Consider the following 115343-nt stretch of genomic DNA (forward strand, 5'->3'; position numbering starts at 1 on the left):
GACGCGAGCGCGGCCGCCGCGACGAGCAGCAGGACGGCACACCACATCGCCAGGTAGCGTCGGGAAAACATGGGGACTCCATCGTCATTATTCGGATGATGGCCGCTGCGCGAGACGCGCGGCGGCCGGCAGGCCGGCACGGGCGGCGTCGTGCCGGGCCGGCGGGCGTGGTGCCGGTGCCGTACCCGGCCGCTGCCGGCGCCCGCGATGGTCGAGAGTCTACTACGGGTCCCGTGAAGCCAGCGTTGCCGAGCGATCGCTCAGCAGTCGGCGCCGGCGTGGCGGATGAACGGGCCGTAGGCGGGCGCGTCGGGCTTCAGCTTGCCGCCGGCTTCGAAATCCGTGTCGCGGTTGAACGGTACCGGCGGCCACGCATCCCACTCGACCAGCCGCGCGCAGTAGTCCGCAAGCTGCCGCGCGAGGCGCGCGTCGCGTTGCTGCGCGCCGTCGCCGGCCAGATCGCCGCGAACGTCGTGGATCAGGTGCGGCTCAAGCACGTCGAAGCCGATATAGCGTAGCGCGTACATGATCGGCCATAGCAGCAGGCGGGTATCGCCCTCCCGGCCGTCGGGCGCGCATGCGGCAGCTGACGAGCCGGTCGTGACGCTCAGCAGCGCGCGGCGGCCGTGCAGCACGCCGCGGTCATGGCGCCGGCTGCTGCTGTACAGGCCCCCGTAGACGAACACGCGGTCCATCCAGCCTTTCAGGATCGCGGGCGCGCCGAACCACCAGAGCGGGAACTGCAGGATCAGCGCGTCGGCCTGCCGCAGCAGGCCGACGTGACGCTCGACCTCCGGTGCGAGCGTGCCGCGCTCCCAGTGATGGCGCTGTTCGCGTTGCGCATCGAAGCGCGACGCATCGAGCCGGTCCGCGTAGTGGCGCGGCGCCTCGCCCGGATCGAACGCGTCGGCGTACAGGTCCGCGATCGTCGCGATGTGGCCTGCCGCGCGGCAGGTCTTTGCCGCCGCGCCGGCGAGGGCGGCGTTGAACGAGCGCGGTTCGGGATGGGCGACGACGATCAGCACCTGCATGACGGGCTCCGTGAGTGTGAGACGATGATGGCGCGCAGCGGCGGGGCGGCGCAATCACGTACCCGGAGGTAACCATGGCATTTCCCGGCAACGTCTATGCGGCGGATTGCTCGGCGCGCGACGCGCTGGCCCTGATCGCCGGCAAATGGACGCTGCTGATCCTGCCGGCGCTGGCCGAGCGGCCGTTGCGCAACGGCGAGCTGCTGCGGCGCATCGGCGGGATTTCGCAGAAGGTGCTCACGCAAACGCTGCGCGAGCTGGTGCGCAACGGGCTGATCGAGCGTGTCGAGATCGACGCCCGGCGCGTGCATGTCGAATACCGGCTGACACCGGTGGCAGGATCGCTGGTGCAGACGCTGGTGGCGCTCGACCGGTGGGCGGAGCGGCATTTCCCCGCGCTCGACGCGGCACGCGAGCGCTACGATGCGGCGTTGCAAAGCATGCGCTGAACGAGGGGCGGCGGCGCTCGCGCGCCGCCGGTGTGTCAGCGTGCGTCGGCGAGTGCCGGCGCGTGGCCTTCCGCGGGCGTGGCCTGACCGGGCTGGCCGGTTGTCGCGAGTTCGATGATGCCGCCGCCGAGACAGATCTCGCCGTCGTACAGCACGGCCGACTGGCCGGGCGTGACGGCCCACTGCGCGTCGTCGAATGCGAGCGAGAAGCGGGCTTCGCCTTCCGGGCCGGCGGGCGCGGCGCCGAATGCGCATGCCGCATCGGCCTGCCGGTATCGCGTCTTCGCGCCGCATGCGAAGCCGTCGGCCGGCGGCTCGCCGGCGACCCAGCTGACGTTGCCGGCGACGAGCTGGCGCGACAGCAGCCACGGATGATCGTGGCCCTGCACGACGTACAGCGTGTTCGACGCGATGTCCTTCGCGGCGACGAACCATGGTTCGCCGCTGCCGCTCTTGCTGCCGCCGAGGCCGATGCCCTTGCGCTGGCCGAACGTGTAGAACGCGAGGCCGATGTGTTCGCCGACCACCTTGCCGTCGGGCGTCTTCATCGGGCCGGGCTTCGTCGGCAGGTAGCGGTTCAGGAAATCGCGGAACGGCCGTTCGCCGATGAAGCAGATGCCGGTCGAATCCTTCTTCTTCGCGTTCGGCAGCCCGATCTGCGCGGCGATCTCGCGCACCTTCGTCTTCGGGATCTCGCCGAGCGGGAACATCGTCTTCGACAGTTGCGCCTGGTTCAGCCGGTGCAGGAAGTACGACTGGTCTTTCGTATGATCGAACGCCTTCAGCAGTTCGAAACGCCCGTCGCGTTCGCGCACGCGCGCATAGTGGCCGGTCGCGATCATTTCCGCGTCGAGCGACATCGCGTGGTCGAGGAACGCCTTGAACTTGATCTCGGCGTTGCACAGCACGTCCGGGTTCGGCGTGCGGCCGGCCGAGTATTCGCGCAGGAACTCGGCGAACACGCGGTCCTTGTATTCCGCGGCGAAGTTGACGGCTTCCACGTCGATGCCGATCAGGTCGGCCACCGACACGACGTCGATCCAGTCCTGGCGCGTCGAGCAGTACTCTCCGTCGTCATCGTCTTCCCAGTTCTTCATGAACAGGCCGACCACGTCGTAGCCCTGTTCCTTCAGCAGCCATGCCGTCACCGACGAATCGACGCCGCCCGACATGCCCACCACCACACGGCGCTTGCTCATTTGTTGACCGCCTGACGTTCGAATGCCTCGGGGCGCGGCGCGACCGAATGCGTATGCACGAAATCGAGCGGAATGCGCCGCCCGGCGAGATAGTCGTCGACGCAGCGCATCACCGCGGGCGAGCGATGGCGCTCGCTGCACGCGCGCAGTTCGTCGGCCGTCATCCACAGCGTGCGGACGATGCCTTCGTCGAGCACATGGCCCGCGACCGGTTCGCCGGCCCTGCCGCAGAACGTGAAGCGCAGGTAGGTCGCGCCGGCGGTGCCGGGGCGGTCGTAGTGCGCGAGATAGACGCCGACGAGCGCGTCGGGCGTGAACGGGTGCGCGGTTTCCTCGAGCGTTTCGCGGATCACGGCGTCGGCCAGCGTTTCGCCGGCCTCGAGATGACCGGCCGGCTGGTTGATGCGCAGGCCCGTCGAGGTTTCTTCCTCGATCACGAGAAAGCGGCCGGCGTGCTCGACGAGCGCGGCGACCGTCACATGCGGGGTCCAGATTTCGGGTTTCATGGTTCGGCATTTTACCGGTTGCGCCCGAACGCTGCCGGCCCTCTCGTTAGACGAATCCGACCCCGTAAGCGCTGCATCCTGCCGATGTGCTGCGGCACGGGTCCGGTTCGCGCCGCGTTCATGCACGATCGATCGTGCGGAACACGGCGGCACGGCCGTCGTCCCGGGTGAAAAGCGGCGTCCATGCGGTTGTGCGGATTCGGCACACGCCGGCGGCGCGGCAGGCAGCGCTGACGCGCCGTCGTTCATGGCGCGACGAGGCGCGTGACGCACGCGGCGATCGTGTCGCGCACGCGCACGATTGCCGGATCGCGCTGCGTACTCGTGCGCCAGCCGATTTCGACCGGATAGCGCGGCAGGTCGACCGGGCACGCGAGCGCGCGCAGCGGCGTCGATTGCGCGATCGTGCGCGCTGCGTGCGCGGGAATCGTTGCGATCGCGTCGGAGCCGGCGAGCAGGTACGGCAGCGCGGCGAAATGCGTGGTCGATGCGGCGACGCGCCGCTTGTGGCCGAGCGCGGCCAGCGCCTCGTCGACGATCCCGATCACGCCGCCCGACGACACGAGCAGGTGGTCGCGCCGCAGGAAGTCGGCGAGCGTCAACGTGCGCGGCCGCTGAGCGCGGGCGCCCGGGTCGATCAGGCACGCATAGCCGCCCGTCGCGACCGCGCGCCGGCTGAGCCCGTTCGCCGAGAACCCGCCCGACGCGATCGCGAGATCGACACCGTGCCGCAGCAGCGCATCGCCGGCGATGCCGCTGTGGGTCTGCCGGAAGATCAGCCGGATGCCCGCGGCTTCGCGCGCGACCGCATCGATCAGCGCGCGGCCGAGCGCGATCTCGAAGTCGTCGGACAGCCCGACCGAGATCGTGCGGCCAACGCGCTCGCCGCTGTCGGCCGCGATCGCGAGGCTTTCGCGGCAGCGGTCGAGCGCGTCGGACAGGATCGGCTTCAGTTCGTCCGCGCGCGGCGTCGGCGCGAGCCCGCGGCCGGTGCGCACGAACAGCGGATCGGCGTAGATCACGCGCAGCCGCGCGAGTGCCGCGCTGACGGCCGACTGCGTGAGGCCGAGCCGCAGCGCCGCCCGGCTCGCGCCGCCTTCCTCGTACAGCGCCTCGAACACCTTCAGCAGGTTCAGGTCGAGGCCGGCGATATCATCCACATTCATGACAGATATCTTTCTATCGATTTGATCGATGACATCTTATCGATAAAGATGGCGGCATCCCATTCACCGGAGTCGCCACCATGTCCACGTCAGTCATCGCCGCCTTGCAGATCGGCGCGTCGCCCGCCGGTACGCGCGCTACGCTCGACACGATCCTCGGCTACGAAACCGCGATTCGCGACAGCGGCGCGTCGCTCGTCGTGCTGCCCGAGGCCGTGCTCGGCGGCTATCCGAAAGGCGAAATCTTCGGCACGCGGCTCGGCTACCGGCTGCCCGAAGGCCGCGACGCGTATGCGCGCTATGCTGCGCAGGCGATCGACGTGCCGGGGCCCGAGACCGACGAGCTGGCCGCGCTGTCGCAGCGTACGGGAGCGAGCCTCGTGGTCGGCGTGATCGAGCGCGGCGGCAGCACGCTGTACTGCACGGCGCTGTTCTTCGATCCGCGCGACGGGCTCGTCGCGAAGCACCGCAAGCTGATGCCGACCGGCACCGAGCGGCTGATCTGGGGGCAGGGCGACGGCTCGACGCTGCCCGTCGTCGAAACGGCAGCCGGCCGCGCGGGCGCCGCGATCTGCTGGGAGAACCACATGCCGCTGCTGCGCTGCGCGATGTACGCGAAAGGCGTGCAGATCTGGTGTGCGCCGACTGTCGACGAGCGCGACCTGTGGCAGAGCTCGATGCGCCACATCGCGCATGAAGGGCGTTGCTTCGTCGTGAGCGCGTGCCAGGTGCAGCCGTCGCCGCGTGCGCTCGGCATCGACGTGCCGGGCTGGGATCCCGAGCGGCCGCTGATCCGCGGCGGCAGCGTGATCGTCGGGCCGCTCGGCGACCTGCTGACGGAGCCGCTGATCGGCGAGGCCGGGCTCGTGACCGCGCACATCGATACCGACGAGCTGGTGCGGGCGCGCTACGATTTCGACGTCGTCGGCCACTACGCGCGGGCGGACGTGTTTTCGCTGCACGTCGACGAGCGGCCGAAGCGGCCGGTGGTGTTCGGCGGATAACGCGGGAAGGGCCGGGCGCCGAACGGCGGTCGGGCGACGAATGACGGCGGCGCGCGGCTTCGCGCCCGCCGCCGTAGAGCGTCAGCGCATCGGCGCTTCCGCGATCCGCATGTAGTCGGCGATCCGCCGTCCTTCCATGTCCGGAAACTGCTCGTGCACGGTGATGTCGCCCATTCGCGCGATGTCGAAGGTGCGGAAATCGCCGCGCAGCTCGCACCACGCGCCGATCGTCCAGCGCCCGCCCCAGTAGACGAGACCGAGCGGCCATACGCGGCGTTGCGAATGCGCGCCGAGCCGGTCGCGATAGTCGAAGCTCACGATGTGGCGCGTGTCGATGGCCTGGTGGATCGCGTCGACCTTTGCGCAGAACGTCTCGTCGATGTGGAACGACGGCGCGAACACCGGCAGGCGGTCGAGCGCCGTGCGCTTGTCGGCCGGCATCGCCGACGCGATCTTCGCGAGCGCCGAGCGCGCGCCACTCGCGAAGCGCGCGCCGCCCCAGGTCTCGAGCATGCGCGCGCCGGTGGCGAGCGCCGAGAGCTCCTCGGCCGTGAACGTGAGCGGCGGCAAGCTCGCGTTGCGGTTCAGCCGGTAACCGATGCCGGCCTCGCCTTCGATCGGCACCCCTGACAGTTGCAGGTCGCGCACGTCGCGATAGACCGTGCGCGGTGACACCGACAGCCAGTCGGCCAGCTGCTGCGCGGTCGTGAGACGACGCCCGCGCAGCAGCTCGGCGATCTGGAACAGGCGGTCGGCACGGCGGGTCATGACAGCACCTCGATTCCTTCCGTTACGGGGACTTCGCGATGATAGCGCCGCGCCCGCCCGCTGACCGGTGCGCTCAGTGGCATTTCGGCGCGTGCAGACCGACGCGGTTGCCTTCGGTGTCGATCAGGTAGCCGACGTAGCCGTAGTTGTTCGGCAGCTCGACGACCGTGCCCTGCACGACGCCGCCCGCGCGCTTCGCACGTTCGAGCGCCGCGACGACCGATTCGCCTGCGTTCAGGTAGACGAGCACGCCGTTCGCGCTCGGCTTCATCTGCTGCGGATCGAACACGATGCTGCCGCCCGTGCTCGACGCCTCGCGATCGAACGTGGCCATCGGCACGCCGCCGAAGATTTCGCGCCGCAACGTGGTCTGCAGCACGGTTTCGTAAAAGCGGATCGCCCGTTCGAAATCGAGGGACGGAATGTCGAACCAGGCGATTGCGCGTTCCAGGGTTGCGGTGGCAGTTGCGGTTGTCATGACGAGCTCCTTGTTGCGTTGTTATTCGGGTTCGGTGCGGAAACCAGCCTGCATTGCGCCGGGATTGCAGTGTGAGCGCGGGCTGCTGACACCGTATTGTCAGTAGAGTTGTCATCCTTGACATGCAACCATTTGGTTGCATAATAAAGCCATTGACCCGGGAGTGGCATGGATCTCGTTTTCAGGGCGCTGGCCGATGCCACGCGCCGTCAGTTGCTGGACCTGCTGCACGCAAAGAGCGGCCAGACGCTGTCCGAGCTGTGCGACGGGCTCGCGATGAGCCGGCAGGCCGTGAGCAAGCATCTCGCGCTGCTCGAGGCCGCGAATCTCGTCGCGACGACGTGGCGCGGCAGGGAGAAGCTGCATTACCTGAATCCGGTGCCGATCCACGACATCGCGGAACGCTGGATCGGCAAGTTCGAGCGTCAGCGCCTCCAGGCGCTGGCGGATCTCAAGCGCGGGCTCGAAGCGGCCGGCGAAACAGGAGACGACGATGGGTAATCCCGCCTTTGTGTACGTGACCTTCATCGCAGCGACGCCCGAGCGCGTGTTCGATGCGTTGACCAACGCCGAGCTGACGAAAGACTACTGGGTGCGGCATCGCAATGCGTCACCCGACTGGCGGCCGGGCTCGCGCTGGGAACATCAGGACTACGACGATCCGTCGCGGGTCGACATCGTCGGCGAAGTGGTGGAGAACGATCCGCCGCACCGGCTGGTGGTCACGTGGCGCACGCCGTCGGGGGAGGGCGAGGAATCGCGCGTGACCTACCTCGTCGAGCCGCATGAAGGCGTCGTGAAGCTGACCGTCACGCACGACGGGCTCGTGGCCGGTTCGGAGATGGATCGCGGCATTCGCGGCGGCTGGCCGGTCGTGCTGTCGAGCCTGAAGACGCTGCTCGAGACGGGGCACGCGCTGCCGTTCACGATGGGGCGCTGGTCGAAATCGAAGCACTGACCGGCTGCGAAATGGCACAGGGGCCGCGATAGCGGCCCCTGAGACGTCGTCGCTTGTGGAAGCGGACGAATGCTTATGCGTCGCCTTCCGGCGCGGCCGGGCGTGCCTTCACGCTGCCGGCGATCAGGTCGAAGCGGAACAGCCGGCATTCGAGCGCGCCGTTGAACAGCGGCGTCTTGGCCGATTCGCGCAGGCGCAGCAGGCCCGGCAGCGAACGGTCGGACGTCAGCAGGAACGCCTGCCAGCCCGTGAAGCGCTGCTTCAGCGCATCGCCGAGCACGTTGAAGAACTCGCTGTCCGGCGCGTCGGTGTGCGTGCGGCGGAACGCGTCGTCGTTGCCGCGGTTGCGGCCGGTTTCGCGCACTTCGCCGCGCGCGCTGCGGCCGCGCACTTCGATCCGCTCCCCGTACGGCGGGTTCGCGAGGATGATGCCCGGCGCGTCGCACGGCGGCGTCATCCCGCGTGCGTCGACCTGCTTGAGCCACACCGACGGCACGCCCGCGCGCTCGAGGTTCGCGCGGGCCTTCTCGAGCATGTCGCCGGAAATGTCGCTGCCGTACACGCCGAGCGCGTCGTTGCGCTTGGCGCGCGCCGCGCGCTTCGCGTCCAGCGCCGGGACCTTCAGCCCCTGCCACGCGGTGATGTCGTACTGCTTGAGCTTTTCGAAGCCGAACCGGCGTTCGCAGCCGGGCGCCACGCCGAGTGCGATCTGCGCGGCTTCCGCGAGGAACGTGCCGCTGCCGCACATCGGGTCGTACAGCGCGGTGCCGGGCGTCCAGCCCGTCAGGCGCAGGATGCCGGCCGCGAGGTTCTCGCGCAGCGGCGCCGCGCCCTTGTCGAGACGCCAGCCGCGCTTGAACAGCGGTTCGCCCGACGTATCGAGGTACAGCGTGCACTCGTTGGCGGTCAGGAACGCGAACACGCGCACATCCGGCGCACCGGTGTCGATGCTCGGGCGCGCGCCGGTCTTGTCGCGCATCCGGTCGCAGATCGCGTCCTTCACGCGCAACGTCGCGAATTCGAGGCTCTTCAGCGGCGACTTGATCGCGGTGATGTCGACGCGCAGCGTCTGCGTGGCCGCGAACCAGCGCTCCCACGGCTGCTCGAGCGCGAGCGCGTAGACGTCCTGCTCGTTGCGGTACGCGCGGTGCGCGATCTTCAGCAGGATCCGGCTCGCGATCCGCGAATGGAGGTTCGCGGCCATGCCGGCGGCCCAGCCGCCGCTGAAATGGACGCCGCCCGGCACCTGCGCGCCCGCGGTGAACGGCGCGCCGTTCAGGTGGCGGCCGGCGATTTCGGCCAGCTCGGCGGCAAGCGCCGCTTCGAGGCCGCGCGGGCAGGGGGCGAAGAATTCGAACAGGGTGGGCGAGGACATAAGGCGGGTGAGGACGTGCAAAAGTCCACCATTGTACGCGGCGCGGGCGGCCGGGGCCGGCGTTTCGGTGTGGCAGCGCCCGCAGGGCGGCTGCTTTCGCGTGCCGGGAGGCAGGCGCGGCGACACCCGGCCGGGCGCCGCCGCACCGCCGCGGGCTCAGTGCGAGCCCGTCTGACCGGCGCGTTCGGCCTGGCCGCCGGCCGGCCAGAACAGCGCGAGCGGATTCGACAGCACCGTGCGGACGATCGCGGCGACGAGCGCGCGCACCTTGGTGCGGCGCAGGCTGCGCGAGCGCACGGCCATCGTGAACGCGAGCGCGAAGCTCACCAGCACGTTGAGGATCGCCATGCTGAGCACGCCGGCGCCGGCCCACCACAGTTCGGGCGTCGTGAGCGCATCCTTGCCCAGCACGCCGAGCGCGATCCCGATCGAGCCGGCCGACAGCGTCACGTGGCGCACCTCGAACGGGAACATGAATACGGTGACGATCGCCGGCACGAGGCCGAGCATCAGGCCGAGGCCGACGTTCGCGACCACGCCGGCGACGTTCGAGCGGCAGAAGTGCGCGAGCTTCGCGGCGCCGGCCGCGCCGAGCGTGAGGCGCAGCCGGCGGTTGTACGCGAGCGCGTCGCCGACCCGGTGCAGCACGAACCAGTTGTCGGCCCAGCCCGCGAGCAGGCTCGACGCCCACAGCAGCACGCCCGTCAGCGCAGCGTAGAGCGGCGTCGGCCCGAGCAGCGAGAACGAGTGGAGTGTCGCGTGCGCCTTGTCGGGCGAGATCAGATTCGCGTGCAGCACGTTGCCCGCGAACAGCTGCACGAGCAGGCACACGGGCAGCACGACGAGCACGTTGCCGGAAATCGCGGCAGCCTGGGTGCGGATCAGCGCGATCACCGACGACACGAACGCCTTCACGCCTTCCTCGTGGCCGGTGTCGTCGAGCTCGCGCGCAAGCGTCGGCGCGGTCATCGCGGGCTGCTTGGTCGCGAGCGTGAAGTGCAGGAAGTGCATCAGCATGAAGCTGGCCGCGTAGTTGACGCCGGCGAGCAGCCCTTCGAGCATCGACTGCAGGTGCGCGCCCGTGATCGCGAACTTCACGCACACGGTCGCGACGGTGACGAGGCCGCCGCCCGCGGCCATCCGCAGCATCTTCAGGTACTCGGCGCGGCCGCGCGAGATGTAGTGCTCGCCGGTGTCCGCGTTGGTCTCGACGAGCTTGCGCGCGAACAGCGAGAAGTTGCTGCGCACGAGGTGCGTGACGCTCTGGCTGTTCTGGTTCGCGTCGACGAGTTCGGCCGTCAGGTGCGCCATCCCGCGCAGGTCGTCGCGCGCCATCCACGCGTTCAGCAGTGTTTCCGCACGCAGGATGCGCATGCGCATCCGCTCGACCTGGAACACGATGTCGACCGACACGCCGTTGCGGTACAGGTGCGAAAACACGTCGTCGACGGCGATCCGGCATTCGTCGAGCAGCACGCGCAGATAGTTCACCTCGTGCAGCAGCTTGCTCGGGTCGCCGCCGTCCTCGACGGCCGCGTGCGCGGTCTCGACCGCGAGCATCGCGCGCGTGAGCCGGTAGAACGGCTGCGATTCGAGCGGCTTGCGCGCGTCGTCGTCGGACAGCCGGCTGCGTACCGTCTGCGACAGGCCGGTCGAGCTGATCTGGCAGGTCAGGTTATGCAGTGCGGCCAGCAGGTCGCGCGAGAACGAGCCGGGTTCGTGGCGCTCTTCCTCGGTGACGTCGAACGAAATCAGCTCGGCGAGGCGCGCGAGCAGGTCGTCGGGCAGCGCGTCGATCCACTTCGCGTCTTCCGGCGCCGGGAACATCAGCGTGAACAGCGCCGACAGCTCGCGGCGGTTCGGCGCGGGCGGGATCAGCGACGAGTCGATCCGCTCGAACAGCGCGCCGAAGAAGCCCGAGTGCACGGGCATGCCGGCGTCGCACAGCAGCGAGATGCCGTCGCACTCGCGCAGGATGCCGCGCAGGATGCGCGCGGCATGCGCTTTCCAGGCGGGGTTGCGGTCGAGCACGTGGAACAGGTAGCGCAGCCGCGCATGAGCCGGATACGCGCGCGTGTCGACGTCGCGATCGGCCGGGGTGTCCTGCGCGGCCTGCATCGTGCCGTTGCGGTGCAGCCAGTGCGCGAGCTCGATCAGCCATTCGCTGCGCTCGGCATACGACGCATCGGCGTCGGCATGCGCGAGCAGCGCATCGAGCTGGTGACCGGCATTGCGCGACGCGCGCCACTTCTTGATCAGGGTCGTCAGGGAACGAAACATAAACGGAATAGCGAAAGCCCTGGACGGGCGGGTTCGGGAAGCCTGCCGGGGAAACGGCACGGCGCCGGGGAGAACGGATGAGACGAGGCGGTTGCCGGACGATGCGCGGCGACCCGCGATGCGGCTGCCCCGCTGCGGTGCACGCGGTGTGCGTGCGGGCGCAGGGCGTCACGGCGGTCGGACCGAACGCGGCCCGGCGTCGCCGGCCGGCGCGTACGACGAACGGCGCGAGCCGGAAAGTGCGTAGGATCGTCAATCGGGCCGGAAAACGCAAGCCGACCGTGTGGCGTGGCGCCGGTTCCGGCCGACTTTGACAAACAATGCAAAGTCGCCGTTCGGCCGATGAAGATGAGGCGCGGTGCAGGTCGTGGCGGCGCGATGCCGCCTGTCACGGCCGGCGATCGCTCTCGGATACGCCACGCAGGCGAGCGCCGCTTCGAGCGCTCGCCTGCGCGCTGCCCGCTTACGCGCCGGACTTGCCCGTCGCGCCGGCGTCGCCGCCGGACGCCGGGTTGGCCGGGCACGGCACGACCGGCGCGGGCGTGGCCGCCGTCTTGCTGCCGGCCGCGGGCGCCGCGCCGCGGCGGGCGGCCATCGCGCGCACGCCGGCCGCAGCCTGCGTCGCAATCACGTCGAGCGCGCGCCGGTGGCCGGCGACGAGCGCGTCGTAGCCGTCGGCGACCGGTTCCGCGACGCTCGTGCGGCAGGTCATCACGGCCTGCGTGGCAAGCGAGCGCACGCTCCACACCGCGTCGACCGCCGCGCGTTTGCCGGGCCACGACTCGAAGCGCTGCACGTTCACGCTGACGCGGTACACGGGCACGCCGGGCGGGTACGCGGAATTCGCGACGTCGATCGTGCCGAGCTGCGCGGCGAGGTCGTCCGACAGCGCGCGGCGGATCTCGTCGGCGGGCGGCGACGCCCAGCGTTCCTGCTCGAGCACGTCGACCTGCGCGGCGTTCTTCTGCACGACCAGCTGGTTTTTCGCGACCTGTTCGGGCACGCCGACCGATGGCACCTCGATCAGGAACGCCGGGTTGGCCGGCGCGGTGCGCACCGGCGCTGCGGCGTCGGCCGGGCTGAGCGTGTAGAACCGCGCGGGCGGCGAGCTGCACGCGGCGAGCGCGAGTGCGGCGAAGGCCGCCGCCGCGCCGCTCGCAAAACCGTTCACGCGTGTCGTCATTGTTTATCTCCTGGCTTGCCCTTGAGCAGCGATTCGGGGTGGCGCTCGAGGTAGTCGGCGAGCGCGTTCAGCGATTGCAGCGTGCGCGTGAGCTCCTTCAGCGCGCCGCGCACGTCGGACTGCAGCGGCGAATCCTGCTGCAGCGTCGCTTCGGCGGTCGAGAAGGTCTGCTTCGCGGCCGACAGCGTGTCGCGCGCTTCCGGCGCGACCTGCGTGTCGAGCTGCTTGAACAGCTTGTCGGCGTTCGCGAGCGCGCTGTTCAGGTTCGCGCCGATCTGGTCGAACGGCACCTTGTCGAGCTTCTTCGCGATGTCGGCGACCTGCAGCTGCAGTTCGTCGAGCGAATTCGGCACGGTCGGCAGTTCGAGCGGCTGGCGCGTCGTGTCGATCTTCACGGTCGGCGCCTTCGGGAAGAAGTCGAGCGCGACGTACAGCTGGCTCGTCAGCAGGTTGCCGGTGCGCAGCTGGCCGCGCAGCCCGTGCCGGACGAGCCGCTCGACGATCTCGCGGCGGGCCGGTTCGCCCTTGCTCTCGATCGTTTCGCGGAAGCGGCGGCCGAGGCGTTCCGGATACACGTTCATCGTCACCGGCATCAGGAAGTTCTTCGTCTTCGGATCGAAGTCGATGCCGATGTTCGTCACTTCACCGAGCACGATGCCGCGGAAGTCGACCGGCGCGCCGACGGCGAGCCCGCGCAGCGACTGGTTGAAGTTCATCACGACCTGCAGCGGCTGGCCGTCCGGGTCGCGCATCGCGTCGGCCTCGTCGGAGCCGAGGCGGAACGTCGTGTTGTTCGCTGCCGTCGCACCGCTGCCCTGGTTCGGCGGCGTCTGGAACGCGATGCCGCCGAGGATCACCGTCGCGAGCGACTGCGTGTTCAGCTTCAGGCCGCTCGAATCGAGCCGCAGGTCGACGCCGCTCGCCTGCCACCAGCGCGAGTTGATGCCGACATACTGGTCGTACGGCGCATTGACGAACACGTTGAACGTGACGCCCGTGCCGTCCTTGTCGAGCGAGAAGCCGACCACCTGGCCGACCTGCACGCGGCGGTAGTAGACCGGCGAGCCGATGTCGACCGAGCCGAGCGAATCGCCGCGCAGCACGTATTGCGTGCCTTTCTGGTCGCCCGTGACGGCGGGCGGTGTTTCGAGGCCCGTGAAGTCGGTCAGCGTGTCCTGTCCGCGGCCGGCGTCGACGCCGATGTACGCGCCGGACAGCAGCGTGCCGAGCCCCGACACGCCGGTCGCGCCGACGCGCGGCCGCACGATCCAGAAGCGCGAGCCGTTGACCGCGAAGTCCTCGGCTTCCTTTTTCAGCTGCACCTGGACGAGCACGCGCGACAGGTCTTTCGACAGCTTGATCGTCTTGACCATGCCGATCTCGACGTCCTTGTACTTGACCTGGGTCTTGCCGGGCTCGAGCCCTTCGGCGCTGTGGAAGCTGATCGTGATTTCCGGGCCGCGCTCGCGCACGGACTTGATCACGAGGCCGATGCCGATCAGCGCGGCGATCAGCGGCACGAGCCAGACGAGCGACGGCAGCCAGCCGCTTTTCGTCGAGATCGTCGGATCGGGCGGCCGGGGCGCGTCGTGCTGCGGGCCTTGTGGACTATTCATGGTGATTCCCTGAGGTTTCGACTGGATCCCAGATCAGGCGGGGATCGAACTGCATCGACGCGAGCATCGTCAGGATCACGACCGAACCGAACGCGAGCGCGCCGGGGCCGGCCGTGATGATGGCGAGCGAACGGAAATGGACGAGCGCGACGGTCAGCGTCACGACGAAGATGTCGAGCATCGACCAGCGGCCGATGCGCTCGACGATCCGGAACAGGCGCGTGCGCTGCAGCGGCCGCCATGCGGCGCGGCGCTGCGCGCTGATCACGAGGATCGACAGCACGCCGAGCTTGAGCATCGGCACGAGGATGCTCGCGACGAACACGACGACGGCGAGCGGCCAGTCGCCGGAGGTCCAGAACAGCACGACGCCGCTCATGATCGTGTCTTCCTGCGAGCCGACGATCGACGACGTGCGCATGATCGGCAGCAGGTTCGCCGGAATGTACAGGATCACGGCCGCGATCAGCAGCGCCCACGTGCGCATCAGGCTGTTCGGCGTCCTGAAATGGAGCGTGGCGCCGCAGCGGGCGCAGTGCGCGTGAGGATGATCGAGCGTCTGCACGAGCCCGCACGTGTGGCAGCTGACATAGCCCTCGCGGGCGGCGGTCGGGATCGTCATCGGCGGGCGGCTTCCGGCAGCGGCGCGGCCGGGTCGGGCTGCCCGGGCGAGCGTCCGGCGCGCAGGTCGTCGGCGATGTCCCACAGCGTACGGGGATCGAACATCAGCACGACGGCGATCATCAGCGTGAGCGCGCCGAATGCGAACAGCGCGGCATCGGGAACGACTCTTGCGAGACTCACCATCTTCACGATCGTGACGAGGATCCCGAGCATGAACACTTCGATCATGCTCCACGGCCGCGCGAGCTCGATCGCGCGCAGCACGAAGTTGAACCCGGGCGGCACGACGCCGCGCCGCATCGGCAGCAGCAGGTACAGCAGCGCGGCCATCTCGACGAGCGGAAACAGCACGGTCGAGCAGAACACCATCACGCCGACGACGGCCATGTCCTGGTGCCACAGCGCGTCGATCGCGCCGATCAGCGTCGTCTGCACGCGGTTGCCGTTCACGTCCATTTCGAGGATCGGGAACGCCTGCGCGATCGTGAACGTGATCAATGCCGCGAGCGCGAGCGCGCAAATCCGCTCGATCTGCGCGGCGCTGTTGCGATACAGGAGCGCGCCGCAGCGCGGACAGCGCGCGACTTCGCGGCCGCTCAGGCGCGGTTTGTGCAACAGTGCGTCGCACTCGTGGCAGGCAATCAGGTCGTTTCGTTGCATGGAAAAGGCAGTTGTGCGACGGCTGGGGGAACGCGTCGACGGGGCCGGAACCCGCGCCAATCTTACCAAAAGGCCTTTTTCGGTGTGTCAAGGATCGCGTGCTTGGTGACCGAGCGGTAACATGACAGGAAACCGTCAGCCGGCTGGCGTGCCTGTCCTCAGAGTCCGCGCGTGTCAAAAGGTTGCGGTAGCATGGCGCCCTTGACAAGCGTCGGATGCATGGCCGGCGCAGCTGTTCGCTGAACTGAGGAATCCAAGATGGTATCGAAATCGCCGCCGGCCGCGCCGGTACGTTATGCGCATACCGCGATCGCGCTGCACTGGCTGATCGCGCTGCTGATCGTCTGCGGCTTCGCGCTCGGCTGGGTGATGACCGACATCCCCGGCTTCACGCCGACGAAGCTGAAGTACTTCTCGTGGCACAAGTGGATCGGCGTGACGGTGTTCGCGCTGGCCGTCATCCGCGTGCTGTGGCGGGCGACGCACGTGCCGCCGCCGCTGCCGGACAATACGCCGGCGTGGCAGCGCGCGGTATCGCACGGCGTGCACATGCTGCTGTACGTGCTGATGATCGTGATCCCCGTGACGGGCTACCTGTACAGCTCGGCATCGAACATTCCGGTCGTCTACCTCGGCATCGTGCCGCTGCCGCGGCTGATCGACCCAGATCCGGTGCTCAAGGAAACCTTCAAGACGCTCCACGTGTCTTTGAATTACATTCTGCTTGCGCTCGTCGCGATGCACGTGCTCGCGGCGCTCAAGCACCAGTTGTTGGACCGCGACGGCCTGCTGTCGCGGATGCTTCCCTCTGCCAAATGAAGGATCTCATGAAAGTGTCTTTCTCCCGCTCCATGCTGACCGCGTTCGCCGCGGCGGCACTTGTCGCGTCGGGCGCGGCGCACGCCGATGTCGATCTCGCGAAGAGCAAGGTGTCTGCCGTGTCGAAGCAGATGAACGTGCCGACCGAAGGCGCGTTCAAGAAGTTTTCCGCGCAAGTGAAGTTCGACCCGGCGAAGGCCGCGCAGGGCACCGCGCAAATGACCATCGACATCGCGAGCTTCGACCTCGGCGACAAGATGTACAACGACCAGGTCGCAGGCAAGGACTGGTTCGACGCGAAGGCGTATCCGCAGGCGACGTTCGTGTCGTCCGCGATCGCGCCGGCCGGCGGCAACAAGTACAACGTGACCGGCAAGCTGACGATCAAGGGCAAGTCCGAGACCGTTACGGTGCCCGTCACGGTTGCGCAAAGCGGCGCGACGCAGACGTTTGACGGCGTGCTGCCGATCAAGCGTTCGGCCTTCAACGTCGGTACCGGCGAGTGGAAGGACACGTCGATCGTCGCCGACGAAGTGCAGATCAAGTTCCATCTCGTCGCCACCAAGTAAGCGGCGGGCTGTCGCCTCACCAGAATGCCGCGCGAGGGCGCGGCGCCGTTCCAAGGAGAAAGAGTTTGAAAAAGCAACTGATCATCGCCGCGGGCGCGCTGGCAGCATCGCTGTCGTTCTCGGCCTTCGCCGAAAGCGTCACGTACCAGTTCGACCCGAGCCACACGTACCCGAGCTTCGAAGCGGACCACATGGGCGGCCTGTCGGTCTGGCGCGGCAAGTTCGACAAGTCGAGCGGCACCGTGACGCTCGACCGTGCGGCGAAGACGGGTACGGTCGACGTGACGACCGACATCGCGTCGATCCACACCGGCAGCGCGAAGCTCGACGAGCACCTGCAGACGGCCGAGTTCTTCGACGCGGCGAAGTTCCCGCAGGCGAACTACAAGGGCGCGATCAAGTTCGACGGCGACAAGCCGGTGTCGGTGGTCGGCAACCTGACGCTGCATGGCGTCACGAAGCCGGTGACGCTGAAGATCGACGGCTTCAAGTGCATGCCGCATCCGATGCTCAAGCGTGAAGTGTGCGGCGTCGACGCCGTCGGCGAATTCGACCGCAGCGACTTCGGCCTCGACTACGGCAAGCAGTACGGCTTCAAGATGAAGACGAAGCTGCTGATCACGGCCGAAGCGCTCAAGCAGCAGTAAGGCCGCCGGCCTGCCGCGAGCAAACCGCCGCGCTCCCGTTTCCGGGAGCGCGGCGGTTTTTTTTGCGCGCCTATAATCGCCCGAGCGTCGCGTGCGGCGCCGGGCAGGCCGACGGCGCGAGCACGGCCGCTTCGAACAGAACGTACAACGACAAGGAGATCGCCGATGCATGCCGTCACGCAGTCCCGTTCCATTGCCTCGTCGCCGCGCGTGTGGCGCGCGGTGGTCGCCGCGTCGATCGGCAACGCGCTCGAGTGGTTCGATCTCGTCGTCTACGGCTTCTTCGCGGTGACGATCGCGAAGCTGTTCTTCCCGGCCGGCAACGACACCGTGTCGCTGCTGCTCACGCTCGGCACGTTCGGCGTGTCGTTCTTCATGCGGCCGCTCGGCGCGATCGTGCTCGGCGCGTATGCCGACCGTGAGGGCCGCAAGGCGGCGCTCACGTTGTCGATCCTGCTGATGATGGCCGGCACGCTGATCATCGCGGTGCTGCCGACCTACGAGACGATCGGCGTCGCCGCGCCGGTGATCCTCGTCGCCGCGCGGCTGATGCAGGGCTTCTCGGCCGGCGGCGAGTTCGGCAGCGCGACGGCGTTTCTCGCAGAACACGTGCCGGGCCGGCGCGGCTTCTTCGCGAGCTGGCAGGTTGCGAGCCAGGGGCTCACGACGCTGCTCGCGGCGGGCTTCGGCACCGTACTGAACGCGCAGCTCTCGGCCGCGCAGATGGCATCGTGGGGCTGGCGCGTGCCGTTCTTCTTCGGGCTGCTGCTCGGGCCCGTCGCGTACTACATCCGCACGAAGGTCGACGAGACGCCCGAATTCCTCGCGGCCGAAGGCACCGCGAACCCGCTGCGCGATACGTTCGCGTCGCACAAGGCGCGCCTGGTTGCCGCGATGGGCGTGGTCGTGCTCGGCACCGTCGCCACCTATCTCGTGCTGTTCATGCCGACCTACGGCGTGAAGCAGCTCGGCCTCGCGCCGTCGGCCGCGTTCGCGGCGATCCTCGTCGTCGGCGTGATCCAGATGGCGTTCGCACCGCTCGTCGGCCACTGGTCGGATCAATACGGCCGCGTGCGCGTGATGATCGCGCCGGCCATCGGCATCCTCGTGCTGATCTATCCGGCGTTCGCGTATCTCGTCGCGCATCCGGGTTTCGGCACGCTGATCGCGCTGCAGGTGCTGCTCGCGTTCCTGATGACCGGCTATTTCGCGGCGCTGCCGGGGCTGTTGTCAGAAGTGTTTCCGGTGCAGACGCGTACGACCGGGATGTCGCTTGCGTATAACGTCGCGGTGACGATTTTCGGCGGGTTCGGGCCGTTCATCATCGCGTGGCTGATCCGCGCGACCGGGATGAAGACCGCGCCGAGCTTCTACCTGATGTTCGCGGCCGTGCTGAGCCTCGCGGCACTGATCGTGCTGCGCAAGCGCTTCGGTTTTCGATAGAACGGCGGCGCGTCAGTTGTCGGCGCGCTCGCAGACCGGCTGCGCCGGCATTAGTTGCGCCGGCGCGTCGATGGTCCGCACCGGGCGCCCCGCGAGTGCGGCGAGTGCCTGTTGAAGCTGCCAGTCGGCGGCCGTGCCGAATGCGCGCTGCGGTAGCGCCGCGCTGTTCGCCGTATCGACCTTTGCGCGCACGCGTTTGTCGCGCAGCTGCTGCCGGGCCTTGCGCACCTGCACGAATGGATCGGGCGCCTGCCGGTCCGCATACGGCGCGCGCGCGAGATCGACTTCCCGATACCACATCAGTACACCGTCGACGTCCGAGTCGCGGCGTGGCGGCACGAGCCAGTCCGGCACGACGCCGTAGCCGTCCATCGGGCAGCCGTTCGGCCGCAGGTTGCGTGCGTACGTGAAATTCAGGCGCGTGCCGTCGATCAGGTCGACGCCCGTCTGCGCGAGCCCCTTCCCGTAGGTCGGCATGCCGAGCAGTTTCGCGCGGCCGAGATCCTTCAGCGCGGCGGCGGTCGCTTCGGCGGCCGACGCGCTCTGTCCGTCGACGAGCACGACGAGCGGCACGGTGCGCCACCAGTCGTCGGCCTGCAGCGGTGCGAGCGGATCCTGCCCGTGCATGACGGGCAGTGCGTAGTCGGGCCAGTTGGTCGTGTAGCGGCGGCGGTGCGTGTCGCCGCGCTCGACCGTCACCATCGCGGTACGGTCGCGTCCCGCGAACAGTGCGGTGATGCCGATCGCCGCATTCAGCGCGCCGCCGCCGTTGATGCGCAGGTCGAGAATCATCCCTTTCACTGGCGGGCCCGCGCGGCGCGCGGCCTGTACGGCGTCGATATAGTCGCCGACCGCCGGCTCGGGGAAGCTCGACAGCCGCGTGTACAGGATGTCGCCGTCGAGCCGCTTCGCGATCGCCGGATGCGGCTTGACGATCGCGCGCACGGGCGCGAAGGTCAGCACCGCATGCGTCGGGCCGCGCTGCACCGTGAGCTTCAGCGGCACGCCCGCAGCGCCCTTTGCCAGTTTCACGAGTTCGCCGCTGTCGATGCCGACGACGCTCCTGTCGTTCATCGCGACGACGAGATCGTCGGGCCGTACGCCGGCTTTCTCGGCGGGGGCGTCGGGAATCACGTCGATGATGTGCAGTCCGTCGGGGCGCGTCTCGAACACGATCCCGATGCCCGGCGTGCCGTCGCGCGCACGCTGCTCGTCGTCGCGCCGTTCCTGCTCTTCCTTCGCGTTGAAGAAGCGCGCGTACGGCAGCGTCTTGATCCCGTCATGGGTGGCGGCGTCGAGCAGCGCGCCGATGTCGATGTCGGTCAGGTGCTGCTGCTTCAGCACTTCGACGGCCGCCTTCAGTTCGCAGAGCTGCGGTTCCCAGTCGGGCGGGCAGGGCGATGGCGGCTGGGCGACGGCGGGTGAGGCGGTGGCGGGTGAAGCGACGGCGGGTGAAGCGGCGGCGGTCGGCGCGGATGCCGGTTGCGCACCGGCGCGAGGCGCACACGGCAGCAGCACGGCCGCGACGGTTGCGCAGGCGGCAAGGCGACGAACGACACGCATGGAAGGCATCATCGGGACGGCACGTTCGGACGGGGGGCGACCTGCCTGCCGGCGCGCGGCCGGCAGGCAAACGGGGCAGGGCGGTGACGATTGTAGCCGACGCCTGCGACGGTGCAGGTCGGTTCCGCCGCGCGCCGCATCGCGGCGGCCTGCGCATAAAAAAAGCCGGCCCGATGGGCCGGCTTTTCTGCGATGCCGAAACGGCGGGGCGCTTAAACCTGCGCGCCTGCGTTCGGATCGTCCGGATCGTGCGCGGTCTTCTTGTCCTTGATCAGGTCTTCGCGCTTGATGCCGAGCCACATCGCGAGCGAGCCCGCGACGAACACCGACGAGTAGATGCCGAACATGATGCCGACCGTCAGCGCGAGCGCGAAGTAGTGCAGCGTCGGGCCGCCGAAGAAGAACATCGACAGCACCATCATTTCCGTCGACGTGTGCGTGATGATCGTACGCGACATCGTGGTCGTGATCGCGTGGTTGATCACTTCCTGCACGCTCATCTTGCGTTCGCGGCGGAACGTTTCGCGGATCCGGTCGAAGATGACGACCGACTCGTTGACCGAGTAGCCGAGCACCGCGAGGATTGCCGCGAGCACCGCCAGCGAGAACTCCCACTGGAAGAACGCGAAGAAGCCGAGAATGATCACGACGTCGTGCAGGTTGGCGATGATGCCCGCCACCGCGTACTTCCATTCGAAGCGGAACGACAGGTAGATCACGATGCCGATCACCACGCACGCGAGTGCGAGCAGACCGTCGGTCGCGAGCTCGCGGCCGACCTGCGGGCCGACGAACTCGACGCGTTGCAGCGTGACGTCCGGATTCTGGGCCTTCAGCGCGCCCATCACCTGGTCGCTCTGCTGCGCGGACGTGAGGCCTTCCTTCAGCTGCAGGCGGATCAGCACGTTGCGCGACGTGCCGAAGTTCTGCACCTGCGCGTCGGCGTAGCCGAGCTTGCCGAGCGTTGCGCGCACGGGTTCAAGCTCCGCGGCCTGCTGGTACTGCACCTCGATCACCGTACCGCCGGTGAATTCGACGGACAGGTGCAGCCCGCGGTGGAACAGGAAGAACACGGCGGCGAGGAACGTGACCAGCGAGATCACGTTGAACACCAGCGCGTGCCGCATGAACGGAATGTCTTTACGGATGCGGAAAAATTCCATGGTCTCGTCTCCGGGGCCTTATTGGGTCGAGCCCGGTTTCTTCGGCGACACGCCTTGCTGCGCGCGGTTGCGCAGCTGCGGCTTGCCGGCGCGCGGCGCGTTGCCCTTCGCCGGGGCGGCGAGCTTCGCGGCGCGTGCGGTGTCGGTCGATTCGTCCGCGTCGGTGAACGACGCGGTGGCGGCGGCGCCTTCCGGCTTCCACACCTGGCCGATCGCGAGCGACTTCAGCTTCTTGCGGCCGCCGTACCAGAGGTTGACGATCCCGCGCGAGAAGAACACCGCGGAGAACATCGACGTCAGGATACCGAGGCAGTGCACGATCGCGAACGCGCGAACCGGGCCCGAGCCGAACGCGAGCAGCGCGAGGCCGGCGATCAGCGTCGTGACGTTCGAGTCGAGAATCGTCGCCCACGCATGTGCGTAGCCGGCCTGGATCGCGAGCTGCGGCGGCTGGCCGGCGCGCAGTTCTTCACGCACGCGCTCGTTGATCAGCACGTTCGAGTCGATCGCCATACCGAGCGCGAGTGCGATTGCCGCGATACCGGGCAGCGTCAGCGTCGCCTGCATCAGCGACAGCACGGCGACGAGCAGCAGCAGGTTCACCGACAGGCCGATCACCGAGACCACGCCGAACAGCATGTAGTACGCGATCATGAACACGGCGATCGCGCAGAAGCCCCAGATCACCGAGTGGACGCCCATCTTGATGTTGTCGGCGCCGAGGCTCGGGCCGATCGTGCGTTCCTCGATGATGTCCATCGGTGCGGCGAGCGAACCGGCGCGCAGCAGCAGCGCGAGGTCGGCCGCGGCCTGCGGCGTCGGCTGGCCCGTGATCTGGAAGCGGTCGCCGAGTTCGGACTGGATCGTCGCGACCGTCAGCACTTCGCCCTTGCCCTTCTCGAACAGCACCATCGCCATCGGCTTGCCGATGTTGTCGCGCGACACCGTGCGCACCGCGCGGCCACCGGCCGAGTCGAGGCGGATGTTGACCGACGGGCGCTGGTGTTCGTCGAAGCCGGCCGATGCATCGATGATGCGGTCACCGGTGAAGATCACGTCCTTCTTCAGCAGCACGGGCGCCTGGATGCCCTGCGTGAACAGCTCCTCGCCCGGCGGAACGGGGTCGTTCGGGTTCGGGTGCGTGTTGATCGGATCGGCGAGGCGTGCCTCGAGCGTCGCGGTGCGGCCGATGATGTCCTTCGCCTTCGCGGTGTCCTGCACGCCCGGCAGTTCGACGACGATGCGGTCGCTGCCTTGCTGCTGCAGGATCGGCTCGGACACGCCGAGTTCGTTCACGCGGTTGTGGAGCGTGGTCAGGTTCTGCTTCAGCGCTGCGTCCTCGACGGACTTCTGCACGGCCGGCGTGAACGTGCCGACGACCTGCGTGCCGCCGCCGCCGGGCTGGGTCGCCCACTGCAGTTCGGTGATCGACGCGGCGAGCACCTTGCGGGCGTCTTCCGCCGTCTGCGCATCGCTGAAGTTGACGACCACGGACTGGTCGACGCGGCTCACGCCGCCGTCACGGATGTTCTTGTCGCGCAGCAGCGAGCGCGCGTCGGAAGCGTCGGAGTCGAGCTTCTTCGTGAGCGCGCCCGTCATGTCGACCTGGAGCAGGAAGTGCACCCCGCCGCGCAGGTCGAGGCCGAGATACATCGGCAGCGCGTGCAGGGCCGTCAGCCAGCGCGGCGACGCGCTCTGCAGGTTCAGTGCGACGACGTACTGCGGATCGTTCGGGTCGGCATTCAGCGACTTCTGCAGCAGGTCCTTGACGCGCAGCTGCGTATCGGTGTCCTTCAGGCGCACGCGGATGTTCGCGTTGGTCGCCGTATTCTCGAAGGTGACGTCGTCCGGCGTGATCTGCGCGGACGCGAGCGCCGATTCGACCTGGGTCAGCGTGGTCGAGTCGAGCTTGACCGTGGCCTTGCCGCTCGACACCTGCACCGCCGGCGCTTCGCCGAAGAAGTTGGGCAATGTGTACAGAAGGCCGATGGCGAGCGCCACGACCATCACGACATATTTCCAGAGTGGATAACGATTCATGAGGGGGCCGAACGGGTGGTTGGCGTGAAAGCGTCGCGTCCGGCGCCGCGGCGGCCCGCTCTCTCAGGCGGGCACGGCGCGGGGAGCCGGACGCTCGGTGAAGGGCTTACAGCGACTTGATCGTGCCCTTCGGCAGAATGGTCGTGACCGCAGCCTTCTGCACGGTGATTTCAGTGCCTTCGGCGATTTCGACGCCGATGTAGCCTTCGGTAACCTTCGTCACCTTGCCGACGAGGCCGCCGCTCGTGACGACTTCGTCGCCCTTGGCCATGGCCGACAGCATGTTGCGGTGTTCCTTCTGGCGCTTCATCTGCGGACGGATCATGATGAAGTAGAGCACCGCGAACATCAGGATGAGCGGCAGGAAGCTCATCAGGCTCGATTCGGCGCCACCGGCACCTTGCGCGAAGGCATTGGAAATGAACGGCACGTTGGTCTCTCCGTAGGGGAAGATCGAAAAATAAGCCGGTTATTCTACCACCGGCCCCATGCGCAAACTGATCGGCAAATGCGCTTTCGGATCAAGCTGTTAAAGCGCGAACCGATACCGTTGCGACTTGTTTGGAAAGGCAATTGTAATATTTGGCGGTCACGCCTGGCGATTTGAGCGCGTCAATTTGTACACGGCCTATGTGACCGGGCGCGGTGCGGCCCGCCGGCCGGTCAGTCGACCCCTCTTGCACGATCCTCCGCGAAGCGCTGGCGGAACGCGTCGAACGTGTGCGTTTCGATCGCCTCGCGGATCTCGCTCATCAGCTGCAGGTAGTAGTGCAGGTTGTGGATCGTGTTGAGCTGCGCGCCGAGGATTTCGCCGACGCGGTGCAGGTGATGCAGGTAGCCGCGCGAGAAGTTCTGGCACGTGTAGCACGTGCAGCTCGCGTCGAGCGGCTTCAGCGAGTTCTTGTGCGTCGCGTTGCGGATCTTCACGTCGCCGAAGCGCGTGAACAGCCAGCCGTTGCGCGCGTTGCGGGTCGGCATCACGCAGTCGAACATGTCGACGCCGTTCGCGACGCCCTCGACCAGGTCCTCCGGCGTGCCGACGCCCATCAGGTAGTGCGGCTTGTTGGCCGGCAGCTTCGGGCCCACGTGCCGCAGCACGCGCATCATGTCTTCCTTCGGCTCGCCGACCGACAGCCCGCCGATCGCGAGGCCGTGGAAGCCGAGTTCCGCGAGGCCCGCGAGCGATTCGTCGCGCAGGTCCTCGAACATCCCGCCCTGGACGATCCCGAACAGCGCGTTCGGGTTGCCGAGCCGGTCGAACTCGTCGAGCGAGCGCTTCGCCCAGCGCAGCGACATGCGCATCGAGTCGGCCGCTTCCTTGTGCGTGGTCGGCACGCCGTTGGTCGCGTACGGCGTGCACTCGTCGAACTGCATCACGACGTCGGAGTTCAGCACCTTCTGGATCTGCATCGACACTTCCGGCGACAGGAACAGCTTGTCGCCGTTGATCGGCGACGCGAACGTGACGCCGTCCTCGCTGATCTTGCGCAGATCGCCGAGCGAGAACACCTGGAAGCCGCCCGAGTCGGTCAGGATCGGCTTGTTCCAGCCCATGAAGCCGTGCAGGCCGCCGTGCGCGTCGATCGTGTCGAGGCCCGGGCGCAGCCACAGGTGGAACGTGTTGCCGAGGATGATCTGGGCCTTGATCTCGTGCAGCTCGCGCGGCTGGATCGCCTTCACGGTGCCGTACGTGCCGACCGGCATGAAGATCGGCGTCTCGACCACGCCGTGGTTGAGCTTCACGCGGCCGCGGCGCGCGCGGCCGTCGGTCGTCAGCAGTTCGAATTCGAGCCCGCCCGCCGGGCGGTCTTGCACGGGCGCGTGCGTATCGTGGGATGAACCTTCGGTCATCGCGTCATTCTCCTTGCTACCGAAGAACAGTTCGGCGCATGTTGGAAACGCCGCCGGGTATCCGGCGGCGGTGAAAAAAACGGGTGCGCGGCGGCGCGACGCTTACGCGTGCGGCGCCTCCGGCGTGTCGCGCCGCGTGAGCAGCATCGCGTCGCCGTAGCTGAAGAAACGGTAGCGTTCGTCGATCGCGTGCCGGTAGGCGGCGCGGATCGTCTCGACGCCCGCGAACGCGGACACCAGCATCAGCAGCGTCGACTTCGGCAGGTGGAAGTTCGTGACGAGCCGGTCGACCACGCGGAACCGGTAGCCGGGCGTGATGAAGATGTCGGTCTCGGCCTGCGTCGCCGCAAGCGGGCGGCCCGCTTCGTCGGCCGAGCGCGCGGCGGCTTCGAGCGCGCGCATCGACGTCGTGCCGACCGCGATCACGTTGCCGCCGCGTGCGCGGGTTGCGGCGATCCGGTCGACCAGCGACTGTGGCAGGTCGTACCACTCGCTGTGCATCTTGTGCTCGGCGATGTTGTCGACGCGCACCGGCTGGAACGTGCCGGCGCCGACGTGCAGCGTCAGCGTCGCGCGCTCGACGCCCATCGCGTCGAGCCGGTCGAGCAGCGGCTGGTCGAAGTGCAGCCCGGCCGTCGGTGCGGCGACCGCGCCCGGGTTGCTCGCATAGACGGTCTGGTAGCGCGTTTCGTCGGTCGCGTCGGGATCGTGCTCGATATACGGCGGCAGCGGCAGGCGGCCGAACTGCTCGATCAGGTCGAGGCACGGTGCCGGGAAGTGCAGCGTGAAGAACGGCTCGACGCGCTCGCCGACCGTCACGTCGAATGCGTCGGCGAGGCGCAGCGTCGTGCCGGCGCCCGGCGACTTGCTCGCGCGGATTTGCGCGAGCGCCGTGTGCGTGCCCGTCACGCGCTCGATCAGCACCTCGATCTTGCCGCCGCTGGCCTTCTGGCCGAAGAAGCGCGCCTTCAGCACCTTGGTATCGTTGAAGACGAGCAGGTCGCCGGGCGCGATGCACGACGGCAGCTCGGTGAAATGACGGTCGACGAGGCGTGCGGGCTCGACGCCGCGGTCGACCTCGAGCAGGCGGCTCGCGGTGCGATCGGGCAGCGCGGTTTGTGCAATCAGCTCGGGCGGCAGATTGAAATCGAAATCGGAAAGCGTGAACATGCGGGCTGGTTCGAAGCGGCCGGCGGGCGTCGCCGGCAGGGCGGAAACGCGTAATTGGGGCGCGCGAGCCGCTATGATGGCGGGATGCGCGGCCTGGCCGGCGTCGTTCGTTCGGACGACGTGAAAGCCGCTATTGTACTTGCCTTGCGAAGCACCCAGACGATCCGATGCCTGTGTCACCACGCCGTTCCCCCGCCGCCGTAGCCGATTCCGCCGATCCGTTCGACGCGGACGATACCGCATCGTCCGCACCGCCCGCGTCGGGCACCGGTGCGCGCCGTGCCGGCCCGAAGCGCGGCGCCGACGGGCGGCTCGCGCAGCCGGCCGCCGCCGCGCCCGATGCCGAAGGCGCCGCGGCGGGCGACGATGCGGGCGCGGCGGGCGCGAAACGCAAGAAGAAGGCGGCCGCCGACAAGCCGGTGAAGACCGTCGACAAGCTCGCGAAGCTCGGCCTCACGCGTTCGATCGATCTCGTGCTGCATCTGCCGATGCGCTACGAGGACGAAACCACGCTCACGCCGATCGGCGAGCTGCTGCCGGGCGGCATCGCGCAGGCCGAAGGCGTGGTGTTCGACAACGAGGTCGCGTTCCGGCCGCGCCGCCAGCTCGTCGTGAAGATCCAGGACGACGACGGCGAGCATCTCGTGCTGCGCTTCCTGAATTTCTACGGGTCGCAGGTCAAGCAGATGGCCGTCGGCCAGCGGCTGCGGGTGCGCGGCGACGTGCGCGGCGGCTTCTTCGGGATGGAGATGGTGCATCCGGCCGTGCGTGTCGTCGAAGCCGATGCGCCGCTGCCGCAGGTGCTCACGCCCGTCTACCCGAGCACGGCCGGCGTGTCGCAGGCGTATCTGCGCAAGGCGATCGAGAACGCGGTCGAGCGCACGCCGCTGCCGGAGCTGTTGCCGCCGGAGATCGAGCGCGACTACCTGCGGCCGCTCGACGTGCCGACGCTCGAGCAGGCGGTACGCATCCTGCACCACCCGCGCGTCGATTCCGACGAAGCCGCGCTGATGGACGGCTCGCATCCGGCGTGGACGCGCATCAAGTTCGAGGAGCTGCTCGCGCAGCAGCTGTCGCTCAAGCGGGCGCACGAGGAGCGCCGCACGCGCGCCGCGCCCGCGATGCCGCGCCGCACCGCGAGCGATGCCGAGGCGCTGACGACGCGGCTCTATGCGGCGCTGCCGTTCACGCTGACGGGCGCGCAGGCGCGCGTCGTCGACGAGATCGCGCACGACCTCACGCTCGCCCATCCGATGCAGCGCCTGCTGCAGGGCGACGTCGGTAGCGGCAAGACGGTCGTCGCGGCACTGGCGGCCACGCAGGCGATCGACGCCGGCTACCAGGCCGCGCTGATGGCGCCCACCGAAATCCTCGCGGAACAGCACGCGCGCAAGCTGCGCGCGTGGCTCGAGCCGCTCGGCGTCACGGTCGCGTGGCTCGCGGGCAGCCTGAAGGCGAAGGAGAAGCGCGCGGCGATCGAGGCGGCGGCGCTCGGCACCGCGCAACTCGTGATCGGCACGCACGCGATCATCCAGGATACGGTCGAATTCGCGCGGCTCGGCCTCGTGATCGTCGACGAACAGCACCGTTTCGGCGTCGAGCAGCGTCTCGCGCTGCGCGCGAAGGCCGCGAACGCGGCCAACGGCGCGCGCGACTTCCAGCCACACCAGCTGATGATGTCGGCCACGCCGATCCCGCGCACGCTCGCGATGACGTATTACGCGGATCTCGAGGTCTCGACGATCGACGAGCTGCCGCCGGGCCGCACGCCCGTGCTGACGCGCCTCGTCGGCGATGCGCGGCGCGAGGAGGTGATCGCCCGCGTGCGCGAGGCCGCGCTGACCGGGCGTCAGGTGTACTGGGTGTGCCCGCTGATCGAGGAGAGCGAGACCTTGCAGTTGCAGACGGCCGTCGAGACCTACGAGACGCTGGTCGCCGCACTCCCCGAGCTGAAGGTCGGGCTCGTGCATGGCCGGCTGTCGACGACCGACAAGGCGGCCGTGATGGAGGCGTTCACGCGCAACGACGTGCAGCTGCTGGTCGCGACGACCGTGATCGAAGTCGGCGTCGACGTGCCGAACGCGTCGCTGATGGTGATCGAGCATGCGGAGCGTTTCGGCCTCGCGCAGTTGCATCAGCTGCGCGGCCGCGTCGGGCGCGGCACCGCGGCGTCGGTGTGCGTGCTGCTGTACACGGGGCCGCTGTCGCTGACCGGCCGCGAGCGGCTGAAGACGATGCGCGAGACGACCGACGGTTTCGAAATCGCGCGGCGCGACCTCGAAATCCGCGGTCCCGGCGAGTTCCTCGGCGCACGCCAGTCGGGCGCGGCGATGCTGCGCTTCGCGAACCTCGAGACCGACGGCTGGCTGATCGACCCGGCCCGCGACGCCGCGACGCGGCTGATTGCCGCGTATCCCGAGGTCGTCACGCAGCATCTCGCACGCTGGCTCGGCGCGCGGGAGCAGTACCTGAAGGCCTGATTTACCGGCTTGGGGCCGGATCAAAATGCCACCCATCGACGCATCGCGATGCAGAGAAACTTGGCGAACCGGTGCCAGAGGGTGTATAAATTAAACCTATCGCCTGTATATCTCTGATTGACCCACAATGACGCTGACTGAATTGAAATACATCGTCGCGGTCGCACGCGAACGGCATTTCGGCCGTGCGGCCGAAGCCTGCTTCGTGAGCCAGCCGACGCTGTCGGTGGCGATCAAGAAGCTCGAAGACGAGCTCAACGTGCAGATTTTCGAGCGCGGCGCGAGCGAAGTGAGCGTGACGCCGATCGGCGACCAGATCGTCACGCAGGCGCAGCGCGTGCTCGAGCAGACCTTCGCGATCAAGGAGATCGCGAAGCAGGGCAAGGATCCGCTGGTCGGCCCGTTCCGCCTCGGCGTGATCTACACGATCGGGCCGTACCTGCTGCCGACGCTTGTCAAGCAAATGATCCAGCGTGTCCCGCAGATGCCGCTGATGCTGCAGGAGAACTACACGCTGAAGCTGCTCGAACTGCTGAAGCAGGGCGAGATCGACGCCGCGATCATGGCACTGCCGTTCCCGGAAACCGGCCTGATGGTGCGGCCGCTGTACGACGAGCCGTTCGTCGTCGCGCTGCCGGCCGGCCATCCGTGGGAGAAGCGCGAGGAAATCGACGCCGAGGACCTGAAGCAGGAAACCATGCTGCTGCTCGGCAACGGTCACTGCTTCCGCGATCACGTGCTCGGCGTGTGCCCGGAGCTGATGCGCTTCTCGCAGACGGCCGACGGCATCCAGAAGACCTTCGAGGGCTCGTCGCTCGAAACCATTCGCCACATGGTCGCGAGCGGTGTCGGCATCACCGTGCTGCCGCGGATGTCGGTCACCGAGGTCGGCCCGCGCGCGAACGGCCCCGATGCCGAGCTGCTGTCGTACGTGCCGTTCAACGAACCGGTGCCCGACCGCCGCGTGGTGCTCGTGTGGCGCAAGAGCTTCACGCGGATGCCTGCGATCGACGCGATCAGCGACGCGATTTCCGCGTGCGAGCTGCCGGGCGTCGCGAAGCTCGACATGCCGGCCACGATGAACTGACGCACCCGCCATGCGTGCGCGGCAGCATGATGAACGGGGTCCTGCGACCCCGTTTATTTTTCGCTATTGCATAGATGAAATTTATCAATTTCAAATAATTGATAGATGTAAATAGAATTCATTACAGGGATCGGCGACACGCCGACGCGCGATCCGCACGTTGGATGCAAGCGTCAAAGGAGGATGTCATGATGCGGTCGGTATTGCAGCACGCGCAGCGGAACATCCCGTCGCGCAATGCGGTCGTACATCGCGCCAGGGCCGCGGTTCGCAGCCTGCGCCCGATTGCGTTCGCGTACCTGGCGGACCGTGTGTATGGCGGATGAGTGCCGCCGCGCGCCGGTTCTGTGTGCCCCCGATTTCCCCGCCGTCACGCCATGAGGGAGCATTGCATGTCCGAAAGCTGGAACACCCCGCGCATCGCCGGCACGACGACGGCCGGCAGCCGCTTCCCCGAGCGCCCCGCCTGCGGCGCGTCGCAGCGGGAACGCGTGCCGAACGCCGCGCACGACATCCCGTAGTACGACAGGAGGACCTACCTGTTCTGTTTCCCATCCCTGCAATGACACTCCACGAACCGCGCCCGGCATGCCGCCGGAGCGAACCGGTGGAGGCATATGAGCAAGCCAAGGAGAAAACGCATGTCGAACGAAACGAAGTGCCCGTTCAATCACACCGCAGGCAGCGGCACGACGAACAAGGACTGGTGGCCGAATCAGCTGAACCTGAACATCCTGCATCGGCATTCGGCGCTGTCCGATCCGATGGACAAGGATTTCGACTACGCAGAGGCGTTCAAGAAGCTGGACCTCGCGGCGGTGAAGCAGGACCTGCACGCGCTGATGACGACGTCGCAGGACTGGTGGCCGGCCGACTTCGGCCATTACGGCGGCCTGTTCATCCGGATGGCATGGCATAGCGCCGGCACCTACCGCACGGCCGACGGCCGCGGCGGCGCGGGCGGCGGGCAGCAGCGCTTCGCGCCGCTCAACAGCTGGCCGGACAACGTGAGCCTCGACAAGGCACGCCGGCTGCTGTGGCCGATCAAGCAGAAGTACGGCCGCAACATCTCGTGGGCCGACCTGCTGATCCTGACCGGCAACGTCGCACTCGAATCGATGGGCTTCAAGACCTTCGGCTACGCCGGCGGCCGCGTCGACACGTGGGAGCCGGACGACGTGTACTGGGGTTCGGAAAAGATCTGGCTGGAACTGAGCGGCGGCCCGAACAGCCGCTACTCGGGCAAGCGTGACCTCGAAAGCCCGCTCGCCGCGGTGCAGATGGGCCTCATCTACGTGAACCCGGAAGGCCCGGACGGCAACCCCGACCCGGTCGCTGCCGCGCACGACATCCGCGAGACGTTCGCGCGGATGGCGATGAACGACGAAGAGACGGTTGCGCTGATCGCGGGCGGCCACACGTTCGGCAAGACGCACGGCGCCGGTCCGGCGTCGAACGTCGGCGCCGAGCCGGAAGCCGCGGGCCTGGAAGAGCAGGGCCTCGGCTGGAAGAGCACGTTCGGTACGGGCAAGGGCAAGGATGCGATCACGAGCGGCCTCGAAGTCACGTGGACGTCGACGCCGACGCAGTGGAGCAACGACTTCTTCAAGCACCTGTTCAGCTATGAGTGGGAGCTGACGAAGAGCCCGGCCGGCGCGCACCAGTGGGTCGCGAAGGACGCCGGCGACGTGATCCCGGATGCGTTCGACGCGTCGAAGAAGCATCGCCCGACGATGCTGACGACCGACCTGTCGCTGCGCTTCGACCCGGCCTACGAAAAGATCTCGCGCCGCTTCTACGAGAATCCGGCCGAGTTCGCCGACGCGTTCGCACGCGCGTGGTTCAAGCTCACGCACCGCGACATGGGGCCGCGTGCCCGCTATCTCGGTACGGAAGTGCCGGCGGAACACCTGCTGTGGCAAGACCCGATCCCGGCCGTCGATCACAAGCTGATCGACGACGCGGACGCCGCGGCGCTGAAGGCGAAGGTGCTGGCCGCGGGCCTGTCGGTGTCGCAGCTCGTGTCGACCGCCTGGGCGTCGGCAGCGACGTTCCGCGGTTCGGACAAGCGCGGCGGCGCGAACGGTGCGCGCATTCGCCTCGCCCCGCAGAAGGACTGGGAAGTGAACCGTCCGGCTGAACTCGCGAAGGTGCTCGCGACGCTCGAAGGCGTGCAGAAGGCGTTCAACGACGCGCAGACGGGCGGCAAGAAGGTGTCGCTTGCCGACCTGATCGTGCTGGCCGGCGCGGCCGGCGTCGAGCAGGCGGCGAAGAACGCGGGTGTGGCGGTGACGGTTCCGTTCGCACCGGGCCGCGCGGATGCAACGCAGGAAGAGACCGACGTCGAGGCAATGGCCGTGCTCGAGCCGCTCGCCGACGGTTTCCGCAACTTCCTGAAGCACGCGTACAAGACGCCGGCGGAGGCGCTGCTGGTCGACAAGGCCCAGCTGCTGACGCTGAGCGCGCCGGAGATGACGGTGCTCGTCGGCGGTCTGCGCGTGCTCGGCGCGAATGCGGGCGACGCGAAGCACGGCGTGTTCACCGATCGTCCGGAAGCGCTGACGAACGACTTCTTCGTGAACCTGCTCGACATGAGCACGGAATGGAAGCCGGCGTCGGCCGCGAACGACGTGTTCGAAGGGCGCGATCGCGCGACGGGCAAGGTCAAGTGGACGGGTACGCGTGTCGACCTGATCTTCGGCTCGCATGCGCAACTGCGTGCGCTGGCCGAGGTGTACGGCAGCGCGGATGCGAAAGAGAAGTTCGCACGCGACTTCGTCGCGGCCTGGAACAAGGTGATGAACCTCGACCGCTTCGACCTCGCATGAACGCCGCCGTGCAGTAGCACGGTGACGCAGTAACGGGAAACGGCCGGTCGTCCGACCGGCCGTTTCTACTGGATCACGGATTTCGTTGAAGGAGTGACGATCATGTCGCAAATGATATTGAACATGCGCGCCGCACTGGCGGCGCCGAAGGTGCGGGCGCCGGCCGAGATCGCGCGGTACGTCGTCGGATTCGCGATTGTCATCGGCGGTGTGGCCGAACTGGTGTCACAAGCGCTGCACGCGATCGCGGCCGCCTGAGCGCGGCGCGGCATCGACAGCAGGTAGCCCGATTCGCTTTCATTGCCCTGGGTCATTGAATCAGGAGTCCGGAACATGCCGGGAATGACTCGTGCCGCGCCGATCAACATCGGCATCGGCGACAAGGGCCGCAAGAAGATCCCGGACGGCCTGTCGCGGCTGCTCGCCGATACGTTCTCGCTGTACCTGAGGACCCACAATTTCCACTGGAACGTCACGGGCCCGATGTTCAACACGCTGCACCTGATGTTCGAGGCGCAGTACAACGCACTGCGGCTCGCGGTCGATTCGGTCGCCGAGCGCATTCGCACGCTCGGCGTCGTTGCGCCGGGCACGTTCGCCGATTTCGCGAAACTGTCGTCGGTGCCGCAAGCGAAGGGCATGCCGGCCGCCGAGGAGATGATCCGCCAGCTCGTCGAAGGGCACGAGACGGTCGTGCGCACCGCACGGGACAGCTTCCCGATCGCCGACGCGGCGAGCGACGAGCCGACTGCTGACCTGCTGACGCAGCGCCTGCAGACGCATGAAAAGACCGCGTGGAGGCTGCTGTCGCTGCTCGCGTAAGCACGGCACGGCCGCGAACGGCTGCCTTTCGGTCCGATCCGCCGAGATGTCGAACCTGTCCCTTGATTGATGCGCACGGCGGTACAGCCGCCTGCAGCGGTCCCGGGCGGCGTATGCCCGCCCGCCGGCAGCCGGCTGCGGGCTGCCCCGACATGACGCGAAGCGCCGCTCGGCTCTAAAATGCCGGGGTTATCTTCCCGGTGCTTCGCCATGCTTGCCCGCTTTCCCCTGTATCTGCGGCTCGTCCGGATGGACAAGCCGATCGGCAGCCTGCTGCTGCTGTGGCCGACGCTCAACGCGCTGTGGATCGCGTCGGACGGCCACCCGCGCTGGCCGCTGCTCGTGATCTTCACGCTCGGCACGCTGCTGATGCGCTCGGCCGGCTGCGCGATGAACGACTACGCCGACCGCGATTTCGACCGTCACGTGAAGCGCACGGCCGACCGGCCGCTGACGTCGGGCAAGATCCGCGCATGGGAGGCCGTCGCGATCGCGGTCGGGCTGTCGTTCATCGCATTCCTGCTGATCCTGCCGCTGAACACGCTGACGAAGGAGCTGTCTGTCGTCGCGCTGTTCGTCGCGGGCTCGTATCCGTTCATGAAGCGCTTCTTCGCGATTCCGCAGGCGTATCTCGGCATCGCGTTCGGCTTCGGGATCCCGATGGCGTTCGCGGCCGTGCAGGACACGGTACCGGTGATCGCGTGGATCATGCTGATCGCGAACATCTTCTGGTCGGTCGCGTACGACACCGAGTACGCAATGGTCGATCGCGACGACGACATCAAGATCGGCATCCGTACGTCCGCGCTGACGTTCGGCCGCTTCGACGTCGCGGCCGTGATGGCGTGTTACGCGGTGACGCTCGGTATCTACGTGTGGGTCGGCGTGACGCTCGGCTTCGGTCTCGTGTACTGGGCCGGCTGGGCCGCCGCGGCCGGCTGCGCGCTGTATCACTACACGCTGATCAAGGACCGTGAGCGGATGCCGTGCTTCGCGGCGTTCCGGCACAACAACTGGCTCGGCGGCGTGCTGTTCGCGGGGATCGCCGCGCATTACCTGCTGGCGGGTAACTGAACGAAGCCGCGCGCCCGGCGCGCTGCCAATAAAAAAGCGGCCTGATGGCCGCTTTTTTTACGTCGCGTGCCGGAGACCCGGCGGGCGCGACCGTGCTTACGCGCGGCCGAGTTCGTCGCCCATTTCCTTCGCACGCGCTTCGGCCGCGAGCGCGCCGCGCACGATCGCTTCCTTCACGCCTTGCGCGTCGAACGCCGCGAGCGCAGCGGCCGTCGTGCCACCCTTCGACGTCACGCGCTCGCGCAGCACGCTCGCCGGCTCGCCCGATTGCGCGGCCAGTTGCGCGGCGCCCGTGAACGTCGCGACCGCGAGCGCGCGACCTTGCTCGTCGTTCATGCCGAGGCGGCGCGCGGCTTCCTGCAGTGCTTCGATGAAATAGAACACGTACGCGGGGCCGCTGCCCGAAATGGCCGTGACGGCGTCGAGCTGCGATTCGTCGTCGAACCACACGATCTCGCCGACCGCGCCGAGCACGTTCGATGCGAGTTCGCGGCCCGCCGCGTCGACGCCCGGCAGCGCGGCGAGGCCCGTCACGCCCATGCCGACCAGCGCAGGCGTGTTCGGCATCGTGCGCACGACGCGCGCGTAGTCGCCGAGCCAGCGCGCGAGATCCGTGCCGCGGATGCCCGCCGCGATGCTGATCACGAGCTGCGACGTCAGGTGCGGCGCGAGCGCCTGTGCGACGTCCTTCAGCACCTGCGGCTTCACCGCGAGCACGATCGCGTCGTACCCGGCGAGCGTCGCGTCGGTGGCCGCGCCGGTGCGCACGCCGAATTGCTGCGCGGCGCGCGCGCGGACGTCTTCGTTGACGTCGATGGCATACAGGCCGTCAGCGGCGACGCCGCGCTTGATCAGGCCGCCGATCAGGGCCGCGGCCATGTTGCCGCCGCCGATGAATGCGATTTTCATGATGTCCGAATGAGCAGGTGAGTGAACGGAAAGGCGGAAATGGCGCAGCGTTCAGTGCGAATAATCGCGCGCGCCGAAGATCGCGGTGCCGACGCGCACGATCGTCGCGCCTTCGAGCACGGCCGCGTCGAGATCGGCGGACATGCCCATCGACAGCGTGTCGAGCGGCAGGCCGTCGGCGCGCAACGTGTCGAACAGCGCGCGCAGCGCACGATGCGGCACGCGTTGTGCATCGGTATCGCCGGCCGGTTCGGGAATCGCCATCAGGCCGCGCAGCCGCAGCGACGGCAGCGCGGCAACCGCGCGCGCGACCTCGGCCACGTCGGCCGGCGCGACGCCGCTCTTCGACGCCTCGCCGCTGATGTTCACCTGCACGCACACGTTGAGCGGCGGCAGGTGGGCGGGGCGCTGTTCCGACAGGCGCTGCGCGATCTTCAGCCGGTCGACCGAATGGACCCAGTCGAAGCGCTCGGCGACGGGGCGCGTCTTGTTCGATTGCAGCGGCCCGATGAAATGCCATTCGAGGCTTGCGCGCAGGTCGGCGAGCGCGTCGATCTTGTCGATCGATTCCTGCACGTAGTTTTCACCGAACGCGCGTTGTCCGGCTTCATGCGCGGCGCGCACGTCGTCGGCGGGGAACGTCTTCGACACGGCGAGCAGCGAGATGGTGGCGGGATCGCGGCCGGCCGCGCGGGCGGCGTCGGCAATGCGGCGATGAACGGAGTCGAGACGGGCGGCAAGATCGGACATGACGGGCACGAAAGCAGGCACGGAAGCGGGCATGAAGCCGATGCGCCGCGACATGCGGCGCATCGATCCGCTCATTATACGGACGCCGCGCACGCGCCCGTCATTGGCGGGAGCAGGGCTCAGCCGTACAGCAAATGCTCGACCAGCTGGACCCAGTGGGCGACCGGAATCTGCGTGCCGCTCTGCAGGTGTGCGATGCAGCCGATGTTGCCGGACACGATCATCTGCGGTTCGAGGGCCTGCAGCTTCAGCAGCTTCTGCTTGCGCAACCGGTACGACAGCGACGGCTGCGTCAGCGAATAGGTGCCGGCCGAGCCGCAGCACAGATGGCTGTCGGCCGGCAGCCGCACGTCGATGCCGAGCGTCTCGAGCAGCCGTTCGACCTTGCCGCGCGACTGCTGGCCGTGCTGCAGCGTGCACGGCGGGTGGTACGCGACCGTATGAATCGCGCGGCGCCGCGCGAGCGTCGCGAGTTCCGCCTCGAACGCGAGCAGCACGTCGGAGATGTCGCGCGTCAGCGACACGATGCGCTGCGCCTTTTCCGCGTAGGCCGGATCGTCGCGCAGCAGATGTGCATATTCGAGCACCGTCGCGCCGCAGCCCGACGCATTCATCACGATTGCCTCGGCGCCCTGTTCGACGTGCGGCCACCACGCGTCGATGTTGCGGCGCGCGTCGTCGAGCGCTTCGTCGTGATAGTTCAGGTGCAGGCGGATCGCGCCGCAGCAGCCCGCGTCGGGCGCGACGACCGTCTCGATGCCGAGCGCGTCGAGCACGCGCGCGGTCGCGATGTTGATGTTGGGCAGCATCGACGGCTGCACGCAGCCGCCGAGCATCAGCATCTTGCGCGTATGCGTGCGGTGCGGCCATTCGAGCAGCCGCGTGCGCGGCGGCACCTTGTCGCGCAGCCGCTTCGGCAACAGCGGCCGCACGTGCTGGCCGAGCCGCATCACCGGCGAGAACAGCGCGGCGTTCGGCACGAGGCTCGCGAGCACGCGGCGCATCAGGCGTTGCTGCACGGGGCGCTGCACCTGTGCTTCGACGTGCTTGCGGCCGATCTCGACGAGCCGGCCGTACTGGACGCCGGACGGGCAGGTCGTCTCGCAGCTGCGGCACGTGAGGCAGCGGTCGAGGTGCTGCTGCGTGCTGCGCGTGACGGGCGCCCCTTCGACCATCTGCTTGATCAGGTAGATGCGGCCGCGCGGGCCGTCGAGTTCGTCGCCGAGGAGCTGGTAGGTCGGGCAGGTCGCGGTGCAGAACCCGCAGTGCACGCACTTGCGCAGGATCGCGTCGGCCTCGTCGCCGTCGGGCGTGTTGCGGATGAAATCGGCGAGGTTCGTTTGCATCGATCCCTCAGAGATCAGGGTAGAGCCGGCCGCGGTTGAAGATGCGCGCGGGATCGAACGCGGCCTTCAGCCCGCGGTGGATTTTCATCATCGGGGCGGGGAGCGGCGTGAACACGCCCGCGCTGCGGTCGTACGCGTCGCCCGCGCGGAACAGCGTCGCGTGGCCGCCAGCCTGCTTCGCGCTCATGCGCACGGTCTGCGCATCGGCGTCGGTGATCCACCAGCGCTGCGCGCCGCCCCATTCCATCAGCTGGGTGCCGGGCAGGTGCATCGGTTCGGTGATCGACGGCAATGCGAGGCGCCACAGCGCGTAGCCGGGCGGGATGCCGTTGAAGAACGGGTCGGTATGCTCGCGCAGGCCGGCCCAGAAGCGCTCGGCTTCGACCGCGTCGACGACTTCGCCGCCGAGCAGCGTCTTCGCGGATTTCACGGCCGCCTCGGCGCCCGACAGGCGCAGCACGAGCGTGCCGTTGCGCCAGGCGCTGGCGCTGACGGGCAACGGATGGCCGCCCCATTCGTTGAGCTTGCGCACCGCGTCGGTCGCGGTCATCTCGAACTTCAGCGTGACCTCGGCGACGGGCATCGGCAGCACCTTGATCGACAGGTCGAGCATCAGCCCGAGCGTGCCGAGCGCGCCGGCCATCAGCCGCGACACGTCGTAGCCGGCGACGTTCTTCACGACCTGCCCGCCGAACCGCAGCAGCTCGCCGCGGCCGTTCATCAGCGTGACGCCGAGCACGAAATCGCGCGGGGCGCCGCAGGTGGCGCGGCGCGGGCCCGCGAGGCCGGCCGCGACGCAGCCGCCGACCGTGGCCGCGCGGCCGAAGTGCGGCGGCTCGAACGGCAGCATCTGGCCGCACTCGGCGAGGACGGTTTCAAGCTGCGCGAGCGGCGTGCCCGCGCGGACCGTGACGACGAGTTCGGCCGGGTCGTACGACACGACGCCCTGAAACGCGCGCGTGTCGAGAATTTCGCCTTCGAGCGCCTGGCCGTACCAGTCCTTGGTGCCGCCGCCGCGAATCCGCAGCGGCCGGCCATCGGCACTGGCCGCGCGGATGCGCTCGGCCCATCCGGCGACGATGTCGTCCTCTTCCATGTTCTGTTGCTGCCTCGACTTGTTGTTCGGTCGATTGTACCGGGGTGGCGCGATTCCACATCGCGACTATCCCTAAGCCCCGTATTGCATACCGCATGCCCGTGCGGACGCGCGCGGGGGGCGCGGCCCCCGCGCGACGCTCAGAAGCGCGGCAGGTCGGGGTGCGGCAGCAGCCCGCCGCGCACGTGCTGGCGGCCGTATTCGGCGCAGCGCGCGCGGGTCGGGATCCCCTTGTCCGGATTCAGCAGCCCGGCCGGATCGAATGCGCGCTTGACCGCGAAGAATGCATCGCGCTCCTGCGGCGAGAACTGTACGCACATCGAATTGAGCTTCTCGATGCCGACACCGTGTTCGCCCGTCACGCTGCCGCCGAATTCCACGCAGCATTCGAGGATTTCCGCGCCGAACTGCTCGGCACGGTGCAGCTCGTCCGGATCGTTCGCGTTGTACAGGATCAGCGGATGCATGTTGCCGTCGCCCGCATGGAACACGTTGATGCAGCGTAACCCGTAGCGCGTCTCGAGTTGTTCGATGCGCGCGAGCAGCGGACCGATCGCGCGGCGCGGCACGGTGCCGTCCATGCAGTAGTAATCCGCGGAAATGCGGCCGGCTGCCGGGAACGCGTTCTTGCGGCCCGACCAGTAGCGCAGCCGCTCCTGTTCGTTGCGCGACACCTGGATGCGCGTCGCGCCGTGTTCGCGCAGCACGGCCGTCATCCGCACGATCTCCTCGGCGACTTCTTCCGGCGTGCCGTCCGATTCGCACAGCAGGATCGCCTTCGCATCGAGGTCGTAGCCCGCGTGCGTGAACGCCTCGACGGCCTGTGTGGCCGGCTTGTCCATCATCTCGAGCCCAGCGGGGATGATGCCCGACGCGATGATCGCCGCGACGGCCTCGCCGCCCTTGACGACGTCGTCAAAGCTCGCCATCACGAGCTGCGCGGTCTGCGGCTTCGGGATCAGCCGTACCGTCACCTCGGTGACGATCGCGAACATCCCTTCGCTGCCGATCATCACGGCGAGCAGGTCGAGGCCGGGCATGTCGAGCGCGAGCGAGCCGAATTCGACGACCTCGCCGTCGATCGTCACCGCGCGCACACGCATCACGTTGTGTACGGTCAGTCCGTATTTCAGGCAATGGACGCCGCCGGAATTTTCCGCGACGTTGCCGCCGATCGTGCACGCGATCTGCGATGAAGGATCGGGCGCGTAATACAGGCCGTACGGCGCGGCGGCTTCCGAGATCGCGAGGTTGCGCACGCCGGGTTGCACGGTCGCCGTGCGCGCGTACGGATCGACTTCGACGATGCGCGTGAAGCGCGCGAGCGACAGCACGACGCCGAGTGCGATCGGCAGCGCGCCGCCCGACAGGCTCGTGCCTGCGCCGCGCGGCACGATCGGCACTTCCATGCGGCGGCAGATCTGCACGATCCGCTGCACCTGCGATTCGGTTTCCGGCAGCGCGACCGCGAGCGGCAGGCGGCGGTACGCGGACAGGCCATCGCATTCGTACGGCGCCGTGTCTTCGTCGCGGTACAGCAGGCAGTGCGTCGGCAGCACGGCCATCAGCGCCTGCACCACTTCGCGCTGGCGCTGCGCGCGGGTCGCGCTCGACAGTTCGACGGGAGCGTTCATGAGGTCTCCTGCAGCAGGCGGCGCGATGGTGCGCCGCCGTGTCAGCACGTGAAAATCTTGCCCGGATTCATCAGGTTGCGCGGATCGAGCGCGAGCTTGATCGCGCGCATCGTGTCGATCGCGTTGTCGCCGTGCTCCTTCGGCAGGAAACGCATCTTGTGCAGCCCGACGCCGTGCTCGCCCGTGCAGGTGCCGCCGAGGCGCAGCGCGCGCTCGACGATCCGGTCGTTGATGTGCTCGGCTTCGGCGATTTCCTCGGGTTTGCCGGGATCGATCAGGATCGCGACGTGGAAATTGCCGTCGCCGACGTGACCGACGATCGGGCAGGGCAGCGACGACGCGCGCAGGTCGACTTCGGTTTCCTCGACGCATGCGGCGAGCTGCGAGATCGGCACGCACACGTCGGTCGTCACCGCGCGACAGCCGGGCTTCAGCTGCAGCATCGCGAAGTACGCGTTGTGGCGCGCGGCCCAGAGCCGGGTACGGTCCTCGGGGCGCGTCGCCCATTCGAAGCCCTGGCCGTTGTTCTGGCCGGCGAGCGCCTGCACGAGCTCGGCCTGTTCCTTCACGCCGGCCTCGGTGCCGTGGAATTCGAAGAACAGCGTCGGCGCTTCGGTCAGCGTCAGGTTCGAATGGCGGTTGATCGAGCGCACGGCGAGCGCATCGACGAATTCGACGCGTGCGATCGGCACGCCGATCTGGATCGTCTCGATCACGGTGCGTACTGCGTCGCCCATCGTCGGGAACGTGCAGATCGCGGCCGATACGGCTTCGGGCAGCGGGTGCAGGCGCAGCGTGATCTCGGTGATCACGCCGAGCGTGCCTTCGGACCCGACGAACAGGCGCGTGAGGTCGTAGCCGGCCGACGACTTGCGGGCGCGCGAGCCGGTTTTCACCACGCGGCCGTCGGCGAGCACCGCGGTCAGGCCGAGCACGTTCTCGCGCATCGTGCCGTAGCGCACGGCGTTGGTGCCCGATGCGCGGGTCGCGGTCATTCCGCCGATGCTGGCGTCGGCGCCCGGGTCGATCGGGAAGAACAGGCCGGTGTCGCGCAGCGCTTCGTTGAGCGCCTTGCGCGTGATGCCCGGCTCGACCGTTACAGTCAGGTCTTCGGCGTTGATCGACAGCACACGGTTCATTTCCGACAGGTCGAGCGACACGCCGCCGCGCACCGCGAGCAGGTGGCCTTCCAGCGACGAGCCGGCGCCGTACGGGATCAGCGGTACGCTGTAGAGCGAGCACAGCGACACGACTTCGCATACGTCGTCGGTGCTGTGCGCGAACACGACGGCGTCGGGCAGTTGCGGATCGAACGGCGATTCGTCGCGGCCGTGGTGGGCGCGGACCGCGTCGGCGGTCGACACGCGCTCGCCGAAGGCGGCGCGCAGCGCATCGAGCATGGCGGGGGGCAGCGGGCGGCGCGTGGTGGCCGGCGGGGCAGGGTGATTCACGAATGTCTCCTGACTGCTTGTCAAACTTTCGGCCCATTCTACGCTGTAACGCCCGCTGCGCCTCCCGCCGCGGGCTGCGATAATCGCGTTCCAGCCAACCGGGCCGCATCGCGGCCGCGCACGAGAGGACATTCGCATGGGCAACCGCTTGAGCAAGATCGCGACGCGCACGGGCGACGACGGCACCACCGGCCTCGGCGACGGACGGCGCATCGGCAAGGACGACGCGCGGATCGCCGCGATCGGCGACGTCGACGAACTGAATTCGAATCTCGGCGTGCTGCTGGCCGAGACGCTGCCGGACGACGTGCGCACGGCGCTCGTCACGATCCAGCACGACCTGTTCGATCTCGGCGGCGAGCTGTGCATCCCCGGCCATGCGGTGCTCGACGACACGCACCTCGCTCGCCTCGACCGGTGGCTTGCCGACTACAACGCGACCCTGCCGCCGCTGAAGGAATTCATCCTGCCGGCCGGCTCGCGGGCGGCGTCGCTCGCGCACGTCTGCCGGACCGTGTGCCGCCGCGCGGAGCGCTCGATCGTCGCGCTCGGGCGCCATGACACGCTCCATGATGCGCCGCGGCGCTACGTGAACCGGCTGTCCGACCTGCTGTTCGTGCTCGCGCGCGTGCTGAACCGCGCCGGCGGCGGGGCCGACGTGCTGTGGGAGCGCGGGCGCGTCCGCTGACGCGCCGTCGCGTTTTTGCGCACTGCGACAATTTGCCCGGGGAGCGTGTATTTTTAAAGATGTATTGTATGGGCATGTTTAACGGAGAACGAACATGACCCACATCACCGCTGACCAGATGGCCCGTGTGAAGGCCACCGCCCCCGTCCTTGCCGTGCATGGCGCGACGATCACGAAGCACTTCTACCAGCGCATGTTCGCGCGTCATCCGGAACTGAAGAACCTGTTCAACCAGACGCACCAGAAGACCGGCAGCCAGCCGGAAACGCTCGCGAAGGCCGTCTACGCGTATGCGGCGAACATCGACAACCTCGGGGCGCTGGGCGGGGCGGTGTCGCACATCGCGCACAAGCACGCGAGCCTGAACATCCGTCCCGAGCATTACCCGATCGTCGGCGAGAACCTGCTCGCGTCGATCGTCGAAGTGCTCGGCGACGCGGTCGATGCGCAAACGCTCGAAGCGTGGCGCGTCGCATACGGCCAGCTCGCGCAGATCCTGATCGGCGCCGAGGCCGACCTGTACGCGGGCGCTGCATGGAGCGGCTTCCGCCCGTTCAAGGTCGCGCGCAAGGTGCGCGAGAGCGACGAGATCACGTCGTTCTACCTGACACCCGCCGACGGCGGCGCGGCGCCGGCCTTCGAGCCGGGCCAGTACATCACGGTGAAGCGCTACGTCGGCGATCTGGGCGTCGACCAGCCGCGCCAGTACAGCCTGTCCGATGCGCCGCACGGCAAGTGGCTGCGCATCTCGGTGAAGCGCGAAGCCGGCCAGCCGGAAGCGATTCCCGCCGGCAAGGTGTCGACGCTGATGCACGACGGTGTCGAAGAGGGCTCGATCGTCGAAGTGACCGCGCCGATGGGCGAATTCTCGTTGAAGCGCGGCGTCGATACGCCGGTCGTGCTGATCTCCGGCGGCGTCGGCCTGACGCCGATGGTGTCGATGGCGTCGACGCTGGTCGACGAAGGCAGCAAACGTGACGTGCGGTTCGTCCACGCATGCCGTTCGGGCGCGGTGCACGCATTCCGCGACTGGCTGAACGAGACGGTGCACGAACACGCGAACGTCAAGCGCACGGTGGTGTACGAGCTGGTCGGCCCGAACGATCGCGCCGGCATCGACTACGACCTCGAGGGGCGCCTCACGCCGGAGCGCGTGCAGCAATACGCACGGGTGCCGGACGCCGACTACTACATTTGCGGCCCGGTCGCGTTCATGAAGGCGCAACGCGATGCGCTGGTGGCGCTCGGCGTCGCGCCGGAACGCATCAATACCGAGATCTTCGGTTCGGGCGCGCTCGAGTGATGTGTTGACCGGCAGTCAGCGGCCCATGAAAAAAGCCCGGCGCGAGCCGGGCTTTTTCGTTGCGGCGGTCCGGGCGATCAGTTGCCGCTGCCGCGCGCGACGCGGCGTGCCTTGACCGATTCCGCGAGGCCCTCGAGCACCTTCACGCTGTCGTCCCACGCGATGCACGCGTCGGTGATGCTCTGGCCGTAGGTCAGCGCGCAGCCTTCCTTCAGGTCCTGGCGGCCTTCGACCAGATGCGACTCGATCATCACGCCGACGATGCGAGCGTCGCCGGCCGCGATCTGGCGGCCGATGTCCGCGCAGACGGGGATCTGGTTCTCGTGCTTCTTCGAGCTGTTCGCGTGGCTCGCGTCGATCATCAGGCGCGCGGCGAGGCCCGCCTTGCCGATGTCCGCGCAGGCGGCGTTCACGCTGTCCGCGTCGTAGTTCGGCGTCTTGCCGCCGCGCAGGATCACGTGGCAGTCCTCGTTGCCGGCCGTCGACACGATCGCCGAGTGGCCGCCCTTCGTCACCGACAGGAAATGGTGCGGCTGCGACGCGGCCTTGATCGCGTCGACCGCGATCTTCACGTTGCCGTCGGTGCCGTTCTTGAAGCCGACCGGGCACGACAGCCCCGACGCGAGTTCGCGGTGCACCTGCGACTCGGTCGTGCGCGCACCGATCGCGCCCCACGAGACCAGGTCGGCGATGTACTGCGGGCTGATCATGTCGAGGTATTCGGTCGCGGCCGGCAGCCCCATTTCGTTGATCTGCAGCAGCAGCTCGCGCGCGGTGCGCAGCCCTTCGTTGATCTTGAAGCTGTTGTCGAGGTGCGGATCGTTGATGAGCCCCTTCCAGCCGACCGTCGTGCGCGGCTTCTCGAAGTACACGCGCATCACGATTTCCAGTTCGCCCTTGAAGCGCTCGCGCTCCTTCACGAGCCGGCCCGCGTATTCGATCGCCGCCTTCGTGTCATGGATCGAGCACGGCCCGACGACGACGATCAGCCGGTCGTCCATCCCGTGCAGGATGCGGTGCATCGACTGGCGCGAGTTGTAGATCAGCTCGGACGCGGCTTCGGAGCACGCGAATTCGCGGATCAGGTGAGCGGGCGGCGTCAGTTCCTTGAGTTCGCGAATGCGGACGTCGTCGGTGTTGTGCGGGGGCATGCTGTTTCTCCTTGGTTCCGGGCGCCGTTCGATCAGTGGGCGTGCGGCAGATTCATCAATTCAAGCGATTCAGTGGTTTCGGTCGGGGCCGCGGGACCGCTGCGGCGGCGACCGGGTGGCGAAGGGCGAAAAAAAAACCGCCGGGTTCGCCGGCGGTTTTTTCGGGAATTTCGGTTGCGCTTTACGCGCCATCAACCCTCTCGATCCGCCAGCGGTCTGAGATACCAAAAAAAGTAAAAGTAAAACTTGGCGGACATGACGGGGATTCGGTTCGTCAAAAAAGTTGATTCGGAATTTATACCGCGTCGCCGGACGGCTGGCAACCGGGAAACGTCGAAAATGCGGACAATCCGCGCGTTTTATCCAAAATGCGCGGATTGTCTGCGCCGCGATGCGGTTATGCCGTACCGCCGACGGTCATCCTGTCGATCCGCAGGGTCGGCTGGCCGACGCCGACCGGCACGCTCTGGCCTTCCTTGCCGCACACGCCGACACCCGAGTCGAGCGACATGTCGTTGCCGATCATGCTCACGTCCTTCAGCGATTCGGGGCCGCTGCCGATCAGCGTCGCGCCCTTCACCGGGTAGGTGATCTTGCCGTTCTCGATCATGTACGCCTCGGACGCCGAGAACACGAACTTGCCGTTCGTGATGTCGACCTGGCCGCCGCCGAAGTTCACCGCGTACAGGCCGTTCTTCACCGACGCGATGATTTCCTGCGGATCCTTGTCGCCGTTCAGCATGTACGTGTTCGTCATGCGCGGCATCGGCAGCGCCGCGTACGACTCGCGCCGCGCGTTGCCGGTGACCGGCATCTTCATCAGGCGTGCGTTCAGCGTGTCCTGGATGTAGCCCTTCAGGATGCCGTCCTCGATCAGCGTCGTGCACTGCGTCGGGTTGCCTTCGTCGTCGATGTTCAGCGAGCCGCGGCGGTTCGGCAGCGTGCCGTCGTCGACGACGGTCACGCCCTTGGCAGCAACCCGCTCGCCGATCCGGCCCGCGAATGCCGACGAGCCCTTGCGGTTGAAATCGCCTTCGAGGCCGTGGCCGATCGCCTCGTGCAGCAGCACGCCCGGCCAGCCCGGCCCGAGCACGACCGTCATCGCGCCGGCCGGTGCGGGGCGGGCGTCGAGGTTGACGAGGGCCGCGTGCACGGCGTCGTCGACGTAGCGCGACAGGACTTCGTCGGTGAAGTAGCCGTAGTCGAAGCGGCCGCCGCCGCCGCCGGAGCCGATCTCGCGGCGGCCGTTTTGTTCGGCGATCACCGTGACCGACACGCGCACGAGCGGGCGGATGTCGGCCGCGAGCGCGCCGTCGCTGCGCGCGACCAGCACGACGTCGTATTCGCCGGCGAGGCCGGCCATCACCTGCGTGATGCGCGGGTCGCGCCCGCGCGCCATCTGCTCGATGCGCTCGAGCAGCTTGACCTTGGCCGTTGCGTCGAGCGATGCGAGCGGGTCGGACGGCAGGTACAGGTCGCGGCCCGAGATGCCCTTCAGCGACGTCGCGGCCTTGATCTTCTGGCGGCCGCCACCGGCTGCCGCGATCGCCTTGGTGGCCGCGGCGGCTTGTGCGATCGCTTCCGGCGACAGGTCGTCCGAGTACGCGAACGCGGTGCGGTCGCCCGCGACCGCGCGCACGCCGACGCCCTGGTCGATGCTGAAGCTGCCCGATTTGACGATGCCTTCCTCGAGGCTCCACGCTTCGCTGCGGGTCGCCTGGAAGTACAGGTCCGCGTAGTCGACGCGGTGCGTGAAGATGTCGGCGATCGTGCGCGTGAGCAGGCTTTCGTCGAGGCCGTACGGCGTGAGCAGGATGTCCTTCGCCAGCGCGAGGTTGCGGATGCCGGGTTCGATGATGTTCATGCGGATATCGGGGTTTCTCAAAAAGTTGTCGGGTGCTGCTGGGCAGATGGGTTGGCCGCGCGGCGTTTCAAGCGGTGCGGCGAATTCAGGTCAGTACGCGGTGCCGCCACGCGGGCAGGCTCTGGCGCACGTCGGCAATGCGTTGCGGGTCGATCGAGCCGAGCACGACGCTGGCACCGACATCGCGGACCGCGACGATCTCGCCCCACGGATCGATCAGCATGCTGTGGCCCCAGGTGCGCCGGCCGTTCTCGTGCTTGCCGCCCTGCGCGGCCGCGAGCACGTAGCACTGGTTCTCGACGGCCCGCGCGCGCAGCAGCGTTTCCCAGTGCGCGCGGCCTGTCGTATACGTAAACGCCGACGGGACGACGATCAGCGCGCAGTCGCCCATCCGGCGATACAGCTCCGGAAAGCGAAGATCGTAACAGACCGACAGGCCGACCCGCCCGAACGGCGCGTCGAACGCGACGACCGTGTCGCCCGCGCGGATCGTGCGGGCCTCGTCGAACGATTCGTCGCCTTTCTCGAAGTTGAACAGATGGATCTTGTCGTAGCGCGCGGCCTCGTGGCCGGACGGATCGAACACGAGCGTCGTGTTCAGCACGCGATCGGGTTCGGGCGCCTTCAGCGGCAGCGTGCCGCCGATCACCCAGACGCCGTGGCGCCGTGCGGCGTCCGCGAGGAAGCGCTGGATCGGGCCGTCCTGGTACGGTTCGGCGAGCGGGAGCTTGTCGGTGTCGCGATGGCCCATGAAGCAGAAATACTCGGGCAGCAGCACGAGCTGCGCGCCTTCGCCGGCGGCTTCCGCGATCAGGCGGCGCGCTTCGGCGAGATTGCGTGTGACGTCCGGCGTGCTCACCATCTGCAGCGCGGCGACCCGGAAGGGTGTGGCGGAACGGGTGTGGTCGGTCATCGCGGGATCGGTTGCGTCATAAATGGGGTGCGGCCCGGCACCACGGGCGGTTCGATGCGCGCTCAATGGTTCACCGCACCGGCCGGACCGTGATCCATCTTACCTTGATCGCCTCGCACCCGCTCGATGTGCGGGTGCGCCCACGAACCGGTGATCGCGTAGTCGAGCGCGAACGCGCGCGACAGCGTTTCCGACAGCGCGTAGTTCGCGGCCAGCACGCCGATGCCGAGCAGCGGGTTGATGACGGCCGCGCCGATCGCGGCTGCGCCCGCGCTGATTTTCGGCGCGACGTGCGCATGCAGGTCCTGCGTCTCGGTGCCGAGATCGACCGCGCCGCGCACGGTGACGTTCGCGGGCCCCGTCATCATCGAGAAGTCGTCGGTGCGTGCGATCCCGTTTGAAATCTGGCCGGTGCCCGTGATCTTGTCGAACGGCAGCCCTTTGCCCACCACATCGCGGAAATTCAGCGTCAGGAAGCGCGCGAGGCTCTGCAGGCTCAGCACGCCGAGGAGTTTCGCCGCGCCCGGATCGACTTTCAGGATTTGCCCGTGTTCGAGGTCGAGCGCGACCTGGCCGCCGAGCGATGGGAAGTCGAGCGCGGTCGGGCCGCCGCGCCAGCCGACCTTGCCCGTTACCGAGCCGTGACCGTCCGCGAGCGTCCGCGGCAAGCCGACGCGGTCGAGCAGCGCGCCCGCGTTGCCGATGTCGAGCTTGAAGTCGAACACGGTGCGGCGCGGCGCATCGTTTTCGTCGGCGCCGCGGGCGAGCGCGCGGCGCGACGTGCGCCAGTTGCCGGTCGCGGTCAGCTTCGCGGCCGGGTTCGACAGTTCCAGCTTGTCGAGCTGCCACACGGGCGTGCCGTCTTCGTCGATGTTGCGCGCGTTGACGACGAGACGGCCGATGTCGTGGTCGCGCGCGACGACCTGGTCGACGATCAGGTCGATCGACGGCATCGGGCGGTCGGTCGGCGTCGGCAGGTTCATCGCGCGGCCGACGAGGTCGTGCTGCGCACTCTGCGGCACCACGAGCTTCGCGAGCCGCGCATTCAGCACGCCTGCGCCGTTGTGGCCGCCGCCGGGCGCCCACGACAGGTAGCCCGATACCTGGTTCGATGCGATGTTCGCCTGCCAGAGGTCGTCGACATGCGACGCGCCGACGATCACGTTCTCCCAGTTGCGCTTGAGCAGCTTCAGCGTGCCGAAGTGGAACGCGAAGCGCTTCGGCGCGAAGCTCGCGAAATCGACGCGCGGCGCGGTCTGCGGCTCCGGTACGCGCGGTGCGTCCGGTTTCAGCGTGTGGGCGAGCGCGAGCCATGCGTCGGCGTCCAGCTCGTCGACGTCGACGGCCGCGCTCACGCCGTCCTGCGGCATGTCGGGCATCCGGTGGATGCCCATCGCGCCGCGCACCGCGCGCAGCGGCTGGCCGCGCGTCGCGTCGAGCAGGTAGGTCGCGGACACCGGGCCGAGCGTCAGGTCGGCATGTTCGAGGCGCTTGCCGTCCGCCTGCGGCGCCGGCTGCAGCGTGAAGCTGAACGGCATCGGCGTGCCGGCCTGTTTCGCGAACGGTGCCGGGAAGTTCAGCGCGACGCCCGTCAGGTCGGAATGCGCGCTGATGTCGGGCAGGCGGCCCGGCGCGCCGCGCACGGCGACCTTGTACGGCGCATCGCCGACCACGTGTTCGAGCAGCGCGGCCGCCGGGCCGTGCAGGTTCAGGCCGCGTGCGGCGTCGAGCGCGAGCCGGCCGTCGACGTCCACCGTGTACGGGCCGTGCGACTGGAAGTTGCCGCTCGCGCGCACCGGGCCGCCGAGGAAGCGTCCCGACAGGTCGTGCAGCGATGCGCCGGCCTCGGTGAAGCGGACGCTGCCGCGCAGTGCCGACAGCGGCGGCACGCCGCGGGTCGACAGCGTGTTGCCGCCGAACGCGAGCGCGCCTTCGATGTGCGTATGCGGATGCGCGACGTGCTGCGGAATCGTGATCTTGAGCGCGAGCGACGCGGGCCCCTGCGCATCGATCCGCTGGCCGATATGGCCGCTCATCGTGCCGAGCGAGCTGTTGTCCGCATAGTCGACCAGGTCGGCGAGCGGCCCCTGTGCATGGCCGTCGATGATCAGCGGCGAGTGGGTCGGATTGCCGAGATCGTCGATGCGGCCCGCGACCTTCGTCAGCGCGACGCGCTTGTAGTGCGCGCGCTCGATGTCGAAGCGCAGCTTGTTCTGCGCGAGCTCGAACACGCCGTCGATCCCGTCGAGCGCCGGCCAGACGCTCGGCGTGCCGTTCGCGAGCTTGCGCGGCGGGTACGGCGTCGGCTCGAAGCGGCCGCCGGTGAATGGCGCGACGATGTGGAACACGCCGGCATCCGGCTCGTGTTCGAACGGGAATTTCTCGAGCGGGCCGCGGGCGACGATCGACGCGCCCTGGGTCACCTTGCCGTCCTGCAGCGCGTGGCCGAGATAGTCGCGCAGGTGTTCGGACATCCCGGTCGGCAGGTAGCGCGGAATGCGCGCCACCGACGCGCGGGCGAACTCGGCGCGCAGGTCGAGCGAGCCGCGGCCGTGGCCGGGGTTCGTGTAGGAGCCCGACACCGCGATTTCGGCATCGGGGTTCGACACGAGCAGGTCGGGCAGCGTCACGTCGACGCGCGCGTGCTTGTCGCCGGGCGCGGGCGCGATCACCCATTTGACGTTGCCGCGCAGCCGGTCGAACGTCAGGCGCGGCTCGTCGAACTCGCCGGGCACCGTGACGGCCGCGTTGACCGTGTCGAAATGCGCGGTGCCGCCCGTCTCGCTCGCGTCGACGCGGCCCCACAGGTTTTCGACGCCCGGCCAGCCGGCGCGCGGGTGGCCGCGCGGCGACAGGCCGGGCGGCGGCTCCTGCGCGGCGAAGCTGAGGCCTTGCAGGTCGCCGAGGAAGCGATAGCGGACGATCGGCGCGGCGCCGGTGCGGCGCTCCTCTTCCGCGAGGTCGGCCCGCGCGGGTTTCGCGCGCTCGACTTCGATCTGGTAGTTCGACATCATCCCGCGCGGATCGATCTTGATCAGTTCGTTGCGCAGGCGTGCAGGCAGCGGCAGGCCGCGAATGAATTCGCTGAGGATGCCGAGATCGACGCGATCGCCGACGACGCTGATCAGTTGCCCCTGGGTCGCCGTCGGCACGCGGTAGCGGGCCGTCAGCGTCGACAGCGCGAGCGAGCGGGCGAGCGGCGTGCCGTCGTCGAGCGGCGGCTGGCCGAGTTCCGCGTGGAAGCGCGACAGGTGCAGCGTGTAGTCGTGCCCCGTGTCCATCGCCATGTCCCAGCCGAATCCGACCACCGGCACGTCGAGCCGCGGCTGCGTCGGCCGCACGCGCAGCGTGACGTCGGCGCCCTGCAGGTCGCCGCCCGCCGAGCGCAGCCGGCCGTCGCGGAAGGTCGCCCAGATCGCGTTGTCGATCCGGCCTGCATGGATCGTGAGCGGGATGTCGAGGTAACGGGCGAGCGTCTGCAGATCGACGGGGCCGGTCGACAGGTACGCGTCGCCGGTCCAGTTGGACGGCTTGCCGACCGGCGCGAGCGCCTTGTGCGTGAAGCGCGCGCGAAAATCGAGCGGGCCGAGCAGCAGTGTGCCGTTCGCGGGCGCCTGCAGCGCGGCCCGGTGTACGCGGCCGTCGTTGAGCACCGCGATCCGGATGCCCGACAGCACGAGCTCCGGCGCGTCGTGCTGCGCGTCGCGCCAGCGCAGCGTGCCGCCGCGCAGCACGATCGCTTCCTGCTTCAGCAGCCAGGTGCCGAACGTGTCGTTGCCGCCGTGGGTGGTCGCGACGCCGATGCCCGCGACGCTCAGCGAACCGTCGGCCGCGCGCGCGACGACGAGGTCGGGCTGGTCGACGATCAGGCTCGACAGCGCGGGCGACAGTCGCAGCAGCGACATCCACGACAGCGCGGCGGTCGCATGCGGTACCGACAGCGCGATCTTGCCGTCACGGCCGCGGATCGTCAGGTTCGTGAGTTCGACGCCCGGCTGCATGCCGGACCAGTTCGGGGAAAGCTTGCCGATCGAAAGCTGCGCGTGGAGCTTGTCGGACACGAGGCGCTCGATGCGCGGACGGAATTCGTCGATGCGGGGCAGCAGCACATAGCGCAGCCCGAGGAACGCGCCGGACGCAACGAAGTAGGTGCCGATCCCGACTGCCAGCGTCACCTTGAACACGCGACGCAGGACCGGATGATCGTGCTTCGGAGGTCCCGCTTCGGGCGCAGCTACGGCGGATTCCTGACGGTCGGACATGCGGCGGACGGGCGGCGATATGGTAGTTTTGCAGACTGACGTTGAAATGTATCACACGGGTTCGTGCCGGCGGCCGTTGCGGCAGCACGGCACGGGCTTTCCGGCGCGCGGTTTCGCGGCGGACGCACGTGCGTCCGCCGCTGCCGCGCCGAGTTCACGAGACCGGCCGGCAGCGGGGCGCGTACGCGCCGGGCCGCTGCCGGCCGGCCTTTCCGCCAGGCCCGCTTCTCGATGACCGACGCTTCCGCCCTGATCAGCACGTCCTATTCCCGATACCTCGCCCGCGCGGCTGCCGCGCGGCCCGCGCTGGCCGACCAGGTCGCCGCATGGGCGGCCGCGCCGCTCGGCCGCGCGCAGCTCGACGCGCGCCTCACCGAATTGCTCGCGACGCCGGCCGGCACGGCCGTGCCGACCGAGGAGCAACTGAAGCGCGCGCTGCGGCAACTGCGCGCGGAGGCGTTCGGCGCGGTCGCGGAGCGCGACCTGCGCGGGCTGGCGGACGTCGCCGAAGTGACGGGCGCGATGACCGATCTCGCCGAAGTGGCCGTGCAGCGTTCGCTCGCGCTGCTGTCGACCGAGCTCGAGGCGCTGTACGGCGAGCCGCGCGGCGCCGACGGCCAGCGCGTCGTGCTCGGCGTGGTCGGAATGGGCAAGCTCGGCGGCCGTGAGCTGAACGTGTCGTCGGACATCGACCTGATCTTCGTCTACGAGGACGACGGCGAAACGACCGGCGGCGCGCGTTCGCCGCTGTCCACGCAGGAATACTTCACGCGGCTCGGCCGGCGCCTGATCGGCGTGCTGTCCGAGGTCACGGCCGACGGCTACGTGTTTCGCGTCGACATGCGGCTGCGCCCGAACGGCGATTCGGGGCCGCTCGTCTGCAGCCTCGGGATGCTCGAGGAATATTTCTACGTGCAGGGGCGCGAGTGGGAGCGCTATGCCTGGATCAAGGGGCGGCTCGTGTCGGAAGGCGACAGCGACGCGGCCCGGCGGCTGGAGTCGCAGCTCGAATCCATCGTCAAGCCGTTCGTGTACCGCCGCTATCTCGATTTCGGCGTGATCGGCGCGATCCGTTCGCTGCACCAGCAGATCCGTCACGAAGCCGCGCGCCGCGTGTCGATGCGGCCCGACAAGGCCGACGACATCAAGCTCGGGCGCGGCGGGATCCGCGAGATCGAGTTCAGCGCGCAGGTGTTCCAGCTGATCCGCGGCGGCCAGGATGCCGAATTCCGCGTGCGGCCGACGCTCGCGGTGCTGCGCCATGCGCAGGCGCGCGGGCTGATCGGCGAGGACGTGCGCGCGCGCCTGTCCGATGCTTACAACTTCCTGCGCACGCTCGAGCACCGGCTGCAGTACCGCAACGACGCGCAGACGCACGCGATGCCGGTCGAGCCCGACGAACGCGCGGCGCTGGCCGCATCGCTCGGCTTTGCCGACTATGCGGCGCTGATGACGGTGCTGGACGGCCACCGGACCTTCGTCGAGGCGCAGTTCCACCAGATCTTTGCCGACAAGGTGAGCGGCGGGCCTTGCGCGGCCGGCGACGACACGGCCGCCGCGTGGATCTGGAGCGGCGCGCTGGCCGACGACGGCGAGGACGACGCGCTGGTCGCGCGCCTCGACGGCCTCGGTTTCACCGATCCGGCCACCGTGCTCGCGCGGCTGCGCGCGATCTGGCAATCGTCGCGCTACACCGGGCTGCCGGAAAAGAGCCGGCAGCGCTTCGACAGCGTCGCGCAGCGGGCGCTCGACGCCGCCCCGAAGATCGACGCCGCACGCCGCGACGACACGATCGTGCGCCTGTTCGACCTGCTCGAGACGGTCAGCCGGCGCGGCGTCTATCTCGCGCTGCTGACCGAATACCCGGCCGCGCTCGACCGTGTGCTGTCGGTGCTCGGCGCGACGCGCTGGGGCGGCGGCTACCTGATCCGCCACCCGCAGCTGCTCGACGAGCTGCTCGACGACGAGGCGATCGCGAGCCCGTTCGACTGGCCCGCGTTCAAGGACGCGCTGCGCGCACGCCTCGCGGCGGCGGACGGCCCCGAGCAGCAGATGGACTTGCTGCGCCACGCGCAGCACGCGGAGGTGTTCCGGATCCTGCTGATCGATCTGGCCGGGCAACTGTCGGTCGAGCATGTGAGCGACCGGCTGTCGGAGCTGGCCGACGCGGTGCTCGACGTGACGATCGAAGTCGTCTGGTCGCAGCTCGCGAAGCGCCATCGCGACGTGCCGAAGTTCGCGGTGATCGCGTACGGCAAGCTGGGCGGCAAGGAGCTCGGCTACGCGTCGGATCTCGACCTGATCTTCCTGTACGACGACCCCGACGAGCGCTCGGCGGACGTCTACACGACCTTCACGCGGCGCCTCATCACGTGGCTCACGACCGCGACCGGTGCGGGGGCGCTGTTCGACATCGACCTGCGGTTGCGGCCGAACGGCGAGGCCGGGCTGCTCGTTACCGATCTCGATGCGTTCCGCCGCTATCAGCTGCGCGAGGGCGACGCCGCGAACACCGCGTGGGTGTGGGAGCACCAGGCGCTGACGCGTGCCCGCTACAGCGCGGGCGATGCGCAGATCGGCGCGGACTTCGAGGCGATCCGCCAGCAGGTGCTGACGACGCCGCGCGACGGCGGCGTGCTCGCGAAGGAGATCGTCGACATGCGCGGCAAGGTGTTTGCCGGCCACCCGAACCAGACCGAGCTGTTCGACCTGAAGCACGATCGCGGCGGGATGGTCGACATCGAGTTCATCGTCCAGTACTGGGTGCTGCTGCATGCGTCGAGCGACGCCGAGCTGATCCGCAATACCGGCAACATCGCGCTGCTGCGCGAGGTCGCCCGCTTCGGGCTGATGGGCGAGGACGAGGCCGAGCGCGTCGGCGCGGCGTACCGCAAGTACCGGAAGCTGCAGCACAAGCTGCGGCTCGACGGGATGGAGAAGGCGCGTGTCGATCCGGCGATGGTGGCCGACGAGCGGGCTGCGGTGACGGCGCTGTGGGAGCGCGTGTTCGGCGCGGGTGAAACGGGCGTTTGAACGAAAGCAGGGCGGTGCGCGGTATCGACCCGCGCACCGCCCTGAATCGCCAATGTGCGAACCCGTTCGGCTTGAACGGAGCAGGCGGCCGCGTCAGGCCGCCAGCATTTCCTTCGCGTGCTTGCGGGTGGTGGCGGTGATCTCGAGCCCGCCGAGCATCCGCGCGACTTCCTCGATCCGGTTGGCGCGGTCGAGTGCGACGACCGTCGACACCGTGCCGCCGCGATCGTCGGCGCCCTTCGCGACCTGGAAGTGATGGTCGCCGCGCGCGGCGACCTGCGGCAGGTGCGTCACGCACAGCACCTGGCGGTCGCGCCCGAGCTGGTGCAGCAGGCGGCCGACCACTTCGGCGACGCCGCCGCCGATCCCCGTATCGACTTCGTCGAAGATCAGCGTCGGCGTCGGGCTTGCCGCGCTCGCGATGACCGCGAGCGCGAGGCTGATCCGCGCGAGCTCGCCGCCCGACGCGACCTTCGCGAGCGGCCGCAGCGGCACGCCCGGATGCCCGGCGACGCGGAATTCGACCTGCTCGAGCCCGTGCGGGCCGCCGTCGGCAAGCGGCACGAGTGCGACTTCGAAACTGCCGCCCGCCATCGACAATTCCTGCATGCCGGTCGTGACGGCCGTACCGAGCGCCTTCGCGGCCTGCGCGCGCGCCTTGGACAGGTGCCGGGCGTCGGCGAGATAGGCTTCGCGCGCCTTGGCCTGCGTCGCTTCGAGCGCGCCGAGATCGGCGGCTGCGTCGAGCGCGACGAGCTGCGCGCGGCGCGCCGCATGTTCCTCGTGCAGCGTGTCGGGCGGCAGCCGGAACTTGCGGGCGGTCGAGTGCAACGCATCGAGCCGCGTTTCGACCTGCGCGAGCCGCTCGGGATCGAGATCGGCGCGCTGCGCGTAGTGCGACAGCGAATAGACGGCTTCCTGCAACTGGATCTCGGCCGGTTCGAGCGACGCGAGCGCATCGCTGAGCGAGGTGTCGTAGTCGGCCAGGCTGCGCAGCTTCGACACGATCGCGCCGAGTTGCGGGAGCATCGCGTCGTCGGATTCGGACAGCGCGTTGAGCGCGCCGCGCACGCCTTCGATCAGGTTCGCCGAATGCGACAACCGCTTGTGTTCGTTGCTGACTTCGTCCCATTCGCCGGGCTGCGGCGCGAGCTTGTCAAGCTCGGCGAGCTGCCACGCGAGCTTTTCGCGTTCGAGCTGCAACTCGCGCTCGTGCGCCTTCGCGGCGTCGATCGCCTGCGTCGCGTCGCGCCACACACGCCATGCGCGTGCGACGTTCGCCGCATCGGCGACGAGCCCCGCGTGCGTGTCGAACAGCTCGCGCTGCGCGTCGGGCCGCATCAGCAACTGGTGCGCGTGCTGGCCGTGGATGTCGACGAGCATCTCGCCGAGTTCGCGCAGCTGTGCGAGCGTCGCGCTGGTGCCGTTGATGAACGCGCGCGAACGGCCATTCGCGTCGATCACGCGGCGCAGCATCACGGTGTCCTCGGCGTCGAACGCGTGTTCGTCGAGCCAGCGCGCGACGCGGTCGTGCGGCGTGAATTCGGCCGTGATGTCGGCGCGGCCGCAGCCGGTACGCACGACGCTCGCGTCGGAACGTTCGCCGAGCGCGAGGGCAAGGGCGTCGATCAGGATCGATTTCCCGGCGCCGGTTTCGCCGGAAAAGACGGAAAAGCCGCTGTCGAATTCGAGATCGAGCGCGGCCACGATGACGAAGTCGCGGATCGAGAGGTGGCGGAGCATGATGTAGGGCGGAGCGGCGTCAGGACGCCTTGTCGTCTTCGTTCGAGGCGTGTTCGTTCCAGTGCAGCTTCTTGCGCAGCGTCGTGTAGTAGCTGTAGCCGACCGGGTGCAGGAACGGCACCGTGTGCTTCGAGCGGCGCACCTCGATCGTGTCGTTCAGTTCGAGCGACGTGAACGACTGCATGTCGAAGTTCACGTTGACGTCGCGCCCGCCGACGATCTGGATCGCGATTTTCGAATCGTCGGGCAGCACGATCGGCCGGTTCGACAGCGCATGCGGCGCGATCGGCACGAGCACGATGCCCGCCAGCTGCGGGTGAAGAATCGGGCCGGCCGACGACAGCGCGTAGGCGGTCGAGCCGGTCGGCGTCGCGACGATCAGGCCGTCCGAACGCTGGTTGTACATGTACCGGCCGTCGACCGACGCGCGCAGCTCGACCATCCCGGAGAAGCCGCTGCGGTTCACGACGACGTCGTTGAACGCGATTGCGTGGTAGATCGGTTCGCCGTCGCGCATGATCCGCGCCTCGAGCAGCGCGCGCTCCTCGCGCTCGAACTTGCCGGCCAGCATCACGGGAACGAGCGCGTGCATGTCGGCCGCGGCGATGTCCGTGATGAAGCCGAGCCGCCCGTGGTTGATCCCGATCAGCGGTGTCCGGTACGGCGCAAGCTGGCGGCCGATGCCGAGCATCGTGCCGTCGCCGCCGAGCACCACCGCCACATCCGCTCGCGCCCCGATTTCGGCCGGGGTGAGCGCCGGGTAGCCGGTGATGCCGATTTCGCGCGCGGTATCGCCTTCGAACACGACCTCGAAGCCGAGCTTCGCGATGCTGGCAGCCAGCGTGGCGAGCGGCTCGGCGATGACGGGCGTGTTGCTCCGGCCGACGAGCGCGACAGTATTGAACTGATTACCGGTTTTCATGCCGGCATTACACCATAGCTCGTTGACGAAAAGAACCGGCTGTGCGCCGAAGGGGCCGGATCGGGCCGGCCCGCGCAACGGAGGGAGACGCCACTCGCCGCGGTCGCGCGGTTGCGCTAAAATTTTCCACCATGCTAGATCCTCGCGCACGAACCCTCCTGAAAACCCTGATCGAACGGTATATCGCCGACGGTCAGCCAGTCGGATCGCGCACGTTGTCCCGTTATTCCGGGCTCGAGCTGAGCCCGGCGACGATCCGCAACGTGATGTCCGACCTGGAGGAGCTCGGCCTCGTGTCGAGCCCGCACACGTCGGCCGGCCGCGTGCCGACGCCGCGCGGCTACCGGCTGTTCGTCGACACGATGCTGACGGTCGAGGCGCCGATCGACGCCGAAGCCGTCGCGCGGCAGGTGCAGAACACGCTGCAGGCCGGCGAGCCGCAGCAGCGGGTGGTCGCGGCCGCCGCGAGCGTGCTGTCGAACCTGTCGCAGTTCGCGGGCGTCGTGCTGACGCCGCGCCGCAGCCACGTGTTCAAGCAGATCGAGTTCATGCGCCTGTCCGACAAGCGCATCCTGCTGATCATCGTCACGCCCGAGGGCGACGTGCAGAACCGGATGCTCGCGACGCCGCGCGACTATTCGCCGTCGCAGCTGACCGAGGCGTCCAATTACATCAACGCGCATTTCGCCGGCCTGTCGTTCGACGAAGTGCGCCGCCGCCTGCGCGACGAGATCGACCAGCTGCGCGGCGACATGACCACGCTGATGCACGCGGCCGTGACGGCCAGTACCGAGGTGCCCGACACCGAGGACACCGTGCTGATTTCCGGCGAGCGCAACCTGCTCGAAGTGGCGGATCTGTCGTCCGACATGGCGCGGCTGCGCAAGCTGTTCGACGTGTTCGACCAAAAGACGGGCCTCCTGCAACTGCTCGACGTGTCGAGCCACGCCCAGGGCGTGCAGATCTTCATCGGCGGCGAATCGACGCTCGTGCCGATCGAGGAAATGAGCGTCGTCACCGCGCCTTACGAGGTGAACGGGCAGATCGTCGGCACGCTCGGCGTGATCGGCCCGACCCGCATGGCGTACAACCGCGTGATCCCGATCGTCGACATCACCGCGCGCCTGCTGTCGCTCACGCTGAGCCAGCAATAGGCTGCAATCGGCAGCCTGATCCCGCCCCGTCATCGTGTCGCAATGCCGCACGCGCCGACAGTCGGCCGAACGGCACGGGGCGGCCCGCTATAATTGAGAGCCGTCCGGTCCCGTGCCCCGAGCACGTTCTTGCCCATGCGTTTCGATCTTGAGCCGCCTTCGAGCATCGCGGCTGCCCATCGCATCGGTGTGCTGCTGATCAATCTCGGCACGCCCGACGCGCCCACGCCGCGTGCGGTGCGGCGCTACCTCGCCGAATTCCTGTCGGATCCGCGCGTCGTCGAGATTCCGCAGGCCGTCTGGCAGGTGCTGCTGCGCACGCTGATCCTGCCGCTGCGCGGCCGCGCGTCCGCGAAGAAATACGCGGCCGTCTGGATGCCCGAGGGCTCGCCGCTGCGCGTGTACACCGAGCGCCAGACCGACAGCGTGCGGCACCTGCTCACGTCGAACGGCTATCACGTGACGGTCGACTACGCGATGCGCTACGGCAGCCCCAGCATTTCGCACGCACTCGCGCAGTTCAAGCGCGCGGGCGTCGAGCGCGTGCTGCTGATGCCGATGTATCCGCAATACTCGGCGTCGACCACGGCCACCGCCTTCGATGCCGCCTTCGACGCGCTCGCGCGCATGCGCAACCAGCCGGAAGTGCGCACGGTACGGCATTACGCCGACCATCCGGCCTATATCCATGCGCTGGCCGAGCAGGTGCGCCAGTACTGGGCGCAGCACGGCCGCCCCGATTTCGCGGCCGGCGACAAGCTCGTGCTGAGTTTCCACGGCGTGCCGAAGCGCACGCTCGACCTCGGCGACCCGTATCACGACCAGTGCCAGCAGACGGGCGCGTTGCTGATGGCCGCGCTCGGGCTGTCGACGACCGAATGCCGCGTGACGTTCCAGTCGCGCTTCGGCAAGGCCGAATGGCTGCAGCCGTACACCGCGCCGACGCTGCGCGAGTTCGGCGAGGCCGGCGTGCGGCGGGCCGACGTGTTCTGTCCTGGTTTCACGGCCGATTGCCTGGAGACGATCGAGGAGATCGGCATGGAAGTGCGCGACGCGTTCCTCGCCGGCGGCGGCAAGACGTTCCACCGCATTCCGTGCCTGAACGGCGCGCCCGCGTGGATCGGCGCGGTCGGCGAGATCGTCGCCGAGAATCTGCAGGGCTGGCCGGTCAAGGCCGCGCAGCCCGAAACGGTGAACTGAGATGAAACGATCCCCACGCTCACTTTGCTCGCTGCCCCCCGAGGGGGCGGTCAGCCTCCTTGGGGCGGCCCGGCGGAGGCTGACATGAACTACCAGATTTCCACGGACCCCGGCGCGAAGCTGCGCATCGACAAATGGCTATGGGCGGCCCGCTTCTTCAAGACGCGCTCGCTCGCGACCGATGCGGTCGACAAGGGGCACGTGAAGATCGGCGGCGCGGCGGTCAAGCCGGCGAAGGACGTGCGGGTGGGCGACGAGGTGGAGATTGCGATCGACGGCATCGTCTGGCACATTGCCGTGCTGGGCGTGTGCGACGTGCGCGGGCCTGCGAGCGTCGCGCAGGCGCTTTACGCGGAAACGGAAGCAGGGCGGGCCGCGCGGCTCGCCGAACTGGAGCGGCGCCGCACGTATCGCGAGCCGGCGGCCGAACTGCACGGCCGGCCGACGAAGCGCGACCGGCGCATCATCGACAGATTTTCGGGTGGGCGCTGAACATCTGGTCGAATGTCGCCCGCGCGCTGCCGTATTCGGTCGTGCGGTCGGTAACGGCTCCGGACAGGCAGATGGTGGTGGTGCCGGCAATGAGTACCAGCGCGACCACCGATATCGCAAAGGTCAGTTTCACGGTACTCCCCTCGGGCTCAAGGGTGAAAACGGCGCCAGGTGGATGTCAGGCGGCGGTCAGCTAGGGGTAAACACGCTTTTCCGACGCTTGACTGGAGTGTAGTGCAGCGGGCCTGTGCCAAGCTAGTACTTGCCAGGTAAGCGTTGTTACAGCCGGTTTCGCCCGATCTGGTGGACTGTGCGGGCCACGCCCCGCCGGGCGGCGCGGTTGTTTCGCGGCATTGGCGAATGCCGGCGAATAACCCTCTTGAAATCGCAGTTTTCGCCCTTATTTGCACCAACAATGTGCGGTTCCGCCGGGTATACGGTCCGGCGGTTGCCGATTTGGCTTCAACCTCTAATCGACTTTCAGCGACATGGAAAACACGCAAGAGAACCCGGCTACCCAATCGGCCGAAGACATCGGCAGCGAGAAGCAGGCGGCGCAAGGCGCCGCTCCCGCCGCCGAAGCAGCCGACGCGGCGCTCGCGGAGGCTCAAGCCAAGGTCGCCGAGCTGCAGGAGAGCTACCTGCGGGCGAAGGCCGAGACCGAGAACGTCCGCCGCCGCGCGCAGGACGACGTGTCGAAGGCGCACAAGTTCGCGATCGAGAGCTTCGCGGAACACCTGCTGCCGGTGCTGGACAGCCTGGAAGCGGCCGTCAGCGACACGTCCGGCGACATCGCGAAGGTCCGCGAAGGCGTCGAGCTGACGCTGCGCCAGCTGACGAGCGCGCTCGAGAAGGGCCGCGTCGTCGCGCTCAACCCGGTCGGCGAGAAGTTCGATCCGCATCAGCACCAGGCGATTTCGATGGTGCCGGCCGACCAGGAGCCGAACACCGTCGTCACCGTGCTGCAAAAGGGCTATACGATCGCCGACCGCGTGCTGCGTCCGGCGCTCGTCACCGTCGCCCAGCCGAAGTAAGGCTGCCGGGATGGTGCCCGCCGGCGTCGATCCGGCCGCGTTCGACGCGTTCGACATGCAGGCGCTCGACGCCGGCACGTTCGACGCGGCCATCGGCGGCGCGGGCGACGCGCTGGCGGTGGTGTTCTTCTGGGGCGTCGACTGCTTCAACTGCGAGATCGCGAAGAAGGCGATGCTCGCTCAGCCCGACGCGATCCGCGCGCTGGCTCTGAAGTGGTTCCATTGCAACGTGTACGAACACCATCAGCTGGGGCGCCGCTTCGGGCTGCACGGCGTGCCGACGTGGTTCTTCTTCCACCGCGGCAAGCGGCTGGGCCGCGCGACGGGCTGGCATGGCCTCGCGCAGTTCCAGGCGGCCGTGTCGGCGGCGCGGGCGAAGGTCGCGGCGGCGGCGGCCGGCGATCCGCCGGCCGGTGATCCGCTGGCCGGCGGCGATTGAAAAAATTTAATATCCGCATCGCTCGCCGGGTCTTGAAAACGGACCGGACGGACGCATTTCGGGAACAGAGTTGAATTCTGGCGTGCGAAACCGCCCAAAAACGCGGGGTTTCGTGCAGCAAACAAGCATTTCTGGAGATTAGGAAAAATGGGAAAGATCATCGGTATTGACCTCGGCACCACGAACTCGTGCGTCGCCATCATGGAAGGCAACCAGGTCAAGGTCATCGAGAACTCGGAAGGCACGCGCACCACGCCGTCGATCATCGCCTACATGGACGACAACGAAGTGCTCGTCGGCGCGCCGGCCAAGCGTCAGTCGGTGACCAACCCGAAGAACACGCTGTTCGCGGTGAAGCGCCTGATCGGCCGCCGCTTCGAAGAGAAGGAAGTCCAGAAGGACATCGGCCTGATGCCGTACACCATCGTCAAGGCCGACAACGGCGACGCATGGGTTGAAGCGCACGGCGAAAAGCTTGCGCCGCCGCAGGTTTCGGCGGAAGTGCTGCGCAAGATGAAGAAGACGGCCGAAGACTACCTCGGCGAGCCGGTCACGGAAGCCGTGATCACGGTGCCGGCGTACTTCAACGACAGCCAGCGCCAGGCGACCAAGGACGCCGGCCGCATCGCAGGCCTCGAAGTCAAGCGGATCATCAACGAGCCGACCGCAGCCGCGCTCGCGTTCGGCCTCGACAAGGTCGAGAAGGGCGACCGCAAGATCGCCGTGTATGACCTCGGCGGCGGCACGTTCGACGTGTCGATCATCGAGATCGCGGACGTCGACGGCGAAATGCAGTTCGAAGTGCTGTCGACCAACGGCGACACGTTCCTCGGCGGCGAAGACTTCGACCAGCGCATCATCGATTACATCATCGGCGAGTTCAAGAAGGAGCAGGGCGTCGACCTGTCGAAGGACGTGCTCGCGCTGCAGCGCCTGAAGGAAGCCGCTGAAAAGGCGAAGATCGAGCTGTCGTCGAGCCAGCAGACCGAAATCAACCTGCCGTACATCACGGCGGACGCGTCGGGCCCGAAGCACTTGAACCTGAAGATCACCCGCGCGAAGCTGGAAGCGCTGGTGGAAGACCTCGTCGAGCGCACGATCGAACCGTGCCGCATCGCGATCAAGGACGCCGGCGTGAAGGTGTCGGACATCGACGACGTGATCCTGGTCGGCGGCCAGACGCGCATGCCGAAGGTGCTGGAAAAGGTGAAGGAGTTCTTCGGCAAGGATCCGCGCCGTGACGTGAACCCGGACGAAGCCGTCGCAGTCGGCGCGGCGATCCAGGGCCAGGTCCTGTCGGGCGACCGCAAGGACGTGCTGCTGCTCGACGTGACCCCGCTGTCGCTCGGTATCGAGACGCTCGGCGGCGTGATGACGAAGATGATCAGCAAGAACACGACGATCCCGACGAAGCACGCACAGGTGTACTCGACGGCCGACGACAACCAGGGCGCCGTGACGATCAAGGTGTTCCAGGGCGAGCGCGAAATGGCAGCGGGCAACAAGCTGCTCGGCGAGTTCAACCTCGAAGGCATCCCGCCCGCACCGCGTGGCGTGCCGCAGATCGAAGTGACCTTCGACATCGACGCGAACGGCATCCTGCACGTCGGCGCGAAGGATAAGGCGACCGGCAAGGAAAACAAGATCACGATCAAGGCGAACTCGGGCCTGTCCGAAGCTGAAATCGACCAGATGATCAAGGACGCGGAAGCGAACGCAGCGGAAGACCACAAGCTGCGCGAGCTGGCCGATTCGCGCAACCAGGGCGATGCACTGGTCCACAGCACGAAGAAGGCGCTGTCCGAGTACGGCGACAAGCTGGACGCGGGCGAGAAGGAAGCGATCGAAGCGTCGCTGAAGTCGCTCGAGGAAGTGCTGAAGGACACGTCGGCCGACAAGGCGGCGATCGACGCGAAGGTCGAGGAACTCGGCAAGGTGTCGCAGAAGCTCGGCGAGAAGATGTACGCCGACATGCAGGCCCAGCAGGCAGGTGCGGCTGGCGCGGCCGGTGCAGCGGAAGGCGCGGCCCACGCGGGTGGCGCACAGCAGGCTGCCGACGACGTCGTCGACGCCGAGTTCAAGGAAGTGAAGAAGGACTAAGCCGGGTTGCAATGGCACCGCACGCCGCGCGTGGAAACGCGCGCGGCGCGACTGACCAGCGGCTGAAAAGCGGTCTGTCTTTCCTTCCGGATGGCCGGATCGACTCCACGCCTGGCGGGCTTCGCGGCCCTCCGGGCACATTTGTTTTTTGGCGGGTGCTGCGCGAGCCGTCCGCGGACGGCGCAGCGCCAGACGAGTCGAGAGACTTTACTGCAGGCGAAAGGAGCCGCCGCGTGCGCGATGCGTGGCGGCACAGTGAATCGATATGGCGAAACGGGATTACTACGAGGTTCTGGGTGTCGCGAAGAATGCGAGCGACGACGAAATCAAGAAGGCATATCGCAAGCTTGCGATGAAGTATCACCCTGACCGCAATCCGGACAACAAGGATGCGGAAGAGCATTTCAAAGAGGTGAAGGAAGCCTATGAAATGCTGTCGGATGGTCAGAAGCGGGCCGCGTACGACCAGTACGGCCACGCGGGCGTCGATCCGAACATGGGCGGTGCGGGTGCACAGGGCTTCGGCGGCTTCGCGGATGCGTTCGGCGACATCTTCGGCGACATCTTCGGTCAGGCTGCGGGCGGCGCCGCGCGCGGCGGCCGTGGCGGCCCGCAGGTGTACCGCGGCGCCGACCTGCGCTACAGCATGGAAATCACGCTCGAGCAGGCTGCGCACGGCTACGACACGCAGATCCGCGTGCCGAGCTGGGTATCGTGCGAGGTGTGCCACGGGTCGGGCGCGAAGCCCGGCACGAAGCCGGAAACCTGCCCGACCTGTCATGGCCAGGGCACGGTGCGCATGTCGCAGGGCTTCTTCAGCATCCAGCAGACCTGCCCGAAGTGTCATGGCACGGGCACCTACATTCCCGAGCCGTGCGTGCATTGCCACGGGTCGGGCAAGGTGAAGGAAACCAAGACGCTCGAAGTGAAGATCCCGGCCGGGATCGACGACGGGATGCGGATCCGCTCGGCCGGCAACGGCGAGCCGGGCATCAACGGCGGGCCGCCGGGCGACCTGTACGTCGAGATCCACATCAAGCCGCACTCGGTGTTCGAGCGCGACGGCGACGATCTTCACTGCCAGATGCCGATCCCGTTCACGACCGCCGCGCTCGGCGGCGAGATCGAAGTGCCGACGCTGGCCGGCCGTGCATCGTTCCCGGTGCCGGAAGGCACGCAGTCGGGCAAGACGTTCCGCCTGCGCGGCAAGGGCATCAAGGGGCTGCGTTCGAGCATCGCGGGCGATCTGTACGTGCACGTGCAGGTCGAGACGCCCGTGAAACTGACCGACAACCAGCGCGACCTGCTCAAGCAGTTCGAGAAATCGCTGGCCGAGGGCGGCGCGCGTCACAGCCCGCAGAGCAAGAGCTGGTTTGACCGTGTGAAGAGCTTCTTCGAGTAAAGCATGACTGAAGGCAACGAGAGCGCGTCGTTCGCGCTCTTGGACGATTGCGACTCGACCGCGTCCGCGCGGTCGAGTCGTTTGTATTCGGGCTTCGTGCACGAACGCGTGTGCACGGACCCGGCGCAGCTCGACGAAATCGATGCGGCGGTCGCGCAGGACCTGCGCGACGGGCTGCACGCGGTCGTCGTCGGCGATTACGAATTCGGACGCAACCTGCAACGAGCGCAGCCGGGCCATGCCTCGCTGCGCTTTTTGCTGTATGCGCATTGCGAGCGCCTGTCGCGCGACGAAGTCGACGCGTGGCTTGCGCAGCAGGACGGCGGCGGTGCGCCGTCGATCGCGGGTGTCGCGCATGTCGCGAAAAGTGTATCGCGCGACGCGTTCGACGCGGCGATCGCCGCGGTGCACGACGCGTTGCGCGCGGGCGATTCGTACCAGGTCAACTACACGTACCGGCTGAATTTCGACGTATTCGGCGCGCCGCTCGCGCTGTACCGGCGGCTGCGCGCGCGCCAGCCCGTGCGGTACGGCGCGCTGATCGCGCTGCCCGGCGGCGCGTGGGTCGTGTCGTGTTCGCCGGAACTGTTCGTCGAGAAGCACGGCGACGTGCTGCGTGCGCGGCCGATGAAGGGCACCGCGCCGCGGTCGGCCGATCCGCGCGACGACGCGGCAGCTGCCGCGTTCCTCGCGAACGATCCGAAGAACCGCGCGGAAAACGTGATGATCGTCGACCTGCTGCGCAACGACGTGTCGCGGATCGCGCGAACCGGCACCGTCAAGGTGCCGGCGCTGTTCTCCGTCGAACCGTATGCGTCGGTGTGGCAGATGACGTCGACGGTCGAGGCCGGCTGGCGCGATGGCACGACGTTCGCGCAGATGCTGCGCGCGCTGTTTCCATGTGGGTCGATCACGGGCGCGCCGAAGTACCAGACGATGCAGCTGATCGATGCGATCGAGTCGACGCCGCGCGGGCTTTATACGGGCGCGATCGGCTGGCTCGACGCCGTGAAGCAAGGCGCCGATTCCGACGCGACGGGTGATCGCCTGGCCGGTTGTGGCGACTTCTGCCTGTCGGTCGCGATCCGCACGTTGACGCTCGATGCTGCGGGCGACGGTGCTGACCGCGAAGGTGCGACCGGTGCCGGCGCCGAAGCACGCAATCCGGCAACGCCAATCACCGGTCGCCGTCGCGGCACGATGGGCGTTGGCGCGGGCATCGTGCTCGACAGCGTCGCGGCCGACGAATATGCGGAGTGCGAATTGAAGGCACGATTCCTGACGGACGCCGATCCCGGCTTCCAGCTGTTCGAAACGACGGCCGCCACGCGTGCGGACGGTATTCGCCATCTCGACCGCCATCTCGCCCGGCTGCAGCGCAGCGCGGATGCGTTCGGCTTCCGCTTCGACGCCGACGCGTTGCGCCGCGAGATCGACGCGCGCTGCGCGGCGCTCGACGGCGGCGATGCTTACCGGATGAAGCTCGCGCTCGCGAAGGACGGCACGGTCGAAATCGTCGCGGCGCCGCTCAAGGCGTTGCCGGCAGGGCCGGTCGGCGTGATGCTGGCGTCCGCGCACGGTTTCGCACCGACCTGCGCGAGCGATGCGCTGCTGCTGCACAAGACCACGCGCCGCGCCGAATATGACCGCGCGTGGCAGGCGGCGGAGGCGCTGGGCGGCTTCGACATGCTGTTCGTCAACGAGCGCGGCGAGGTGACGGAAGGCGGGCGCTCGAACCTGTTCGTGAAGCTCGACGGCCAGTGGGTGACGCCGCCGCTCGCGTCCGGCGTGCTGCCGGGCGTGATGCGCGGCGTGCTGCTCGACGATCCGACACTAGGCGCAAAAGAGCGCGCGCTGATGCTCGATGATGTGCTGAACGCGGATGAGTTGATGATCTGCAATGCGTTGCGCGGGCCGATGGCAGCGCGGCTGATTCACGGCTGCGCACCGGCCTGAACGCGGATTACTTTTGCGGCGTACATTGCCAGCTTTGTACGATGGCGTGCCCACTTTTGTAGCGTGCGATGCAAGTCTGTGCCTGTTTGCCCAGTGGCCGTGCGATTACGACGCTCGTATTGCCGTAGTCGCACGAAACCCAGTAGTCTTCACGGTTTTCGGCAAGCGACCAGATATGAATGTCGCTTTTTGACTCGGAACGCGAGCGGTTCGGCCGCAACGACATCATCCGATCCGGCGGCCCTGACCAGAAGGTGACGCTGGCAAGTGGATAGGTGTTTTGCGTGTCGAAGTTTTTCCAGCCATCGGGTGGTTGACCATCGAGTTGCTGGGTAACGGCAATGCGTGTGGGGCAATCCGTGCTTGCCGCGGACGCGGGTAACGCGGCGAGCGGACTGCATGCGAGCGCGGCGATGGTGAGCAGCCGATACGGTGTTGGGCGGATGAACATCGTCATTTCACGACCGAAAATGCATCGGCGTTATTGCTCGGATCGATGTAACGGCCGTTTTTGTCCTTGCCTTTGAACGGAATGCCTCTTCTCTGAATTGCCTTGAGTGAACGCCATTGTTCAACGACGTGGATACCTCGGACATCCTGGCCTAGATAGACCGCTGCATGATTGCCGTGTGGTCGGCTTGGGTAGCGATCGTTCTCGAAAGTTGCAATGACGGTTCCAACGCGGAGACTCTGATCGCCGCTTGCTTTTTTCTCCGGGCGCCAGATGGCGGTGGGGCCGACGGAAGCGTAAATTTTGACCGGCGCGACGCATTATCCGTCGCCTGCGAGCTTTTGCCCGACGAGTTCAGTCGCCTTCTCATGCACGTGAGCCATCTTTGTCGCTCCTTCGATTGACGAAGGCTGGATGGTTTCAGCGACGAAGGCGAGCAGAAATAGGACGAGTTAGAAAGTATGTGCTGTCCATCGGGGCAGTGCGAATAGCGGTGTGCCGCAGCTTGCCGCCAGCGCGCCACGGCACTGTCGCCCGGATTAGAACGAATGCTCGGGGCCGGGGAACGACCGGTCCTTCACCGCGCTCACATAGGCTTCGACGGCCGCCTGTATGTTCGGCTGGCCCTGCATGAAGTCCTTCACGAAACGCGGCCGCTTGCCGGGGAACACGCCGAGCATGTCGTGCAGCACGAGCACCTGCCCCGAGCAGTCGACGCCTGCGCCGATGCCGATCGTCGGAATCTTCAGCATGTGCGTGACTTCGGACGCGACGAGCGTCGGCACGGCTTCGAGCACGACGAGTTGCGCGCCCGCGTCCTCGACCGCGCGCGCGTCGCGCAGCAGCTGCGCGGCGCCGGCTTCGGTCTTGCCCTGCACCTTGAAGCCGCCGAACGCATGCACCGATTGCGGCGTGAGGCCGACGTGCGCGCACACGGGCACCGAGCGTTCGACGAGGAAGCGGATCGTTTCGGCGAGCCATTCGCCGCCTTCGAGCTTGACCATCTGCGCGCCCGCGCGCATCAGCTTGACCGCGTTCGCGAACGCCTCGGCCGGCGTGCCGTACGTGCCGAACGGCAGATCGGCGACGACCAGCGCGCGCGGCTGCGCGCGTGCGACGCAGGCCGTGTGATAGGCGATGTCGTCGAGCGACACGGGCAGCGTGGTCGTGTGGCCCTGCAGCACGTTGCCGAGCGAATCGCCGATCAGCAGCACGTCGGTGCCCGCGCGATCGAGCAGCGCGCAAAAGCTCGCGTCGTAGCAGGTGAGCATCGCGATCTTCTCGCCGGCGTCGCGCATTGCCTGCAGCTTGGGCACCGTCACGGCAGGCCGGCTCGATTCCTGGAGATAGGTCATGGGAAATCCGGGTCGATGGGTGAAGAACGACAGGCGGGACGCGTCAGCGCGTCGTCTCGCCCTTGACGAAGAATTCCTTGCGGCCGCGCATCGTCTCGATGCGCTCGACCAGCAGGGCGAGATCTTCGGGGGAGTCCAGCGGGTTCAGGTGTTCCGCGGCGACCGTCAGCACCGGCGTGCGGTCGTAGTGGTAGAAAAATTCGTTGTACGCGTCGACGAGCGAGCGCAGGTACGCATCGCTGATCTGCAGCTCCATCGGCAGCCCGCGCTTCTGGATGCGCGAGAACAGCACTTCGGGGCTCGCCTGCAGATAGACGACGAGGTCGGGCGACGGCGCCTGCGGCACGTCGACGTGCGTCGCGACCGAGCGATACAGCTGCCATTCGTCTTCCGGCAGGTTCAGCCGCGCGAAGATGTCGTTCTTCTGCGGCATGAAATCGGCGATGACGGGGCGGCCCGTTTCGAGCGCGCCGATCAGCTCGCGCGCCTGCTGCGCGCGCTGCAGCGCGAACGACAGCTGCACGGGCAGCGCGTAGCGCGCGGTGTCGCGATAGAAGCGTTCGAGGAACGGGTTGTCCTGCGGGCGTTCGAGCAGCGTCTGCATCGACCAGCGCTCGGCGAGCAGGCGCGCGAGCGTCGTCTTGCCGACGCCGATCGGGCCTTCGATCACGAGATAGCGGTGCGGGGCGCGCAGGTCGGGCGCGGTGACAGTCAGCGGAGTCGAGTTCATCGGCAGCGGGTCTTGTCGGCGTCTTCGCCGGCAGCGAGTGCCTTCTGCATCAGGCACTGGCAGGTTTGCACCTTCTCGACGCGCTGGTCTGCCACGGCGGCGAGGAAGGCGTCGGCACGGCCGCGCGCGGGAATGTCGAGCGCCGGCTCGATCTCGACGAGCGGCACGAGCGCAAACGCACGGTCGGTGAGGCGCGGGTGCGGGACGATCAGGTCGGGTTCGTCGATCGAATCGGCGCCGAACAGCAGGATGTCGAGGTCGAGCGTGCGCGGCGCATTGCGATACGGGCGCTCGCGCCCGAAGTGATGTTCGATCTTCTGGCAGAGCGCGAGCAGCTCGCGGGCCGACAGCGTCGTGTCGAGCTTGACGACGCAGTTGTAATAGTCGTCGCCGCCCGCTTCGAAGGGCGCCGTGCGATACAGGCTCGATTTGCCGAGGATCGAGATGGTGCGCTGCTGCGCAAGGCACACCACCGCGTCCTTCAGGGTCTGGCGCGCATCGCCGAGATTCGCCCCCAGTCCGATATATGCAACCGTCATGGCATCACTTCCTACGTCGTTCGCCGGCGAGCGCGTCAGTCGTCGGAACCGCCCGAGGTATCCGGTGCCTGCTCGGCGGCACCTTCACCCGGCTGGCGGTTTCGCACACCGCCGCGGCGGCGCCGCTTGCGGGGCGATTTTTCCTTCGAGCCGCCCTGCGTGAGCAATGCCTCGCGAGCAGCCGCGTCGCCTTCGATGAAATCCGTCCACCACTGTCCGACTTCCGCATCGAGCTCGCCGGATTCGCAGCGTAACAGGAGGAAATCATACCCCGCTCTAAACCTTTGGTGTTCCAGCAGCCGCATCGCGCTGCGGCCCGAGCGTTTCTCGAGGCGCAACTGCAGGCCCCAGATCTCGCGCATGTCGGCCGAATAGCGTTTGTGGATCGCGAGTTTCTCGGTCTGCATGTCGAGCACGTCGTCCATCGCGCGATGGAGCGCCGGCACCGGAATTTCGCCTTCGGCCGTGTATTGCTCGAAGCGCTGGCGCATGTCGTGCCACAGCAGCGTCGCGAACAGGAAGCCCGGCGACACCGGCTTGCCGGCGCGCACGCGCGCGTCGGTGTTGTTCAGCGCGAGCGTGATGAACTTCTCGCCCTGCGGCTGTTCGAGTACGACGTCGAGGAGCGGCAGCAACCCGTGGTGCAGGCCTTCCTTGCGCAGCCGCGTCAGGCATGCGAGCGCGTGGCCCGACAGCAGCAGCTTCAGCATTTCGTCGAACAGGCGTGCGGCCGGCACGTTGTTGATCAGGTCGGCGAGCGCGTTGATCGGCTCGCGCGTGTGCGGCTCGATCTCGAAACCGAGCTTCGCCGCGAAGCGCACGACGCGCAGCATCCGCACCGGATCCTCGCGGAAGCGGGTAGCCGGATCGCCGATCATCCGCAACAGGCGGGCGCGCATGTCGGCCATCCCGTCGTGGTAATCGAGCACCGTCTGCGTCGACGGGTCGTAGTACATCGCGTTGATCGTGAAGTCGCGGCGCGCGGCATCTTCATGCTGCTCGCCCCACACGTTGTCGCGCAGCACGCGGCCGCTCGCGTCGACCGCGTGCGTGCGGCGATCGAGTTCGTCGCGCTTCAGGCGCTTGGGCGGCTCGGCGGCGGCCGCTTCGGGCGGCGCATCGACCAGCGCGCGGAACGTCGACACCTCGATCAGTTCCTGGCCGAACTGCACGTGGACGATCTGGAAGCGGCGGCCGATCAGGCGCGCGCGGCGGAACAGGCGCTGGACTTCGGTCGGCGTCGCGTCGGTCGCGACGTCGAAGTCCTTCGGCGCGATGCCGAGCAGCAGGTCGCGCACGGCGCCGCCGACGATGAACGCGCGAAAGCCTGCCTGCTGCAGCGTGTCGGTCACGCGCACCGCGTTCTTCGAGATCAGCGCCGGATTGATGCCGTGCACGCTGGCCGGCACGACGGTCGGCTCATGGTTGCTGCGCGGCTTTTTCGCGCCACCGCCACGGGTGCCCTTCGGCGCGCGCGGGGCAGCAGGGGCCGCTTCGTCGGCCGGGGCCGCTGCGGGAGAGGTTTGCTCGCTTTCGTCCTGGCCGAGCAGCTTGCGGATGAATTTTTTGATCACGACGTTCAGAAGAGATCGAGGATACGCCAGCCGCGGGTGCTTGCATGCGCACGCAGCGTGTCGTCAGGGTTGGTCGCGATCGGGTCGGTGACTTTCTCGAGCAGCGGGATGTCGTTGTGCGAGTCGCTGTAGAAGTAGCTGTGCGCGAAGTCGTCCCAGTGCTTGCCGAGCGACGCGAGCCACGCTTCGGTCCGCACGATCTTGCCTTCGCGGTAGCTCGGCGTGCCGGTCGGTCGGCCCGTATACGGTGAATCGGGGTGCCCGTCGGTCGTCTCGACCTCGCACGCGATCAGCGTATCGACGCCGAACGCGGTCGCGATCGGGCGCGTGATGAATTCGTTGGTTGCGGTCACGACGCAGCACAGGTCGCCCGCATCGAGGTGCTTGCGCACCAGTTCGAGCGCGGCGGGCGTCATCGCGGGCCGGATCACCTCGTGCATGTACTGCTCGTGCCATTCGGCGAGCTGCGCGCGCGAATACTTCGCGAGCGGCGTGAGCATTGCCGTGAGGTACGCGTGGATGTCGAGCTTGCCGGCCTTGTAGTCGGCGAAGAACTGATCGTTCTGACGCGAGAAGCTTTCCGCGTCGACGATGCCGAGCTTCACCATGAAGCGGCCCCATTCGTGGTCGCTATCGGTTGGGATCAGCGTGTGATCGAGGTCAAAGAGTGCCAGATTAGTCATGGAAGCGCATTTTACTCGAAGCGGTTCGGGCCCGTGCCCGGTGGTGTGATGTCGTCGCCGGGACGCGCGAGCATCCGGCGCAGCAGCGGCAGCGTGACGGCGCGTTTCTGCTCGAGCGAAAAGCGGTCGAGCGCGTCGAGCAAGGCCATCAGGCTCGGCATGTCGCGGCGGAAATGGGTCAGCAAATAGGCGGCGATGTCGTCGGTGAGCGCGATCCCGCGCTCTTTCGCGGCGAGCTTGAGCACCGCGATCTTGCCGGCGTCGGACGGCGGCGACAGGTGGAACACGAGCCCCCAGCCGAGGCGCGTGCGGAGATCCTCGCGCACGTCGAGCGCGAGCGGCGCTGCGGGGCCCGCCGCGACGAACGCGCTCGACGGGTGCGCGCGCACTTCGTTGAACAGGTTGAACAGCGCGACCTGCTGCGTGTCGCTCATCCGGTCGCAGTCGTCGATCGCGTAGATGCCGATGCGCGGATCGAACGTGAACGCGCCGAGCGGGCTCTGCGGCGTCAGGTAGCGCGCGTAGCCGTACGACGCGTCGCTCACGAGCGCCTGCAGCAGGTGGGTGCGGCCGCTGCCGGGCTCGCCCCAGATGTAGAACGACCGGTCCGGCACGGGGCCCGCCGCGAGCGCGAGGTCGAGCTTCTGCAGGCGCGAGATGAGCTCGTCGTTCTCCTCGTTCATGATGAAGTTGTCGAACGTGGCGGGCGGCGGCGTGCCGAGATCGAGCGTCAGTTGACGGGACACAACAGTCACAATGCAGGTCGGTTGAAAATACGCGCGCCGTACGCCGGGCACGCGCCGGGGGCTGCGGTTCCATGGGCTTCACGCGCGGCCGCACGCACGGCGCCGCGCGGGTTTCGGCGCGGTTCGCTCGGCGTTGAAAACGGGGACGTGTTGACCAAGATGCAATCCCTGACGATTCGGTGCTGGGAATTCCGGCCAACGGGCCGGCTTCGGGTAAAATCGCATTTTACCGACCTTCTCGCATTCCCCCATGAATCCTCCGAAATCCGCTCCTGACGCTCAGGGTCTGTCCTATCGCGACGCAGGTGTCGACATCGACGCGGGCGACGCGCTCATCGACAAGATCAAGCCTTTTGCGAAGAAAACCCTGCGCGACGGCGTGCTCGGCGGCATCGGCGGGTTCGGCGCGCTGTTCGAAGTGCCGAAGAAGTACAACGAGCCGGTGCTCGTGTCGGGCACCGACGGCGTGGGCACCAAGCTCAAGCTGGCGTTTCATCTGAACAAACACGACACGGTCGGCCAGGATCTGGTCGCGATGAGCGTGAACGACATCCTCGTGCAGGGCGCCGAGCCGCTGTTCTTCCTCGACTACTTCGCGTGCGGCAAGCTCGACGTCGACACGGCCGCCACGGTCGTCAAGGGAATCGCGCAGGGTTGCGAACTGTCGGGCTGCGCGCTGATCGGCGGTGAAACGGCCGAAATGCCGGGCATGTACCCGGACGGCGAGTACGACCTGGCCGGCTTCGCGGTCGGTGCGGTCGAGAAGAGCAAGATCATCGACGGCAGCACGATCGCCGAAGGCGACGTGGTGCTGGGCCTTGCGTCGAGCGGCATCCACTCGAACGGCTTCTCGCTCGTGCGCAAGATCATCGAGCGCGCGAACCCGGACCTGTCGGCCGATTTCCATGGCCGCTCGCTGGCCGACGCGCTGATGGCGCCGACCCGTATCTACGTGAAGCCGCTGCTCGCGCTGATGCAGAAGCTGTCGGTGAAGGGCATGGCCCACATCACGGGCGGCGGTCTCGTCGAGAACATCCCGCGCGTGCTGCGCGAAGGCCTCACCGCCGAGCTCGACCAGAACGCATGGCCGCTGCCGCCGTTGTTCAAGTGGCTGCAGGAGCACGGCGGCGTCGCCGATGCCGAAATGCACCGCGTGTTCAACTGCGGCATCGGCATGGCCGTGATCGTCTCGGCGGCCGATGCGGACGCAGCGATCGCCGACCTGACCGCCGCCGGCGAACAGGTGTGGAAGATCGGCACCGTGCGTGCGACCCGCGAAGGCGAGGCGCAGACGGTCGTAGTCTGACCGCAGCAGCAGATGCAGCAAGGAAAGCCGCCCGGAGTCGATCCGGGCGGCTTTTTTTTCGGGTGCGCGTGCAGTACGGACGCGCGCCGATGAAGGAGGGACGACGATGACCGAAGACGAACACGCGATCCGCGCGCTCGTGGACAACTGGTTCGTGTCGAGCCGGCGCGGCGATCTGGCGACCGTGCTTGACCTGATCGCCGACGACGCGATCTTCATGGTGGCCGGCAAGCCGCCGTTCGACAAGGCAGCGTTCGCGGCCGCGTCGCGTGACGCGAACGCAGGCGCCGAGCATGCGCCGAAGGTCGACGGCCGTTACCGGATCGACGAGCTGCGCGTGCTCGGCGACTGGGCGTACATGCGCAATTTCATCGAGATCGAGGCGACGCCGCCGGGCGGCGACACGATCCGCCGCTCGGGCCATACGCTGACGATCTTCCGCAAGGCCGACGGCCGCTGGCAACTCGTGCGCGATGCGAATCTCGTGACGCTCGTGCATTGAACGCGGCGGCACGGGTGGCGGGGCACCCGCCGATGCTCATGCGGACGGCCGCGGCGCGTTTGCCGGGCGCGTGCCGGCCAGCAATGGCGGCACCAGCAGGTACAGCAGCGCCGCCGCGGCCCAGACGAGCCCCGGCCACGTCGTGCGCGTCGCCGCGTAGGTTGCGGTGACGACCAGCGGCCCTGCGACGCCGATCAGGCTGGTCACGCTCGCCAGCGTGCCTTGCAGTTCGCCCTGGCGCGCATCGTCGACCTGCCGCGCGAGCATCGCCTGCAACGCCGGCAGCGTCATGCCGCCGGCCGCGAACAGCGGCAGCAGCGTGAACGGCACCCATGCGGCGGTCGCGAACGCGATCACCGCGAGCCCGAGCGCATCGCCCGCGAGGCCCAGCGCGAGCGCGCGGCGCTCGCCGAGCCGCGCGATCAGCGGCCCGATCGCGAATGCCTGCGCAAGCGCGTGGCACGCGCCGTAGCCGGCGAGCGACAGCCCTGCGACCGGCGTCGACCAGCCGAAATGTTCCTGGCCGTACAGGATCCACAGCGTTGCGGGCGCCTGCGATACGAGCGCCACGATCACGTAGATGCCGACCAGCGGCACGAGCGCGGGTGCGCCGCTCAGCCGGCGCAGGCTCGCGAACGGGTTGAGCGAGCTGGCCGCATGGCCGTCGCGAGCCGAACGCGGGCGGGATTCCGGCAGCGCGCGCCACACGAGCACGAGATTGAGCGCATTGAGCAGCGCGGCCGCGACGAACGGCGCACGCAGGTGCAGCGCACCGAGCAGCCCGCCGATCAGCGGGCCCGCGATGAAGCCGATGCCCATCATCGCGCCGAGCTGGCCGAAGCGCCGGGCGCGGTCGGGTTCGGCCGTCACGTCGGTCACGTACGCGGTCGCGACCGCGACGTTCGCGCCGGTGATGCCCGCGACCAGCCGCCCGACGTAGAGCCAGGCGAGCGTCGGCGCGAGCGCCATCAGCAGGTAGTCGAGCGCCGCGCCCGCAAGCGACGCGAGCAGCACGGGGCGGCGGCCGAAACGGTCGCTCAGCGCGCCGAGCAGCGGGGCGCACAGGAATTGCGCGAACGCGTACAGCGCGAGCAGGACCCCGTAGTGGGTGTCGGTGCTGCCCGCGCCGGCGAGCGAGCGCAGCAGCCCGGGCAGGATCGGCATCACGATCCCGACGCCGATCGCGTCGAGCAGGACCGTGGCCAGAATGGCAATCAGGGACGGATTCAAGAAGGTAACTCTATCGATGATAGAGTGGTGATTATTCCATAGTTTCCCTATCGGTGATAGAGATGAAGGACACAGGGGCGCGGCTGACGCGCGACACGGTATTGCGCGCGGCGCTCGAATTGCTGGATGAAGTGGGGATCGATGGGCTGTCGACGCGGCGGCTGGCCGAGCGGCTCGGCGTGCAGTCGCCGACGCTTTACTGGCATTTCAGGAACAAGGGCGAACTGCTCGACGCGATGGCCGAGGCGATCATGCTCGAGCGCCACGACGCGTCGCCGCCGCGGCCGGGCGAAGCATGGGATGCGTGGCTCGCCGGCAACGCGCGCAGTTTCCGTCACGCACTGCTGGCCTACCGGGACGGCGCGCGCCTGCATGCCGGCACGCGGCCGCGCGCACTGCATTTCAGCTCGATCGAGCGCAAGGTCGCGCTGCTCGGCGACGCGGGCTTCACGCCGGACGAGGCGGTCGACGTGATGTACGCGATCGGCCGCTTCGTGGTCGGATGGGTGCTGGAGGAGCAGGCGGAGCCGGACGGCGACGCCGAGGCGCCGTTGCCGGACGCGGCCGAGTATCCGCTGCTCGCAAAGGGCTGGAACGCGCTGCGCGAGCGCAGCGGCGACGAAGCGTTCGAGCGCGGCATCGCGTGGATCGTCGACGGCGCCCGTGCGCGCCTGGCGGCGCGTCGGGCGGGCTGACGCGTTCAGTTACCCGGCGTGCTGCCGTCGAGTACGCGTTCGAGCGCGTCGAGCGCGCGGGCCGTCGAATCCGGCGCGATGCAATCGACGACGATCCGCTCCGGCATCGCACGCAGCCACGTGATCTGGCGCTTGCAGAGCTGGCGCGTCGCGAAGACGCCCTTGTCGCGCATCGTCCGGTAGTCGGTCTCGCCGTCGAGGAATTCCCATGCCTGCCGGTAGCCGACGCAGCGCATCGACGGCAGGTCGGGATGGAGATCGTCGCGACGGCGCAGCCGTTCGACTTCGTCGATGAAGCCGGCGTCGAGCATCGCGTCGAAGCGCTGCGCGATCCGTGCGTGCAGTACCGCGCGATCCGACGGTTCGAGCGCGACCGGCACGAAGCGGTAAGCGGCGGCCGCATCGTCCGTGCGGCGCGGCGCGGCAAGCAGCGCCGACATCGGCTGCCCGCTCAGCGTGAAGATTTCGAGCGCACGCTGGATCCGCTGCGAATCGTTCGGCGCGAGCCGCGCGGCCGTGTCGGGATCGACCTGTGCGAGCCGCGCGTGCAGCGCGGGCCAGCCGTCGCGCGCGGCGTCGGCGTCGAGCTTCGCGCGCACGTCCGGATCGGCGCCGGGCAGGTCGTTGAGCCCCTGCGTCAGCGCCTTGTAGTACAGCATCGTGCCGCCCGCGAGCAGCGGCGTGCGGCCGCGCGCGATGATCTCGCCGATCAGGCGCAGCGCGTCCGCACGGAATTCCGCGGCCGAATACGCGTCGGCCGGATCGATGATGTCGATCAGGTGATGCGGCACGCTCGCGCGCTCGTCGCGCGACGGTTTCGCGGTGCCGATATCCATGTCGCGGTAGACGAGCGCCGAATCGACGCTGACGATCTCGATCGGGCGGTGCGCGGCGAGCGCCAGCGCCGCGGCCGTCTTGCCCGACGCGGTGGGGCCGAGCAGGCAGGCGATCGTCGTCGGAGAGGACTGCGGTGAAGCGCTCATTGGCCGCGCATGAACAGGCGGTCGAGATCGTTCAGCGTGAGCTGATACCAGGTCGGCCGGCCGTGATTGCACTGGTCCGCGCGCTCGGTCGCCTCCATCTGGCGCAGCAGCGCGTTCATCTCGTCCAGCGTCAGGCGCCGGTTCGCGCGCACCGCGTGATGGCAGGCGAGCGTGCCGAGCAGTTCGTGCTGGCGCTCGGTGAGCACACGCGAGCCGCCGAACGCGTGCAGGTCGGCGAGCACCGCGCGCGCGAGCGACTGCAGGTCGGCGTCTTTCAGCAGCGCCGGCACCGCGCGGATCGCGAGCGTCGTCGGCGACAGCACCGCGAGGTCGAAGCCGAGCGATTCGAGCGTGTCGCGTTCTTCCTCGACCGTGCCGATCTCGACCGGCGTGGCCGTCATCGACACGGGCAGCAGCAGCGACTGCACGGCGACCGTGCGGTCGGCGAGCGCGTTCTTGAACTGCTCGTACAGGATCCGCTCGTGTGCCGCATGCATGTCGACGATCACGAGGCCGTACGCGTTCTGCGCGAGCACGTAGATGCCGTGGATCTGGCCGAGCGCGAAGCCGAGCGGCTGCTCGTCGTGAGCGGTGGCGGCGAGCGGCGCTGCGGCGAAGCCCGGCAGCGGCGCGACGGGCGCGCCGGCCGAATCGCGGGCGAGGGTCGTCGTGCCGTCCGGCGTGCCGGCACCGCTGTCCTTGCGGCCGAACAGCGCATCGTAGAGCGCGAGCGGCTGCGCGACGGGCAGCGTGCCCTGCGTCATGCGCGCCTGGCGCATCCAGGTGTTGCCGGACGACGAGGACGACGACGGCGACGAGAAGCCGCTACCGCCGAAGCCACCGGTGCTGCCGGTCGGGTGGCCCTGGCTCTGGCCGAGCGGCGTGTCCAGGAACGACGATGGCCCGCGCGGCGCGGGTTCGAGATGCGCGGCATGGCCGCCTGCCGTGGTTTCCGGCGACGCGCCCGCGTGGCGCGCGAGCGCGCGCTGGACCGCATGGAACACGTACTGGTGGATCGAGCGCGAATCGCGGAAGCGCACCTCGATCTTCGACGGATGCACGTTCACGTCGACGGCTTCGGGCGGCAGGTCGAGGAACAGCACGTACGACGGGTAGCGGTCGCCGTGCAGCACGTCCTCGTAGGCTGCGCGCACCGCGTGCGTCAGCAGCTTGTCGCGCACGAAGCGGCCGTTGACGAAGAAATACTGCTGGTCGGCGCGCCCGCGGCTCGCGGTCGGCAGCCCGGCGCAGCCGTAGACGGCCAGCGGTCCGGCCTGTTCGTCGAGCGGCAGGTGCGCGGTCGCGAAGCTGTCGCCGAGGATCTTCGCGACGCGCTGCGCGGGCTCGGTCGCATTCCAGTGCTCGACGGCCTTGCCGTTGTGCAGCACCGAGATCGCGACGTCCGGCCGCGCGAGCGCCGCGCGGCGGATCATTTCCAGGCAGTGGCCGAATTCGGTCTGCTCGCTCTTCAGGAACTTGCGCCGCGCAGGGGTGTTGAAGTACAGCTCGCGCACTTCGATCGTCGTGCCGGTCGAGCCGGCGGCGGGCGACAGCACGCCGGTCTGCGCATCGATCTTCATCGCATGCGCGGCATCGGCCGTCCGGCTCGTGATCGACATCTCGGCGACCGACGCGATCGACGCGAGCGCTTCGCCGCGGAACCCGAGCGTCGCGACCGCCTCGAGCTCCTCGAGCGAGCGGATCTTGCTGGTCGCATGGCGCATCAGCGCGAGCGCCAGCTCGTCGGGCGGAATCCCGCAACCGTCGTCGGTGATCGAGATGCGCTTCACGCCGCCTTCTTCCAGCACGATGCGCAGTGTCGTCGCGCCGGCATCCATCGCGTTCTCGAGCAGCTCCTTGACGACCGACGCCGGGCGTTCGACGACCTCGCCGGCGGCGATCTGGCTGATCAGCTGGTCGGGCAGGGGCTGGATCGCGCGCAGCGGGCGCGGAGCGGGGGCGGGCGTGGCGCCCGCGGCCGTTTCGGTGATATCGGACATGGCCGAATTATAGCGAGGCGGCGGATGCGTGCCGGGGTGGCCCGCCGTTACGTTTTTTCACGGAGCCTTAAGGTAGTTTCGGTATCATGACTCCATTGCGCGCGCCGCCTTGGCTGGCGGGCGCCTCCGCCATCTCTGGCCTTTTCCGGCCGTTCCGGCCCTATCGCCTTCGAGGAATCGCATTTGGATACGCTGCTTCATTTCGTCAACCTTGTCCTGCATATCGACGCCTTCCTCGGCGATTTCATCCGGCAGTACGGCGCGTGGGTCTATCTCGTGCTGTTCCTGATCGTGTTCTGCGAGACGGGGCTCGTCGTGTTTCCGTTCCTGCCGGGCGATTCGCTGCTGTTCATCGGCGGCGCGTTTGCGGCGACGGGCGAAATGAACGTCGGCGCGCTGATCGTACTGCTGCTCGTCGCGGCGATTACCGGCAACACCGTGAACTACCTGATCGGCCGCTGGGTCGGCCCGAAGGTGTTCAATACGCATATCCCGGTGCTCGAGCGCTTCCTCGATCGCGCCGCGCTGCAGAAGACCCATTCGTTCTACGACAAGCATGGCGGCAAGACGATCGTGCTCGCGCGCTTCATCCCGGTCGTGCGCACGTTCGCGCCGTTCGTCGCGGGTGCGTCGTCGATGAGCGCCGCGCGCTTCCAGCTCTTCAACGTGATCGGTGCGCTGGTCTGGGTGCTGCTGCTCGTGCTGCTGGGCTATTTCTTCGGCAACATCCCGTTCATCCGCCAGTACCTGAACGTGATCGTGCTGGTCGGGATCGGCGCGGCGATCGTGCCGGTCGCGCTCGGCGCGGTGTGGAAGCTGGTGCGCGGGAAGCAGTCGGACAACGCGCAGAAGACGGGCGGGCGCTGAGCGCGCGCGTTACCGTCGCTTCGGGGCAATAAAAAAGCGTGGCGAGTGCCACGCTTTTTTTTCGTCCGTGAATGCCGTTACGCGGTGCGATGCGAGACGGGCGTTTCGGGCGTCGGGTATTGCGCGTCGCGGAACGTCTCGAGGATCACGCGGTTGGTGTCGCAGTACACCTGCCAGTAGTTCTCGGGCGCCGTGGACGGGCGCACGAACAGCAACGGGCCTTCCGGCGTGAACTGCAGCACGCCGACGTCCGGCGCCGGGCTGGTCAGCACGTTCGGGATCTGCTGGATCGACGACTTCAGGCGGTTGATCGCGTCGACCGCATCGACACCGTTCGCGATCTTCGCGGTCAGGTCGACACGACGGTACGACGTCGCGCTGTAGTTGGCGATGTTGTCCGAGAAGATCTTGTTGTTGCCGACGATCGTGACGATGTTGTCGGGGGTGACGATCGTCGTGCCGAACAGGCCGAGCTCCTTCACGGTGCCCGTGACGCCGCCCGCGTTGATCACGTCGCCGATCTTGAACGGGCGCAGCACCTGCATGAACACGCCCGCGGCGAAATGCGCGAGCAGGCCGCCCCAGGCCGTGCCGATTGCGAGGCCGAGGCCGGCGAGCAGCGCGGCGAACGAGGTGGTCTGCACGCCGAAGATCTGCAGGATCGCGAGGATCAACAGGATCGTCAGCAGCACGCCGACGACGGAGGTCAGGTAGTCGGTGAGCGTCGGGTCGACCTTGCCGCTGCGGCGGACGACCTTGCCGAGCAGGCGGGTACCGATGCGGATCGCCCAGCGGCCGATGAACCACAGGACGATTGCGGCGAGGAGGTTGAGGCCGAAGTCGAGGCCGCGGGTCATCAGGAATTGCTGGGCGGTGGCGAGATCGATCATGCGTTCTCCAGGTGGGGGATAGGGGCGCGATGTGCGCGTGGCTGCGCAGTTATACCTGTGCGATGACGACACGGCAACCGGGCCGGGCGATTGGACTGTCAGGGATTGTCAGGGGCAATTCGTTCGGCAACCCGACGATCGTGACGGAGGCGGTGTCCGGACCCGACAGGCAACGCGCGACGCGGCATCGCAACCTGCCGGGTTAGACGGCGGTCGGCCCGGCAACCGAGAACGTGACGTGCCGTGGCGCTGCAAGTCGCTGCTGGCGCGACAGTACCCATGTTCCCGGTACTGCTTCGGTGAAGCCGCATGTCGAATAGACTGCCCGGCCGAGTGCATTCGCCGGCGTTTCGACGACGTCGCCGACCGCATCGGAATGAGCGTGAATGGCTGCCGTGATGGAAGCCAGCAGGGATTGCTCGACGCCGAGTCCGAACACGCGGCAACTCATGACGTATTGCTCGATACGCTCGTGATGCACGATTGCGACGGCGACGAGACCGTAGTCGGTGTATTTGTCGATCACATGCGCGACAACCATCACTGTGCCGGCATCGAATGCGCGAGCGCACTCGTCGAACGACCATCTGCGCCCCGTCGTATTGAACTGGTTGGATTTGTTGACCAATTCGAACGCGCGCGTGAACCTGGCATCGTTCGTATTCGTCACGCGGTGTGCCGTTACCTTTACTTGCAGCGATTGCAGGAATGCTTCACGACTCATTTTCGAACGGGCATGCTCGCGCTCGATCTGGGCTTGAATCATTTCAGTGCGGCGGCCGGATTCGTCGGTGACGTGCGCAACCTGTGTTTCGCCGGACCAGAGAAGCACGCGGCGCAGACGATAGACATCGCTGCCGAGAACCCGCATGTCCGGAAACGCCTCCGCCACGGCGGCGCGCTCGACCGGATTGTCGTCGATAAAGACGACGTTTCTCGGCAGCAGATTCGTTTCAGCGAGAATGTCCTGGATGTTTTCGACCTTGGGCTTCCAGTTGATCTTGATCGACGCGAAATCGGACATCGAGATCACGCCTCCGACGAAGCCCTCCGTGCTCCATAGTTCGCGGATGCGTTGCTCGTCGTTCTTGCTCGCGATGGCAAGCAAGATGCCCCGGCGTTTCAGGAATTGAAGCGCTTCGATGACGCCGAGCGGATAGCCTTCGATGGCGTTGAAGCGAATGCCTTCCTCGGCGATCACGCCTCGCCACAGCGTATCGTCGAGATCGACGATGACAAGCTTGACGGAGTCGATCTGTTTCGCGGACGTATACATCGCCCGTAGCTCATGCCATACGGCGGCGCAAAACTGGTTCGTCTTGATTTCGTACTGTTGACTATATTGCGCGGGCGGTTCGATTCGCTGACTGTCGAGCGGGTAGTCGAAATCGAAGACGAACGTGCCGTGTGCGTGCACCCATATGCTGTCATCCTGAATGTATTTCTTGCCGATCGTCGACGAGATGGCGTCGATGTCGATCGTATAGGTGTTTTGACGTGCGGAAACTTCCCCGGCGATCAGTTCGTTCAGCTTCTCGGTGTAGAACACGGGATTGCGCAGATCGTATCGCGGCAACATGCGCCCCATGGCGTTCTGCTGCGGAACCAGGAAGTTCGCGACGAATGTCAGGATCTGATGTGAGTCGTTGTAGCTCAATGCGCCGCCCAGCAGTTGCAAAAGGCGTTGTCGTGACTCGTTGAACGTCTCGACGTAGCGCTGCGGATTCTGGTAGTTCAGGCGTGCCGTCATCGTTTCCGGCGCAACGGTGCGCATTGGGAGCACGATGAGCTGAAATGCGTACGCTTCGACCGGATGCGGCGGGCTGGGCGGCAATTGGCCTGCAAAATTGTAGGGGACGTAATCGACTGTCGCGCCATCGAACGCAAACGCCGCGTAGGGCGTGAGCAATTCCGAGAAACATGACCCGATAACCAGTATTCTCGATGCGCCGTGCCGGCTCGTGGAAAGGTCGTTGGGTACGCGATGCAGCCAGTCGTCGACCGGTTGTGCTGCGGGAGACGTGGTTTCTGTCATGTGTGGATGCACCTCGTCAGATGATGGCACCGAAGCATGTGAGGTAACCGGGCTTCCAGCGACGGGCAAATTTGAGGCCTGGCGCCGTGCTTGACGAAGATCGGCCTCGCGGCGCGTGTCGCTGCAGACGCATCCGAATTTCTAGCGCCGGCGCATGGCGACGATGTGAATCTGGATGTTTTGCTGGCTGATGCGGCAATCAAGCGGTGCGCGTCGCACGTGACATGCCGCCCGGGACTTCACGCGGCGTGACGTTCGCCAACTTGGTATATACCAAGCGCGACAGATGAGGCAACCACGGTGAGGCCGATGACGCGGAGGGACGGATGCGGTGTCGGAAGGCATCCTGGGCGGTTGCCGACCGGATGCCGCACGTCGAAAGAGGGCAGAGGCGGGCTGACGAGGTTCGCGTTGCGCGAAGAAGGCAATGCGACCGAAGCGGGCCCGACGCGGTCCGTGCATTGACGGCGAGGCGCGGGCTGGTCGCTTGCCAGCCAGCGGAAGAACCGGTGAACGCGCGCTGCGATGCAGATCGCGTCGAACCGGGCAAGGTCGCGGCGCCGCAGCGACGCGCCCTTGCCCTTGGGCGAAGCTCAGACCTGGAAGTTCGCGATGGCTTCCTCGTCACAGACGACGCCGGTGACGTTGCGATGCAGTGGAGCGGGTTCGTCGGCTGCCGGGGCTGCCGGCCGCTCGACCGGTGCTGCGGCGGCCTGATCCGTACCGCCGCCGGCATAGTGCTTCATGAACAACCGCATCACGTGTGCCACGCCCGCATCGGTCACGGTACGAAGGTCGTCATCGAAGTACGCGCCGCGATTGTAGTTGCCGGTGATGACTTCGAACGACGGGAAGTAGCCGACGTGGGCATGCGCCGTGCTCAGTTCCTCCGCCGCGACGCGCAGTACCGACTTGCTGTACGTCGTTGCCGTCAGCGCATGCTTCGGTTCGTACGTTGCGATCAGCGGCACCGGTGACACGGTCAGGATCACTCGGCATGCCGGGTTGATGACGCTGAGCATGCCGATGAACTCGTTCATGTCCGCAATCACGTCGGCTGCCGAGAAATTGACGAACTCGTATTTGTCGGCATCCATCGACCCGCCAGCGACGCCCGGTGCGAGCGGGAAAATCGCTCCGTCCGATTTCGCGCGCCACGACTCGGTCAGCCCCAGCGTGAATACGAAAACGTCCATCTGCTCGAGCATGGTGCGAACGGCCGCAAAATGCTCGGCGCGTGATGCGACGAGTTCTGCCTCCGAACCGAAACCCTCAGGTTCGATCTGCGGACGGAACGGATCGACGAAGCGACCGTCCTTGCGTTGCCACACCTGGTCCTGCGGCACGAATTCGCCGCTGACCCGCTTGAGAAGCTGCACGAGCTGGCGCGCAGTGTAAATGTTGCCGTAGCGCGCCGAGAACACGCCAAAATTACGGTTTGCGGCCTGTTCTTTCGTCGATCCCTCGGGCGCTTGCTCGGGGATGAAGTAGTTGAAGCCGTTGGCGCTCAGCGTTCGCGCGATGTGTTGCGCAAAGCAACTGCCGGCAGTCGCGACCTTCTGCTCCTGTGCGACCGAAAACTTCCCGGACACGACCGGATCGACGTCGATCGCCGCCGGCGTTGCGACGCCCTTCTTCCAGAATTGATGGTCCGGCAGGTTGCGATACGGATTCGCGAACGCGTCGGCGGCCGGTTCTGCCAACCGTCGATCGAACTCGGCAAGATAGAAATTCACCGGCATGATCGAATCCCGGTCGAATTGCTGATAAGTCGCAATCGACCCGTCGATGAACGCGCGCAGACCGATGACGCCGTTCGGCTCTACCTGCTTGAAGGCGTAGTCCCCGGACTCGGGGTAGGACGTTGCTTCCGCGACCTCCGGATAAATCGGCCAGATCGGCAGCAAGGCGAGCGGATCGTGCGCGTAGCGCCCGGGATTCTGATTGATGACGGGCACGCCGAGACGCTCCAGAACCGCGCGTGCAACGTCGGCCACCGTCGACAGTGTCGGATGGTTGTACGTGTGCATAAAGCAGCCGCTGCGCAACCATTTGTCGACGGCACCCTGCAGATTCAGGCCGGTCGCCGCAATTTCTTCTCGCAGCGCCTTTTCGGCGTGCGACCAGGTGTTCAGGTAACCGAGCTTGCGGTAAGTCTCACGGGTGAACCTTGCTTCGATCTCGTCTGCAGACAGGCCGCGCAGATAGCCGTGAACCACGAGCGACGAGTTGTAATGCATCATCGGCCCCTGAATCGCCTCGGGAACGTCGCTGCCGATGCGCTTCCCCTGCAGATAGGTCATGTCAGGGTGATGGCCGACGAATGCGAGATCCGGGAAGAGCACCAGCCGGTCGCGCGGCATGTCTGCCATGTGCTGTTCGATGAATCGCTGTGCGATGACAACGTCGTATTCCTGGAACAGCCACGGTACCGTCACCGAACCATCCGACAGCGTCGTCAGCAGGAAAAACTGCGGCTCCAGCGTGCCGCTCATCTCGCGCATGCATGCCGCGAGACTGGCTCCCTGGCAATTCGAAATGATTGCAATTTTCACAGACCAATACCTCGAATATTAAAACCGCCGTTCATCGTGGAACGGCCGCATGTTTGAAAAACGAGCAACATCCCGGTGTCTCGCCGATTGATGTTGCGAAATTCACGCAAGTCGATTCTTGCAAAACGGACTATTGCTTCCGAACTCCCTCTGGTGCGGTCGGCCCACGTCTCGAGGTTGAGCGATGTCGCGTCGTCGTGAGTGCCTTCATTGGGGAGCTTCGAGATAGGGTCTTTAATGCGCTCAAGTCACATCCATCAAGCTGCCCGGGCACAATCGAGCACGGCCTGACGGATCCATTTCTATCGAAATGTAAGGCCCGCCGTGACTGCCGAGCCCGTCAAGAGGCCAATAATACACGGTAAGGACTGAAAGTATGTGGCATGGAATTCAGGCTGCATATGGACGAGCCGAGGCAGGACTTTTCTTGCCGTTTACCGGATCCGCAGGCTGAACGTCACGTCGTCGGCACACCTTGCGCTGCTTCCATGTCGATGCGCGATGGGCGGATCAAGTTCTTCGCGCAACGCATCGGTGAGGCCGCGCACGATGGCGGGCGTGACATCGTTGCGTGTCTGGACCGGTGGCCCCGAGACAGTTTCCGGCAGAGGGGCTTCGCGGTTGATCAATCCGCGCCGGGCGGCCTGGAAGATCGGGAAGTGCTGCGGCTCGATGAAGTGCGGCCCGCTACATGGTCGAGGCGGTGCAGCTGCGAGCGACGGGGGAAGCTGGGGCGCCGGTATATTCATGGCCGCCGTGTGACCGCCGTCCATATCTGATGCGGTCCGGCCATACGCGCCTGATCCTCATGCAGCGCTGTTCTTCGATTCCGATGCGATTCGCGCGGGTGTCTGCGGACGAAGCTGCAGCCCCGCTTGCGGGTGCCGGGGGCGGGAAATGTTTTGCTTGATGGCGCCTCGCCCCGGCAACGCGTAGAGATTACCGATAGCTTAATCGGGCTGGACTCTTTTTCCTGCCTCGCGCGTGAAAAACAAGCCGACGAACAGAAGCGTCGCGTCGACGAATACCATGTACGTAACATCGTAATGCGTCTTGACGACGGATCCGAAAAACCCGGCGCGCAGCATTTCGGTGCCATTGACCATGGGCACGAGAAGTGCATATTTTCGCCACGCCTCGGGGAGCCATTCGACCATAAAGGCCGAGCCGGAAAGCGGAAAGACCAGATAGGCGATCGTATGCCAGAGCCGCTCGACCATTTCACTCCGCTCGGTCAGCGAGCCAATCGTCAGTGCCAATGCTGCCCCGAAAACGGAAAGATATAACCATCCGGCCAATACGAGCGAGATATCCTTCGGAGGCTCCATCCAGCCGACGATGATATAGATGACGCTCAGAATAATGCACGACATCGTGGCGCCGGAGATTTCGAGCAGGATGCGTGCCCAGAAAAAATCGACAACGCGGACGTTGCGGTGATAGAGCAAGCTCTGGTTCGGCAGGATCGCCAGTGCACAGCGGGTGGTGCAGTTTCGCCAGACCAGAACGGCGGAATAGCCGGTCAATGCGAACGCGGTAATCGAAATGGATGCGACGTGTTCGGCTTTGACCAGGTTCCACAGCGTCGTGACACCGACTGTAAATGTCATCGGCTCCAGGAAAATCCACAGGAAGCCTACGTTGTGGCGGCCATAGCGCGTCAATATTTCACGCATCAGCAACGCGCTGATGACGCGTAGCTGAATGCTGATCGATCGGACCAGCGGCGTATTGTGCTGAGATTCAATCATGTAAGCGTAAAGGTTTCGAGAGTGCCGGCGAAGCGGGGCAACCGTTCGATTGAAGGATTGCCTCTGTGAGGCGGGCAATCGGTGATGCGGTACTTCTTGCTTTCCACCCTGTCCTCGAGCACGTCGACGCCTTCTTTCAAAATCGGAAGCGATGCCGGGGCGATATCGGGCCTGCTGCTCTGCTGGCCGTGGCAGGTGACCCCATTGCCCTTGCGGTGCCCGGAACCCGATTTAGCGTCGTCCCGACGGAAGAATCCGGTCGAGAGTATATATGGAACGCAACACTGCATGCACGTATGGAATGCGTTTGAACTGGCCAGCGATCGGGATGCGAACGACGGTCTCACCATTCGGTGCATTCGTGTGTCGCGAACACGTTGCCCCGATTGGCGCAGGGCGTAGGCTGTCGAGATGCGTGGGCAGGGGGCGCAGCTGCGAGTGTCGTGCGCCGTCCGTTGCGTGCCGCCGGGGTGCCGGTCTGGCCAAGTCGTTTTGTTGCGCCCGGTATTTGCCGTCGCGCTGCTGGCAGGGCTCTTATCGTCGTTGCCGGTGTCCGGTACGTAAGCGCCGGACGATGGATTTTCGTCTGGCCCCGCGTCTTGATCGCAATCGTTGAGCAGCAGGAAGTCCATGTGAGTATTGCGGGAAGGCTGCATGCATCTTCGTGGGTCATTTTCATGACACCGCGCCCGCCCGAAAGCAGATCGTGCGAGCCGCGTTTCACCGGTTGGACTGGGCGACATGGACGGCTGCCAAGAGGGCTTTTTATTTTGCTGTCGCGCGCAAATGCATTTAAATTGAAAGGCGTCGATTTTTGTATGGTAATCGCGATGGTGAGTGGCGTTGTGTCGATCGTCCATTAATGGTGATTTGATGTTTTTCAGATCATTTTTATTTTCATGGCGAGGAATGTCGGTAAGGCGCCGCTTTACTGATCTCGCCGGAACGGATGTTGCACATCGGGTGAGTGGGGGTGGGGCTTGCCAAATTCGGGGCGACTTCGCATCCGGCGAACGATTCGACGGCCGTCACTCAAGCTTGCGATTCGAACGACCTGGTCCAGTCGTAACGCGCTTCGGTGATTCGAATTAAATGGCGAGTCGGAAAGACGTTTTGCAAGCGTTCCGTTGCGATGTGAGTTCGGCGCAAACGCTTGCGTTGCGATCCGGGTGGCGTCGGTGAAGCGGTTTCTACGGAGGACGCCGGCGATGAAGTGGCGCCTGGTGCGTGCCGAATCAAAAAGGGCGGATACCGGATGCCTCGGGGTCGCGTCGTTGTCGGTGCCGGGTGCCGTCTTGGTTGTTCTTGACAATGTGACCATTCGGCTTCGGGTGAATTCGATCTGGACGCCCGCGGCGGCGCAATAGATGGCTCGGTAGATTCGCGGTATCGCTGTCGGTGTCGGCGCGCTTTCAGGGCATTTCAAAGCGTCTCGATTCCTCGTGACGTAATTTTGTATTCATGCGGAAATTTGTGGAATTTGTTGCGTGGATGGTTCGGTTTTCAAGTAAATTTCGCTTGTATGGTATTCGACGCCGAGTGCGTGACTTATAATTGCCGGTCGCCGCTGGTCGGGACCGTTGTACGTGTCCGTGACGGCAACGAATTTTCCCGGTTTCGCTTCCTGCATCCGGCAGTGAGGCTGGCTGCGGCCGCATCGTTTGGTGCCGCGCGGGGGTATGCCGACGGCCCTCGTTGACGAGCCGGGCGGTGGATGCGGCGACTGCGCGCGAGGCGCGCAACTCCTTGAAACGGGCGGGCGGTGAAAGAAAAGGCGCAGGACGGGCGGCGTTTTGGGACTGACAAGAGAGTCACCTGTTTTGAATTTATTGATTTCGTGTTGTGGAGCGCGCCATATAAATGAGATCGAATTAGAGGGTAATGGGTCGTGCTCAATTTCGGTTTGTTGCTAATTCCAGTGGTGTCGCTTCGAATTTGGTGAACTCTTGATGAATATGAATGTCGCAGGCCTGCTGCGGGCCGATGGTGAAGATTTTGTTCGTAACGCCTATCTTTCGTTGCTGCGTCGTGAGCCCGACGAAAGCGGCCGGGCTCATTATCTGGAACGTTTGAAGTCAGGTGTGCCGAAGGAACGTATTCTCGCTGAATTGTATTTGTCGGCGGAAGGTCAGCAGAAGAGCGTTCGTGTCGATGGAATGGACGATGTGGTGGCCACGTATCAGCGCACCTCCTTTGCGCCGTTCAAATTCCTGAGCAAGCTTTTTTCTTCGAATGCATCGCCGTCGCTTTCCGAGGCGGTCGCGCCTCCGGTTCCCGTCACGGATGCACACCTCGAGGCGCCGGCCATGCCGGCGCACGAGATTGCTGTCGCGCGCGTCGAGCCCAAGCCGGTGATTCCGGTTCCGGTCGTGGCGCCGCGCGATGAGCCGGCGGTATGGATGGACCTGACCGCGACGATGGAGTGGCGCGGCGGCGTGGTGGGTATCATCCGTGCGGAGCTCGAGGTCGCGCACGGGTTGAAAAAGGTGCATCCGGGCATTCGCTTTTCCATGCAGCGAGGCGGCGGCTTTATTGAAATTCCGCAAGAGCAGATGCGGTGGCTGTTCGATGCCGACAACGTTGCGGAAACCTATATTCGTACGGTCGGCGCCCAGATCTCGAGCGAGCAAAGCGACACGTCCGGCAGTCCGTGCCTGGCGGAGGTCCTGAATCTCGTCGCACCCGACAACGCACCGTTCTTTCATCCGTATATCGCAGGCGATGCGATCTTCTCGTGCGGCTGGATCACGAGCCAGAAGGAAGCTTATTTCTCGCGGCTCAAGAACGAGTGTCCGGGCGTGTATCTGTCGTATCTCGTCTACGACGTCATCCTGTTGCGCAAGGGAACGAGCCATCTGTACGACAAGCAGACGCGTGACCAGTTTGCGCAGTATCTCGAGTGGGTGGCGGAAAACGTCGACTTCATCCTCTACGGCGGACAGACTGCCCAGCGCGATGCGACGGAAATTTTCAAGGAGCGCGGCTGGCGCGTTCCGCATAGCGACTTCCTCAAGCTCGGGTCGGACATTGCGCGTGCGAAAGGCACCCAGGACGACCGGACCATCCTGCGCGACATCGGTATTACCGGGCCGTACCTGATTACCGTGGGCTCGATCGAGCCACGCAAGAATCACGACACGATTTATCGGGCGTACCTGATGGCGCTCGAAAAGGACCCGCGCAAGGTTCCGCAACTGGTGATCTGCGGCAAGCCCTGGTGGTCGGAGGATCTGCTGGATGCGCTCAATCGCGATCCGCGTCTCAAGGGGGTGATCATCCGGTTGTCCCCGACCGACGAGCAGCTGGCGGCGCTGTATCGCAATTGTCTTTTCACGCTGTTGCCCAGCCTGTACGAAGGCTGGAGTCTGACGCTGCCCGAGAGCCTCGATCAGGGCAAGTTCTGCATTGCGAGCGATAACCCTCCGCTGCGCGAAGTGGGGCGTGACCTGGTCGAATTCGTTCCGGCCTGGGACGTCGCGACCTGGGCGGAAAAGATCGTGTTCTATGCGAACGACGCGCAGGCACTGCTGCAGCGCGAGTCGCGGATTGCGAAGGAGTGGACCAAGACGACGTGGCTCGATACGGCCGGCATGATCCGCAGCAAGATTGCGAACTACCGGGCGAATCATCCGGCTGCGCATGCGGAGCCGTCGATCTGGATGGATCTGACCACGACGTATCTGTATTGGCATGGCGGCGTGCAGGGCATTATCCGGGCCGAACTTACCTACGCACGGTATTTGCACGAGCTGGCGCCCAATACGCATTTCTTTGCCTGCCACAACGGCTTGATGTTCGAGATCTCGTCGGACAATCTTTCGTGGCTGTTCAATAGCGATGACCTGGCGACGTCTTACCGGCACTTCCACGAGTTCTACAAGGAGCATGAAGCCGACGGAACCGGTTGTCGTCATCCGTTCGCGCATGGCGCCGGCCCCGATCATCCGGGCGTGCTGCGAGAATTCCCGGACAACGCGATCGTGTTTTTCGCGGCGATCGACTGGAATCCGTCCCACGAAATGGCGCGATCCCATCAGGCGGTGCAGCTGGCGCGTCAGAAGAAGAACGTGACGGTTTCCCAGCTCATCTACGATTTCACGCCGATGCTGATTCCGCACCATCACATGAAGGAAACCGCGGACGCATACGAGCCCTTCATCAAGTACTCGTCGGAAAACTTCGATCATCTCGTGTACGGCGGGCAGACGGCACGACGCGACGGCATCTCGTTCCAGAAGGCGCATGGGTGGCCGACGCCTCCCAGCGATTACGTCGAATTCGGATCGGACATTTCCGAGTCGGATGTCGTGTCGACGCGTGCGAGCGCATCCGCCGACGCGGCGGTGCTGCAGAGACTCGGTGTCGCATCCCGGTTCATCATTACGGTTGGAACACTGCAACCGAGAAAGAATCAGGAAATGCTCTATAAAGCGTATGTCACGCTACTGGAGCAAGGGCACGAGGCGGAATTGCCCCAGATGCTGTTCATCGGCGGAAAGGGTTGGAACTCGGATGACTTCCTGAAGGTCTTCTCGGAGGATGAGCGCATCAAGGGCAAGATTTTGCTGCTCCGCCCGACCGATGCCGAACTGAATGTGCTTTATCGACATTGCCTCTTTACGCTGCTTCCGTCCTTCTACGAGGGATGGAGTCTGACGTTGCCGGAGAGCCTGAGTTACGGGAAATTCTGCCTGACGTCCGACTGCGATCCGCTGCGTGAAACAGGGCGGGATCTGGTCGAATACATCAACCCGCTCGATACCTATCGCTGGGCGGAGCGCATCCTGCATTACTCGACGCATCACGAAGAGGTCGCAGCGTGGGAAGACCGAATTCGTCACGGCTGGAAGTCCAGGACGTGGCGTGAATCGACCGAGATGCTGCTGGAATCGCTCCGTCGTGCTCATCTCGAACGCGGCGCGAAGAGATAAGTACCGAGGCTGTATTCGAGGCCGCCCGCCTGGGGCGGCCTCCACTATGAATTCACGACGAAATGGCAACGATACTCATCACTGGCATCACGGGTTTCATCGGGACGCATTTGGCGGCGCATCTGACCCGCCAGGGGCATCGGGTTTTCGGTACGACAACGGGTACGTCGGACAACGCGTTGCAGTGTAGTCTCCACGACTACGAGCAAGTGGCTTCCGTTGTTCGAACGGTCAATCCGGACGTGCTGATCCATCTTGCAGCGTTGTCGTCCGTGACGAGCGGTACGACGATGCAATACTACGAAACGAACGTCCTGGGCACGGAGCACGTACTGAAGGCCATCGACAGCCTCGGTGGGCGGCGACGCATCATGTTTTCCAGCACGGCGGGCGTTTATGGAAATCAGAACACCGAAGTCCTGACGGAACTGTTGACGCCGAAACCCGTGAGTCACTACGGCATCAGCAAGCATGCCGCCGAATGCCTCGTCATGAATTATCGCGACAAGCACGACATCACGATCCTGCGGCCGTTCAATGTCGTGGGGACGGGCCAGAATGCGGACTTTATCGTGCCGAAGCTCGTCAGTCATTTCGCGAGGAAGGCGCCGTCGATCCGGTTGGGCAATCTCGACCCGGTGCGCGACTATATCGATGTCGATGTGTGCTGCAGCATGGTTGCCGATGTGCTGGATAAGTCCGCTTCCTTCGGGGAGGTCCTGAATGTTTGCGCGGGCGCCGGCAAATCGGTCAGGGATCTGCTTGCAATCATGACCCGGATCTCCGGTCACGAGATCGAGGTCGTGTCGGCGCCGGAATTCATGCGCAAGAACGAGGTGATGCGATTGCTGGGCGATCCTGCCAAGATCAACTCCATTTTGCCTGCCCGGGACAATACCAATGATCTGGAGAAGGTGATCGGCGAGATGTTGTCGGATGCCCGGAACCGGTTGGCGGGCACGCAGTAACGCGGCTTCGCTCGCTGCAGGGCGGGCTGCCATTCATTCGTGGCAAGTCGATGTCGTGCGAAGGGTGGCGGTAAATGAAAACGGCGCATCTCATGATGCGCCGTTTTATTTTCTCGCGGTGTAATCGCGGGATTACTTTTGCGGGACGCGGCCGTAGGTGTCTTCGAACCGGACGATGTCGTCCTCGCCGAGGTACGGGCCGGACTGGACCTCGATCAATTCGAGCGGAATCTTGCCGGGATTCTGAAGACGATGCGTGGCGCCGAGCGGGATATAGGTCGACTGATTTTCGGTCAGCATGATTTCCCGATCCGCATTGGTGACGAGCGCGGTGCCCTTCACGACGATCCAGTGCTCTGCCCGATGATGGTGCATCTGCAGGCTCAATTGTGCGCCGGGATTCACGACAATGCGCTTTACCTGGAAGCGGTCGCCCTGATCGATGCCTTCATAGGATCCCCAGGGACGGACGACGCGTCGATGCGTGACCGATTCTTGACGGCCGGACGCGTTGAGTTGCTCGACCACCTTCTTCACGTCCTGCACTCGATCGCGATGTGCGACGAGCACGGCGTCTGCCGTTTCGACGACGACAATATTCTCGAGACCGATCGCGGCGACCATCCGGTGTTCGGCGCGAATATACGAATTCTTTGTCGCGTCGGAGAATACGTCGCCGATCAGGGTGTTGTCGTCGTCGTTCTTTTCGGCAAGGTCGGCCAGCGCGCCCCAGGTGCCGATGTCATTCCAGCCCAGATCCGTCGTTGCGATCACGGCCGCGCGATCGGTTTTCTCCATGACGGCATAGTCGATCGAATCGCTCGGGCTCAGTGCGAAGGCCTGTGCATCGAGGCGGACGAAATCGTTGTCATGTTGCGCCTGTTCGAGGGCCAGTGCCGTCTGCGTGGCGATTTCAGGCGCGTAGCGCGTGATCTCGTCCAGATACGTCGAGGCCTTCAGCATGAACATGCCGCTGTTCCAGTAGTAATCCCCAGACTTCAGGAAAATTTCGGCCGTTTGAGTGTCGGGTTTTTCAACGAACGCGTCGACCGAATAGATCGGCTTGCCGTCGACCAGGGCGGAGCCGCGGCGGATATAGCCAAAACCGGTATGCGGACTTTCCGGCGTGATGCCGAAGGTCACCAGATGATTGTCCTTCGCGATCGATGCGGCATGCTGGGCCGCCTTGATAAAGGCGGGTTCATTCAGGATCGCGTGATCCGACGGCAATACGAGCAGCAGCGCATCCGGATTTTTCCTGACCGCCATATGTGCTGCGACCGCAATGGCGGGAGCAGTATTGCGGCCGATCGGCTCGAGGACGATCGACGACGGCGCCACGCCGCATTGACGGAGTTGCTCCGCGACAAGAAAGCGCTGTTCGCTGTTTGTCAGGATGATCGGGCGTTCGGTATTGGGAAGATGCTGCAGTCGAACGGCAGTCTGCTGAAGCAGCGTCTGCTCACCGGTGAGCTTCAGGTATTGCTTCGGGTAACCGCCGCGCGACATGGGCCAGAGCCGCGTGCCGCTGCCGCCGCAAAGAATAACGGGAAAAATGGTCATCGAAAATCTCGGAGGTGGTTATGTAAAAAATTTTATGACACTCAAACGTTGGCAGCAGCGTGTCACTATGAATGCGTTAAGGGTCGTGATATCCGGTTCGTGACTGGGTCGTGCGAACGAGCCGCCAGTGAATGTGGCTAAATGCGTTGTAGCACCATCTGAATATTTTCAATGCCGTGCGCTGGCGATTTTTCCCGGCCGATATAAGAGGCCTCTCTATGAGCGGTGCCAACTGTAAGGCGACGGCTTCGGGCGTAGTATAAAGCTTTGTCTGCCAGTGCCAATATATCGGATATCGTAATAATGTTCCCGCGACCAGCATGTCGAGCGTTAGTGAGCGCTTGCGCCACGGTTGCGGGCTGATCGCGTCGTTTGTCAGGCCCCAACCGGCGTAAAACGGCAGGCCATACGTAAATACAGCCTTATTGCGCAGCAAAGCGTCGAAGCCTGACAGCGACGAGAGCGTATGCACTTCGTCCGCCTGCTCGATCAGCGACACGATGTCCGACGTGACGTCGATTACATCCGCATGCCCGTCGATGTCGATCGCGCCGACCCGGTTGCCGGACAGCACGTCCGGGTGCGGCTTGTAGACGATGAACGCATCGGGACGCTGCGCCCGGACTTCCGCGAGCAAGCCTTCTGCGGTATTGATGGCGCGAGTGCCCAGCCGTATCGACGCGTCGTCGGCGACTTGTCCAGGCACGAGGATCACGCGCCGGTCGCGCGGTGCTTGCCACTCGGGACGGCGCCGGCCAAGGTTGTACTTGGTGATTCCGAGGCGAACAATCGTTTCGCGAAGCGCGGCTGCGCGCGCGAGTTCGGTATTGCCGAACGGGCTTTCGTTGAGAATCTGCGTGAGGTCGCTCGGCACGCTCGGATCGAAATACAGGCCGGAGTGATCGATGACCTGGCTGTAAGGCGGGGTCATGTCCGACCCGAGCCCGGCCGAATGAATGAACCCGTCTTCGATTCGATGCCGTTTCACGTCGCCGGGAATGCCGTCAGCCGAGCGAGCGCCCCACAGTGCGGCGCTTTCGCCGGCACGCAGCCGTTCCGGCGATTTGCTCCAGCGTAACGTACCGCCGCCGGCGGTCAGATAAGGCGTTGCCAGTCTGCGTTTCCACCATTGGAAGCGCAATCCGCAAACATCATTCAGGTCGGCGAAGCGTGCGCGTACGTCGTGCTGCAACTCAATCGCGTCGAGTGCGCTGTCGAGTGTGCCGGTTTGGCCGGGTAGCGTGTCGAGATAGCGCGAGAAACGCAGAAACGCGGCATGGAACAGCAGCGGAAGCGTCGGGCGGGCAGTGCGGGACGCGAACGTCACGTTATCGTCGGTCAATCCCCAGCCGGCGTAGTACGGGCGCCCGAACACGTGGAGCGGCACGCCAGCCAGCAGCGCGCCGAAGCCTTCCGAGGCGCTGACGACGTAGACGCGATCGAAGTGTTCGAGTGCCGCGGTGAGCGAGTAGGAGAGGGGCAGCCGCGGGAGGTCGCTCGAGATTGCCCGGGACGCATGCGACAGCCATCGGCCTTGCCCTGCATCGGATGTCGGTCCGAGCCAGAGTTCGGCGTCCGGGTGTGCGCGGCGGGCGGCGTCCACCATCGAGCGAAATGCATCGACGCGCACCGTCGATCGTTCGCGGGGGCCGGCCATGCTTTTTTCGCGCTCGTCGATCAGCAAGATGCGCTGCGCGGGTCCGCCCTTGGCGAGTGCCGGTGGAAGCGTCGCTGCACGCTGGCGGAGGTGCAAGGCATCGCTTGTCAGCATGCGACGCATCAGGCGATCCGCTTCGGCGGCGTCGAAATCGGTGGCGCCGGACCCGAACCATTGGTTCATTGCGGTTGCGACCGGGTCGCAACCCGTGGCTGTCAGCGGCAGGCAGAACCATGAAAGGGGTGGCGCGTAGCGCGCATCGCGCGCGGGAAGCGGTCCAGGCCAGGCTTGCCATCCGGTCGCGCCGGTCGCGCGTGCGATCCTGGCGCACCATGCCCCGACGGTGTCGCGGGGCCACAGGTATCGAGTCCGGCCGGACAGCCATCCGATCAGGCGTCTGCCTTGCCTGAGATAGCGAGGGTCGCTGGCCGTCGGGGACGGCAGCGATGTCTGATTGAGGCGGTGCATTAGTCCAGTGCCGCGATGAATCTGTCGACCTCGCTGAAATGCGCATCCCACGTCGGCTGTCGAAATCGTTTGACGCGTTGCAACTGCTCCGAGCGCTCGACGCTGTTGGCCTCCGTATAGGCCATGATGCGGGCGATCCAGCCTGGGCCGTCCAGCGGGTCCAGGTAGTCGGGCACGTCGCCGGCGATTTCGTGGAAGACGCCCAGATTGCTGGCAATGACGGGGATCTGTGACGACAGCGCTTCGACGAGCGGCATGCCGTAGCCTTCCGCAAATGACGGAAATAGCAGTGCCCGCGCATGTTGCAGCCATGCGTGGAGCTGATCGTCGGTGCAGTTCGCCTCTTCGATAACGACGTTTCGAATGCTTTCGCAGCGTTCGAGCATGTCGATCACGTTTTCGCATTCCCAGCCGCGCCGACCTATGATGACAAGCTTCGGCGCTGCGTCACCGTATTTTTCAACGAGCTCGCGCCAGACATGCAGAAGGAACCAGTGGTTCTTGCGTGGTTCGATCGTGCCGAGCATGACAAAGTAAGGTGTGCCGATCGGTGCGGGGCGAGACGGATAGGCCGATACGCCCGGTGCGAGATGGGCGACGACGCATGGGGGCAGCGCCAGGCCGGCGCGCTGCGCCTCGTCCTCGAGCGCGTGTCGTGTGTCATGCGAATTGGCGATCAGGCCTTTGGCGAGTCGCAGCGCGGTATGAATCCGTGTCCGATGGATATCGGCTATGCCGGGTCGGCAATACTCGGCGTGCGTCAGTGGAATCAGATCGTGCACCATGAAAACCGGGCGCGCGTTGCGTTTCGTCATCGCCCGGTAGTACCGGGGAAATTCCATGCCGCTGTGGCTCGTATGCAGCAGGATCGCGTGCTCGAACCGTTGCGGCTGCATCGCCGTGGCGAGTGCGCGTGCAATGAGCGATCGCGTGGCCCAGGGTTTTCGCGTTGAAGTCGACAAACGGGAGAACAACAGCTGCGAATGGCTTTCCGACAAAACCGCTGAATAGCCGCGTTCGCTCAATACGGCGCGTGCTTGCGTGCCATATCTCTGTATATAGGCGAGGCCTACTCTGTCGACGCCCGTAGGGAGCGTGCCTTCCTGGAGTCGCGTGACAAGGCGTGTGACGTCAAGGAGTATGGTTGTCACGCGAATGTCGTCGATTGATGTTAATGGGCGCCGGTTTGTACAAAAAGCTGCATTTTCTACCGCGCCTCTGTCGTCCGCGGGCGACAGGTTCGTTTGCGACGAGTAAAAAAGAAGTTTATTGTATCTCGCAACGTGAGACAATTCACGACTTTGGAATTTTGCTTGCTCGTAACAAATGTCGCGATTGCTCCGTTGTGTTACTTGGTCCGCACTCTTGTTGAGCGGCGTACTTTCCGGTTGTTCCACGATTCCTTCCTCGGGGCCGAGCCGTTTTCAGGTCGAGCGCGCCGGTAGCGGGTCCGGGCAGTCCGAGGCGGGCACCGCCGGCATTCAGGTCGTCGACCTGACCGATGCCGTTGCGCGCAAGCTGTTCTCCGAGCGAGGTCAGGGCGATTTTGTCTCGACGCTTGGCGCTGACACGAATTTCAGGCAGCAGCTCGGCGTGGGCGATACGATCGAAGTCTCGATCTGGGAGGCGCCGCCCGCGACCTTGTTCGGCGCCGCGCAGGTCGACAGCAAGTCCGGGCCGACCAACGCGCGCGTGACGGTGCTGCCGGATCAGACGATCGACGGCGACGGCACGATCAATGTGCCGTTCGTCGGCGCCGTCAAGGCGCAGGGCCGCACGCCGACACAGCTCGGGCGTGATATTTCGGCTCGACTCAAGAACATCGCCCATGACCCTCAGGTGCTGGTCAAGCTTTCCCAGAACGTGACGTCGTATGTAACGGTTGTCGGGGATGTGAACACGAGCAGCAGGATGCAACTGTCGGCGCGCGGAGAGCGCCTGCTCGATGCGCTCGCGAGCGCGGGCGGCGTCAAGCAATCGATCGACAAGATTACGTTGCAGGTCACGCGAGGCGACGTTGTGGCGTCCATGCCGATGCAGAACGTGATTCGCAATCCGCGCCAGAATGTCCCGCTGCGTGCGGGCGATGTCGTGACCGCCCTGTACCAGCCGTACAGTTTCACGGCACTGGGTGCGACGGGGAAGAATCAGGAAGTCAATTTCGAGGCGCAGGGGATCTCGCTGGCGCAGGCGCTTGCGCGCGCAGGCGGGCTCGACGATGCGCGCTCGGATGCGCAGGGCGTGTTTATTTTCCGCCTGGAGGACGCCAAGGCGTTGTCGTGGCCGAATCAGCCGGTACGGACGACTGCGGACGGCAAGGTGCCGGTTATTTACCGGCTGGATTTGCATGATCCGAGCGCGATGTTCGTGGCGCAAAGCTTCGTGATGGACAACAAGGACATGCTGTACGTGTCGAATGCACCGATCGCAGAGCTGCAGAAGGTGTTGAACCTGGTGTTCTCCGTGGCCTTCCCGGTTGTCAGTGGCGTTCAGGCATTCAGGTAAGCAATCAAGGCTGCGTACTATTACACGGTGAGTCATGGCAGCGGATGTCGCGCATTGCTTTAGCCATGCTATGTATCGTCAGGCCGGCGTTCCGCTGAACTTCGGGTCGCAGCGTCGATCGGTAGTTCGCAATATCGGTGCATAACATTTCATCATGGAGTCTGAGTTTGTGAAAAAGGCGATTATTACCGGCATTACCGGTCAGGACGGGGCCTATCTCGCGCAATCCCTTCTGGAAAAGGGCTACGTGGTATATGGGACTTACCGCCGGACGAGTTCGGTCAACTTCTGGCGAATTGCCGAACTCGGGATCGAGGATCACGAGAACCTGCATCTCGTCGAATACGATCTGACGGACCTGGGTGCCAGCATTCGCCTGTTGCAGACCACCGGTGCGACCGAGGTGTACAACCTCGCCGCGCAAAGCTTCGTTGGCGTATCGTTTGAACAGCCCATCACGACGGCTGAAATCACGGGTATCGGCCCGCTGAATCTTCTTGAAGCGATCCGCATCGTCAATCCGGAAGTGCGCTTTTACCAGGCCAGCACGTCGGAGATGTTCGGCAAGGTCCAGGCGATCCCGCAGGTCGAAGATACGCCGTTCTATCCGCGCAGTCCTTACGGTGTCGCGAAGCTGTATGGCCACTGGATCACCGTCAACTATCGCGAGAGCTACAACATCTTCGGTTGCAGCGGCATTCTGTTCAACCATGAATCGCCGTTGCGCGGCCGTGAATTCGTGACGCGCAAGATCACCGACAGTATGGCGAAGCTGCGTCTCGGCAAGCTGGACGTTCTCGAACTCGGTAACCTCGACGCCAAGCGCGACTGGGGCTACGCGAAGGAATACGTCGACGGCATGTGGCGGATGCTGCAGGCTGACAAGCCCGACACTTACGTCCTGGCCACCAATCGCACCGAAACCGTGCGGGACTTCGTCTCGATGGCGGCGCGCGCAGCGGGCTTCGAGCTGGCATGGGAAGGCAAGGACGCGTCGGAAGTGGGCATCGACATGGCGACGAACAAGACGATCGTGGCGATCAATCCGAAGTTCCATCGGCCGGCCGAGGTCGATCTGTTGATCGGTAATCCCGAGAAGGCGCGCAAGGATCTGGGCTGGGAGCCGAAAACGACCCTGGAAGAGCTGTGCCAGATGATGGTCGAGGCTGATCTGCGTCGTAACGAGGCTGGCTTCTCGTTCTGATCGCGACGTTTGCCGGTGCCCTTCGGGGTATCGCAAACGTATCGCAATGGGGTATCGCACGGGCCATGATGTCATCGCATCAGGCCCGTTTTGCTTTTAGTGGATGGCGTTCGGGAGGCATGTGAAGGTAATTCTTGCTGTGGATTCGATCCGGCCTCCGCTCACGGGGATTGGCCGTTACACGTGGGAATTGGCCAAGCATTTCGCTTCACCGGAAGGCGGTCTCGACGCGATTCGTTTCTACTTCGCGGGGGCATGGGTCGACGACGTGGCTGGATTGCTTGACGGCCAGCCGGTCGCGCCGACTCGCAGCCGTTTGCCAAAATGGGCGCGATCGTTGCCGCCGGTCAAGGCTTTCCAGCGATGGAGCGGAGACCGGAGGTGGCGTGACCATCTATTCCATTCGCCCAATTATTTTCTGCCCGACGAATGTGCGACCGGTATCGTCACGGTGCATGATCTGTCGGTATTCAAGTATCCGGAGACCCATCCGGTCGAGCGATTGCGTCATTTCGAGCGAGGCTTTGCGTCGACGCTCGCGCGCGCCGCGCACCTTGTTACCGATTCCGAATTTACTCGCCGCGAGGTCGCCGATTTCTTCGGCTGGCCAATCGACAATATCACTGCCGTCCCGCTTGGCGTGCCTGCGGAGTTCCGGCCGCATACGAACGACGAACTTGCTGCGCCGCTCGCCGCCTATCAACTGTCCGCGGGTGGCTACGGACTGAGTGTATCGACGCTCGAGCCACGCAAGCGTATTGATCGCCTGATCGACGCATACGCGGAGCTCCCTGTTGCCCTGCGCACCCGATACCCGCTCGTATTGGTCGGCAGCAATGGATGGTTGAACGACGATCTTCACGCCAAGATCAGGAAAGGGGAGAGCGAGCAATGGCTGCGCTACCTCGGATTCGTGCCGGAAGCCGTATTGCCGGCCCTTTATGCCGGCGCCCGCGCGTTCTTCATGCCGTCAAAGTACGAAGGCTTTGGCTTGCCCGTGCTCGAGGCGCTGGCGAGTGGCGTTCCGACGCTGACTTCCAATGTCTCGTCGCTGCCGGAGGTGGCGGGTGATGCTGGCTGGCTGGTTGAACCTGACGATCACGATGCATTGCGACATGGCATCGAGCGTGTGCTGAGCGACGATGGTTGGCGAGATGCCGCGAGGGCCCGTGGCTTGGAACTCGCTCGCGACGCGACGTGGGCGCGTTGCGCGCGCCGCATGCTGGCTGTCTACGAGCGGTTCGAGCAGTCAGCGCGACTCTGACAGGTCTGAAAGCAGCGTCTTTATCTGTGCCGCACTTTCCTGCCAGGTGATGGGGCGGATCGCGCGACTGTCCGGTGCGATGTCGTCGTCGATTGCGCGCAGCCAGGTGTGTAGCGACGTCGCCAGCCCGATGCCGTCGCTGGCCGAGAAGTAGGTGGCATGTTCGCCGGCCACTTCGCGGAAAACGGGTAGGTCGCGCAGCAGCAGCGGCAGACCGTGTTGCGCGGCTTCAACGATTGGCAGACCGAAACCTTCCCCTTCGGATGCGAACAGCAGCCCGTCCGCGCGAGCGTACAAGTCCGCCAGCGCCGCGTCGTCGATGTCCTGCAGCCAGTTCAGGCGTTTTCCGCGCTCTGCATGGCCGTCGAGGCGCATCGTCAGCTCCTGTACCGCCCATCCTGCGTTACCGACGATCACGAGCGTTGCATCGACGCCGTCGTTCCAAAGCGCTTCGAACGCGTCCAGCACCTGCCGGTGTCCCTTGCGCGGCTCGATCGTTCCGACCATCAACACCGTGTGTCCGCGCCCGGTCATGCGCGGCTTGCGTGGCATCGTACCGGTCGCGTTGGCGGGGTGCGGCTGGAAGTCGGCGCCGAGATGGAACCAGCCTGCCGGTACCTCGTGCTCGGCGATGCCGAAGTACGTATCGAGGAAGGCCTGTGCCTCGACGGCAACCGATCTCGAGATGCAGTACAGCGCGTCCGCGTGGATTGCGATGGTCGACAGCCATTGCTTGAATGATCGGGCCGAGCGCGGCGTGAACCACTCCGGGTGCTGTATCGGCAGCAGGTCGTAGACGACGAATGCCAGCAGGACGCCTTGCTGTTTCCATTGAAGGAAATCACGCTGTCGCTTCGGGGCGATGCGGCTCGTCAAGTCGAGACCGAGGAACACGTCCCCGGGATTCGCATGAACCGGTGCGTCGCTTGCCGGAGGCGGGGTGCCCGCCAGTTTGGCCGCGTAGATGTCGGCATAGCGATAGCGGTCGCGCCGATTGGCGCGCACCAGTCGAACCACGAAGCCGGGCGGGGGAGACGCGATCAATTGCAGGGCGAGCGAGCGCACCACCCGCTGAATGCCGGTGCCTGCATCATGTTGCGCAATGATCGACACGTCGACGAGCAACTGGCGTTCCCGCGACGCTGGCGCTGATTGCGTGCTGGTGCGCAGCCGGTCGGCTGCGTGACGTGCGTATCGGGTCAGCGGGGCATGCCAGTGCGTTGCGGCGCAGTGAGCGAGCGCGGCGCGATTGAACCTTGTCAGAGGCATCGGTCGGGTGGAATGGGCGGCGCGTCAGTTGATGGCGCTGTTTTCCTGGTAGAACGCGTAGGCCTCTTCGATCTCGTCAAACATGCGCAACCGGCCTTGCACCAGCACGGCTGCCCGGGTGCAATGTTCGCGGATGTACGCGGCATCGTGGCTGACGATGATGAGGGCCCGATCCGCACGTCGCTCAAACAATTCGTGGTGGCACTTGGCGTGAAACCGGCTGTCGCCGACCGCAATGATTTCGTCGATGAGGAAGCAGTCAAATTCGATCGCCATCGACAATGCGAATGCGAGGCGCGCACGCATACCTGCCGAATAGCTCTTGACCGGCTCTCGCAGGTAATAGCCCAGTTCCGAGAACTCTTGTACGAACGGTTCGGCGTCTTTGACGTTGACGCCGTAGATGCGGCAGATGAACCGCAGGTTGTCCATCCCGGTGAGGCTGCCCTGGAACGCACCGCCGAATGCGAGCGGCCACGACACGCTCATGCTGCGATGAACCATGCCGGCGCTCGGGAGTTCCGCGCCGCTGATGAGCCTGATGAGTGTCGACTTGCCGGCGCCGTTCCGTCCGAGAATGCCGATTTTCTCGCCCCTGTTGACGCGCAGGTCGATCTTTTCGAGGACCCTGCGTCGGCCCTGTCGCGTGTAGTAGTCTTTGGCGATGTTCTTGAGTTCGATCATCCGAATTCAACTATTGAGCGTGCGTTACTGGGGCGATTGAGCCGGAGTCGGGCCAGCACGGCGCCAGCTCCGGCATGTTTGCAGTCCGATCCCGGGCATCGATTCCACGACCGATACGGCGTGGAGATGCCGGATGAGTCGCGGCTCAGTTGTGGTGCTCGCGCAGGCCCGCCAGCAAAAGCGACAGAACGCCCCACGCGATCATGCCCAGCGCAAATACTTCGAAAATCGACTTCAGACGCTTGGGTTCGACTGCAATGTCGGGGGTATTCGGCTGGATCAGGCGTTCCAGATAAAGCTGCTTTCGCTGAGCTTCGGCCCGTGCGTTTTCCAGGGCGGTCATTGTCGACGCGAGTTGCTTGTCGGCGAACTGCGCGTCGAGCTGCATGCGAGCGTAGGTCGCGGCCTTGGCCGAAAGCGAGTTCTTGCCGCCGGTAACGCCCGTTGTCGCTTCCTCGATCTGTTTCTGCAGATTGGCGATATTCGTTTTCAGGACGGAAATCTGCGGGTTTTGCGGCGCGATCGACTGAATCTGGGCGAGTTGCGTCTGCGAGGCAAAGAGCTGCGCCTGAAGCGTCGTAACCTGTTGCAACTGCAGCGCGGATTGCTTGTCCGGGTCGAACACCGTATATGACTTTCGGTATTCGGCCAGCGCTGCTGCCGCGTCTTTCGCTTTCGCGGCCGCTGCATCGACTTCACGTTGTGCGAACTGGACCGTATCTGCCGCGGCGCGCTGATTCATCTGGTTGATCAGGCGCTCGCCCATTTCCAGCAGACGTTCGTTGATTCGCTGAGAGTCTTCCGCGGTATATGCACGAACCTGCAGCTTCGTAATGCCGGATTCGGAATCCAGTGTCGCCGTGACAACGTGCTTGTCGTAATATTTCCACAGCTCTTCAAAGCTGCTGTCCGGCCACGTGTGAAACCGGCTGACAAAATCGCCGTGCTTCGTATAGGCGTCGAAAATATAATTGTTGGCGTTCAGTTCGCGAAGCGCATCTCGCGACGCCATGTAGTCGAGGACGGAGAACGTGTCGTCCGCGGAGCGCGAGAGTCCGGTGCCTTGCAGGAATGCGCCGACGATGCTGCTCTGGGTCTGCTTTTGTGGGCTTTTTACCACGAAGCGCGATTCGGACACGTAGACGTCCGATGCAATGACGCCAAAATACAGCGTGGCAATTGCCGTGGGAATAATAACGGTTGCCGCGAGCAGGCGATTGACCCGCTTGAGCCGCTGAACGAGACCGGGTTTCTCTTCGGTCGGGGTTGTCACGTCGCTGGTGGTTACGTTTTCCAACTTTTTTCCGTCAATACAGAGTGCAAAGTGGCTGGCGAGCATGACGTCAACATGCGTCAGCCCGGGAGCCGAATTCGGATAAGCGGGGCCGTAGGACCGGCAGCCGGTGCGGGCGAAGTGCCCGGGCTGCCGGGTCCGCGCCGGACATCTATATCGGCTGCTCCGCCTCGATCGGGTAGAGGGTGCGTCGACCTGCGTCTGCTCAAGGCGCCTGATTATAGGCTAGCTGTGCGCCATTCGGCTATGATCGGGGCGGCGGCCGGTGCCGGCAGGGCACATGCGGACGACTTTATGAATTTTGTCTTCATTCTGTCGTTCTTTCGGCATAAAATTGCGCCCAGCCGCCAGCGGAGTTTGGCTCTTGCCGATGTCGATGGGGGCTCGTCAGAAGAATAAAGCCTGTCTGGCAGTTTCCAGAGAAATTTTCGCTCCCCTTCCCGATATCCATGCCTCGCTCATTTCTAGTGCTGCAAGGCACGGCTTCAGTGTTTTTCAGTCGTCTTTCAGAAGCACTCGCATCACGTGGCCACGACGTTCATCGTGTCAATTTTTGCGGTGGCGACTGGTTTTACGGTAGAACCGGGAAGGTGACCAACTATTCCGGGAAATTTGCGCACCTGTCGAATTGGTATTCGGACCTCGTGCGCGCCAAAGGCATTACGGATGTCTTGATGTTCGGTGACTGTCGCGCGGTCCATCGGCACATGCACCCGATTTCCGAGCAGTTCGGTCTGCGCGTGCACGTGTTCGAGGAGGGCTACGTCCGTCCGCACTGGATCACGCTTGAAAGCCACGGTGTGAACGGTCGCTCGCGAATGCCGGTGGATCCGCGGGAATACATGAGGCTGCGCGACGTCATCCCGGCGGCGGAACCCGGCGTGCCGACCGGTTACAACCTGTATGAGCGGGTGTTTCATGACATCACGTACCGGGTCGCCAATGCGCTGCTGATGTGGCGTTTTCCGCTGTATCGCAGCCACCGGCCGAAGAACGGCGTGTTCGAGTACACGGGCCTCGCGGTTCGCGCGCTGCTGCAAGGCAAGCATCGGCGAGAGGCCGAAGCCGTCACGCGCGAACTGCTGGCGAACCGGCGGCCGTACTATCTGTTCCCGCTGCAGCTCAACTCCGATGCGCAGATCGTCGTGCATTCGCCCTTCGACGGGGTACGCGATGCGATCGACCACGTGGTGCGCTCGTTCGCCCGGCACGCGCCGCGCGATGCAACCCTGCTGATCAAGAACCATCCGCTCGACACGGGGATGATCGAATACCAGCGCTTCGCGATGTCGATCGCGCGCGAGGCCGGTATTGGAGATCGGGTCCGCTTCATCAACTCGGGCCACTTGCCGACGCTGCTCGAGCATGCGCGTGGCGTGGTCGTGGTGAACAGCACGGTCGGCCTGTCGGCTTTGCACCACGAGCGCCCGCTAGTGGTGCTCGGGACCGCCATTTATAATATGCCCGGCTTGACCTGGCAGGGAAAACTGGACGATTTCTGGCACGGCGGCGATCTGCCCGACATGCACCTTTATCACGCCTTCCTGGACTACGTGATGCATCACACGCAAATCAACGGCGATTTCTACACCCGAACCGGCATCGAGATGGCGGTCGCGGGGGCGGTCGAGCGCCTGGATCGCGCGGATGCCTGATCAGCGGCCGCGAAACATCGTCATCACCGGCGCGAGTGCCGGTCTCGGTCGTGCGCTTGCGCTTGCCTATGCGCAGCCGGGCACGACGCTCGGCATCGTCGGCCGCAATCTCGCCGAGGTCGAGAAGACGGCGGCGGCCTGCCGGGCGCGCGGCGCCACGGTCGACACGGGCGCGGTCGACGTGCGCGATGCCGCGTCGATTGCCGCCTGGCTGACCGATTTCGACAGCCGTCACCCGATCGACCTCCTGATCGCGAACGCCGGCGTGGCCAGCACGATCGCCGATACGAGCGACTGGGAAGGCCTGGAGCGCACGGCTCGCGTCATCGATACGAATCTCTACGGTGCATTGCATACGGTCCTGCCGGTCATCGACCGGATGCGCGAGCGCAGGCGCGGGCGAATCGCGATGGTCAGTTCGATCGCCGCGCTGCGCGGCATGGCGATCTCGCCGGCCTATTGCGCAAGCAAGGCCGCAATCAAGGCCTACGGCGATTCCGTGCGCCCGCTGCTGGCGCGCGACGGCGTGGGCGTCACGGTCATCCTGCCCGGCTTCGTGAAGACGGCGATGAGCGACGTATTCCCCGGCGACAAGCCGTTCCTCTGGAGTGCCGATCGTTCGGCCGCGTACATTCGCCGACGGCTCGATGCGGGCCGAAGCGAGATCGCGTTCCCCGGATTGCTTGCGTTCGGCATGCGCCTCCTGCCGCTGCTGCCCGCCGCGCTCGCCGACGCGATCCTCGACCGCCTGTCCTATCTGCCGTCGAAGGACCGGGCCAATTGAGCGCGCGTCTCGCCGTGACGCTGACGGCCGCCGTCGCGCTGTCGTTTGCGGTCGACGCGATCGCGATCCCGCGCGCGCCGCTGCGGCGGCCGCCGCTGTCGTCAGTGCTTCATATTCTGGCCGTACTCTTCGTGCTCGACCTGGTGTTCGCCATCACGTCGCGGCCGCTGTTTTCGGCCTGCGCGTCGCTTGCGCTCGTCGGTTTAGTCGCCGCAGTCAGCAATGCGAAGTATGAGTCGTTGCGCGAGCCGTTCGTATTTACCGATCTGAGCCTGTTCAGCCAGTTGTTTTCGCATCCCCGTCTTTACCTGCCGTTCCTGAGCGTCGGCAAGGTCGTCGCGATCGGTGCCGGCATCGTGCTCGTGATCGCGGGCTTCGTCGTCGAGCGTCCCGTGCTTGCAGGCTCGCGCGTGCTGGTCTGGTTCACGGCGGGGTTGGCGTTCATGCTGGCCGTGCTCGTGGCCGCCCGTGTGCCGCTGACACTCGATCCCGAGGCCGACCAGCGTCGTCACGGTTTTTTTGCCGTATTCGTCGCCTATCTGCTCAACGGCTTGCGCCCTGCGACGTTCCGGCGGTTCCGCGAGGTCATGGCAGCGGGGCCGTTCACCACGGGCAAGCCGACGCAACGCCCCGACGTGATCGTGATCCAGAGCGAATCGTTCTTCGATGCACGCCGGCTCGGAGACGCGGTCGAGCCGGGTCTTTTCAGGCGTTTCGACGAAGCGCGTCGCGAGGCCGTCTGGCATGGCGAGATGACGGTGCCTGCGTGGGGAGCCAACACCATGCGAACGGAATTCGCGGTGCTGACCGGCACGGAATCCTTTTCGCTCGGGTATGCGCGTTTCTATCCTTACGCATTTGTAAGGAATAAAATCGCTTCGCTGGCATCCTGGTTCAACCGTTGCGGCTACGATACAGTCGCGATTCATCCCTATTACGCCGATTTCTTCGGGCGGAACCGGGTATTTCCGTTGCTCGGCTTTACGCGCTTTCTCGACATCCGCCACTTTGCATCGGCGTCCCGCGCCGGCCCGTACGTGGCGGACGCGGCAGTGTCCGAGTCGATCATCGCGGAACTCGACGCGGCGGGCGGCGGCCGCCCGCGCTTCGTCTTTGCGATGACCATGGAAAACCACGGGCCGCTGCATCTGGAGCAGGTTTTGCCTGGAGAATCCTCTTCGCGGCATACTCTCGGCGAGGATGCATCCTGGCGCGATCTGACCGCCTATCTGCGGCACGTCGAAAATGCAGACGCAATGATCGGGCGCCTGATCGATTACCTGCGCACCAGCAATCGTGAAACGATCGTTTGTTTCTACGGCGATCACGTTCCCGCTCTGCCTCGTGTTTTTCATAAGCTGGGCGTGACGCCACAACGCAGCGACTACTTCATTTGGCGAAATTACGGCTCAGTTAGCGCGAATTGCCGGGATTTGGCGGCCGAGGAGTTGGGGGCGGTCCTGCTGCGCGTGGTACAAGAGGACGGACATCGCGCGGAAGGGCCGTGCGCATCCGAGAAAGCGACATAAAAGATGAACAGTAAGATTGCAATAATTGGGATGGCTTGTCGGTTTCCCGGGAGCGCGAACAATCTTGGCGACTTCTGGCAACTGCTGCGCGACGAACGCGACGCAGTGACCGAAATCCCCGCCGACCGTTTCGGTACCGATTTCTATCGGCACCCGTCCAAACGCGAACCGGGCAAGAGCTATACGTTCTCGGCCGGCGTCCTCGACAACGTCGCCGGCTTCGACGCCGCGTTCTTCGGCATTTCCCCGCGCGAAGCGGCCCAGATGGATCCGCAGCAGCGCCTGCTGCTCGAACTCGCCTGGGAAGCATTCGAGGACGCCGGCGTGCGTCCGGCCGACATGCGCGGCAGCAACTGCGGCGTCTTCGTCGGCGCGGCCAGCATGGACTACGGCAACCGCAACATGGACGATCTGAACGTGATCGATCCGTATTCGGCGACCGGCAATACGCTGAGCATCGCATCGAACCGCGTGTCCTACCTGTTCGACCTGCGCGGCCCGAGCATGTCGGTCGATACCGCCTGCTCGTCGTCGCTCGTCGCCCTCCATCAGGCGGTCAAGGCGCTGCAGTCCGGCGAAGCCGACGTGGCGCTCGCGGGCGGCGTCAACCTGCTGCTGCATCCGTTCGGCTTCGTCAGTTTCTCCAAGGCGTCGATGCTGTCGCCGCGCGGCCGTTGCCGTGCGTTCGATGCGACCGGCGACGGCTACGTCCGCTCGGAAGGCGGCGCGTTCGTGCTGCTCAAGCCGCTCGATCGCGCGCTGGCCGACGGCGACACGATCCATGCGGTGATCGCCGGCTCCGGCGTGAATTCGGTCGGCCACTCGCCGGGCGGCATCAGCGTGCCGGGCGCGGACGCACAGGCGTCGCTGCTCCGCAGCGTGTACGCGCGCGCGGGCATCGATCCGCGGTCGCTCGCGTACCTCGAGGCACACGGCACCGGCACGGCGGTCGGCGATCCGATCGAGGCGCGCGCGCTGATCGATGTCGTGTCGGGCGAACGCCCGGCGGATCGTCCGCTGCTGATCGGTTCGGTGAAGACCAACATCGGCCATCTCGAGACGGCCTCCGGCATGGCCGGCCTGCTGAAGGCCGTGCTGTGCCTGAAGCATCGCGCCGTGCCGCGCTCGCTGCATTTCGTCACGCCCAATCCCGGGATCGATTTCGACGGCGGGCGTCTGCGGGTCGTCGATCGCTACATGCCGCTCGACGCGGGCGACACGCCGCTGACGGTCGGCGTCAATTCGTTCGGCTTCGGCGGAACGAACGCACACGTCGTGCTGACCGAAGCGCCGGCGGCCAATGAGGCGTCGGCGGCTGCGCCGGAGCCGGCCGATACGCCGTCTCCGCTCGTCCTGACCGCGCGCAGCGCGAGTGCGCTCGGTGCGCTCGCGGGCCGCTATCTGGCCACGCTCGACAACGGCGGCGACTGGCAGGCGCTTGCCGCCGCGGCCGCACGTCGTCGCCAATGGCTCGAACATCGCGCGATCGTCGCGCCGGCCGACGTGGCCGAAGGCCGTGCGGCGCTTGCGGCACTGGCCCAGCCGGCGCAGGAAGGCCTGCCTGCCTGCGTGGCAACCGGGCAGTCGCCCGCCGACGCGCCGCGCACCGCGCTCGTGTTCTCGGGCAACGGTTGCCAGTGGGTCGGGATGGGCAACGAACTCTATGCGGAGAACCCGGTTTTCCGCGCGGCGCTCGACGAAGTCGATGCGCTGTGGTGTGCCGACGGCAGCCCGTCGCTCGTCGATGTGATGCGCGGCGGCCCGAGCGCGGAATGGCTGGCCGGCGCGGGTGCCGAATGGCTCGCCGCGACGGAAAACGCGCAGCCGCTGCTGTTCGCGATCCAGGTCGGCATGATCCGCGTGATCGATGCACGCGGGATGCGTTACGACGCGGCGATCGGCCACAGCGTCGGCGAAATTGCCGCCGCGTGGGTGACGGGCGCGCTGTCGCTCGCCGACGCGGTTCGCGTGATCAAGATCCGTAGCCGCGCGCAAGCGATGACGCGCGGCAGCGGCCGGATGGCGGCCGTCGGCATCGGCGAGGCGGCGGCGCGCGAACTGATCGCGCGCCACGGGCTCGCTCGTCGCGTCGAGGTGGCCGGCATCAACAGCCCCGATGCAGTGACGCTCGCGGGCGAGCTGCAGGGCCTGCAGGCGCTCGAGGCGGCGCTGCGCGGCAGCGGCAAGTTCTTCCAGATGCTCGATCTCGACTATGCGTTCCACAGCAGCCACATGGATCGCATCGAGCCGGTCGTGCTGGCCGAACTGGCCAGCCTGCGGCCGCAGCCGGGCAACGGCGCATACGTGTCGACCGTGACCGGCGGCGCGCTCGCCGGCACCGAGCTCGACGCGCGCTACTGGTGGCGCAACATCCGCGAGCCCGTGCGCTTCGGCGACGGTATCGCGCACCTGATCGAGCAGGGCGTCCGGCTGTTCGTCGAAGTCTCGCCGCATTCGATCCTGCGCACGTACGTGAAGCAGGCGTTCGCGGCCGCCGGTGCAACCGGCGTGGTGCTGCCGACGCTCAAGCGCGATCACGGCAGCGCAGCGACGTTGCGGCAAGCGATTCTCGCGGCGATCGCGCACGGCGCGAGCGTCGACGCCGACCGCTTTGCGCCGGGCGCGTCGCGTGCGGCATTGCCGTCCTATCCGTGGCAGCGCGACCGCTTCTGGCTGACGCCGACCGTCGAAGGCTACGGTCTCGTCAATCGCCACCGCGAACATCCGCTGCTCGGCTATCGTCTGCACGAACACGCGTTCGGGTGGGAAAACCAGCTCGATCCGGCGAAGCTGCCGATGCTGGCCGATCACGTCGTCGACGGCGGCGTGGCGTTCCCGGGAGCCGGCTACGTGGAAATGGCGCTCGCCGCGGCGCGCACCTTCTTCGATACGCCGGATGCGGCGCTCGAGAACGTCGAGATCCGCACGCCGGTCGTCTTCCAGCCGCAGCAGGCGAAGCTGTTCCGGCTCGTGATCGAGCCGCGCACCGCGACCTTCACGATCGAGACGCGCGACCGGATGTCCGACAATGCCTGGACGCTGAACGTGACGGGGCGGATGCTCGAAAGCGGCAACGCGCTTGGCGCCGCGAGCGTCGTGCCGGCCGATACGCTCGAGCGCCTGCTCGCGCTGCCGGCTGCTGACGGCGACACGCTGTACGCGAACACGGCCGCCATCGGCCTCGGCTACGGGCCGGCGTTCCGCTGGGTCCGCACCGTGCGGGTCGCCGCGGCCGAGGACGCCGCGCTGGCCGACGTGGCCGCGCCGGCCGCGTGCGGCGACGCGCGGGCGCTGTCCGCCTATCTGCTGCATCCGGCTTTGATGGACAGCGGGTTTCATCCGCTGTTCGCGTTGCTGTCGGCGCAAGCGCGCGACGGCGAGCATCCGGCCTACGTGCCGGTGCAGATCGGCCGGGTCGACTATCTGCGCGGCGACACGGTCGCCCGCGTGCTCGCGCGGATCGACCGGCGCAGCCCGCATTCGATCGTCGCGCATTTCGAATTCCTCGACGCGCAGGGCGCGATCGTCGCGCGGCTGGGCGGGTGCCGGTTCCGGCGCGTGGATCTCGTCGGGCGCCGGCAGAACCTGCCTTCGCGCTTCGTCTACCGCCTCGAAGAGATGCCGTTGCCGAACGACGTCGACGCGGCCGGTTTGCCGGCGCCCGACGCGCTGCTCGCGCAAGCCGTCGCGCGGCTCGAGGCTGCGGGGCTCGACGGCCGCCGGACGCAGCATCTGACCGAAATCCTGCCGCTGCTCGACGTGCTGGCGAGCCTGTACGTGCTTCGCGCGTTCGATGCGCTCGGCGCATTCGCCGGCACGTGGCAGCCTGCACCGGAGCGGGCGGCGCTGGCCGCGCGTCTCGCCGACATGCTCGTCGAGGACGGTCTCGCCCGTCACGATGGCGCCCGTCTCGTGCGCGACGACGCAGCGTGCGCGGCACTGCCGCCGCTCGACGATCTGTGGCGCGGGCTGCTGGCCGAATCGCCGGGGCACGTGGCCGAACTGACGTTGCTCGCCCACTGCGGCGCGGCGTTGCCCGACGTGCTGAGCGGCACGAAGGACGGCGCACGCTGGTTGTCGCCGACCGGCCACAGCCTGGTCGAGCAACTGCTTGCCGCGTCGCCGACCTGGCAGCACGTGCACGCGCTGCTGACGGCCGGCGTCGAGCAGGCGGTCGACGCCTGGAAACCGGCGCGCCGGCTGCGTGTGCTCGAACTGGGCGCGACGGACGGCGACGTGCTGCAGACGCTCGGCATGCATCTCGCCGCCGCGCGCTGCGATCACACGATCGCCGCGACGGCCGGCCAGCTGGCCGGGTTCGACGCGGATGCGGAAGCGGCGGTGCGCACGGTGGCGCTGCAGTCGGGCGAACGGCTGTCGCTGTCCGCCGACGAAGCCGGGCCGTACGACCTGATCGTCGCGAACCGCGCGCTGAGCGGCCGTCACGATGTCGCCGATGCGCTGAACGCGATGCGGTCGTGGCTGGCGCCGGACGGATTGCTGCTGCTGGCCGAGTCGCGCCGCGGCCGCTTCTCCGACATCGTGTTCGGCTCGCAGCCCGCATCGACGGACGCCGGCACGCCTGCGCCGCTGGCGCCGGCGGATCTCGAGGCGGCACTCGAGCGCGCGGGTTACGTCGACGTCGTGCGGCATGTCGAGCAGTCGCTCGATCTGGACGGCACGCCGTCGTTCGTCATCGCGCGCAACCCCGCGAGCATCGCTGCCGCCCGATGCGGCAACGACGCGAGCGAGCTCGATACGCTCGCCCGCAGCGAACAATGGCTCGTGATGCACGCGCCGGATACGGCCGGCGGTTTCGGCGGGCGGCTGGCCGATGCGCTGGCGCACGCGGGCTATCCGGCGGACATCGTGGACGTCTCGCATGCAGCCGATGCGATCGCGTCGCTGCCGGCCGGGCAGCCGGCGCACGTCGTGTTCTGCGCACCGGAAACGCCGTTTGCCGAAGCGGCGACGGGCGACG

Annotated in this window: 94 protein-coding genes (2 of these 94 cut by a window edge); 39 read left to right on the forward strand and 55 right to left on the reverse strand. The window is 66.3% G+C overall.

Going from position 1 to position 115343, the window contains the following annotated elements; all coding sequences use genetic code 11:
• Together ACWMMN_RS03255 and ACWMMN_RS03260 are read right to left on the reverse strand one after the other, a co-directional pair.
• Positions 1-71, reverse strand: partial view of an FMN-binding glutamate synthase family protein gene (locus ACWMMN_RS03255; RefSeq protein ID WP_059236094.1) — the start only. Its footprint begins 1549 nt before the window's first position; the window shows 71 of its 1620 coding nt (coding positions 1-71); its start codon is at positions 69-71; the stop codon falls past the left edge of the window.
• A 189-nt stretch (positions 72-260) separates the two neighbouring features.
• Positions 261-1031 (reverse strand): NAD(P)H-dependent oxidoreductase, encoded by a 771-nt coding sequence (locus ACWMMN_RS03260; RefSeq protein WP_486422968.1) that lies wholly within the window; start codon positions 1029-1031, stop codon positions 261-263.
• A 74-nt stretch (positions 1032-1105) separates the two neighbouring features.
• On the opposite strand from ACWMMN_RS03260, the gene ACWMMN_RS03265 reads away from it, so the two are divergent.
• The gene (locus ACWMMN_RS03265; RefSeq protein WP_059236090.1) at positions 1106-1480 is read left to right on the forward strand and encodes a winged helix-turn-helix transcriptional regulator; all 375 of its coding nucleotides are present in this window, start codon (positions 1106-1108) and stop codon (positions 1478-1480) included.
• 35 nt (positions 1481-1515) lie between these two features.
• On the opposite strand, the gene mnmA is transcribed toward ACWMMN_RS03265, so the two are convergent.
• The 3 genes from mnmA to ACWMMN_RS03280 form a co-directional block, all read right to left on the reverse strand.
• Positions 1516-2679, reverse strand: coding sequence for a tRNA 2-thiouridine(34) synthase MnmA (mnmA, locus tag ACWMMN_RS03270; RefSeq protein ID WP_059236089.1), 1164 nt, complete (start codon positions 2677-2679; stop codon positions 1516-1518).
• Positions 2676-3185, reverse strand: a complete 510-nt coding sequence (locus ACWMMN_RS03275) for an NUDIX hydrolase (protein ID WP_059236087.1) — start codon at positions 3183-3185, stop codon at positions 2676-2678. Before ACWMMN_RS03275 ends, mnmA begins: the two co-directional genes overlap by 4 nt.
• 245 nt (positions 3186-3430) lie before the next feature.
• Complete coding sequence (locus tag ACWMMN_RS03280) at positions 3431-4351, reverse strand: LysR family transcriptional regulator (protein WP_059236085.1); 921 nt, start codon at positions 4349-4351, stop codon at positions 3431-3433.
• An 80-nt stretch (positions 4352-4431) separates the two neighbouring features.
• Here ACWMMN_RS03280 and ACWMMN_RS03285 point away from each other — a divergent pair, with 80 nt between their 5' ends.
• Positions 4432-5355: a carbon-nitrogen hydrolase family protein gene (locus tag ACWMMN_RS03285; RefSeq protein WP_309291890.1), complete on the forward strand. Its 924-nt coding sequence runs from the start codon at positions 4432-4434 to the stop codon at positions 5353-5355.
• A gap of 81 nt (positions 5356-5436) precedes the next feature.
• On the opposite strand, the gene ACWMMN_RS03290 is transcribed toward ACWMMN_RS03285, so the two are convergent.
• The gene (locus ACWMMN_RS03290) at positions 5437-6123 is read right to left on the reverse strand and encodes a helix-turn-helix transcriptional regulator (RefSeq protein ID WP_059236080.1); all 687 of its coding nucleotides are present in this window, start codon (positions 6121-6123) and stop codon (positions 5437-5439) included.
• A 73-nt stretch (positions 6124-6196) separates the two neighbouring features.
• Positions 6197-6601: a VOC family protein gene (locus ACWMMN_RS03295; protein WP_059236078.1), complete on the reverse strand. Its 405-nt coding sequence runs from the start codon at positions 6599-6601 to the stop codon at positions 6197-6199.
• A gap of 168 nt (positions 6602-6769) precedes the next feature.
• Here ACWMMN_RS03295 and ACWMMN_RS03300 point away from each other — a divergent pair, with 168 nt between their 5' ends.
• Both ACWMMN_RS03300 and ACWMMN_RS03305 read left to right on the forward strand, forming a co-directional pair.
• A complete protein-coding gene (locus ACWMMN_RS03300; RefSeq protein WP_059236076.1) occupies positions 6770-7102 on the forward strand; it encodes an ArsR/SmtB family transcription factor in 333 nt (110 codons plus the stop codon).
• A complete protein-coding gene (locus ACWMMN_RS03305) occupies positions 7095-7559 on the forward strand; it encodes an SRPBCC family protein (protein ID WP_059236075.1) in 465 nt (154 codons plus the stop codon). Before ACWMMN_RS03300 ends, ACWMMN_RS03305 begins: the two co-directional genes overlap by 8 nt.
• A gap of 73 nt (positions 7560-7632) precedes the next feature.
• On the opposite strand, the gene ACWMMN_RS03310 is transcribed toward ACWMMN_RS03305, so the two are convergent.
• The 6 genes from ACWMMN_RS03310 to ACWMMN_RS03335 form a co-directional block, all read right to left on the reverse strand.
• Positions 7633-8934 (reverse strand): THUMP domain-containing class I SAM-dependent RNA methyltransferase, encoded by a 1302-nt coding sequence (locus ACWMMN_RS03310; protein ID WP_059236074.1) that lies wholly within the window; start codon positions 8932-8934, stop codon positions 7633-7635.
• A gap of 156 nt (positions 8935-9090) precedes the next feature.
• Positions 9091-11214 (reverse strand): site-specific recombinase, encoded by a 2124-nt coding sequence (locus ACWMMN_RS03315; protein WP_059236073.1) that lies wholly within the window; start codon positions 11212-11214, stop codon positions 9091-9093.
• A gap of 463 nt (positions 11215-11677) precedes the next feature.
• Positions 11678-12397 carry a PqiC family protein gene (locus ACWMMN_RS03320; protein WP_256085572.1) on the reverse strand — a complete coding sequence of 240 codons (720 nt, stop codon included), beginning with the start codon at positions 12395-12397 and terminating at the stop codon, positions 11678-11680.
• Positions 12394-14013: a PqiB family protein gene (locus tag ACWMMN_RS03325; RefSeq protein WP_059236064.1), complete on the reverse strand. Its 1620-nt coding sequence runs from the start codon at positions 14011-14013 to the stop codon at positions 12394-12396. Before ACWMMN_RS03325 ends, ACWMMN_RS03320 begins: the two co-directional genes overlap by 4 nt.
• A complete protein-coding gene (locus ACWMMN_RS03330; protein WP_059236062.1) occupies positions 14006-14635 on the reverse strand; it encodes a paraquat-inducible protein A in 630 nt (209 codons plus the stop codon). Before ACWMMN_RS03330 ends, ACWMMN_RS03325 begins: the two co-directional genes overlap by 8 nt.
• Positions 14632-15297, reverse strand: coding sequence for a paraquat-inducible protein A (locus ACWMMN_RS03335; protein ID WP_059236060.1), 666 nt, complete (start codon positions 15295-15297; stop codon positions 14632-14634). The genes ACWMMN_RS03330 and ACWMMN_RS03335 overlap by 4 nt, the downstream gene beginning before the upstream one ends.
• 258 nt (positions 15298-15555) lie before the next feature.
• Here ACWMMN_RS03335 and ACWMMN_RS03340 point away from each other — a divergent pair, with 258 nt between their 5' ends.
• The 4 genes from ACWMMN_RS03340 to ACWMMN_RS03355 all read left to right on the forward strand — a co-directional run bounded on the left by ACWMMN_RS03340 (position 15556) and on the right by ACWMMN_RS03355 (position 18775).
• Entirely contained in the window at positions 15556-16116 is a 561-nt protein-coding gene (locus ACWMMN_RS03340; protein ID WP_059236058.1) for a cytochrome b, read from the forward strand.
• A gap of 8 nt (positions 16117-16124) precedes the next feature.
• The gene (locus tag ACWMMN_RS03345; protein WP_059236904.1) at positions 16125-16685 is read left to right on the forward strand and encodes a YceI family protein; all 561 of its coding nucleotides are present in this window, start codon (positions 16125-16127) and stop codon (positions 16683-16685) included.
• Positions 16686-16750: 65 nt separating this feature from the next.
• Positions 16751-17332, forward strand: coding sequence for a YceI family protein (locus tag ACWMMN_RS03350; RefSeq protein WP_059236056.1), 582 nt, complete (start codon positions 16751-16753; stop codon positions 17330-17332).
• 165 nt (positions 17333-17497) lie between these two features.
• Positions 17498-18775, forward strand: coding sequence for an MFS transporter (locus ACWMMN_RS03355; RefSeq protein ID WP_059236054.1), 1278 nt, complete (start codon positions 17498-17500; stop codon positions 18773-18775).
• Between the two features lie 12 nt (positions 18776-18787).
• Here the strand turns inward: ACWMMN_RS03355 and ACWMMN_RS03360 are convergent, their stop codons facing one another.
• The 6 genes from ACWMMN_RS03360 to queA form a co-directional block, all read right to left on the reverse strand.
• A complete protein-coding gene (locus tag ACWMMN_RS03360) occupies positions 18788-20338 on the reverse strand; it encodes a S41 family peptidase (protein ID WP_486422969.1) in 1551 nt (516 codons plus the stop codon).
• A 212-nt stretch (positions 20339-20550) separates the two neighbouring features.
• Positions 20551-21501 carry a protein translocase subunit SecF gene (gene secF, locus ACWMMN_RS03365; protein WP_059236052.1) on the reverse strand — a complete coding sequence of 317 codons (951 nt, stop codon included), beginning with the start codon at positions 21499-21501 and terminating at the stop codon, positions 20551-20553.
• An 18-nt stretch (positions 21502-21519) separates the two neighbouring features.
• Positions 21520-23541, reverse strand: coding sequence for a protein translocase subunit SecD (gene secD, locus ACWMMN_RS03370; protein WP_059236050.1), 2022 nt, complete (start codon positions 23539-23541; stop codon positions 21520-21522).
• 106 nt (positions 23542-23647) lie between these two features.
• Positions 23648-23971 (reverse strand): preprotein translocase subunit YajC, encoded by a 324-nt coding sequence (yajC, locus tag ACWMMN_RS03375; protein ID WP_048250795.1) that lies wholly within the window; start codon positions 23969-23971, stop codon positions 23648-23650.
• A gap of 233 nt (positions 23972-24204) precedes the next feature.
• Positions 24205-25392, reverse strand: a complete 1188-nt coding sequence (gene tgt, locus ACWMMN_RS03380) for a tRNA guanosine(34) transglycosylase Tgt (RefSeq protein WP_486422970.1) — start codon at positions 25390-25392, stop codon at positions 24205-24207.
• Positions 25393-25494: 102 nt separating this feature from the next.
• Positions 25495-26562, reverse strand: coding sequence for a tRNA preQ1(34) S-adenosylmethionine ribosyltransferase-isomerase QueA (gene queA, locus ACWMMN_RS03385; RefSeq protein ID WP_059236046.1), 1068 nt, complete (start codon positions 26560-26562; stop codon positions 25495-25497).
• 167 nt (positions 26563-26729) lie between these two features.
• Between queA and recG the strand changes: the two genes are divergently transcribed.
• From recG to katG, 4 genes are all read left to right on the forward strand, one after another.
• Entirely contained in the window at positions 26730-29042 is a 2313-nt protein-coding gene (gene recG / locus ACWMMN_RS03390) for an ATP-dependent DNA helicase RecG (RefSeq protein WP_059236044.1), read from the forward strand.
• A gap of 127 nt (positions 29043-29169) precedes the next feature.
• Entirely contained in the window at positions 29170-30129 is a 960-nt protein-coding gene (locus ACWMMN_RS03395) for a hydrogen peroxide-inducible genes activator (RefSeq protein ID WP_059236042.1), read from the forward strand.
• Positions 30130-30521: 392 nt separating this feature from the next.
• Positions 30522-30650, forward strand: a complete 129-nt coding sequence (locus ACWMMN_RS03400; RefSeq protein ID WP_256085575.1) for a hypothetical protein — start codon at positions 30522-30524, stop codon at positions 30648-30650.
• A 120-nt stretch (positions 30651-30770) separates the two neighbouring features.
• A complete protein-coding gene (gene katG / locus ACWMMN_RS03405) occupies positions 30771-32957 on the forward strand; it encodes a catalase/peroxidase HPI (protein ID WP_342703623.1) in 2187 nt (728 codons plus the stop codon).
• Positions 32958-33022: 65 nt separating this feature from the next.
• Here katG and ACWMMN_RS03410 read toward each other — a convergent pair whose 3' ends face one another.
• Complete coding sequence (locus ACWMMN_RS03410; RefSeq protein WP_155627176.1) at positions 33023-33271, reverse strand: hypothetical protein; 249 nt, start codon at positions 33269-33271, stop codon at positions 33023-33025.
• A 19-nt stretch (positions 33272-33290) separates the two neighbouring features.
• Between ACWMMN_RS03410 and ACWMMN_RS03415 the strand changes: the two genes are divergently transcribed.
• Both ACWMMN_RS03415 and ubiA read left to right on the forward strand, forming a co-directional pair.
• The gene (locus ACWMMN_RS03415; protein ID WP_486422971.1) at positions 33291-33779 is read left to right on the forward strand and encodes a Dps family protein; all 489 of its coding nucleotides are present in this window, start codon (positions 33291-33293) and stop codon (positions 33777-33779) included.
• 210 nt (positions 33780-33989) lie between these two features.
• On the forward strand, positions 33990-34853 hold the full coding sequence (gene ubiA, locus ACWMMN_RS03420) for a 4-hydroxybenzoate octaprenyltransferase (protein ID WP_059236036.1): 864 nt from the start codon (positions 33990-33992) through the stop codon (positions 34851-34853).
• A 96-nt stretch (positions 34854-34949) separates the two neighbouring features.
• On the opposite strand, the gene proC is transcribed toward ubiA, so the two are convergent.
• The 6 genes from proC to ACWMMN_RS03450 form a co-directional block, all read right to left on the reverse strand.
• Positions 34950-35762, reverse strand: a complete 813-nt coding sequence (gene proC, locus ACWMMN_RS03425; protein ID WP_059236035.1) for a pyrroline-5-carboxylate reductase — start codon at positions 35760-35762, stop codon at positions 34950-34952.
• A 51-nt stretch (positions 35763-35813) separates the two neighbouring features.
• A complete protein-coding gene (locus ACWMMN_RS03430) occupies positions 35814-36512 on the reverse strand; it encodes a YggS family pyridoxal phosphate-dependent enzyme (RefSeq protein ID WP_174993208.1) in 699 nt (232 codons plus the stop codon).
• Between the two features lie 119 nt (positions 36513-36631).
• A complete protein-coding gene (gene glcF, locus ACWMMN_RS03435) occupies positions 36632-37858 on the reverse strand; it encodes a glycolate oxidase subunit GlcF (RefSeq protein WP_059236033.1) in 1227 nt (408 codons plus the stop codon).
• Between the two features lie 7 nt (positions 37859-37865).
• Entirely contained in the window at positions 37866-38954 is a 1089-nt protein-coding gene (gene glcE, locus ACWMMN_RS03440) for a glycolate oxidase subunit GlcE (protein ID WP_340623806.1), read from the reverse strand.
• Positions 38955-39094: 140 nt separating this feature from the next.
• On the reverse strand, positions 39095-40588 hold the full coding sequence (locus ACWMMN_RS03445; RefSeq protein WP_340623807.1) for an FAD-linked oxidase C-terminal domain-containing protein: 1494 nt from the start codon (positions 40586-40588) through the stop codon (positions 39095-39097).
• A 41-nt stretch (positions 40589-40629) separates the two neighbouring features.
• Positions 40630-42039: an FAD-binding oxidoreductase gene (locus tag ACWMMN_RS03450; protein ID WP_059236028.1), complete on the reverse strand. Its 1410-nt coding sequence runs from the start codon at positions 42037-42039 to the stop codon at positions 40630-40632.
• 136 nt (positions 42040-42175) lie between these two features.
• Between ACWMMN_RS03450 and ACWMMN_RS03455 the strand changes: the two genes are divergently transcribed.
• Both ACWMMN_RS03455 and hmpA read left to right on the forward strand, forming a co-directional pair.
• Entirely contained in the window at positions 42176-42727 is a 552-nt protein-coding gene (locus ACWMMN_RS03455; protein WP_059236027.1) for a cob(I)yrinic acid a,c-diamide adenosyltransferase, read from the forward strand.
• Between the two features lie 94 nt (positions 42728-42821).
• Positions 42822-44030 (forward strand): NO-inducible flavohemoprotein, encoded by a 1209-nt coding sequence (gene hmpA / locus ACWMMN_RS03460; protein WP_059236026.1) that lies wholly within the window; start codon positions 42822-42824, stop codon positions 44028-44030.
• Positions 44031-44107: 77 nt separating this feature from the next.
• Here the strand turns inward: hmpA and aroG are convergent, their stop codons facing one another.
• The 4 genes from aroG to ACWMMN_RS03480 all read right to left on the reverse strand — a co-directional run bounded on the left by aroG (position 44108) and on the right by ACWMMN_RS03480 (position 52220).
• A complete protein-coding gene (gene aroG / locus ACWMMN_RS03465; RefSeq protein ID WP_059236025.1) occupies positions 44108-45181 on the reverse strand; it encodes a 3-deoxy-7-phosphoheptulonate synthase AroG in 1074 nt (357 codons plus the stop codon).
• 397 nt (positions 45182-45578) lie between these two features.
• A complete protein-coding gene (gene tldD / locus ACWMMN_RS03470; protein WP_059236024.1) occupies positions 45579-47045 on the reverse strand; it encodes a metalloprotease TldD in 1467 nt (488 codons plus the stop codon).
• Positions 47046-47130: 85 nt separating this feature from the next.
• Entirely contained in the window at positions 47131-47958 is an 828-nt protein-coding gene (locus tag ACWMMN_RS03475) for a carbon-nitrogen hydrolase family protein (RefSeq protein WP_486422972.1), read from the reverse strand.
• 62 nt (positions 47959-48020) lie between these two features.
• A complete protein-coding gene (locus ACWMMN_RS03480) occupies positions 48021-52220 on the reverse strand; it encodes a YhdP family protein (RefSeq protein WP_486422973.1) in 4200 nt (1399 codons plus the stop codon).
• A gap of 231 nt (positions 52221-52451) precedes the next feature.
• On the opposite strand from ACWMMN_RS03480, the gene glnE reads away from it, so the two are divergent.
• Positions 52452-55253 carry a bifunctional [glutamate--ammonia ligase]-adenylyl-L-tyrosine phosphorylase/[glutamate--ammonia-ligase] adenylyltransferase gene (gene glnE / locus ACWMMN_RS03485; protein ID WP_486422974.1) on the forward strand — a complete coding sequence of 934 codons (2802 nt, stop codon included), beginning with the start codon at positions 52452-52454 and terminating at the stop codon, positions 55251-55253.
• 93 nt (positions 55254-55346) lie between these two features.
• Here glnE and recN read toward each other — a convergent pair whose 3' ends face one another.
• On the reverse strand, positions 55347-56996 hold the full coding sequence (recN, locus tag ACWMMN_RS03490; RefSeq protein ID WP_059236017.1) for a DNA repair protein RecN: 1650 nt from the start codon (positions 56994-56996) through the stop codon (positions 55347-55349).
• Positions 56997-57015: 19 nt separating this feature from the next.
• The gene (locus ACWMMN_RS03495; protein ID WP_059236015.1) at positions 57016-57918 is read right to left on the reverse strand and encodes an NAD kinase; all 903 of its coding nucleotides are present in this window, start codon (positions 57916-57918) and stop codon (positions 57016-57018) included.
• A gap of 131 nt (positions 57919-58049) precedes the next feature.
• Between ACWMMN_RS03495 and hrcA the strand changes: the two genes are divergently transcribed.
• From hrcA to ACWMMN_RS03510, 3 genes are all read left to right on the forward strand, one after another.
• Complete coding sequence (hrcA, locus tag ACWMMN_RS03500; RefSeq protein ID WP_011544637.1) at positions 58050-59072, forward strand: heat-inducible transcriptional repressor HrcA; 1023 nt, start codon at positions 58050-58052, stop codon at positions 59070-59072.
• Positions 59073-59207: 135 nt separating this feature from the next.
• Positions 59208-60272, forward strand: coding sequence for a ferrochelatase (gene hemH / locus ACWMMN_RS03505; protein WP_059236013.1), 1065 nt, complete (start codon positions 59208-59210; stop codon positions 60270-60272).
• 84 nt (positions 60273-60356) lie between these two features.
• Complete coding sequence (locus ACWMMN_RS03510) at positions 60357-60764, forward strand: RNA-binding S4 domain-containing protein (RefSeq protein ID WP_342703640.1); 408 nt, start codon at positions 60357-60359, stop codon at positions 60762-60764.
• On the opposite strand, the gene ACWMMN_RS03515 is transcribed toward ACWMMN_RS03510, so the two are convergent.
• Positions 60736-60897 (reverse strand): hypothetical protein, encoded by a 162-nt coding sequence (locus ACWMMN_RS03515; protein ID WP_174993215.1) that lies wholly within the window; start codon positions 60895-60897, stop codon positions 60736-60738. The two genes, ACWMMN_RS03510 and ACWMMN_RS03515, sit on opposite strands and share 29 nt — an antisense overlap.
• 355 nt (positions 60898-61252) lie before the next feature.
• Between ACWMMN_RS03515 and grpE the strand changes: the two genes are divergently transcribed.
• The 5 genes from grpE (at position 61253) to ACWMMN_RS03540 (ending at position 67695) form a co-directional block, all read left to right on the forward strand.
• On the forward strand, positions 61253-61798 hold the full coding sequence (gene grpE / locus ACWMMN_RS03520; RefSeq protein ID WP_059236009.1) for a nucleotide exchange factor GrpE: 546 nt from the start codon (positions 61253-61255) through the stop codon (positions 61796-61798).
• A gap of 10 nt (positions 61799-61808) precedes the next feature.
• Positions 61809-62237 (forward strand): thioredoxin family protein, encoded by a 429-nt coding sequence (locus tag ACWMMN_RS03525; protein ID WP_486422975.1) that lies wholly within the window; start codon positions 61809-61811, stop codon positions 62235-62237.
• Positions 62238-62384: 147 nt separating this feature from the next.
• Positions 62385-64337, forward strand: coding sequence for a molecular chaperone DnaK (gene dnaK / locus ACWMMN_RS03530; RefSeq protein WP_174993216.1), 1953 nt, complete (start codon positions 62385-62387; stop codon positions 64335-64337).
• A 265-nt stretch (positions 64338-64602) separates the two neighbouring features.
• The gene (dnaJ, locus tag ACWMMN_RS03535; protein WP_043189531.1) at positions 64603-65739 is read left to right on the forward strand and encodes a molecular chaperone DnaJ; all 1137 of its coding nucleotides are present in this window, start codon (positions 64603-64605) and stop codon (positions 65737-65739) included.
• Positions 65740-65742: 3 nt separating this feature from the next.
• Positions 65743-67695, forward strand: coding sequence for a chorismate-binding protein (locus ACWMMN_RS03540; RefSeq protein WP_486422976.1), 1953 nt, complete (start codon positions 65743-65745; stop codon positions 67693-67695).
• A gap of 7 nt (positions 67696-67702) precedes the next feature.
• Here the strand turns inward: ACWMMN_RS03540 and ACWMMN_RS03545 are convergent, their stop codons facing one another.
• The 8 genes from ACWMMN_RS03545 to hda form a co-directional block, all read right to left on the reverse strand.
• Complete coding sequence (locus tag ACWMMN_RS03545) at positions 67703-68152, reverse strand: STY0301 family protein (RefSeq protein WP_226197022.1); 450 nt, start codon at positions 68150-68152, stop codon at positions 67703-67705.
• Complete coding sequence (locus tag ACWMMN_RS03550; protein ID WP_486423215.1) at positions 68149-68448, reverse strand: BPSL0067 family protein; 300 nt, start codon at positions 68446-68448, stop codon at positions 68149-68151. The genes ACWMMN_RS03545 and ACWMMN_RS03550 overlap by 4 nt, the downstream gene beginning before the upstream one ends.
• A gap of 237 nt (positions 68449-68685) precedes the next feature.
• Complete coding sequence (panB, locus tag ACWMMN_RS03555; protein ID WP_486422977.1) at positions 68686-69501, reverse strand: 3-methyl-2-oxobutanoate hydroxymethyltransferase; 816 nt, start codon at positions 69499-69501, stop codon at positions 68686-68688.
• Positions 69502-69544: 43 nt separating this feature from the next.
• Positions 69545-70231, reverse strand: a complete 687-nt coding sequence (locus tag ACWMMN_RS03560) for a deoxynucleoside kinase (protein ID WP_059236000.1) — start codon at positions 70229-70231, stop codon at positions 69545-69547.
• Positions 70228-70770 carry a 2-amino-4-hydroxy-6-hydroxymethyldihydropteridine diphosphokinase gene (gene folK, locus ACWMMN_RS03565; protein WP_006476832.1) on the reverse strand — a complete coding sequence of 181 codons (543 nt, stop codon included), beginning with the start codon at positions 70768-70770 and terminating at the stop codon, positions 70228-70230. The genes ACWMMN_RS03560 and folK overlap by 4 nt, the downstream gene beginning before the upstream one ends.
• A 35-nt stretch (positions 70771-70805) precedes the next feature.
• Entirely contained in the window at positions 70806-72344 is a 1539-nt protein-coding gene (gene pcnB, locus ACWMMN_RS03570; protein ID WP_059235996.1) for a polynucleotide adenylyltransferase PcnB, read from the reverse strand.
• Positions 72345-72349: 5 nt separating this feature from the next.
• On the reverse strand, positions 72350-73027 hold the full coding sequence (locus tag ACWMMN_RS03575) for a histidinol-phosphatase (protein ID WP_034182802.1): 678 nt from the start codon (positions 73025-73027) through the stop codon (positions 72350-72352).
• 11 nt (positions 73028-73038) lie between these two features.
• Complete coding sequence (gene hda, locus ACWMMN_RS03580; RefSeq protein WP_059235994.1) at positions 73039-73773, reverse strand: DnaA regulatory inactivator Hda; 735 nt, start codon at positions 73771-73773, stop codon at positions 73039-73041.
• Positions 73774-74023: 250 nt separating this feature from the next.
• Here hda and purM point away from each other — a divergent pair, with 250 nt between their 5' ends.
• Both purM and ACWMMN_RS03590 read left to right on the forward strand, forming a co-directional pair.
• Positions 74024-75079 (forward strand): phosphoribosylformylglycinamidine cyclo-ligase, encoded by a 1056-nt coding sequence (purM, locus tag ACWMMN_RS03585; protein WP_059235991.1) that lies wholly within the window; start codon positions 74024-74026, stop codon positions 75077-75079.
• A 106-nt stretch (positions 75080-75185) separates the two neighbouring features.
• The gene (locus ACWMMN_RS03590; RefSeq protein WP_059235989.1) at positions 75186-75581 is read left to right on the forward strand and encodes a YybH family protein; all 396 of its coding nucleotides are present in this window, start codon (positions 75186-75188) and stop codon (positions 75579-75581) included.
• A 36-nt stretch (positions 75582-75617) separates the two neighbouring features.
• Here the strand turns inward: ACWMMN_RS03590 and tet are convergent, their stop codons facing one another.
• On the reverse strand, positions 75618-76811 hold the full coding sequence (tet, locus tag ACWMMN_RS03595; protein ID WP_063805250.1) for a Tet(A)/Tet(B)/Tet(C) family tetracycline efflux MFS transporter: 1194 nt from the start codon (positions 76809-76811) through the stop codon (positions 75618-75620).
• A gap of 62 nt (positions 76812-76873) precedes the next feature.
• On the opposite strand from tet, the gene tetR reads away from it, so the two are divergent.
• A complete protein-coding gene (tetR, locus tag ACWMMN_RS03600) occupies positions 76874-77506 on the forward strand; it encodes a tetracycline resistance transcriptional repressor TetR (RefSeq protein WP_059235988.1) in 633 nt (210 codons plus the stop codon).
• A 5-nt stretch (positions 77507-77511) separates the two neighbouring features.
• On the opposite strand, the gene miaA is transcribed toward tetR, so the two are convergent.
• Positions 77512-78489: a tRNA (adenosine(37)-N6)-dimethylallyltransferase MiaA gene (gene miaA / locus ACWMMN_RS03605; RefSeq protein ID WP_059235986.1), complete on the reverse strand. Its 978-nt coding sequence runs from the start codon at positions 78487-78489 to the stop codon at positions 77512-77514.
• Positions 78486-80489 carry a DNA mismatch repair endonuclease MutL gene (gene mutL, locus ACWMMN_RS03610; protein WP_340623817.1) on the reverse strand — a complete coding sequence of 668 codons (2004 nt, stop codon included), beginning with the start codon at positions 80487-80489 and terminating at the stop codon, positions 78486-78488. Before mutL ends, miaA begins: the two co-directional genes overlap by 4 nt.
• A 183-nt stretch (positions 80490-80672) precedes the next feature.
• On the opposite strand from mutL, the gene ACWMMN_RS03615 reads away from it, so the two are divergent.
• Complete coding sequence (locus ACWMMN_RS03615; protein ID WP_059235982.1) at positions 80673-81356, forward strand: DedA family protein; 684 nt, start codon at positions 80673-80675, stop codon at positions 81354-81356.
• Between the two features lie 77 nt (positions 81357-81433).
• Here the strand turns inward: ACWMMN_RS03615 and ACWMMN_RS03620 are convergent, their stop codons facing one another.
• From ACWMMN_RS03620 to ACWMMN_RS03630, 3 genes are all read right to left on the reverse strand, one after another.
• A complete protein-coding gene (locus tag ACWMMN_RS03620; RefSeq protein ID WP_059235980.1) occupies positions 81434-82246 on the reverse strand; it encodes a mechanosensitive ion channel family protein in 813 nt (270 codons plus the stop codon).
• A gap of 202 nt (positions 82247-82448) precedes the next feature.
• Positions 82449-84281 carry an HAD-IIIC family phosphatase gene (locus ACWMMN_RS03625; RefSeq protein ID WP_486422978.1) on the reverse strand — a complete coding sequence of 611 codons (1833 nt, stop codon included), beginning with the start codon at positions 84279-84281 and terminating at the stop codon, positions 82449-82451.
• A gap of 593 nt (positions 84282-84874) precedes the next feature.
• Positions 84875-86776, reverse strand: coding sequence for a GSCFA domain-containing protein (locus tag ACWMMN_RS03630; RefSeq protein ID WP_230950373.1), 1902 nt, complete (start codon positions 86774-86776; stop codon positions 84875-84877).
• Between the two features lie 443 nt (positions 86777-87219).
• Here ACWMMN_RS03630 and ACWMMN_RS03635 point away from each other — a divergent pair, with 443 nt between their 5' ends.
• A complete protein-coding gene (locus ACWMMN_RS03635) occupies positions 87220-87615 on the forward strand; it encodes a hypothetical protein (RefSeq protein ID WP_486422979.1) in 396 nt (131 codons plus the stop codon).
• Between the two features lie 171 nt (positions 87616-87786).
• Here ACWMMN_RS03635 and ACWMMN_RS03640 read toward each other — a convergent pair whose 3' ends face one another.
• Positions 87787-88587, reverse strand: a complete 801-nt coding sequence (locus ACWMMN_RS03640) for an ABC transporter permease (protein ID WP_059235975.1) — start codon at positions 88585-88587, stop codon at positions 87787-87789.
• On the reverse strand, positions 88584-89219 hold the full coding sequence (locus ACWMMN_RS03645) for a hypothetical protein (protein ID WP_486422980.1): 636 nt from the start codon (positions 89217-89219) through the stop codon (positions 88584-88586). The genes ACWMMN_RS03640 and ACWMMN_RS03645 overlap by 4 nt, the downstream gene beginning before the upstream one ends.
• A gap of 1317 nt (positions 89220-90536) precedes the next feature.
• Between ACWMMN_RS03645 and ACWMMN_RS03650 the strand changes: the two genes are divergently transcribed.
• Both ACWMMN_RS03650 and ACWMMN_RS03655 read left to right on the forward strand, forming a co-directional pair.
• Positions 90537-93518, forward strand: a complete 2982-nt coding sequence (locus ACWMMN_RS03650) for a glycosyltransferase (RefSeq protein WP_486422981.1) — start codon at positions 90537-90539, stop codon at positions 93516-93518.
• Between the two features lie 62 nt (positions 93519-93580).
• Positions 93581-94486, forward strand: a complete 906-nt coding sequence (locus tag ACWMMN_RS03655; protein ID WP_081051875.1) for an NAD-dependent epimerase/dehydratase family protein — start codon at positions 93581-93583, stop codon at positions 94484-94486.
• Between the two features lie 132 nt (positions 94487-94618).
• Here the strand turns inward: ACWMMN_RS03655 and ACWMMN_RS03660 are convergent, their stop codons facing one another.
• The 3 genes from ACWMMN_RS03660 to ACWMMN_RS03670 form a co-directional block, all read right to left on the reverse strand.
• Positions 94619-96049 carry a mannose-1-phosphate guanylyltransferase/mannose-6-phosphate isomerase gene (locus ACWMMN_RS03660; RefSeq protein WP_174993227.1) on the reverse strand — a complete coding sequence of 477 codons (1431 nt, stop codon included), beginning with the start codon at positions 96047-96049 and terminating at the stop codon, positions 94619-94621.
• Positions 96050-96125: 76 nt separating this feature from the next.
• Positions 96126-98174, reverse strand: coding sequence for a capsular polysaccharide biosynthesis protein (locus ACWMMN_RS03665; RefSeq protein WP_486422982.1), 2049 nt, complete (start codon positions 98172-98174; stop codon positions 96126-96128).
• Complete coding sequence (locus ACWMMN_RS03670) at positions 98174-99325, reverse strand: glycosyltransferase family 4 protein (protein WP_342703661.1); 1152 nt, start codon at positions 99323-99325, stop codon at positions 98174-98176. Before ACWMMN_RS03670 ends, ACWMMN_RS03665 begins: the two co-directional genes overlap by 1 nt.
• A 175-nt stretch (positions 99326-99500) precedes the next feature.
• On the opposite strand from ACWMMN_RS03670, the gene ACWMMN_RS03675 reads away from it, so the two are divergent.
• The 3 genes from ACWMMN_RS03675 (at position 99501) to ACWMMN_RS03685 (ending at position 103147) form a co-directional block, all read left to right on the forward strand.
• Positions 99501-100679, forward strand: a complete 1179-nt coding sequence (locus tag ACWMMN_RS03675; RefSeq protein WP_059235964.1) for a polysaccharide biosynthesis/export family protein — start codon at positions 99501-99503, stop codon at positions 100677-100679.
• A gap of 154 nt (positions 100680-100833) precedes the next feature.
• Positions 100834-101883 carry a GDP-mannose 4,6-dehydratase gene (gmd, locus tag ACWMMN_RS03680; protein WP_059235963.1) on the forward strand — a complete coding sequence of 350 codons (1050 nt, stop codon included), beginning with the start codon at positions 100834-100836 and terminating at the stop codon, positions 101881-101883.
• A 121-nt stretch (positions 101884-102004) separates the two neighbouring features.
• Positions 102005-103147, forward strand: a complete 1143-nt coding sequence (locus ACWMMN_RS03685; RefSeq protein WP_059236894.1) for a glycosyltransferase family 4 protein — start codon at positions 102005-102007, stop codon at positions 103145-103147.
• On the opposite strand, the gene ACWMMN_RS03690 is transcribed toward ACWMMN_RS03685, so the two are convergent.
• The 3 genes from ACWMMN_RS03690 to ACWMMN_RS03700 all read right to left on the reverse strand — a co-directional run bounded on the left by ACWMMN_RS03690 (position 103133) and on the right by ACWMMN_RS03700 (position 106397).
• Positions 103133-104272 (reverse strand): glycosyltransferase family 4 protein, encoded by a 1140-nt coding sequence (locus ACWMMN_RS03690; RefSeq protein ID WP_486422983.1) that lies wholly within the window; start codon positions 104270-104272, stop codon positions 103133-103135. The genes ACWMMN_RS03685 and ACWMMN_RS03690 overlap by 15 nt on opposite strands.
• Before the next feature lie 168 nt (positions 104273-104440).
• Positions 104441-105100: an ABC transporter ATP-binding protein gene (locus ACWMMN_RS03695; RefSeq protein ID WP_059235959.1), complete on the reverse strand. Its 660-nt coding sequence runs from the start codon at positions 105098-105100 to the stop codon at positions 104441-104443.
• A 145-nt stretch (positions 105101-105245) separates the two neighbouring features.
• Positions 105246-106397, reverse strand: a complete 1152-nt coding sequence (locus tag ACWMMN_RS03700) for a KpsE/RkpR family capsule polysaccharide export protein (protein WP_059235957.1) — start codon at positions 106395-106397, stop codon at positions 105246-105248.
• 446 nt (positions 106398-106843) lie between these two features.
• Here ACWMMN_RS03700 and ACWMMN_RS03705 point away from each other — a divergent pair, with 446 nt between their 5' ends.
• The 4 genes in view from ACWMMN_RS03705 to ACWMMN_RS03720 are tightly spaced (at most 3 nt apart) and all read left to right on the forward strand, a layout consistent with a single transcriptional unit that may run on beyond the window.
• Entirely contained in the window at positions 106844-108049 is a 1206-nt protein-coding gene (locus tag ACWMMN_RS03705; protein WP_486422984.1) for a capsule biosynthesis protein, read from the forward strand.
• On the forward strand, positions 108042-108833 hold the full coding sequence (locus ACWMMN_RS03710) for an SDR family NAD(P)-dependent oxidoreductase (protein WP_174993233.1): 792 nt from the start codon (positions 108042-108044) through the stop codon (positions 108831-108833). Before ACWMMN_RS03705 ends, ACWMMN_RS03710 begins: the two co-directional genes overlap by 8 nt.
• A complete protein-coding gene (locus ACWMMN_RS03715) occupies positions 108830-110362 on the forward strand; it encodes an LTA synthase family protein (protein WP_059235952.1) in 1533 nt (510 codons plus the stop codon). Before ACWMMN_RS03710 ends, ACWMMN_RS03715 begins: the two co-directional genes overlap by 4 nt.
• Before the next feature lie 3 nt (positions 110363-110365).
• Positions 110366-115343: the 5' portion of an SDR family NAD(P)-dependent oxidoreductase gene (locus ACWMMN_RS03720; RefSeq protein ID WP_486422985.1), read on the forward strand. The gene runs 2657 nt beyond the window's last position; 4978 of the gene's 7635 nt are visible here — the first part of the coding sequence; the start codon lies at positions 110366-110368; its stop codon lies off the right edge, out of view.

The sequence above is a fragment of the Burkholderia cepacia complex sp. TUM26381 genome, from assembly GCF_057439935.1.

Excerpts from the sequence above, each read along its gene's own strand:
- dnaJ (WP_043189531.1), top strand. The coding sequence starts at position 64,603 with ATGGCGAAACGGGATTACTACGAGGTTCTGGGTGTCGCGAAGAATGCG.
- ACWMMN_RS03445 (WP_340623807.1), bottom strand. The coding sequence starts at position 40,588 with ATGAACGCTCCCGTCGAACTGTCGAGCGCGACCCGCGCGCAGCGCCAG.
- glcF (WP_059236033.1), bottom strand. The coding sequence starts at position 37,858 with ATGCAAACGAACCTCGCCGATTTCATCCGCAACACGCCCGACGGCGAC.
- ACWMMN_RS03650 (WP_486422981.1), top strand. The coding sequence starts at position 90,537 with ATGAATATGAATGTCGCAGGCCTGCTGCGGGCCGATGGTGAAGATTTT.
- ACWMMN_RS03590 (WP_059235989.1), top strand. The coding sequence starts at position 75,186 with ATGACCGAAGACGAACACGCGATCCGCGCGCTCGTGGACAACTGGTTC.
- ACWMMN_RS03710 (WP_174993233.1), top strand. The coding sequence starts at position 108,042 with ATGCCTGATCAGCGGCCGCGAAACATCGTCATCACCGGCGCGAGTGCC.
- tgt (WP_486422970.1), bottom strand. The coding sequence starts at position 25,392 with ATGACCGAAGGTTCATCCCACGATACGCACGCGCCCGTGCAAGACCGC.
- hmpA (WP_059236026.1), top strand. The coding sequence starts at position 42,822 with ATGACCCACATCACCGCTGACCAGATGGCCCGTGTGAAGGCCACCGCC.
- ubiA (WP_059236036.1), top strand. The coding sequence starts at position 33,990 with ATGCTTGCCCGCTTTCCCCTGTATCTGCGGCTCGTCCGGATGGACAAG.
- ACWMMN_RS03495 (WP_059236015.1), bottom strand. The coding sequence starts at position 57,918 with ATGAAAACCGGTAATCAGTTCAATACTGTCGCGCTCGTCGGCCGGAGC.
- proC (WP_059236035.1), bottom strand. The coding sequence starts at position 35,762 with ATGAAAATCGCATTCATCGGCGGCGGCAACATGGCCGCGGCCCTGATC.
- ACWMMN_RS03310 (WP_059236074.1), bottom strand. The coding sequence starts at position 8,934 with ATGTCCTCGCCCACCCTGTTCGAATTCTTCGCCCCCTGCCCGCGCGGC.
- ACWMMN_RS03320 (WP_256085572.1), bottom strand. The coding sequence starts at position 12,397 with ATGACGACACGCGTGAACGGTTTTGCGAGCGGCGCGGCGGCGGCCTTC.
- tetR (WP_059235988.1), top strand. The coding sequence starts at position 76,874 with ATGAAGGACACAGGGGCGCGGCTGACGCGCGACACGGTATTGCGCGCG.
- ACWMMN_RS03400 (WP_256085575.1), top strand. The coding sequence starts at position 30,522 with ATGTCCGAAAGCTGGAACACCCCGCGCATCGCCGGCACGACGACGGCC.
- ACWMMN_RS03325 (WP_059236064.1), bottom strand. The coding sequence starts at position 14,013 with ATGAATAGTCCACAAGGCCCGCAGCACGACGCGCCCCGGCCGCCCGAT.
- secF (WP_059236052.1), bottom strand. The coding sequence starts at position 21,501 with ATGGAATTTTTCCGCATCCGTAAAGACATTCCGTTCATGCGGCACGCG.
- ACWMMN_RS03430 (WP_174993208.1), bottom strand. The coding sequence starts at position 36,512 with ATGTCCGATCTTGCCGCCCGTCTCGACTCCGTTCATCGCCGCATTGCC.
- ACWMMN_RS03655 (WP_081051875.1), top strand. The coding sequence starts at position 93,581 with ATGGCAACGATACTCATCACTGGCATCACGGGTTTCATCGGGACGCAT.
- ACWMMN_RS03660 (WP_174993227.1), bottom strand. The coding sequence starts at position 96,049 with ATGACCATTTTTCCCGTTATTCTTTGCGGCGGCAGCGGCACGCGGCTC.
- ACWMMN_RS03620 (WP_059235980.1), bottom strand. The coding sequence starts at position 82,246 with ATGATCGATCTCGCCACCGCCCAGCAATTCCTGATGACCCGCGGCCTC.
- recG (WP_059236044.1), top strand. The coding sequence starts at position 26,730 with ATGCCTGTGTCACCACGCCGTTCCCCCGCCGCCGTAGCCGATTCCGCC.
- ACWMMN_RS03675 (WP_059235964.1), top strand. The coding sequence starts at position 99,501 with ATGTCGCGATTGCTCCGTTGTGTTACTTGGTCCGCACTCTTGTTGAGC.
- ACWMMN_RS03340 (WP_059236058.1), top strand. The coding sequence starts at position 15,556 with ATGGTATCGAAATCGCCGCCGGCCGCGCCGGTACGTTATGCGCATACC.
- ACWMMN_RS03295 (WP_059236078.1), bottom strand. The coding sequence starts at position 6,601 with ATGACAACCGCAACTGCCACCGCAACCCTGGAACGCGCAATCGCCTGG.
- secD (WP_059236050.1), bottom strand. The coding sequence starts at position 23,541 with ATGAATCGTTATCCACTCTGGAAATATGTCGTGATGGTCGTGGCGCTC.
- aroG (WP_059236025.1), bottom strand. The coding sequence starts at position 45,181 with ATGCCCCCGCACAACACCGACGACGTCCGCATTCGCGAACTCAAGGAA.
- ACWMMN_RS03300 (WP_059236076.1), top strand. The coding sequence starts at position 6,770 with ATGGATCTCGTTTTCAGGGCGCTGGCCGATGCCACGCGCCGTCAGTTG.
- ACWMMN_RS03510 (WP_342703640.1), top strand. The coding sequence starts at position 60,357 with ATGAACTACCAGATTTCCACGGACCCCGGCGCGAAGCTGCGCATCGAC.
- ACWMMN_RS03345 (WP_059236904.1), top strand. The coding sequence starts at position 16,125 with ATGAAAGTGTCTTTCTCCCGCTCCATGCTGACCGCGTTCGCCGCGGCG.
- ACWMMN_RS03260 (WP_486422968.1), bottom strand. The coding sequence starts at position 1,031 with ATGCAGGTGCTGATCGTCGTCGCCCATCCCGAACCGCGCTCGTTCAAC.
- ACWMMN_RS03695 (WP_059235959.1), bottom strand. The coding sequence starts at position 105,100 with ATGATCGAACTCAAGAACATCGCCAAAGACTACTACACGCGACAGGGC.
- ACWMMN_RS03410 (WP_155627176.1), bottom strand. The coding sequence starts at position 33,271 with ATGACCCAGGGCAATGAAAGCGAATCGGGCTACCTGCTGTCGATGCCG.
- hrcA (WP_011544637.1), top strand. The coding sequence starts at position 58,050 with ATGCTAGATCCTCGCGCACGAACCCTCCTGAAAACCCTGATCGAACGG.
- ACWMMN_RS03560 (WP_059236000.1), bottom strand. The coding sequence starts at position 70,231 with ATGAACTCGACTCCGCTGACTGTCACCGCGCCCGACCTGCGCGCCCCG.
- ACWMMN_RS03665 (WP_486422982.1), bottom strand. The coding sequence starts at position 98,174 with ATGCACCGCCTCAATCAGACATCGCTGCCGTCCCCGACGGCCAGCGAC.
- mutL (WP_340623817.1), bottom strand. The coding sequence starts at position 80,489 with ATGTCCGATATCACCGAAACGGCCGCGGGCGCCACGCCCGCCCCCGCT.
- hemH (WP_059236013.1), top strand. The coding sequence starts at position 59,208 with ATGCGTTTCGATCTTGAGCCGCCTTCGAGCATCGCGGCTGCCCATCGC.
- glcE (WP_340623806.1), bottom strand. The coding sequence starts at position 38,954 with ATGGAAGAGGACGACATCGTCGCCGGATGGGCCGAGCGCATCCGCGCG.
- purM (WP_059235991.1), top strand. The coding sequence starts at position 74,024 with ATGAATCCTCCGAAATCCGCTCCTGACGCTCAGGGTCTGTCCTATCGC.
- ACWMMN_RS03630 (WP_230950373.1), bottom strand. The coding sequence starts at position 86,776 with ATGAGCGGCACGCTGGAGCCGCAGTTTTTCCTGCTGACGACGCTGTCG.
- ACWMMN_RS03480 (WP_486422973.1), bottom strand. The coding sequence starts at position 52,220 with ATGTCCGACCGTCAGGAATCCGCCGTAGCTGCGCCCGAAGCGGGACCT.
- grpE (WP_059236009.1), top strand. The coding sequence starts at position 61,253 with ATGGAAAACACGCAAGAGAACCCGGCTACCCAATCGGCCGAAGACATC.
- ACWMMN_RS03355 (WP_059236054.1), top strand. The coding sequence starts at position 17,498 with ATGCATGCCGTCACGCAGTCCCGTTCCATTGCCTCGTCGCCGCGCGTG.
- ACWMMN_RS03635 (WP_486422979.1), top strand. The coding sequence starts at position 87,220 with ATGGAATTCAGGCTGCATATGGACGAGCCGAGGCAGGACTTTTCTTGC.
- ACWMMN_RS03415 (WP_486422971.1), top strand. The coding sequence starts at position 33,291 with ATGCCGGGAATGACTCGTGCCGCGCCGATCAACATCGGCATCGGCGAC.
- glnE (WP_486422974.1), top strand. The coding sequence starts at position 52,452 with ATGACCGACGCTTCCGCCCTGATCAGCACGTCCTATTCCCGATACCTC.
- gmd (WP_059235963.1), top strand. The coding sequence starts at position 100,834 with ATGGAGTCTGAGTTTGTGAAAAAGGCGATTATTACCGGCATTACCGGT.
- ACWMMN_RS03575 (WP_034182802.1), bottom strand. The coding sequence starts at position 73,027 with ATGACTAATCTGGCACTCTTTGACCTCGATCACACGCTGATCCCAACC.
- panB (WP_486422977.1), bottom strand. The coding sequence starts at position 69,501 with ATGACCTATCTCCAGGAATCGAGCCGGCCTGCCGTGACGGTGCCCAAG.
- ACWMMN_RS03330 (WP_059236062.1), bottom strand. The coding sequence starts at position 14,635 with ATGACGATCCCGACCGCCGCCCGCGAGGGCTATGTCAGCTGCCACACG.
- tldD (WP_059236024.1), bottom strand. The coding sequence starts at position 47,045 with ATGAACATCATCGAACCCGGCATCCGCAACCTCGCGCTGGCGAAGGAC.
- ACWMMN_RS03285 (WP_309291890.1), top strand. The coding sequence starts at position 4,432 with ATGTCCACGTCAGTCATCGCCGCCTTGCAGATCGGCGCGTCGCCCGCC.
- ACWMMN_RS03290 (WP_059236080.1), bottom strand. The coding sequence starts at position 6,123 with ATGACCCGCCGTGCCGACCGCCTGTTCCAGATCGCCGAGCTGCTGCGC.
- ACWMMN_RS03315 (WP_059236073.1), bottom strand. The coding sequence starts at position 11,214 with ATGTTTCGTTCCCTGACGACCCTGATCAAGAAGTGGCGCGCGTCGCGC.
- katG (WP_342703623.1), top strand. The coding sequence starts at position 30,771 with ATGTCGAACGAAACGAAGTGCCCGTTCAATCACACCGCAGGCAGCGGC.
- mnmA (WP_059236089.1), bottom strand. The coding sequence starts at position 2,679 with ATGAGCAAGCGCCGTGTGGTGGTGGGCATGTCGGGCGGCGTCGATTCG.
- folK (WP_006476832.1), bottom strand. The coding sequence starts at position 70,770 with ATGACGGTTGCATATATCGGACTGGGGGCGAATCTCGGCGATGCGCGC.
- queA (WP_059236046.1), bottom strand. The coding sequence starts at position 26,562 with ATGTTCACGCTTTCCGATTTCGATTTCAATCTGCCGCCCGAGCTGATT.
- miaA (WP_059235986.1), bottom strand. The coding sequence starts at position 78,489 with ATGAGCGCTTCACCGCAGTCCTCTCCGACGACGATCGCCTGCCTGCTC.
- ACWMMN_RS03305 (WP_059236075.1), top strand. The coding sequence starts at position 7,095 with ATGGGTAATCCCGCCTTTGTGTACGTGACCTTCATCGCAGCGACGCCC.
- ACWMMN_RS03395 (WP_059236042.1), top strand. The coding sequence starts at position 29,170 with ATGACGCTGACTGAATTGAAATACATCGTCGCGGTCGCACGCGAACGG.
- recN (WP_059236017.1), bottom strand. The coding sequence starts at position 56,996 with ATGCTCCGCCACCTCTCGATCCGCGACTTCGTCATCGTGGCCGCGCTC.
- ACWMMN_RS03540 (WP_486422976.1), top strand. The coding sequence starts at position 65,743 with ATGACTGAAGGCAACGAGAGCGCGTCGTTCGCGCTCTTGGACGATTGC.
- ACWMMN_RS03705 (WP_486422984.1), top strand. The coding sequence starts at position 106,844 with ATGCCTCGCTCATTTCTAGTGCTGCAAGGCACGGCTTCAGTGTTTTTC.
- dnaK (WP_174993216.1), top strand. The coding sequence starts at position 62,385 with ATGGGAAAGATCATCGGTATTGACCTCGGCACCACGAACTCGTGCGTC.
- ACWMMN_RS03265 (WP_059236090.1), top strand. The coding sequence starts at position 1,106 with ATGGCATTTCCCGGCAACGTCTATGCGGCGGATTGCTCGGCGCGCGAC.
- ACWMMN_RS03455 (WP_059236027.1), top strand. The coding sequence starts at position 42,176 with ATGGGCAACCGCTTGAGCAAGATCGCGACGCGCACGGGCGACGACGGC.
- ACWMMN_RS03275 (WP_059236087.1), bottom strand. The coding sequence starts at position 3,185 with ATGAAACCCGAAATCTGGACCCCGCATGTGACGGTCGCCGCGCTCGTC.
- ACWMMN_RS03335 (WP_059236060.1), bottom strand. The coding sequence starts at position 15,297 with ATGCAACGAAACGACCTGATTGCCTGCCACGAGTGCGACGCACTGTTG.
- ACWMMN_RS03625 (WP_486422978.1), bottom strand. The coding sequence starts at position 84,281 with ATGACAGAAACCACGTCTCCCGCAGCACAACCGGTCGACGACTGGCTG.
- ACWMMN_RS03645 (WP_486422980.1), bottom strand. The coding sequence starts at position 89,219 with ATGGACTTCCTGCTGCTCAACGATTGCGATCAAGACGCGGGGCCAGAC.
- ACWMMN_RS03640 (WP_059235975.1), bottom strand. The coding sequence starts at position 88,587 with ATGATTGAATCTCAGCACAATACGCCGCTGGTCCGATCGATCAGCATT.
- ACWMMN_RS03360 (WP_486422969.1), bottom strand. The coding sequence starts at position 20,338 with ATGCGTGTCGTTCGTCGCCTTGCCGCCTGCGCAACCGTCGCGGCCGTG.
- ACWMMN_RS03545 (WP_226197022.1), bottom strand. The coding sequence starts at position 68,152 with ATGACGATGTTCATCCGCCCAACACCGTATCGGCTGCTCACCATCGCC.
- ACWMMN_RS03525 (WP_486422975.1), top strand. The coding sequence starts at position 61,809 with ATGGTGCCCGCCGGCGTCGATCCGGCCGCGTTCGACGCGTTCGACATG.
- ACWMMN_RS03280 (WP_059236085.1), bottom strand. The coding sequence starts at position 4,351 with ATGAATGTGGATGATATCGCCGGCCTCGACCTGAACCTGCTGAAGGTG.
- ACWMMN_RS03475 (WP_486422972.1), bottom strand. The coding sequence starts at position 47,958 with ATGACCGACCACACCCGTTCCGCCACACCCTTCCGGGTCGCCGCGCTG.